The 115,343-nt window shown below is 60.3% G+C and carries 90 protein-coding genes (2 of these 90 cut by a window edge); 58 read left to right on the top strand and 32 right to left on the bottom strand.

Annotation, left to right across the window (positions count from 1 at the left end; all coding sequences use genetic code 11):
* The 10 genes from DXD94_RS02710 to DXD94_RS02665 all read left to right on the top strand — a co-directional run.
* On the top strand, positions 1 to 3,332 hold the 3' portion of the coding sequence (locus DXD94_RS02710) for a UvrD-helicase domain-containing protein (RefSeq protein WP_117763163.1). 301 nt of this gene lie to the left of the window's left edge; the window shows 3,332 of its 3,633 coding nt (coding positions 302-3,633); its start codon lies beyond the left edge, outside the window; the stop codon is at positions 3,330 to 3,332.
* A 262-nt stretch (positions 3,333 to 3,594) separates the two neighbouring features.
* Positions 3,595 to 7,398 (top strand): DNA polymerase III subunit alpha, encoded by a 3,804-nt coding sequence (gene dnaE, locus DXD94_RS02705; protein ID WP_117763162.1) that lies wholly within the window; start codon positions 3,595 to 3,597, stop codon positions 7,396 to 7,398.
* A 28-nt stretch (positions 7,399 to 7,426) separates the two neighbouring features.
* Positions 7,427 to 10,891, top strand: coding sequence for an SNF2-related protein (locus DXD94_RS02700; protein ID WP_117763161.1), 3,465 nt, complete (start codon positions 7,427 to 7,429; stop codon positions 10,889 to 10,891).
* 165 nt (positions 10,892 to 11,056) lie between these two features.
* Positions 11,057 to 11,419 carry a desulfoferrodoxin family protein gene (locus DXD94_RS02695; protein WP_089572163.1) on the top strand — a complete coding sequence of 121 codons (363 nt, stop codon included), beginning with the start codon at positions 11,057 to 11,059 and terminating at the stop codon, positions 11,417 to 11,419.
* Positions 11,420 to 11,536: 117 nt separating this feature from the next.
* Positions 11,537 to 13,522: a hypothetical protein gene (locus tag DXD94_RS02690; protein ID WP_117763160.1), complete on the top strand. Its 1,986-nt coding sequence runs from the start codon at positions 11,537 to 11,539 to the stop codon at positions 13,520 to 13,522.
* A 137-nt stretch (positions 13,523 to 13,659) separates the two neighbouring features.
* Complete coding sequence (gene ruvC / locus DXD94_RS02685) at positions 13,660 to 14,181, top strand: crossover junction endodeoxyribonuclease RuvC (RefSeq protein ID WP_117763159.1); 522 nt, start codon at positions 13,660 to 13,662, stop codon at positions 14,179 to 14,181.
* Entirely contained in the window at positions 14,181 to 14,801 is a 621-nt protein-coding gene (gene ruvA / locus DXD94_RS02680; protein ID WP_117763158.1) for a Holliday junction branch migration protein RuvA, read from the top strand. Before ruvC ends, ruvA begins: the two co-directional genes overlap by 1 nt.
* Positions 14,801 to 15,868 (top strand): Holliday junction branch migration DNA helicase RuvB, encoded by a 1,068-nt coding sequence (ruvB, locus tag DXD94_RS02675; RefSeq protein ID WP_117735946.1) that lies wholly within the window; start codon positions 14,801 to 14,803, stop codon positions 15,866 to 15,868. Before ruvA ends, ruvB begins: the two co-directional genes overlap by 1 nt.
* Before the next feature lie 131 nt (positions 15,869 to 15,999).
* Positions 16,000 to 17,667 carry a formate--tetrahydrofolate ligase gene (locus DXD94_RS02670; protein ID WP_117763157.1) on the top strand — a complete coding sequence of 556 codons (1,668 nt, stop codon included), beginning with the start codon at positions 16,000 to 16,002 and terminating at the stop codon, positions 17,665 to 17,667.
* A 176-nt stretch (positions 17,668 to 17,843) separates the two neighbouring features.
* On the top strand, positions 17,844 to 18,830 hold the full coding sequence (locus DXD94_RS02665; RefSeq protein ID WP_117763156.1) for a hypothetical protein: 987 nt from the start codon (positions 17,844 to 17,846) through the stop codon (positions 18,828 to 18,830).
* 18 nt (positions 18,831 to 18,848) lie between these two features.
* On the opposite strand, the gene DXD94_RS02660 is transcribed toward DXD94_RS02665, so the two are convergent.
* Positions 18,849 to 20,030: a cation diffusion facilitator family transporter gene (locus tag DXD94_RS02660; protein ID WP_117763155.1), complete on the bottom strand. Its 1,182-nt coding sequence runs from the start codon at positions 20,028 to 20,030 to the stop codon at positions 18,849 to 18,851.
* A 218-nt stretch (positions 20,031 to 20,248) separates the two neighbouring features.
* Here DXD94_RS02660 and DXD94_RS02655 point away from each other — a divergent pair, with 218 nt between their 5' ends.
* Positions 20,249 to 21,586: a hypothetical protein gene (locus tag DXD94_RS02655; RefSeq protein WP_117763154.1), complete on the top strand. Its 1,338-nt coding sequence runs from the start codon at positions 20,249 to 20,251 to the stop codon at positions 21,584 to 21,586.
* Between the two features lie 462 nt (positions 21,587 to 22,048).
* Here DXD94_RS02655 and DXD94_RS02650 read toward each other — a convergent pair whose 3' ends face one another.
* The 4 genes from DXD94_RS02650 to DXD94_RS02635 all read right to left on the bottom strand — a co-directional run bounded on the left by DXD94_RS02650 (position 22,049) and on the right by DXD94_RS02635 (position 23,899).
* A complete protein-coding gene (locus DXD94_RS02650; RefSeq protein ID WP_117743010.1) occupies positions 22,049 to 22,270 on the bottom strand; it encodes a hypothetical protein in 222 nt (73 codons plus the stop codon).
* 32 nt (positions 22,271 to 22,302) lie between these two features.
* Positions 22,303 to 23,091, bottom strand: a complete 789-nt coding sequence (locus DXD94_RS02645; protein WP_117743009.1) for an ADP-ribosylglycohydrolase family protein — start codon at positions 23,089 to 23,091, stop codon at positions 22,303 to 22,305.
* A gap of 139 nt (positions 23,092 to 23,230) precedes the next feature.
* Positions 23,231 to 23,683 (bottom strand): helix-turn-helix domain-containing protein, encoded by a 453-nt coding sequence (locus DXD94_RS02640; protein ID WP_117743008.1) that lies wholly within the window; start codon positions 23,681 to 23,683, stop codon positions 23,231 to 23,233.
* 45 nt (positions 23,684 to 23,728) lie between these two features.
* Positions 23,729 to 23,899 (bottom strand): type II toxin-antitoxin system HicA family toxin, encoded by a 171-nt coding sequence (locus DXD94_RS02635; protein WP_117763153.1) that lies wholly within the window; start codon positions 23,897 to 23,899, stop codon positions 23,729 to 23,731.
* 243 nt (positions 23,900 to 24,142) lie between these two features.
* Between DXD94_RS02635 and DXD94_RS02630 the strand changes: the two genes are divergently transcribed.
* On the top strand, positions 24,143 to 24,412 hold the full coding sequence (locus DXD94_RS02630; RefSeq protein WP_117763152.1) for a hypothetical protein: 270 nt from the start codon (positions 24,143 to 24,145) through the stop codon (positions 24,410 to 24,412).
* 94 nt (positions 24,413 to 24,506) lie between these two features.
* Here DXD94_RS02630 and DXD94_RS02625 read toward each other — a convergent pair whose 3' ends face one another.
* Both DXD94_RS02625 and DXD94_RS02620 read right to left on the bottom strand, forming a co-directional pair.
* Positions 24,507 to 25,100 carry a hypothetical protein gene (locus tag DXD94_RS02625; RefSeq protein WP_117763151.1) on the bottom strand — a complete coding sequence of 198 codons (594 nt, stop codon included), beginning with the start codon at positions 25,098 to 25,100 and terminating at the stop codon, positions 24,507 to 24,509.
* A gap of 225 nt (positions 25,101 to 25,325) precedes the next feature.
* Positions 25,326 to 25,931, bottom strand: a complete 606-nt coding sequence (locus DXD94_RS02620) for a hypothetical protein (RefSeq protein WP_117763150.1) — start codon at positions 25,929 to 25,931, stop codon at positions 25,326 to 25,328.
* Between the two features lie 375 nt (positions 25,932 to 26,306).
* Between DXD94_RS02620 and DXD94_RS02615 the strand changes: the two genes are divergently transcribed.
* From DXD94_RS02615 to DXD94_RS02585, 7 genes are all read left to right on the top strand, one after another.
* Positions 26,307 to 26,939 carry a cyclodeaminase/cyclohydrolase family protein gene (locus DXD94_RS02615; protein WP_117763149.1) on the top strand — a complete coding sequence of 211 codons (633 nt, stop codon included), beginning with the start codon at positions 26,307 to 26,309 and terminating at the stop codon, positions 26,937 to 26,939.
* A gap of 2 nt (positions 26,940 to 26,941) precedes the next feature.
* Positions 26,942 to 27,796, top strand: a complete 855-nt coding sequence (locus DXD94_RS02610; RefSeq protein ID WP_117763148.1) for a bifunctional 5,10-methylenetetrahydrofolate dehydrogenase/5,10-methenyltetrahydrofolate cyclohydrolase — start codon at positions 26,942 to 26,944, stop codon at positions 27,794 to 27,796.
* A gap of 355 nt (positions 27,797 to 28,151) precedes the next feature.
* Positions 28,152 to 29,675, top strand: a complete 1,524-nt coding sequence (locus tag DXD94_RS02605) for a C69 family dipeptidase (RefSeq protein ID WP_117763147.1) — start codon at positions 28,152 to 28,154, stop codon at positions 29,673 to 29,675.
* 99 nt (positions 29,676 to 29,774) lie between these two features.
* Positions 29,775 to 30,191: a hypothetical protein gene (locus DXD94_RS02600; protein WP_055250902.1), complete on the top strand. Its 417-nt coding sequence runs from the start codon at positions 29,775 to 29,777 to the stop codon at positions 30,189 to 30,191.
* 8 nt (positions 30,192 to 30,199) lie between these two features.
* Positions 30,200 to 31,963, top strand: coding sequence for an AarF/ABC1/UbiB kinase family protein (locus DXD94_RS02595; protein WP_117763146.1), 1,764 nt, complete (start codon positions 30,200 to 30,202; stop codon positions 31,961 to 31,963).
* Positions 31,964 to 32,394: 431 nt separating this feature from the next.
* Positions 32,395 to 36,210, top strand: coding sequence for a DUF4430 domain-containing protein (locus tag DXD94_RS02590; RefSeq protein WP_158564777.1), 3,816 nt, complete (start codon positions 32,395 to 32,397; stop codon positions 36,208 to 36,210).
* Positions 36,200 to 37,102 (top strand): DUF4430 domain-containing protein, encoded by a 903-nt coding sequence (locus DXD94_RS02585; protein WP_117763144.1) that lies wholly within the window; start codon positions 36,200 to 36,202, stop codon positions 37,100 to 37,102. Before DXD94_RS02590 ends, DXD94_RS02585 begins: the two co-directional genes overlap by 11 nt.
* Before the next feature lie 158 nt (positions 37,103 to 37,260).
* On the opposite strand, the gene DXD94_RS02580 is transcribed toward DXD94_RS02585, so the two are convergent.
* From DXD94_RS02580 to DXD94_RS02570, 3 genes are all read right to left on the bottom strand, one after another.
* Entirely contained in the window at positions 37,261 to 37,668 is a 408-nt protein-coding gene (locus DXD94_RS02580) for a GtrA family protein (protein ID WP_022095123.1), read from the bottom strand.
* Positions 37,669 to 37,886: 218 nt separating this feature from the next.
* A complete protein-coding gene (locus tag DXD94_RS02575; protein WP_006235398.1) occupies positions 37,887 to 38,282 on the bottom strand; it encodes a GtrA family protein in 396 nt (131 codons plus the stop codon).
* A gap of 78 nt (positions 38,283 to 38,360) precedes the next feature.
* Complete coding sequence (locus DXD94_RS02570) at positions 38,361 to 40,277, bottom strand: fructose-1,6-bisphosphatase (protein ID WP_117763143.1); 1,917 nt, start codon at positions 40,275 to 40,277, stop codon at positions 38,361 to 38,363.
* 318 nt (positions 40,278 to 40,595) lie between these two features.
* On the opposite strand from DXD94_RS02570, the gene DXD94_RS02565 reads away from it, so the two are divergent.
* Positions 40,596 to 41,486, top strand: coding sequence for a DegV family protein (locus DXD94_RS02565; RefSeq protein WP_117734466.1), 891 nt, complete (start codon positions 40,596 to 40,598; stop codon positions 41,484 to 41,486).
* Positions 41,487 to 41,566: 80 nt separating this feature from the next.
* Here DXD94_RS02565 and DXD94_RS02560 read toward each other — a convergent pair whose 3' ends face one another.
* The gene (locus tag DXD94_RS02560) at positions 41,567 to 42,658 is read right to left on the bottom strand and encodes a hypothetical protein (RefSeq protein WP_117734467.1); all 1,092 of its coding nucleotides are present in this window, start codon (positions 42,656 to 42,658) and stop codon (positions 41,567 to 41,569) included.
* 193 nt (positions 42,659 to 42,851) lie between these two features.
* On the opposite strand from DXD94_RS02560, the gene DXD94_RS09630 reads away from it, so the two are divergent.
* On the top strand, positions 42,852 to 43,022 hold the full coding sequence (locus DXD94_RS09630) for a hypothetical protein (RefSeq protein ID WP_158557554.1): 171 nt from the start codon (positions 42,852 to 42,854) through the stop codon (positions 43,020 to 43,022).
* Positions 43,023 to 43,046: 24 nt separating this feature from the next.
* Here DXD94_RS09630 and DXD94_RS02555 read toward each other — a convergent pair whose 3' ends face one another.
* Positions 43,047 to 44,150, bottom strand: a complete 1,104-nt coding sequence (locus DXD94_RS02555; protein ID WP_117763142.1) for an RsmB/NOP family class I SAM-dependent RNA methyltransferase — start codon at positions 44,148 to 44,150, stop codon at positions 43,047 to 43,049.
* Between the two features lie 150 nt (positions 44,151 to 44,300).
* A complete protein-coding gene (locus tag DXD94_RS02550; protein ID WP_117734469.1) occupies positions 44,301 to 46,451 on the bottom strand; it encodes a class I tRNA ligase family protein in 2,151 nt (716 codons plus the stop codon).
* Positions 46,452 to 46,581: 130 nt separating this feature from the next.
* Between DXD94_RS02550 and DXD94_RS02545 the strand changes: the two genes are divergently transcribed.
* The 3 genes from DXD94_RS02545 to queA all read left to right on the top strand — a co-directional run bounded on the left by DXD94_RS02545 (position 46,582) and on the right by queA (position 49,140).
* A complete protein-coding gene (locus tag DXD94_RS02545; RefSeq protein ID WP_117763141.1) occupies positions 46,582 to 47,151 on the top strand; it encodes a DUF3267 domain-containing protein in 570 nt (189 codons plus the stop codon).
* A gap of 131 nt (positions 47,152 to 47,282) precedes the next feature.
* Positions 47,283 to 47,855: an epoxyqueuosine reductase QueH gene (locus DXD94_RS02540; RefSeq protein WP_117734471.1), complete on the top strand. Its 573-nt coding sequence runs from the start codon at positions 47,283 to 47,285 to the stop codon at positions 47,853 to 47,855.
* 73 nt (positions 47,856 to 47,928) lie between these two features.
* Positions 47,929 to 49,140 (top strand): tRNA preQ1(34) S-adenosylmethionine ribosyltransferase-isomerase QueA, encoded by a 1,212-nt coding sequence (queA, locus tag DXD94_RS02535; RefSeq protein WP_117742995.1) that lies wholly within the window; start codon positions 47,929 to 47,931, stop codon positions 49,138 to 49,140.
* 253 nt (positions 49,141 to 49,393) lie between these two features.
* Here queA and DXD94_RS02530 read toward each other — a convergent pair whose 3' ends face one another.
* Positions 49,394 to 51,151, bottom strand: coding sequence for a hypothetical protein (locus DXD94_RS02530; protein ID WP_117763140.1), 1,758 nt, complete (start codon positions 51,149 to 51,151; stop codon positions 49,394 to 49,396).
* Between the two features lie 294 nt (positions 51,152 to 51,445).
* Between DXD94_RS02530 and DXD94_RS02525 the strand changes: the two genes are divergently transcribed.
* From DXD94_RS02525 to DXD94_RS02505, 5 genes are all read left to right on the top strand, one after another.
* Positions 51,446 to 52,246, top strand: a complete 801-nt coding sequence (locus tag DXD94_RS02525; RefSeq protein WP_035137314.1) for an SDR family NAD(P)-dependent oxidoreductase — start codon at positions 51,446 to 51,448, stop codon at positions 52,244 to 52,246.
* 472 nt (positions 52,247 to 52,718) lie between these two features.
* Positions 52,719 to 53,858 carry a tRNA guanosine(34) transglycosylase Tgt gene (tgt, locus tag DXD94_RS02520; RefSeq protein WP_117763139.1) on the top strand — a complete coding sequence of 380 codons (1,140 nt, stop codon included), beginning with the start codon at positions 52,719 to 52,721 and terminating at the stop codon, positions 53,856 to 53,858.
* A gap of 198 nt (positions 53,859 to 54,056) precedes the next feature.
* Positions 54,057 to 54,815 carry a TIGR00730 family Rossman fold protein gene (locus DXD94_RS02515; protein ID WP_117734475.1) on the top strand — a complete coding sequence of 253 codons (759 nt, stop codon included), beginning with the start codon at positions 54,057 to 54,059 and terminating at the stop codon, positions 54,813 to 54,815.
* Between the two features lie 114 nt (positions 54,816 to 54,929).
* Entirely contained in the window at positions 54,930 to 55,229 is a 300-nt protein-coding gene (locus tag DXD94_RS02510) for a type II toxin-antitoxin system RelB/DinJ family antitoxin (RefSeq protein WP_117734476.1), read from the top strand.
* 2 nt (positions 55,230 to 55,231) lie between these two features.
* Entirely contained in the window at positions 55,232 to 55,540 is a 309-nt protein-coding gene (locus DXD94_RS02505) for a type II toxin-antitoxin system YafQ family toxin (protein WP_117734477.1), read from the top strand.
* Positions 55,541 to 55,603: 63 nt separating this feature from the next.
* On the opposite strand, the gene DXD94_RS02500 is transcribed toward DXD94_RS02505, so the two are convergent.
* Positions 55,604 to 58,588 (bottom strand): DEAD/DEAH box helicase family protein, encoded by a 2,985-nt coding sequence (locus DXD94_RS02500; RefSeq protein WP_158564776.1) that lies wholly within the window; start codon positions 58,586 to 58,588, stop codon positions 55,604 to 55,606.
* A gap of 740 nt (positions 58,589 to 59,328) precedes the next feature.
* The gene (locus tag DXD94_RS02495) at positions 59,329 to 60,189 is read right to left on the bottom strand and encodes a DegV family protein (protein WP_117763137.1); all 861 of its coding nucleotides are present in this window, start codon (positions 60,187 to 60,189) and stop codon (positions 59,329 to 59,331) included.
* 156 nt (positions 60,190 to 60,345) lie between these two features.
* On the opposite strand from DXD94_RS02495, the gene DXD94_RS02490 reads away from it, so the two are divergent.
* The 9 genes from DXD94_RS02490 (at position 60,346) to DXD94_RS02450 (ending at position 70,043) form a co-directional block, all read left to right on the top strand.
* Positions 60,346 to 61,008, top strand: a complete 663-nt coding sequence (locus DXD94_RS02490) for an HAD hydrolase-like protein (RefSeq protein WP_233540299.1) — start codon at positions 60,346 to 60,348, stop codon at positions 61,006 to 61,008.
* Positions 61,009 to 61,062: 54 nt separating this feature from the next.
* Complete coding sequence (locus tag DXD94_RS02485; RefSeq protein ID WP_117763135.1) at positions 61,063 to 62,499, top strand: M20 family metallopeptidase; 1,437 nt, start codon at positions 61,063 to 61,065, stop codon at positions 62,497 to 62,499.
* Positions 62,500 to 62,950: 451 nt separating this feature from the next.
* Positions 62,951 to 63,883 carry a phosphate ABC transporter substrate-binding protein gene (locus DXD94_RS02480; RefSeq protein ID WP_117763134.1) on the top strand — a complete coding sequence of 311 codons (933 nt, stop codon included), beginning with the start codon at positions 62,951 to 62,953 and terminating at the stop codon, positions 63,881 to 63,883.
* Between the two features lie 25 nt (positions 63,884 to 63,908).
* Positions 63,909 to 64,817 (top strand): phosphate ABC transporter permease subunit PstC, encoded by a 909-nt coding sequence (gene pstC / locus DXD94_RS02475; RefSeq protein ID WP_117735562.1) that lies wholly within the window; start codon positions 63,909 to 63,911, stop codon positions 64,815 to 64,817.
* A complete protein-coding gene (gene pstA, locus DXD94_RS02470; RefSeq protein WP_199406657.1) occupies positions 64,810 to 65,736 on the top strand; it encodes a phosphate ABC transporter permease PstA in 927 nt (308 codons plus the stop codon). Before pstC ends, pstA begins: the two co-directional genes overlap by 8 nt.
* Positions 65,733 to 66,605, top strand: a complete 873-nt coding sequence (gene pstB / locus DXD94_RS02465) for a phosphate ABC transporter ATP-binding protein PstB (protein ID WP_199568353.1) — start codon at positions 65,733 to 65,735, stop codon at positions 66,603 to 66,605. Before pstA ends, pstB begins: the two co-directional genes overlap by 4 nt.
* 205 nt (positions 66,606 to 66,810) lie before the next feature.
* Positions 66,811 to 68,670 carry an ABC-F family ATP-binding cassette domain-containing protein gene (locus tag DXD94_RS02460; protein ID WP_117763133.1) on the top strand — a complete coding sequence of 620 codons (1,860 nt, stop codon included), beginning with the start codon at positions 66,811 to 66,813 and terminating at the stop codon, positions 68,668 to 68,670.
* Between the two features lie 6 nt (positions 68,671 to 68,676).
* On the top strand, positions 68,677 to 69,447 hold the full coding sequence (locus DXD94_RS02455; protein WP_117735566.1) for a Cof-type HAD-IIB family hydrolase: 771 nt from the start codon (positions 68,677 to 68,679) through the stop codon (positions 69,445 to 69,447).
* A 206-nt stretch (positions 69,448 to 69,653) separates the two neighbouring features.
* On the top strand, positions 69,654 to 70,043 hold the full coding sequence (locus tag DXD94_RS02450; protein WP_117735567.1) for a metal-dependent transcriptional regulator: 390 nt from the start codon (positions 69,654 to 69,656) through the stop codon (positions 70,041 to 70,043).
* Positions 70,044 to 70,460: 417 nt separating this feature from the next.
* Here the strand turns inward: DXD94_RS02450 and DXD94_RS02445 are convergent, their stop codons facing one another.
* From DXD94_RS02445 to DXD94_RS02425, 5 genes are all read right to left on the bottom strand, one after another.
* A complete protein-coding gene (locus DXD94_RS02445; protein ID WP_199406658.1) occupies positions 70,461 to 72,413 on the bottom strand; it encodes a heavy metal translocating P-type ATPase in 1,953 nt (650 codons plus the stop codon).
* Between the two features lie 100 nt (positions 72,414 to 72,513).
* A complete protein-coding gene (locus DXD94_RS02440) occupies positions 72,514 to 72,732 on the bottom strand; it encodes a cation transporter (protein ID WP_117735568.1) in 219 nt (72 codons plus the stop codon).
* Between the two features lie 63 nt (positions 72,733 to 72,795).
* Positions 72,796 to 73,161, bottom strand: a complete 366-nt coding sequence (locus DXD94_RS02435) for a helix-turn-helix transcriptional regulator (protein ID WP_055285819.1) — start codon at positions 73,159 to 73,161, stop codon at positions 72,796 to 72,798.
* A gap of 389 nt (positions 73,162 to 73,550) precedes the next feature.
* Positions 73,551 to 74,672: a hypothetical protein gene (locus DXD94_RS02430; protein ID WP_117763132.1), complete on the bottom strand. Its 1,122-nt coding sequence runs from the start codon at positions 74,670 to 74,672 to the stop codon at positions 73,551 to 73,553.
* A 639-nt stretch (positions 74,673 to 75,311) separates the two neighbouring features.
* Entirely contained in the window at positions 75,312 to 76,280 is a 969-nt protein-coding gene (locus tag DXD94_RS02425; protein WP_117634974.1) for a 3'-5' exonuclease, read from the bottom strand.
* A gap of 171 nt (positions 76,281 to 76,451) precedes the next feature.
* Between DXD94_RS02425 and DXD94_RS02420 the strand changes: the two genes are divergently transcribed.
* Complete coding sequence (locus tag DXD94_RS02420) at positions 76,452 to 77,540, top strand: putative manganese transporter (RefSeq protein ID WP_117763131.1); 1,089 nt, start codon at positions 76,452 to 76,454, stop codon at positions 77,538 to 77,540.
* A gap of 106 nt (positions 77,541 to 77,646) precedes the next feature.
* Here the strand turns inward: DXD94_RS02420 and DXD94_RS02415 are convergent, their stop codons facing one another.
* The gene (locus tag DXD94_RS02415) at positions 77,647 to 78,129 is read right to left on the bottom strand and encodes a DUF188 domain-containing protein (protein ID WP_117763130.1); all 483 of its coding nucleotides are present in this window, start codon (positions 78,127 to 78,129) and stop codon (positions 77,647 to 77,649) included.
* On the bottom strand, positions 78,130 to 78,732 hold the full coding sequence (locus DXD94_RS02410) for an HdeD family acid-resistance protein (RefSeq protein ID WP_117763129.1): 603 nt from the start codon (positions 78,730 to 78,732) through the stop codon (positions 78,130 to 78,132). It abuts the gene before it with no gap.
* Between the two features lie 233 nt (positions 78,733 to 78,965).
* On the opposite strand from DXD94_RS02410, the gene DXD94_RS02405 reads away from it, so the two are divergent.
* The 3 genes from DXD94_RS02405 (at position 78,966) to DXD94_RS02395 (ending at position 80,914) form a co-directional block, all read left to right on the top strand.
* Positions 78,966 to 79,637, top strand: a complete 672-nt coding sequence (locus DXD94_RS02405) for a nitroreductase family protein (RefSeq protein ID WP_117735574.1) — start codon at positions 78,966 to 78,968, stop codon at positions 79,635 to 79,637.
* A gap of 80 nt (positions 79,638 to 79,717) precedes the next feature.
* Entirely contained in the window at positions 79,718 to 80,260 is a 543-nt protein-coding gene (locus DXD94_RS02400) for a histidine phosphatase family protein (RefSeq protein WP_117763128.1), read from the top strand.
* Positions 80,261 to 80,278: 18 nt separating this feature from the next.
* Entirely contained in the window at positions 80,279 to 80,914 is a 636-nt protein-coding gene (locus DXD94_RS02395; protein WP_117735576.1) for a histidine phosphatase family protein, read from the top strand.
* 132 nt (positions 80,915 to 81,046) lie between these two features.
* Here the strand turns inward: DXD94_RS02395 and DXD94_RS02390 are convergent, their stop codons facing one another.
* Together DXD94_RS02390 and DXD94_RS02385 are read right to left on the bottom strand one after the other, a co-directional pair.
* Complete coding sequence (locus tag DXD94_RS02390; protein WP_117763127.1) at positions 81,047 to 81,745, bottom strand: DUF1015 family protein; 699 nt, start codon at positions 81,743 to 81,745, stop codon at positions 81,047 to 81,049.
* 39 nt (positions 81,746 to 81,784) lie between these two features.
* Positions 81,785 to 83,005, bottom strand: a complete 1,221-nt coding sequence (locus DXD94_RS02385) for a M20 family metallopeptidase (RefSeq protein WP_117763126.1) — start codon at positions 83,003 to 83,005, stop codon at positions 81,785 to 81,787.
* A 154-nt stretch (positions 83,006 to 83,159) separates the two neighbouring features.
* Here DXD94_RS02385 and DXD94_RS02380 point away from each other — a divergent pair, with 154 nt between their 5' ends.
* On the top strand, positions 83,160 to 84,209 hold the full coding sequence (locus DXD94_RS02380) for a hypothetical protein (protein ID WP_117763125.1): 1,050 nt from the start codon (positions 83,160 to 83,162) through the stop codon (positions 84,207 to 84,209).
* Positions 84,210 to 84,557: 348 nt separating this feature from the next.
* Here DXD94_RS02380 and DXD94_RS02375 read toward each other — a convergent pair whose 3' ends face one another.
* The 3 genes from DXD94_RS02375 to DXD94_RS02365 form a co-directional block, all read right to left on the bottom strand.
* Complete coding sequence (locus DXD94_RS02375; RefSeq protein WP_117763124.1) at positions 84,558 to 85,721, bottom strand: phosphoglycerate dehydrogenase; 1,164 nt, start codon at positions 85,719 to 85,721, stop codon at positions 84,558 to 84,560.
* A gap of 71 nt (positions 85,722 to 85,792) precedes the next feature.
* Entirely contained in the window at positions 85,793 to 86,917 is a 1,125-nt protein-coding gene (serC, locus tag DXD94_RS02370) for a 3-phosphoserine/phosphohydroxythreonine transaminase (protein WP_117763123.1), read from the bottom strand.
* Positions 86,918 to 87,031: 114 nt separating this feature from the next.
* Entirely contained in the window at positions 87,032 to 87,220 is a 189-nt protein-coding gene (locus tag DXD94_RS02365; protein ID WP_117763122.1) for a hypothetical protein, read from the bottom strand.
* A gap of 340 nt (positions 87,221 to 87,560) precedes the next feature.
* Between DXD94_RS02365 and DXD94_RS02360 the strand changes: the two genes are divergently transcribed.
* The 11 genes from DXD94_RS02360 (at position 87,561) to DXD94_RS02310 (ending at position 104,563) form a co-directional block, all read left to right on the top strand.
* On the top strand, positions 87,561 to 88,211 hold the full coding sequence (locus DXD94_RS02360; RefSeq protein WP_117763121.1) for a DUF1819 family protein: 651 nt from the start codon (positions 87,561 to 87,563) through the stop codon (positions 88,209 to 88,211).
* Between the two features lies 1 nt (position 88,212).
* Positions 88,213 to 88,905: a DUF1788 domain-containing protein gene (locus tag DXD94_RS02355; protein WP_117763120.1), complete on the top strand. Its 693-nt coding sequence runs from the start codon at positions 88,213 to 88,215 to the stop codon at positions 88,903 to 88,905.
* A gap of 78 nt (positions 88,906 to 88,983) precedes the next feature.
* The gene (gene brxC, locus DXD94_RS02350) at positions 88,984 to 92,646 is read left to right on the top strand and encodes a BREX system P-loop protein BrxC (protein WP_117763119.1); all 3,663 of its coding nucleotides are present in this window, start codon (positions 88,984 to 88,986) and stop codon (positions 92,644 to 92,646) included.
* 66 nt (positions 92,647 to 92,712) lie between these two features.
* The gene (gene pglX / locus DXD94_RS02345; RefSeq protein ID WP_117763118.1) at positions 92,713 to 95,217 is read left to right on the top strand and encodes a BREX-1 system adenine-specific DNA-methyltransferase PglX; all 2,505 of its coding nucleotides are present in this window, start codon (positions 92,713 to 92,715) and stop codon (positions 95,215 to 95,217) included.
* 9 nt (positions 95,218 to 95,226) lie between these two features.
* The gene (locus DXD94_RS09550; RefSeq protein WP_147293052.1) at positions 95,227 to 95,883 is read left to right on the top strand and encodes a hypothetical protein; all 657 of its coding nucleotides are present in this window, start codon (positions 95,227 to 95,229) and stop codon (positions 95,881 to 95,883) included.
* A 121-nt stretch (positions 95,884 to 96,004) separates the two neighbouring features.
* A complete protein-coding gene (locus DXD94_RS02335) occupies positions 96,005 to 96,973 on the top strand; it encodes a hypothetical protein (RefSeq protein WP_117763117.1) in 969 nt (322 codons plus the stop codon).
* A gap of 23 nt (positions 96,974 to 96,996) precedes the next feature.
* Positions 96,997 to 99,705 (top strand): BREX-1 system phosphatase PglZ type A, encoded by a 2,709-nt coding sequence (pglZ, locus tag DXD94_RS02330; protein ID WP_117763116.1) that lies wholly within the window; start codon positions 96,997 to 96,999, stop codon positions 99,703 to 99,705.
* An 11-nt stretch (positions 99,706 to 99,716) separates the two neighbouring features.
* Complete coding sequence (gene brxL, locus DXD94_RS02325; RefSeq protein ID WP_199568351.1) at positions 99,717 to 102,062, top strand: protease Lon-related BREX system protein BrxL; 2,346 nt, start codon at positions 99,717 to 99,719, stop codon at positions 102,060 to 102,062.
* Between the two features lie 93 nt (positions 102,063 to 102,155).
* A complete protein-coding gene (locus tag DXD94_RS02320) occupies positions 102,156 to 103,508 on the top strand; it encodes a hypothetical protein (RefSeq protein WP_117763115.1) in 1,353 nt (450 codons plus the stop codon).
* A 27-nt stretch (positions 103,509 to 103,535) separates the two neighbouring features.
* Positions 103,536 to 103,733: a hypothetical protein gene (locus DXD94_RS02315; protein ID WP_117763114.1), complete on the top strand. Its 198-nt coding sequence runs from the start codon at positions 103,536 to 103,538 to the stop codon at positions 103,731 to 103,733.
* Positions 103,734 to 103,888: 155 nt separating this feature from the next.
* A complete protein-coding gene (locus tag DXD94_RS02310) occupies positions 103,889 to 104,563 on the top strand; it encodes a DUF3800 domain-containing protein (protein WP_117763113.1) in 675 nt (224 codons plus the stop codon).
* 634 nt (positions 104,564 to 105,197) lie between these two features.
* Here DXD94_RS02310 and DXD94_RS09695 read toward each other — a convergent pair.
* Both DXD94_RS09695 and DXD94_RS02305 read right to left on the bottom strand, forming a co-directional pair.
* On the bottom strand, positions 105,198 to 105,779 hold the full coding sequence (locus DXD94_RS09695; protein ID WP_199568349.1) for a TrkA C-terminal domain-containing protein: 582 nt from the start codon (positions 105,777 to 105,779) through the stop codon (positions 105,198 to 105,200).
* Positions 105,758 to 106,804 carry a potassium/proton antiporter gene (locus DXD94_RS02305; protein WP_199568347.1) on the bottom strand — a complete coding sequence of 349 codons (1,047 nt, stop codon included), beginning with the start codon at positions 106,802 to 106,804 and terminating at the stop codon, positions 105,758 to 105,760. Before DXD94_RS02305 ends, DXD94_RS09695 begins: the two co-directional genes overlap by 22 nt.
* A gap of 252 nt (positions 106,805 to 107,056) precedes the next feature.
* Here DXD94_RS02305 and DXD94_RS02300 point away from each other — a divergent pair, with 252 nt between their 5' ends.
* Positions 107,057 to 107,896 (top strand): metallophosphoesterase, encoded by an 840-nt coding sequence (locus DXD94_RS02300; RefSeq protein ID WP_117763112.1) that lies wholly within the window; start codon positions 107,057 to 107,059, stop codon positions 107,894 to 107,896.
* A gap of 277 nt (positions 107,897 to 108,173) precedes the next feature.
* Here DXD94_RS02300 and DXD94_RS02295 read toward each other — a convergent pair whose 3' ends face one another.
* The gene (locus DXD94_RS02295; RefSeq protein WP_233540298.1) at positions 108,174 to 109,748 is read right to left on the bottom strand and encodes a lipopolysaccharide biosynthesis protein; all 1,575 of its coding nucleotides are present in this window, start codon (positions 109,746 to 109,748) and stop codon (positions 108,174 to 108,176) included.
* Between the two features lie 178 nt (positions 109,749 to 109,926).
* On the opposite strand from DXD94_RS02295, the gene DXD94_RS02290 reads away from it, so the two are divergent.
* Positions 109,927 to 111,498, top strand: coding sequence for an L-lactate permease (locus DXD94_RS02290; RefSeq protein WP_117763111.1), 1,572 nt, complete (start codon positions 109,927 to 109,929; stop codon positions 111,496 to 111,498).
* Between the two features lie 342 nt (positions 111,499 to 111,840).
* Here the strand turns inward: DXD94_RS02290 and DXD94_RS02285 are convergent, their stop codons facing one another.
* The gene (locus tag DXD94_RS02285; RefSeq protein WP_233540297.1) at positions 111,841 to 112,953 is read right to left on the bottom strand and encodes an IS110 family transposase; all 1,113 of its coding nucleotides are present in this window, start codon (positions 112,951 to 112,953) and stop codon (positions 111,841 to 111,843) included.
* A 378-nt stretch (positions 112,954 to 113,331) separates the two neighbouring features.
* Here DXD94_RS02285 and pckA point away from each other — a divergent pair, with 378 nt between their 5' ends.
* Complete coding sequence (pckA, locus tag DXD94_RS02280; protein ID WP_199568345.1) at positions 113,332 to 115,002, top strand: phosphoenolpyruvate carboxykinase (ATP); 1,671 nt, start codon at positions 113,332 to 113,334, stop codon at positions 115,000 to 115,002.
* Positions 115,003 to 115,229: 227 nt separating this feature from the next.
* A protein-coding gene (locus DXD94_RS02275) for a B3/4 domain-containing protein (protein ID WP_117735595.1) crosses the window boundary here: on the top strand, positions 115,230 to 115,343 show its 5' end (the start). The gene runs 606 nt beyond the window's last position; the window shows 114 of its 720 coding nt (coding positions 1-114); the start codon lies at positions 115,230 to 115,232; its stop codon lies off the right edge, out of view.

Genomic DNA, 115,343 nt, shown 5'->3' with positions numbered 1-115,343 from the left:
TGTGCTCGCGTATCCTGCGCGCACACGCGTTGGAGCTGGGCATCGATCCCGAGTTCACGGTACTCACCGATACCGACGAGCTTATGGATCAGGCTGTTGAGCATGTGCTGGCCCGCGCGACGGCGCCCGATGCCGCCCCCGAGCTCGCGGCATCGCTCAAGGCCCTCTACGCCTGGTATCCCATGGCGGGCGAGGGCGGCCCTTTTGGCGCCGGCACCACCATCAAGGGCCTGGTGCGCGAGCTGCTGGAGCTCTCGAGCCAGCTGCCGGGCGGCATGGACGACGTGCGCGTGGCACACGGTCATGCCGACACTTCGGCCCTTGCCGATGCCTATCGTGCGGCGCTGGGCGCAAGCAAGGCCGCGACCGAGAAAGCGCAGGTGGCGCTCGATGCCATCGATGCGTTCGAGGCGAGCGGCAAGACCATGGCGGATGCGGCGCGACTCATGATGTCGTGCACCATGCCTCGGGCGAGCAAGGCATTCCCTAAGGAGCAGGTGGAGCTGCTCAAGGCGGAGGCTGCCGATGCGTTTATCAATATCGTGCTCGCCTGCGGTGGTCCGGCGCTCGATGCGCTGGTGGGGCTTGCTCGTGCTGTGGAGGCGGAGTACCGCGCGCTCAAGGCTGACCAGTCCGCGCTCGATAACAACGACCTGCTCCGCATGGCATACGAGGCGCTGCGCGATTATCCCGCCATTCGAGCCGCCTACGAGGGCCGCTTTAAGATGGTCATGATCGACGAGTTCCAAGATACCGACCAGATGCAGGTCGATCTGATTCGCTATTTGACGGGTGCGGGCGAGCGCGCGCTGTGCACGGTGGGCGATGCGCAGCAGTCGATCTATCGCTTCCGCGGCGCCGAGGTCGAGGTGTTTCGCCGCCAGGAGCGCAAGGTGGGCCTGTCTGCTGCGCCTGAGACCTCCGTCGCATCCGATGCCCCTGCCGGCGAGCTCGTCAAGCTCGTGCGCAACTTCCGCAGTCATGACGAGGTGCTGCGCTATGTGGCACGCGTCTTTGACGGCGATACCGGTGGTTTGATGCAGGGGTTCTTGGATCTTGAGCCGAGTGACGATCGCGAGGACAAGCTCAAGGCAAAGGCTTCGCGCCGCCAGGCGCTGCTCGTTGCCGGCGGCAGCACCCAGGAGCGAACGCAGGCGAAAGCTCGTGCGATTGCGGAGCGGTTCCAAGCGCTCGTTAAAGCGGGCCAGCCCCAGGGCGGCATGGTGCTGCTACTGGGCCGCATGACCAACGCCGACGTCTACGCCCAGGCCTTCCGCGACCAGGGGCTCGACTGCGTTATCGCGGGCGGCTCGGTCTTTGCCCAAGCTGCCGAGGTGCAGACGGTGCGCGCCCTGGTTTGTGCGCTCGCCAACCCGGCCGATACGGCGCAGGGCCTTATGCCGCTGCTGGCATCGCCGATGTTTGCGCTGGGCGCCCAGGAGTTCCTGGCGCTGGCGACCAAGCTGGACGACCAGACGGGGGAGACCTCGCGCCGCAACATCGATGCGGGCATCATGAGCGATTCCGATGTGCCCGGCTTGCAGGGCTTGCCACTGGTGACGCGCGCCCGCGAGGTACTGCGGTATGCGCTTCGTCGTGTGGGTCGCGATTCGTTCGCCTCCATCGCGCGCGACGTGGTCAACGCCTCCGGCTGGTTTGTGCGTCTAGCGCAGCGCGGCCCCGAGGGCAAGGCCATCGCCGCCAACGTGCTCAAGGCGCTCGATGCCGTGACCGAGGCGGAGGCCGAGTTCGGCAATTCTCCGCGCTCCATTGCGCTTGCCTTCAATCGCTTCCTGGCGGGCAAGGAGGCCCCAGGCGCCCTCAACGAGGAGGGCGACGGCGCGGTGCGCATCATGACGGTGCACGCCTCCAAGGGTCTGGAATATCCGGTCGTGGCGGTCGCCGAGTGCTTTGGCGTGCGTAAGTCCTCGGGCGCGGCACAGATGGGTCGCGTCGAGGGCGGAGCGCAGGTCGTGGCGCTGCCGGCACGCTTCGACGGCGTTAAGCTTGCGGACGGAACCTTTGTGAAGGGCGATGACGTCAAAAAGCAGTTTGAGCATGCGTTTAAGGGTAAGGGCACGTCGCTATGGTTGCCGCCGGAGCTCATGGAGGACGTCTGTGCGACGGGTTCTCCCGCCGAGGCATTTGCTCGCCTGCGCAACGACGACCTGCAGCTTTCGCTCGAGGAGCGGGCCCGCTTGCTCTATGTCGCCATGACGCGTGCACGCGAGCTGGTCATTCTGGCAATGGATGCCGGCGTGAGCCGTGGCAAGGTGGCGGCGCCGACCTTCGATGTCGAGACCGATCTGACCTACGACGTACTGCGCCGTATTTTGCCGACCGACGCGCAGGCCTTGCCGCAGCTCGATGCCGACCGCCTGGTGTTCGACAACTCCCAGCCGGGCGACTACGAGCTCATTTCGCTTTCGGACTTTACCTTTGGCGAGCAGGCTTTTGAGGCTAACGCTTCGCTGGATGCCGAGGGCAGGCTTGTTCGTGGCGATGCGGAGCCGGAGGGTGCCGGTGCAGATGCCCGCGCCGCCGTTCCCGGTCCTGCCGACCCCGAGCCCGATTCGTTTGAGCTCGTGTATCCCCAGGCGGTGGGCGTGCGCATGGGCACCTGCCCGTTCCCGGCGCGTGACTCGTATAGCTACTCATCGATCGCCGCGGCCCTGCATGCCGAGGCGGAAGATCGTGCCGCCGAGACGCGTGTGCCCATGGACGAGGCCGGCGATGATGAAGACTCGGATGGCTCGGAGATGACCGATGCGGACGTGGTTGCTGCCGAGCCCCTCGGCAATCCCATGGCCTTGGGCTCGGCGTTCCATGCTGCCTGCCAGTGGCTCATCGAGATGGGCGCCAATGAACTGCCCGCCGCGCGCGCCGATGCGCTGGCGCGCCTGTGGTGCCTGACGCCGGAGCAGCGCGAGCGTTTTGACATTGCCCTGAATCGCTGGCTCAGGTCGGCGGTCCGTGCCGAGCTGCTTGCCTGGCCGTGCGTCCGTGCCGAGGTACCGTTCTTCTCGCTGGGCTGCGAGGACGAGGACATTGCCCGCTACGGCACGTATGCCGAGGGCGCCATCGATGCGTTGGCAACGAACCCGGCGGATTCGTCACGCGCGCTGGTCATCGACTACAAGACGGGCGGCACACCGGATGAGACGCCGGAACAGCTGCAGGAGAAGCACGCCCTGCAGGCGCGCGTCTACGCCGATGTGTTGCACAAGGCGGGCTTTGAGGCCGTGACCGTCAAGTTCGTCCGCGTGGAACAGCCGGATCCAACCATCTTCGTCGAACCCGCCGAACCTCAAGTAGTCACCTACAATCTTTAGCCCTCAACAGCGTGCGGTGGAATCCCTCCCGATTCCACCGCAGCTCAGGGGTAGCTAATTTGGGACGGGGCTATTTTAGCTACCCTTTGACTGACGGCGAATGAGTCGGGGTCGGAATGCGTCTCAACCGACATATGGGGGTAGCTAAAATAGCCCCGTCCCAAATTAGCTACCCGTGTGGGTTTGGCTAGGTTCGGGTGCTGTCCGTGCCGTGGGGTAAAATCGTTCAGTCAGAACACGAACCCGCATCGGAGCTCATCACATGGCATTTGTCCATCTGCACAATCACACTGTTTTCTCCATGCTCGACGGCGCAACCCGTATCCAGGATATGGTCAATCGTGCCGTTGAGCTTGGCATGCCCGCCGTGGCCATTACCGACCACGGCTACATGTACGGCGTGCCCGACCTGGCGCTGGCCTGCGACGCCGTCAACCACAACACGCCCGAGTACAAGACGTGGAGCCACGACAAGGCCTTCTTGGAAAAGGATCGCCGCGACGAGCTGGTGGAGCCCGATCCCGAGGCAAACCCGCGCGAGCATGCCCAGTATGTGAAGGACATGGCCATGTGGGACGAGAAGGGCAACATCGACGAGCTCAAGCCGCCCCTGGTCATCAAACCCATCTTTGGCTGCGAGGTCTACTTTACGCCGGACGAGACGCTCGCCCGCGACCACAAGCCCGAGCTCTACCACATGATCCTTCTGGCCAAGGACCAGGAGGGCTACGTCAACCTGATGCAGACGGTTTCCGAGGCAGCCGTGCAGGGCTTTTACTACAAGCCGCGCGTGACGCTCGACAACCTGCGCCGCCACGCCAAGGGCATGATCTGCACGAGCGCCTGCATCGCGGGCATCATCCCCAAATACATCGACCGCGGCGACATGGAAGGCGCCATCAAGTGGGCCGAGACCTTCCGCGATACCTTTGACCCCGGCGACTTTTACATCGAGATTCAGGAACACGGCATCACCACCGACAACGGCCTGACCGATGAGCAGATGGACCGCACGCTCATCGATATCGCCAAGCAGGTGGGTGTCAAGGTCATCGCCACCAACGACTTCCACTACCTGCGCCGCGAGGACGCGCCGGTGCAGGACGTCATCATGTGCATCGGCATGAACGCCAAGGTCGATGACCCCAACCGCATGCGCATGACTGGCTCGGAGTTTTACATGAAGACCGAGGAGGAGATGCGGGCGATGTTCCCGTATTGCCCCGAGGCCTGCGACAACACGCTCGAGATCGCCGACAAGTGCTACGTCGAGCTGGACTGGGACTCCATCATCCTGCCGCGCTTCCCGTTGCTCGACCCCGGCGAGACGCACGAGAGCCAGTTCCGCCGCGAGTGCGAGAAGGGTCTGCGCCAGCACTATGGCGACGACTGGGCCACGCGCGAGATCGGTGGCGTCAACATCAAAGAGCGCTTTGAGTACGAATACAAGGTCATTTGCGACAAGGGCTTTGCCGCCTACTTCTTGATTGTTGCCGAGTACGTGCAATGGGCCAAGGACAACGGCATCGGCGTCGGCCCCGGCCGTGGTTCGGCCGCTGGCGCTATCGTCGCCTACGCTATGAACATCACCGCGTTCGACCCGCTCGAGAACGGCCTGATGTTCGAGAGGTTCCTGTCCCCGCAGCGTACCGAGATGCCCGATATCGATATGGACTTCGACGATGAGCGGCGCCTCGAGGTCGTGGAGCACGTTCGCCAGCTCTACGGCCCCGAGAAAGTCACCCACGTCATCACCTACTCGACCATTAAGGCCAAGCAGGCCATCAACGACGCCGCTCGCGTCCTGGACTACCCGGTCTACATGGGCCAGCGTCTGTCCAAGATGGTCTCGAGCGACCCCAAGGTCAAGCTCAAGCAGGTGCTCGAAAAGCAACCCGGCAAAGAGGACCTGTTTAACCCCGATTTTGCCGAGGCATATAAAAAGGACGACGACGCCCGCCGCATCATCGACACGGCGCTCTCAATCGAGGGCCTCACCCGTGGCGAGGGCGTGCACGCGTGCGCCGTTCTGATCTGCCGCGACCCCGTCAACGAGCACGTGCCCACCAAGCTCGACACCAAGGGCGGCGTCGAGATTACCCAGTACGAGGGCCATACCGTTGCCGACATGGGCTTGCTCAAGATGGACTTCTTGGGCCTGCGCACGCTGACGGTTATCTCCAAGGCCAAGGCAAACATCAAAAAGAACTTCGGCATCGACATCAAAGAGGAAGAGATTCCCTTTGACGACCCCGAGATCTTTAAGCTCATGGGTTCCGGCCACACCGCCGGCGTCTTCCAGGTCGAGTCCGCCGGCATGACGGCCACGATCAAGAACATGAAGCCCACCGAGTACAAGCACGTCGTAGCATTGATCGCCCTGTACCGCCCGGGCCCGCTGGGCGCCGGCATGGTTTCGTCCTACATCAACCGTATGAACGGCAAGGAGCCGGCGGTCTCCTACGACGACCGCCTGGACGACATCCTGGGCGAAACCTACGGCACCATGGTCTACCAGGAGCAGGTTATGCTCATCTCCGTCGAGATGTGCGGCTTCTCCAAGGGCGAATCGGACTCGCGTATCCGTAAGCCCGTGGCTAAGAAGAAAATCAAGCTGCTCACGTCGACGGTGCTCCACTGGGAGGATGGCTCCGACGAGACCACCTACGACCACTGGATGAACGGCGCCATCAAGAACAACTATACGCGCGAGGTCGCCCAGAAGATTTGGGACGATGTTCTCGAGTTCGCGTCCTACGCCTTCAACAAGTCGCACTCCGCCGGCTACGCCATCCTGGTTATGCAGACGGCGTGGCTCAAGGCGCACTATCCGCACGAGTACATGGCGGCCGTTCTGACGTCCTATACGGGCAAGACCGACAAGATCGTGCACTACGTCTCGGCATGCCGTCACGACGGCATCCCCGTGCTGTCGCCAGATGTCAACGAGTCCGGTACCGAGTTCACGGCTACCAAGGAGGGCGTGCGCTTTGGTCTGGCCGGCATCCGCGGCGTGGGCACCGGCGTGGCGCAGGCGATTATCGCCGAGCGCGAGGCGGGCGGCCCGTTTAAGACGCTGCACGACTTTGTCGAGCGCGTGGATTCGAGCCAGGCCAACCGCCGCGTGATCGAATCGCTCATCAAGGCAGGCGCCTTCGACTCCACGGGGTATCCGCGTCGCCAGATGATGCACTTTGTGGATAAGAACAACCCCGAGAACATCATCGATGCCGCGGTGAAGCGCCAGAAGGATCGCGCGAGCGGTCAGACGTCGTTCTTTGATATGTTTGGCGACGTTGAGGGCTCGGGCTTTGAGGTGAGCGTGCCCGATCCGGATGGTCAGGAGTGGGACCGCCACCTTAAGCTGAGCCAGGAGAAGGAGGTTCTGGGCATCTATGTCTCGGACCACCCGCTGCGCCCGTTTGAGTATGCACTAGCCAAGGCGCGCGACTTCTCGTTCTCGCAGATCGATACCGGCTACGAAGTTCAGAATCCTACGGGCGGCACCATCAACCAGGAGATTCCCGAGGGCAAGGCGCTGTGGTGGGCCGGCATGGTCTCGAGCGTGTCCAAGCGCGTGACCAAAAACGGTGACCCCATGGGCATCGTGCAGCTCGAGGACATGGAAGGCGAGGCCACCGTCGTCGTGTTCCCCAAGACCTATAAAGAGGCCGAGGGGTACCTGTACGGCGAGGTCGATCCCGAGACCGGCGCGCAGCTGTCCGATGCCTTTGTGCGCATTAAGGGCAAGCTCGAGCGCTCGGACCGCGGCGACCAGATCATCGCGCAGGAGATCGTGCCGCTCGAGCTCAACGAGGAGAACAACAAGCCCAAGGTGTTTGAGGTCATGGTGCCTAACAGCCGCTTTAGCCAGGGCAATATGGCGCGCCTGGCCACGGTGCTCACCGCTAACCCGGGCGGCGACCGCGTGGAGATCTTTATCGAGCAGGTGGACGGGCGCGTGCTGCGTGCCGAGGTACCTGCCAAGGTCAACGCGCGTTCGATTCCGCTGCTGGCCGAGGCCAAGGCCATTGTGGGTAACCAGGGTCGCGTGACGGTGATCTAAGCTACCCCGGGTGAGATTGGAGGAAGTGATGGCGCAGGGGACGTTTGTGCAGGCGCTTCGCAAAGAGGCGGCGTTGAGCGGCACCTTTATGAAGGGGCGTTCGCTCATGCTCAACGGTGCCGTGCTGTCGATCGAGGACAGCGGCTCGCGCTTCTCCAAAAACGTGACGGTCGAGGGCACGGTGCGCGGCTCGCGCGGTGACCTGTACAAGACGCACGTGGCGCTCGACATGGACGAGCACGAGGTTATCGACTACGATTGCGACTGCCCCGCCGCATACCGCTATCCCGGTATGTGTAAGCACGCTATTGCCACGGCGCTGGCGTATTTGGATGCCAGCGGCGCCGAGCCCGTCGAAGGTTTGCGCACGCCGGTTCGCACGTTTACGGCGCAGCCGAAACAGCCCGCGCGCGCCGCGTCCGTCGCGCCGGCCGTCAACCCCAATTTTCCCTTTCCGGCGCCCGTCCCCACGAGCCCCAGCCTCATGGCGGCACTCTCCGATCTTTCGGACGCGCGCATGGATGAGCTGGCGAGCATGCGCCGCAAGCTTGCCGGTGCCGTTGATGCCGACGCCCCCAAAGCGGCGTTGGAGCCCTCGTTGGTGCCGTACTACAATCCGCTGTTCGCTGACCGCTTTAGCTGGGCGCTCGAGTTCCGCATTCGCTGTGGATCGGTCTCCTACGTGGTCAAGGACATCGACGGCATGGCCGATGCCTACGTGCGCGGCGGCACGTTCTCCTATGGCAAGAAGCTCACGTTTGTCCATTCACCTGAGGCCTTTGACGAAACATCGGCAAAGCTGCTCAACCTTGTTGCGACGACAGTTGCCTATCTCGATGACATCACAAGCTCGCGTTCAGCGTCGTACGACTTTGCCCGCAGTGGTTTTGTTGCCGAGCGTCAGTTGCCGCTGTCCGAGTATAGCATCGTATATGTGCTGGACCTGCTGCGCGGCCAGACCATCTCCTTTGAGCCCGCCTGGTCGCGGGGGATGACGACGCATCGCACCTACGACGTGGCGGTTGAGCTGTCTCCGCAAGGGGAGGACGAGGCATCCGCTAAGCGCCCACCGCTGCTTGCCGCCAAAATCGCGCCGGCGGCTGGTGGTAGCTATGACCTGCGCCTGCCCGCCGATATGTACTGCTTTGCGTCGGGCGATGCCGCCTACTTGGTTGACACGCGCCGCGCGCGCCGTACCGACGCTGCATTTGCTCAGCATGCCGCACCTTTTTTGTCGCGCTTGCTGCCGTGCCGTACGCCCGCCCATATTGCCGCCGAGCAGGTGGGGGAGTTCTGCCGTATGGCGCTGCCCATTTTGCGCGACTATACCGACCTCACCGCGCCCGCCGCGCTCGATACCGTGGCACCCGAGCCGAGCTTTGCTATGGCGATCGGCGTCGACGATGGGCTCGTGACCTGCAAAATTACGGTTACCTACGGCGATTGGTCGGCGGATCTCTTTAGTCTGGGCGCTCCGGGCAGTCCCTTCGAAGAGCAACGCCCCGGCGTGCCGCCCCGCGACGAGGTGGCGGAGTTTCGCGTTATGGATACGGCGGCCCTGTACTTCGGTTTCTACGAGGGCGGTCTGGCGTTTGAGGAGCGCGATGATGAGAGCTTGTTCTGCCTGCTGACCGAGGGTCTGTCCGCCCTGTCCGAGCTGGGTGAGGTCATGCTCAGCGACCGTCTGCGCCAGATTTCGGTGCGTCCCGCGCCCAAACTCTCGGTTCGTGCGACCGTCAAGAGTAACCTGCTCGACGTCGAGCTGGGCGCGAGCGGGCTTTCGGCGGCAGATCTTGCCATCTATCTGGACTCGTACAAGCGCCACCAGACGTTTGCGCGCCTGACGTCCGGCGACATCGTGCGCCTGGATGAGGGAGCGCGCGCCGCGTTTGGCCTTGCCGAAGATCTGGGTGTCGATGCCGTCGACCTGCTCGACGGCGTGTCGCTTCCCGCGTCGAGCACCCTTTTTGTCGATAGCATGCTCGCGCGCACGCCGGCGCTCGAGGCCGATCGCGACGCCGCGTTCCGCCGCACCGTCGAGCGCCTGGACACGCTCGGCAAGATGGACTTTACGGTACCCGCCTCGCTCAAGGCCACGCTGCGTGGCTACCAGGTCGACGGATACCAGTGGCTCGGCTCGCTCGAACACCTGGGCCTTGGCGGCATCTTGGCCGACGACATGGGCCTTGGCAAAACGCTCCAGATGATCGCGCATATCCTGGCGCGTGTGGAGGCGGGGGACACCAAGCCCACGCTCGTGGTATGCCCGGCCTCACTCGTGTACAACTGGACTGCCGAGCTGGAGCGCTTTGCGCCCTCGCTCGATGTGTGCGCCATCGTGGGCGCCAAGGCGCAGCGTCGCGTACAGATTGCCGGCGTGGCCGAGCATAACGTGGTCGTGACGTCGTATGACCTTATGCGCCGCGATATCGACGAGTACGTCGAGCAGGATTGTGCCCGCGTGGTGCTCGATGAGGCCCAGTACATTAAAAATCCGCTCACGCAGGTGGCGCGCGCCGCCAAGCGCCTGCCTGCCGGCGTGCGCTTTGCCTTGACGGGCACGCCCATCGAAAACCGCTTGTCCGAGCTCTGGAGCATCTTCGACTTTTTGATGCCGGGCCTGCTGGGCACGCGCGAGTCGTTTGCCAAGCGCTTTGAGAGCCCGGTCGAGCACGCCGAGGGTGACAGTGCTGCTCGCCTGCAGGCGCTCGTGTCGCCGTTTGTGCTACGCCGCGTAAAGGAAGACGTGGTGGCCGATCTACCCGAAAAGATCGAGGACACCGTCATGGCACAGCTCACCGGCGAGCAGCGCAAGCTCTACCTGGCCAACCAGGACCGCATCGCCCAGCAGGTGCAGCACCGCGAGGCTGGGGAGTTTAAGAAAGACAAGCTCAAGGTGCTCGCCGAGCTCACCAAGCTGCGCCAGATCTGCTGCGACCCGCGTCTGCACTACGAGGATTACAAGGCGGGGAGCGCCAAACTCGATACGTGCATGGAGCTCGTGCACGGCGCACTCGACGGCGGGCATCGCATCCTGTTGTTCAGCCAGTTTACGGGTATGCTCGATATCATCGGCAAGCGCCTGGCCAAGGAGGACATCGCCTTCCTTAAGCTCACGGGCGCTTCGTCTAAGGAGAGCCGCGCCAAGATGGTCGCGCAGTTCCAGGAGGGCGAGGTTCCGGTCTTTTTGATTTCGCTCAAGGCGGGCGGCGTGGGCCTTAACCTGACGGCGGCCGACGTGGTCATCCACTACGACCCGTGGTGGAACGTGGCAGCGCAGGACCAGGCGACCGACCGCGCCCACCGCATTGGCCAGCAACACACCGTGACCGTGTACAAACTCATCGCCAAGGACACGATCGAGGAGCGCATCATGCAGATGCAGGAGTCCAAGCGCGATCTGGTCAACAGCGTGCTTGGCGGCGACGGCATCTCGTCGGCGCTGTTTACCCGCGAAGATGTTCTGGCACTGCTGGGCGGCGACGGGCGCTAGCCGCGCGCGGGGTGGGACTGCTGGAGTGGGCAGGACGGTCGACGCATGTTGGCCCGATCGCTTGCCTGATCCGTTATGTGTTCATTTGCAATGCCGTGGATGGTTTGTCTGCCTTTGGGCATAAGAACCATCAAGAACATTGGCACGTCAGCAAAGGAGAACATCATGGCGAAATTCTTTAAGGACCCCGACGGTAAGCTCATTGCCGCCCTTGGCAACGACGTTGCAACCCCTGCCGGTTGCACGGAACTGACCGCAAACACTGAGGACGCGGCGCACGAGAAGCACGTGCCTGTTGTCGAGACCGAGCGCGACGGTCACGTGATTCGCGCACGCGTTGGCTCGGTCGAGCACCCCAGCCTGCCCGAGCACTATATTGAGTGGATCGCCCTTGAGGCCGAGGGCCGCTTAGAGGTCCATTACCTTGAGCCCGGCATGAAGCCCGCGACGTTTTTTGCCGGCGGTTCCAAGACCGGTACCGTCTATGCCTACTGCAACCTGCACGGGCTGTGGTCCGCGACGTTCTAGGAGCGCGCCCCCGCTCGGGGTATCATAGCTAGCATATGCACATGCGAGCGCCGACTGCATCATGCGGCCGGCGCTTTTACTACGATTTCGATGGTTTACGACGGAAAGGGCTGAGCCATGAAGCTCGCGCTTGCACAGATCGATATGCGCCTGGGTGATATTGAGGGCATTTGCGGCCGCATCGAGGACCAGGCTCGTCTGGCCCACGAGCGCGGGGCGCGCGTGCTGTGCGTTCCGGCTCCGCTCTTTATGGGCGCCATGCCCGGTGGCCTGGTGGGCGCTGCCGACTTTGAGCACGACATGCTTGCCGGCTTGACTGGTGTCGCCGAGCGCATCCAGGAGCTTGACATGATCTGCATCGTGCCCGCGGCGGTTTCGTTTGAGGGTCAGCCGCTGCTCGACTACATGATGCTCAAGGACGGTCATGTGGTGCCGGCGCGTTCGAGCATTGCCCTGCAGCGTGGCGAGAACAACGACACGCGTTGGGCGCCGCCGGTGTTCGACGTGGACGGCGTGCGCATCGCCGTGATTTTTGACTTGGACCGCGAACTCGAGATGTTGCCGACCGGTGTTGACCTCATTGCGTATTTCCAATTCAATGCGTTTGACATGACCGACCGCGAGACTGCCGCCATTGCCGCCGTTCGCAGCGGCGCCTACCGCAAGATCGCATCCAAGCGCAGCGTGTGGTTTGCCTGTATGGCGCCGGTCGGTGCCTATGACGAGTCGGTGTATACCGGCGGTTCGTTTGTGCTCGACGACTGCGGTCGCGTGGTGGCCCAAGCGCCGTGTTTTGAGGAGAGCCTGCTGGTTCAGGAGATTCAGCGCGGCGTGATGCTCGATGCCCTGGAAGATCACGAACTGCCCGAGTTCCGTTCCGAGGAGTGGCTGTGGCAGGCGCTGGTGCTCGCCGTGCGCGACAACGCCCGGGCCCACGGTGCGTCGCGCGCCGTGGTGGCACTCGAGGGCGACTTGCCGTCGTCCCTGCTGGCGGCGCTGGCCGTCGACGCTCTGGGCCCACGTAATGTGATTGGCCTGGTGCTGGGGCGCAACCGCATCTTTACGCCGGCGCAGGAGGAGGCCGAGGCTGCTCGCTGTGCCGCCGTTCGCGCCATTGCCGAGCGCCTGCATATTCGCACGGTTGAGCGCGATGCGCCGGATGCCGCGCGCGTGCTCGACCGCGATGTGTCGGCGGGCGACGCCGAGCGCCTGCGCTCTCGCACGCTGGGCCTCATGCTGGAGGACACGGCGCTCGAGCTGGGTGCGATGGCGCTGAGCCCGCTGTCCAAAACCGAGTACGCGCTGGCGGCGCCGGCGCTTTGCGGCGGCTACCAGGGCGATTACGCGCCCTTTGGCGATGTGTACCTGTCGACGCTTGAGTTTGTGGCGCGCGTGCGCAACCGCACGTCTGCCGTGGTGCCCCAAGAGCTCGTGACGCTCAACGCGGTGGAAGATTGTATGGAGCGAGTGCTGGCGCAGGCGCTCTCGACGCTTGACGGTCCGGTCGATATGCTCGACCGCGCGGCACAGCTGCTCGGCGGGCTTGAGCCGGGTGAGGTCGATGGCGCGCTCGAGGCGCACGTGGACCGCAATCGATCTTTCGACGATATCCCGATGGCCGCTGGCAAGCCTGAGGCCTGCTCGCTGCTGCTGATGCTCGTTCGACAGGGTGAGGCTGCCCGCCGCATGTTGCCGACGGCACCGATCGTCTCGTCCCGCTCGTTTGCCGAGCGCTCTTGGCCGTACATGCTCGCGTGGTCCGACCTGGGGCTTAACGGCAAGGAGCGTATGACGGTTGATTCGCTGGCACGCGCCGAGGTGCGCCGTTTTGCTGACGAGGATACGAGTGAGCGTATGCGCGGCGAGATGATGGGCATACTGGGCGAGCTACTGGGTATTTCGCCCGAGCAGATGGAGGAGCTGCGCTCTGAGGACGGTCAGCGTCGTTTGCACGAGGGAATGAAGAAGTTCGAGGGCGAGGTTCAGGACGCCATCGATAAGATGATGGGCGGTCAGGGCGGCTCGCAAGGTGGTCCCCAGGGTGGCCCGATGCCGCATCCGCCGGTTGATCCCCGACGGTTCCCATTCTTCTCGCAGAACTAAACTGGGGATGGGATTCGCTCCCAACCCCGATACTTCAACTAAGCATCTTGACCCCGTTGTGTTATTCTAGAACAGACGTTCGTGAATGATGCGCGGGGCCTTGCTTTGTGCTGTGCTGGTGACGAGGGGAGGTCGGCTTGGTTATCTTGGGTATCGACCCTGGTTTGGCCCATACGGGTTGGGGGATTATCGAGGAGCGGCGTGGCGAGGTTCGCTGTCGTGCCTATGGCTGCATCGAGACCAGTGCCGGAAGTCCGCTCGCGGTGCGCCTGTCGCATATCGCCCGCGATCTTAAGGATGTCGTCGAGCGCTATCGCCCCGATACCGCGGCTGTCGAGAGCATCTACTTTGGCGCCAACGTCCGCTCGGCCATCCCCACGGCGCATGCCCGCGGTGCTGCGCTCGTGGCGCTTTCGGAGTGCGCGCTCGAGATTGGCGAGTACACGCCCATGCAGATCAAACAGGCTGTGGTGGGCACCGGCGCCGCGGACAAGCGGCAGGTCGCCTACATGGTACGCACGCTCACGCAGCTCGACCACGACCCGCATCCCGACCATGCCGCCGATGCCCTGGCCTGCGCCATCTGCCATGTAAACCTCAGCCGCACCCGGGTGCTTACCGGTGGCGAGTTCTATCAACAGAGAGGAACCGGATACTGATGATTTCCCAGCTCCACGGCACGCTTGTCGAAGCCACGATGAGCTCTGCTGTCGTCGATGTGTCGGGCGTTGGCTTTGAGCTCGGCATCTCGGGCAGCACTGCGGCCACGTTGCCGACGTCCGGCGGCGAGGTCCGCCTCTACACGCGTATGCAGGTGCGCGAGGACGCCATGACACTTTTCGGTTTTTCCTCCAAGGACGAGCGCACGATGTTCGACCGGCTCGTGTCCGTCTCGGGCGTTGGCCCGCGCTTGGCGCTCGCCGTGCTTTCCACCTATACGGTGGGACAGCTGTATTCGCTGGTGATGGCCGAGGACGACAAGGGCATGGCCAAGGTGCCCGGCGTGGGCAAAAAGACCGCCCAACGCCTCATCTTGGAGCTCAAGAGCACCTTTGCCAAGGACAAGGGCTTTGTGCCGGTCGACGTGATTCCCGGCCAGGTCGCAATGCCGGTGCCCGCCGCCGCTCCCTCGGCGATTGATGACGCTCGCGCGGCGCTTCTCTCCATGGGCTTTAGCCCGCAGGAGACCGATGTTGCCCTGAGCGGGTATGATGGGCAGAATATGCGTGTCGAGGATCTGCTCGGCGCGGCGCTTAAGCGACTTGGAATGGATGCGTGATGTGGGAAGCCGATGACTCTCAGGACCTGTGGGCGACGCCCGGCAACTCGCCGGCGGCATCCATGGCGCACGGTGAGCGCATGGTGGGCTCGGAGCTGACGCCCGAGGACCTCGATGTCGATCGTACCCTGCGTCCCCAGCGCTTGGATGACTACTGCGGTCAGGAGCATATCAAGCAGAGCCTTCGCGTGCTGATTGAGGCCGCGCAGAGCCGCGGCGAGACGCTCGACCACGTGATCTTCTCGGGCCCTCCGGGTCTGGGCAAGACCACGCTGGCTACGGTTATCGCCAACGAGCTGGGCGCTCAGATTAAGACGACGAGCGGTCCGGCCATCGCGCGCACCGGCGACCTGGCGGCCATTCTGACTAACCTGCAACCGGGTGACGTGCTGTTTATCGACGAGATCCACCGCCTCAACCGTTCGGTCGAGGAAGTTCTGTATCCCGCGATGGAGGACTTTGCGCTCGATATCGTGATCGGCAAGGGTCCGGCTGCGCGCTCGATTCGCTTGGATATTCCCAAGTTTACGTTGGTGGCGGCCACGACCCGTTCGGGCATGTTGACCGGCCCGTTGCGCGACCGCTTTGGCATTTCATATCGCCTGGACTACTACACGGTCGAGGAGCTCGCCCAGATTGTGACGCGCTCGGCGACTATCCTGGGCGTGACGATCGACCATCCGAGCGCGCTCGAGATCGGCTCGCGTTCGCGCGGCACGCCACGCCTTGCCAATCGCCTGCTCAAGCGCGTGCGCGATTACGCGCAGGTGCGCGGCAACGGCCCTATCGAGCTCGATATCTGCCGTCAGGCGCTCGAGTTTTTCGAGATCGACGAGCTTGGCTTGGACTGGATGGATATTCGCATTTTGGAGACACTCGCCAAGACGTTCTCCGGCCGTGCCGTTGGCTTGACCACGCTTGCCAGTGCGGTGGGCGAGGACCCGGGTACGCTTGAGGATGTCTATGAGCCGTATCTGCTGCAGTGCGGGTTGATGATTCGCACGCCCCAGGGCCGTCAGGCAACCCTTCGCACCTTTGAGCATTTGGGAATTGAGCCGACCGTTTAGGATGGGTTTGTAGGCTATCGCTGGGCATTGGGTAAACATATCGCCGTTCGTCGGTTACGGGTGTTTTACTATTGCGCGCCCGTGCTATGCTGGATTGGTCTTTTTCTCATCCGGTAACGAAAGGACCGCCCATGCCTACTGACATCGAAATCGCACGTTCTGTTACGCCGCTGCCTATTACCGAGGTGGCCAAGAACGCCGGCGTCGACGTTAAGCATCTGATTCCGTACGGCTTTGACAAGGCAAAGGTCGACTATTCCCTGCTCAACGAGCCGACCGATCACCAGGCCAAGCTTGTCCTCGTGACCGCCATCAACCCCACGCCTGCGGGCGAGGGCAAGACCACTACGACCATCGGTCTGGCCGATGGACTGCGCCGTCGCGGCGTCAAGAGCGCTGTGGCCCTGCGTGAGCCTTCGCTCGGCCCTGTCTTTGGCGTCAAGGGTGGCGCTGCCGGCGGCGGCTGGGCGCAGGTCATCCCCATGGAGGACATCAACCTGCACTTTACCGGCGACTTCCATGCTATTGGCGCCGCCAATAACCTGCTGGCCGCCATGCTCGACAACCATATTCAGCAAGGCAACCAGCTCGGTATCGATGTTAAGCGCATCACCTGGAAGCGCGTTGTCGATATGAACGACCGTCAGCTGCGCCACGTCATTGACGGCATTGGCGGTAAAGCCCAGGGCGTGCCGCGCGAGGACGGCTTCGATATCACCGTCGCCTCCGAGGTCATGGCAATTCTGTGCCTGTCTACGAGCATCAGCGACCTCAAGGAGCGCCTGGGCGAGATCGTCGTCGGCTACAGCTTTGCCGGCGAGCCCGTCCGTGCCCGCGACCTTAAGGCCCAGGGTGCCATGGCCGCGTTGCTTAAGGATGCGCTCAAGCCCAACCTGGTGCAAACGCTCGAGGGCACGCCCGCGTTTGTCCACGGCGGTCCCTTCGCCAACATTGCCCACGGCTGCAACTCTATCATGGCCACGCGTATGGCGATGCGCTTTGGCGATGTCGCCATTACCGAGGCCGGCTTTGGTGCCGATCTGGGTGCCGAGAAATTCCTGGACATCAAGTGCCGCATGACGGGCGTTCGTCCCAACGCCGTCGTGGTCGTCGCGACCGCTCGCGCCCTTAAGTACAACGGCGGTGTTGCCAAGGCCGACCTCAACGAGGAGAACCTCGAGGCCCTCAAGGCCGGCATGCCCAACCTGCTCCGTCACGTCGACAACATCCAGAACGTCTACGGTCTGCCCTGTGTGGTCGCCATCAACCGCTTCCCGACGGACACCGAGGCCGAGCTTGCGCTCATCGAGTCCGAGTGCCAGAAGCTGGGTGTCAACGTGAAGCTGTCCGAAGTTTGGGCCAAGGGCGGCGAGGGCGCGCTCGATCTGGCCGATGAGGTCATGCGCCTGATTGAGCAGCCGAGCGAGCTCAAGTTTGCCTACGAGGACGGTGCCGATGTGGCCGACGCCCTGGAGGCTGTCGCCACTAAGGTCTACCGCGCCGATGGCGTCGACTTTACGCCGGCTGCCAAGCGCCAGCTCGCCGAGCTGCGCGAGAACGGCTTTGGCAACCTGCCGGTGTGCGTTGCCAAGACCCAGTACAGCTTTAGCGACAACGCCAAGGCGCTGGGCGCTCCTGAGGGCTTCCGCATCACGGTACGCGAGCTCAAGGTTTCCGCCGGTGCCCACTTTGTGGTCGCGCTGACCGGCAGCGTTCTGACCATGCCGGGTCTGCCCAAGGTTCCCGCGGCCGAGAACATCGACGTCGACAACGACGGCAACATCACCGGCCTGTTCTAAGCCTGCTGCTCATAGCCGCTTGCCCGCCCCACCGCGCCTACCAAGGCCCGGCGGGGCTTTTGTTTCTGGCCGCGCTTGTCTTGTAGATACCGACGGGCTCTGCCCATCATAGGCTTTTGCGCGGGTAGAATGCATGGATAACTTGATGCTTACGGGCGACGGAAAGGAATCGTTGCATGGATCAGGACAAGACAACCGTGATGGGCGGCTACGGTTCCGCGCAGGCTGGCGATAGCGCCGATGCGACCCGCGTTGTTCCCAACCCCGGCTATACCGACCCCGCCGCGACGCAGCCTTCTGCCGAGCCCACCCGGGTTATGGACTATGGCGACACGGCGCAGGATTCTTACGCTGCATCTTCGCATGGCCCCTATGGCAACGCAGCTCCGGACCCGTTTGATTACGCGCCGCAGGATTCTTATGCCGCCTCGACGCCGAATCCCTATGATGAACTGCCGCAGAATCCCATTTCGCAGCCTCAGCAGACGACGTATATGCCTCGCACGGCGCAGCCTCGCTACGGGTCGCGGGAGCCGTATCGCGAGTACCCCAAGTCGATTCCGCAATATGGCGAGGACGAGGAGAAGAAGCCGTCGCGTTCGTCGAGCGTGATCAAGAAGATCCTCATTGTGCTGGCGATCTTCTTTGCCCTCTCGATTGTGTTCGCCATTGTGTCGGGCATGCTCAACAAGCGAGGTGCTACAACCAGCACGACGGCCGAGCAGACAGAGGTCGCCCAGGTGGGTGCAGTAGAGCTGGGCGATATCCCGGGACAGTACTGGTCCAACGCCAAAAAGATTCTCAAGTCGCGCGGCGCTGATCTTTCGAATGCCGTGGTTCTGACTGATGATGGCTCAACGCCCGTCGTCGATGCCAACTGGGTCGTTACTTCTGCCTACTATAACGACAACGGTAACCTTGAAATTCAACTCACGCATAAGAACAGCTCGGGCAACTCGTCCGACGGCCAAAGCGGCACCGACAGCTCGAGCTCCAACATGCTGGAGGACCTGAGCAACAAGGCGCAGGAATTGGGAGACAAGGCGCAAGAGCTGGGCGATACGACACAAAACCTGGGCGATACCGCGCAGAACTTGGGAGACATGGCGACAGATGCCTGGAACGCCCTACAAAACGGCATTTTGGGTGCACAGGGAAACTAGCGGCCGAGCGGAGCGGGGTTACAGCTGCTCTGCCGGACGCTCGGGCGAGCTAAAGCCCGAGTCAAATGTGACGACGCACGAGACATCGGGCCGGCGCTCGTGCACGATGCGCGTGACGAGCTCCAGCAGCTCCTCGTCGGATATGTCAAAGCCGTCGGGACGCACCAGGTCAAACGAAACGAACCCGTCGTGCTCGTGCAGGTCGTGGATGGAGAGCGCGGGATTGATCTGCATGACGCCGCGCTTGACCCAGCCGCGCAGGTCGTCGCCTGTGGTGGCGATGGGGTCGCTGTGCAGCGTGATGTCGATGCCCATCTGGCGCTTGATGTCGTGCTCGATGGTGTCCAGGATCTCGTGGTGCTCAAACGCGTCGCCCTCGCCGGGCATCTCCACGTGGGCGCTGGCAAACTGGCGGCCGGGGCCGTAGTCGTGCACCATGAGGTCGTGCGTGCCCAGGACCTGCGGATACGACATGATCTTGTCGCGAATCGCTTGAACAAGCTTAGGGCTGGGTGCCTGTCCCAACAGTGGACTGATGGCGTCGCGCACGAGGCCCATGCCGCTGATGCAGATGAAGATGCCCACGCCCAGGCCTGCCCAGCCATCGAGGTCAAAGCCGGTCGTTTGCGAAATAAGTGCTGCCGTCAAGACCGCGCCCGAGGTGATGACATCGTTTTTGGAGTCCTGTGCTGTGGCGATGAGCGTCTCGGAATCGATTCGGTTGCCCAGTGCGCGGTTGAACGCGGCCATCCAGAGCTTAACGAGCATGGACAAGACGAGGGCGGCTAAGGAGAGCACCGAATATGCGGTGGGGGAAGGCTTGATGATCTTAGTGACCGACTCGAGGATCAGGTTGATGCCGACGGCGCAAACCAGGACGGCGACGAATAGGCCGGCTAGGTACTCATAGCGGCCGTGGCCATAGGGGTGACCTTCGTCTGCCGGGCGGCTGGCAAGGCGGAACCCAAGCAGGCTCACGATGTTGCTCGAGGCATCGGAGAGGTTGTTGAAAGCGTCGGCGATGAGGGAGACGGAACCGGCGAGCAGGCCCGCGATGCCCTTGGCCAGGCACAGGGTGATGTTGAGGCCAATGCAGATGAGGCTTGCGGCAAAGCCCGCGTTGGTGCGGGTGCCGGCATCGACCGGTTCGCCCTCGCTGCCGGGAACAAGTTTATGTACCAGTCGATGAACAAATAGCATGGCGATCGTCCTCACAATCATGTTTAAGGGGATAGTGTAGCTCGCGCGGGGGCGCCGTGCACCGATGATCAGAAAATGCAGCAATAGTCTGCCGGTGCTAACGAGCGAGTCTTCTCGTCTGCCTGGGTGGTCCATTTTGGGCCACATGGGTATGGGCATGTGACTGTTTACTCGACATACTTAATGTCGACAGCCCCTGTGCAAAGGAGGACGTTTCCATGGATGAGATGTTTGCTATTAAATGCCAAAACTGCGGCGGCCCCATGTACTCACACCAGGCTAAGCGCAGCTTTGAGTGCGCCTATTGCGGTGCGGTCATTCCGTGGCAGGCCGATGCGGGGGAGCCCAAAAGCGCCTTGGGCATTCGCCATGCGCCGCTGACGGTTGTCGATGGGCTGCTTAAGCTCACGCACGTCTCGCAGCTCGAGCGCCCGGAGGACCCGGACTGGTATTTCTTTAATTCGCACTGGCGCAATCAGTCGGTCCTGGAACATCTGCTGTGGGAGGATCGCGGCACGGCGCAGGAGTTCCAAGATGCCACGCATGTGAGTATTCCTTGCCCCTTCTGCGGAGCGTCCTTTGAGGGTGAGTCAACCCAGCGCGTGTTTGAGTGCCCTTCGTGCGGCAATAAAATCGGTGTCGCTGACCTGCTCAAGCCGGGGACGTTTAGCAAGCGTCTGACCATGGGCGTTGGTGCGGAATATGTGCCCGAGCAGGGTATTCCCTGCGAGATAACGCCGCAGCAGGCGCGTGCCAATGCGCTTGAGCTGGTACGCCAATACCCAGATGCCTTTGCCGGCCACGATGTGGAAGATGCGATCCAAAACGGTATGATGCTCTTCTACTTCCCCATGGCACTTGCGGATCTTCGCATGATGGCGTCCTTCCCGGGCAAGGGCCTGAACAAGGAAACCCTGGTGTACTACGAGGTGCTCGACTGGGCATATCCCAGGGCAAACTACCTGGACGTTCGCCTCATGGGCATTCTGGAGCCGTGGGACTTTGCCAAGGTTGGGCCGTTTGACCCGGCCATGCAAGAAGGCGACTTCCGGATTGTCTCCGTCGATGCGTCCACCAAGGACCAGGTGGTCATTGACAAGCTGGCGCTCGACATTGCCGGCAACGATGCCGAGGCGATGCTGGGGCTCAATAAAAAGAGCATCCGCGCCTGGGCGCGCAAGGCCCGCAAGCATAAGGACGGCCTGGTGATGGTGCCGGTCTACTTTGTCGATCGCCCGGCGTCGGATAGTCGCGACGGCGAGCAGGTGCGCATTGCCGTGAACGGCCAGACGGGTCGCGCGGCCGCGGTAGCGTTTAGCGACAAGCGCGAGACGCATGTGGTGGCACCGCTCAATCCCAACGTGATACTGTCGAGCGAAAGCACCGTGCACGCCACACCCATCGAGGTCAAATACGTTAAATCGCCCTTCCTATACCAGATCGTACGCCGCGGAGGCGGCGAGCAACCGCGTCAGGTGGCGGCAGCTGCCGAGGGCTCTTACCGAGAGGAAAAGCCCAAACGAAAGGGCTTACTCGCTGCGATCTTTGGTAAGTAGGGGAGTGGTGCCGGTTGGCTCGCGAGAGTGCAAAACATCCCGCCCGTGATGGCAGATGTAAATAAACGGTGGAACGGCTGTAAAAGAGTCTTGCCACTGGGTAAAATCAGGATGTGCCGCGGAACCCGCTCCTTAGCTAGTCACACTTCGGAGACGCGGGCAACGCAGGTACAAGTGTCTTAAGGGCCGGCTGCAACCGGCCCTTTCTTTATGACTCCCTTCGCTATCCGTTACTGCTTATATTCCTGCCAGATCGAGTAGAGGTTCCGTGCAATGCCGGTCACATACATCGAGAGGCGCAGGATTTCAAGAAACAAGTTCATAGGCTTCACCCCAATCGGAGATCGGAGCGTTGCCCGCAGGCGGATTCCGCGGCAATCATAATTCTACCTCACGGGCCGCGGTGGAGGATAGCCTGCCCCCTGGTTTGGAGCAGTGTCGATCTAACGGGCAATCAAGCCTCTAGCTCTCTTTGAATTGGGCAAGCATCTGCCCGAAGAAGCTTAGTTCGGATGGCTCATAAATGAGCGAGCCGCCATCTTCGGTCCGGTAGACCCCGCAGGGGAGGTAACGCCCGTCGGGGAGGACATAGAGGTTGGCTTCTTCCTTCAGTCCTGCTGGAAATAGCGGAATCCCGTTTTCGTCCACTTGGAACTCGTCTATATTTGCGATCTTCCTCTCCATGACGCCTCCTGCCTTATTTCTTGAATGGCGCCCTAAAACAGGCAGCTCTCAATCAGCTCTTTTCCGCGTAGGGCGTCGACCCACTCCTGTGGGATGGTTTTGAGACCGTAGGCCGTGCCGGCGAGGGCGCCGGCGACGGCTGCGGTGGTGTCGGTGTCGTCGCCCAGGTTGACGGCGGCAAGCACGCAATCTTCGTAACTGTTGGTGTTGACAAAGCACCAGGTAGCGGCTTTAAGCGTGTCGCGCACGAAGCCGCCGGACCTGATTTCGTGCTCGGGCACGCCTTTCAGATGGAGTGCCCACGAGGGGAGCACGTCATTCATCACATCCCTCATCAGCTCGACATATATGATGCATGCGTCGGTTGACGTTCTGTGGGCGTGCGTAATCGCGGAGACCTTTCTGACCTCTTCGTCCGTCGCATCGGTGAACGCCAGGGGAGCGATGCGCATGAGCGATCCGTTGCCATTGTCGCGCTCGCCGGAGCCACCTTTGCCGGCGTGCAAGGCGCAGGCGGTCGTACCACCGTAATCGAAAACGCCGTCAATCGTATACTCGCCACGGGCAATCCAGCTTACGAACTTGTCGCGCATGTCTGCGGTGTCGATATGCCCGAGCTCCCTAATCGAGTCGCAGGTGGCAAGCGTCATAGATGTGTCGTCGCTCCAAGTGCCGGCGGGCTGCCCATGCGTGCCGTAGCCGATCATGTCCGTGCATTCGAACGTGCCGCGGGGCCTGAACTCGTAGGGAACGCCCAACGCGTCGCCGACGGCAAGCCCGTAAATACAGTCGCGTAGCGTTGTTTTCGGTCTGTCTGTCATGGGAAACACCTCTCGTACTTTGGATTGAGGATGCGCGGCTACCTGCGGCAATATGTTCAGTTCGATTCGCGACGCAGTGCGTCGCGAATCGAGAGAACTCAATAGTCAATATGCCAAAATGGTATGCCTAGACGTCTCTTTACACGGCAACAGGCATTTCTTTTGGGCGTCCTGCCTTTGGAGCGTCGGCGAGTCGTGCCTCGATGGAAGCTTTGGATACCATGCGCTTGGTGCCATCCTTCCATGAATCCAACAGTCCAGCATTTATCAGTTGCGATACTCTTGCCGAGCTAACGCCAAGTATGCGCGCGGCATCCGCTGCGGTGACGGCGGGGATATCGTTGAGTTCGCGACTGACGGCCACGGCGATAATCTTGCCACTGTGCTGCGGCTCGTGGCCAAAGTCCGGCGCAGGCAGGTCAACGCCGCCCATTAGGTGGTCATCGACCATGCATGCGAGAAAATCAGCGGCGCTTTCGACAGCGTCGTTTAGGTCGGATCCGAACGTTCCACCTCCGCCCAGCGAGCCACATGGCACAGCGTCGACAACGCCGTCCGAATCAAAGAACTCGAATTCCCATACGTAAACCATGTAAGACCTCCTTTAAAAAGCGATGCGAAATGTGATGAGGATGAGCTATCGAAGCCCTGCCTGCCTTAGGATTCTTTTGGCAATTTGCTCCTCGATCTCTCGATGGCGTTTCACGAGCACGAGCTTGTCGCCTTTGACGAACTTCTCGTGATTGGTGCTTCCTTTCGAGATGAAGCCGGCTTCTTCGAGGATACGGATCAATTCGCGTCTCTGCATCTCAGCCTCTTTCAATAACTATATATTAGCACTTACTAAGGGTTTTAGACTTAAATCTTAGCCATTGCTAATCCCTTGTTTTATTTCACCATCCTTGGATAACGGCTTATAGTCCTTGCGGTATTAGTTTATTTGCTCGTGCGGACACGATTTGGTGCTCCGTGCGCGACCGCGAAAAGGGTTTGCGGTGACTAAAGTGTGACCATAGAGACAGTTTTAGCGAGCCCCACGGGAGTGACGCGCATGGACAACAATACGCTGCTATTCCAGGACAAAGGTTCGGGTAGGTTTAAAGACGTTAAGATCTACCCGAATCGCCTTGAGGTGCTTAAGAAGGGCGTTCTCGGCGGCAAGCACACCGAGATTGTCTATCTTAAGGACATCACGTGGGTCAACAGGGTCAAGGGCCGCGACGTTTTCCTGCGCAACAGGTTGTTGACTGCTTGTGTCTTTAGCCCGAGCAGCCGCTTCCAAGCTCAGGAGTTTGTGAATGCGTTGAACATGGTGATGTGACCGGGCGCTTTCGAACACAAAAAGCCGGGATGCAAGGAGTCGCACCTTGCATCCCGGCTGAGCTAAAACGGCGCTGCTGCATGCCGTTGGAGCTTTAGCGCTTGATCTCGATATCCTCGAGCTTGACGTCCATGGCCTCGGTCTTTGCCTTGGCGATGTCGTCGGCAAATTCCAGGGACTTCATCATGGCTTCGACGGCGTCCTTGTGCTCCTCGACGTTGTCGATGCGCACGTAGACGCTGCCGCCCTCAACGTCGGTGAAGTACTCAGTCGTTACGCCGCCCGAGTGCGTGAAGTAAGCACTGCGCCAGGTCTTGCCGTTGTATTTAACGGGGTCGTTTTCGGTCCATCCGGAGTTGGCCTTCCACTTTGCCTCGTAGTCGAACAGCTCGTCGGCGTTCTTGTCAGAGTCGAAGACAGGGATGAAGCGGTCGCTGGCGTGCTCGCTCTCGGTGAACTTAAACTGGGCCCTGTCGGCGGTATCGCCTGCGACGTCGGTGATCTCGACGCCCTCGGGGACCTCGACCTTAAACCAGATGAAGTCGGTCCTCATGTCCACGGCCGGCTTTTCTGCGCCGCCGCCCCCACCGCTGCCGGCGGCGCCGCCGCTTCCACCACAGCCTGCCAGGGCAACTGCGGCAAAGAGACTGATGCAGAGGGTGAGAATCGCAAAGGCTTTCTTTTTCATGGTCGTGTCCTCCTCGGTCTGTAACCGTCCATGGATTACCTGTCTTTACTGTACGCGCGAGCGGCTCGTTCGGGTGGGCCACATGTCCCATTCTTGGGGCCGGATTTGCGCCGACAAGTGGCAATATGTCGCGATATAAGTAGGGGAGGACCGGCTGATCCGATCCTCCCCCGGCTGGGCGTCCGATCATGTAATGACTGCGCATGCGATGCTGCGTGCGAGCCCCTAATGCTTGATCTCGATGCTCGAAATCTCGACTTCGCGTGCCTCGGAAACCGCCTCCGCCATGTCATCGGGGAACTCGATGGAGTTGAGGAGTGCCTCGGCTTCTTTCTTGTGCAGTTCGAAGTTTGAGATAAGGACGTAGACGCTTCCCGGTTCAACGTCGGTAAAGAGGAGTGTTGAGATGCCACTGTTGTCCTCGTACGTTCCGACGAGCCATGTCCTGCCGTTATACTCGACGGATCCGCCATCCTTCCACTGGAACGTATCCCCCTTCTTTTCTGCCTGGTCGGCGTGGGACTCCTCAGCTGTCAGCGCTTTTTTCCAAACGGGGATAAAGCGATCGCCCGAGGCGTTCTCATCTTCGGGGAAGGTGAGCTGAATCCTATCTGCATTCTTGCCGGCGGAGTCGCTTACGCCGACGCCCTCGGGCATCTCGACCTTAAACCAGATAAAGTCGGTCTTCTTGGCAACGGGGGCTTTTTCCTTGCTCTCGCTCTTGGCGGCGCTGCCGCCCCCGCCCGATGCGCTCCCGCCGCAGCCGACAAGGGCAAATGCGGCAAAGAGGGCGATGCAAAGGGAAAGGATTGATAGGGTCTTTTTCTTCATGGTGGCGTCCTCCTTGTCTGTTAGGGGCATCGTGTGCAGCGGTTCGCCAATCGGCGGTTGCGCATGCACTGATGGCTTTATTTGCTGTGCGGTGATTCCTCCGTTCTTTGTCCGGCGCCGTGGCGAGCGTTGCCCCAGCATGGGGCTCCTTATCTATATGTATGCCCCAGTTGCCGCCGTCCGAGAGTCCCGAAACGTGGGCCATGTGTCTCATGTTTGCGTCGCTGCCGCCTATCGTGTGCCATAGAAATCCGCGATGGCCAGGTGCGCTGACGCTCATGTGCTTATGGGCTAGACTTAGCACCATTACGTGTTCGATGCGGTTGGTTGGCGGTTGCCGCCCGATCGATGTATATGACTTGAAGGTGCGTGCGTATGAGCCAAGAGATGATGGATAAAACCTGTCGAGAGTTTGCCGAGGCGCTTGCCGCACGCGAGCCGGTGCCCGGCGGCGGCAGTGCGAGCGCCTTTGTGGGCGCGCTGGGCGCCTCGCTTTGCGGAATGGTCGCTCGTTATGGAGCAACCAATCCCGCGCTTGCGGATCGCGCGGACGATCTGACGCGCACATTTGCCCAGGCAGACGAGTTGGCGCAGGAACTTGTGGGTCTGGTTGCCGAGGATGTTCGTGCATACGGCCAGGTGTCCGCGGCATACGGTATTCCTCGTGATGATCCGGCTCGACCCGCGGTGATTCAGGATGCGTTGCGCGTGGCGGCCATGCCACCGTATCGGATTATGGATGCCTGCGGACGCGCGCTGGCACTGCTCGAGGACATGGCCGACAAGGGCTCGCGTCAGCTGCTGTCAGACGTGGCGTGCGGTGCCGTGTTCTGCCGCGCCGCCATGCAGGGCGCGAGCCTGACGCTTTTTGCCAATACCACGTCTATGAAAGACCGGGCGCGCGCCGAGGAGCTCGAGGCGGCGTGTGATGAGCTGCTGGATACGTGGCTGCCGCGCGCCGATGCGCTGGCGCGCCGTGCCGCCGACGCCGCAAGGAAGAGGGGATAGCCATGGCCGTGCTGCTTAAAGGCGCTCCCGTTGCCCGCGCTTTGACTGAGGATCTCGCTGCTCGCTGCGCGGCTTTGCGCGAGCACGGCGTTGTTCCGACGCTTGCTATCGTTCGCGTGGGCGAGCGCGAGGACGATCTATCCTACGAGCGCGGCGCCCTCAAGCGCTGCGAGAAGGTTGGCATCGAGGCTCGCCGTGTTTTGCTTCCTGCCGATGTTTCGCAGGACGAGCTGATGGCTGCTATCGAGGGCATCAATGCCGACCCTGCTGTTCATGGCTGCCTGATGTTTCGTCCGTTGCCCGCTGGGCTTGACGAGGATGCAGTTGCCGCAGCACTCGATCCCGTCAAGGATGTTGACTCCATGACGCCGGCCTCGCTGCTTACCACGCTTTCGGGGCGAGGCGAGGGCTTTGCCCCCTGCACAGCCGAAGCCGTGCTTGCTTTGCTTGATCATTACGGCGTTGAGCTGGATGGGGCCAAGGTCGCGGTCGTTGGTCGGTCGCTGGTGATTGGCCGTCCCGTTGCCGCCTTGCTTACGGCTCGCAATGCCACCGTGACGACGTGCCATACGCATACGCGGGACCTTGCTGCCGAGTGCCGTGCTGCCGACATTGTTGTTGCCGCGGTTGGACGTGCGCGCACGATTGGCGCGGATGCGGTTCGCGAGGGCCAGACGATCATCGATGTTGGCATTAACTGGGATGAGGACGCTGGCAAGCTGGTGGGTGACGTCGATTTTGTTGCCGCGGAGCCGGTCGTTAACGCCATCACGCCCGTGCCGGGCGGCGTGGGCGCTGTGACGACGGCGATTCTCGCTAAACACGTGATTGAGGCGTCGGAGCGCGCATCGAAATAGGCGTTTTGGGCTGTTTGAGGGGTTCGCGATATACCACGTGGTCAAAAAACGTCAAATATGAGTACTGTTGCCAAGATAGTCACATATGTTTTTATGTCTTTTGGGCTCCCTAGCGATATTTATTCTCGCTAGGGAGCCCATTTTATTGAACCTATGGGGAATAACGTTGTCCTACTTTTGGACAAATGGGGATTTTCGGCACCTATTACAAGGAAATTTGCTGCTACTAAATTGGTGACAGTACTCATATTTGGCATTTTTTGACCACAGGGGTTGCCAGCGCCGTGGTTTCGCCCTTTCTGCGGCGAAGCGATACACTGTTATCGTTTGATTTCTTCGCTCAAGGAGGATGCGCATGCCGTGCACAACGATTTTGGTTGGTAAGAACGCGAGCTACGACGGGTCGACCCTTGTCGCCCGCAACGAGGACTCGTCCAACGGGGTGTTTGAGCCCAAGCGCATGTGCGTGGTGCATCCCGACGAGCAGCCGCGTGTCTACACGAGTGTCCTGAGCCACCTAGCCATTGAGCTGCCCGACAATCCCATGCGTTACACAAGCGTCCCTGACGTTATCCCGGGCCACGGCATCTGGGCCGAGGCCGGCTTCAACGAGCTCAACGTTGGCATGTCTGCAACCGAGACGCTTACCACCAACGAGCGCGTCCGTGGCGCCGATCCGCTTGTCGACTACGTGCCCGCCAAGGGCAACGAGGGTGAGGACGGCTATGTGCCGGCGCAGTCTGGTGGCCTGGGCGAGGAGGACATGGTGACCCTGGTCCTGCCGTACGCTAAGTCTGCCCGCGATGGCGTTCGTATCCTGGGCGACCTGCTCGAGCGCTACGGCACCTACGAGAACAACGGCATCGCCTTTAGCGACGTGGACGAGATCTGGTGGCTCGAGACCATCGGCGGTCACCACTGGATTGCCAAGCGTGTGCCTGATGACGCCTATGTGACCATGCCCAATCAGCTGGGTATCGACAGCTTTGACCTGGATGACGCCGAGGGCGCCCAGGTCAACCACATGTGCTCTGCCGACCTGCGCTCCTGGATGGCCGAGTGGCATCTGGACCTGACGCTGGGCGTTGAGGGCGACGGTCCGGCTGTGGTCTTTAACCCGCGCGAGGCCTTTGGCTCGCACAGCGACAGCGATCATGTCTACAACACGCCGCGCGCGTGGTACATGCAGCGCTGCCTCAACCCCAGCGATGTGTGGGACGGCCCCGACGCCGACTACACGCCCGAGAGCGACGATATCCCCTGGAGCCGCGTGCCCGAGCGCAAGGTGACCATCGAGGACATTAAGTATGTGCTTTCGAGCCACTACCAGGGCACGGAGTACGACTGCTACGGCAGCAAGGGCACGCCTGCCACGCGTGGCGCTTATCGCCCCATCGGCATCAACCGCAACAGCCAGCTCGCCGTGTTGCAGCTGCGCCCCTATGCGCAGCCGGCCTATCGCGCCGTGCAGTGGATGGCCTTTGGTTCCAACTCGTTTAACGCGCTGGTTCCGCTGTACGCCAACGTCGAGACCATGCCCGAGTACTATGCCGATACACAGGCTCGCGTGACGTCCGAAAACTTCTACTGGGCCAACCGCCTGATCGGCGCGCTGGCTGACGTTCGCTTCCATGAGTGCGGCCGCGCCGTGGAGGACTATCAGGAGAAGGTCGGTGGCATGGGCCACAAGCAGATCCATGACGTCGATGCTGCCGCAGCCGTTCTGCCCGAGGCCGAAGTGCCTGCCGAGCTCGCCCGCGCCAACGAGGAGTTTGCCGAGCGCGTGCGGGTGGAGACCGATGCTCTGCTGGGCAAGGTGCTCTACACCACGAGCTGCGCCATGAAGAACTCTTTCGCGATGAACGACAACGTGAGGTAGGGATTTCCCGTCGATCGTATAGCACTAAAACGCTTTGTCGCTTTCGCTCAATCTTGGGTACAAGAACGCCAATGCAGTTGTTTGTGATTGGAGCCAACCATGGTTATGAAACTCGATCAGCTTGTTAACGGTGCCATCAACGTGGGCTTCGGCGCCGCCGCCGTTGCCGTCGAGGGCAGCAAGAAGGTTCTCGACGACCTTAATACCAAGGGTGAGCAGGTGCGCAAGGACGCAGGCGCCCCCGATATCGCCCGCAGCGTGTCCGACATGTTCGAGCAGGCTGGTGGCACTATCTCCGACCTGACCGAGCGTCTGGGCATGCAGGGCGAGACCGCGGCCCAGCGCGTGCTCGACGAACTCATTCTGGCTCGCGTCCGCGTTATGACCGCTCCCGAGCGCACGGCCTTCCTGGCCCATGTGCGCGACATCGTCGATTCGGTCGAGGACAACGTGACCTCGGTGCCCGTCGAGTCCGTTGAGCCCGACGATGCGAAGGATACCGAAGAGGCCGAGTAGCAGCGCAGATGGCAGATTCCACCACCGATTACAACAATCTAGATCCCTTGGGTGACGAGGCGGCGGTTGTCGATGAGGTCGATGCCGCCGTCTCGGGCGCTCGCAAGAAGCCGCGCGCTGTCGATATGGTCCCCGAGGAGCCCGAGGCGATGGCGCCGGATGAGGAATACCAGCTCACGCCGGCGGGTCGCCGCGAGCGCATCGGGCAGATTGTTCGCCTGGTCAAAAAGTACCGCGTGTGGGATAACCTCACGCCGGTTCGTTTGCGCCGCCTGCTCGAGGAACTCGGCCCCATGTTCGTTAAGATGGGGCAGATTCTGGCCAACCGGTCCGAGATTCTGCCGCAACGCTTTTGCGACGAGCTGCGTCGTCTGCGCTCTGACGTGGAGCCGGTGCCGTACGAGGTCGTACTCAGTTGTCTGGAAGAAGAATACGGCCTGCGCCTGGGGGAGATGTTCGATGCGATCGACCCAAATCCGCTTGGTAGTGCATCGCTTGCGCAGGTGCATCGCGCCCGCCTGGTGACGGGCGAGGACGTGGCCGTTAAGGTGCAGCGCCCAGGTGCGCAGCAGGTTATGGCACAGGACATCGATATCATCCGCTCGGTGGTGCGTATCGTTTCCAAGTTCGTCAACACCGATCAGTTTGTGGACCTGCACGGCGTGGTCGAGGAGCTGTGGACCTCGTTTCGCGAAGAGACCAACTTTTTGGCCGAGGCAAAAAACCTCAACGACTTCTACGAGTTCCACAAGAGCGTTCATGGCGTGACGTGCCCTAAATCCTATCTGGACCTGTGCACCGAGCACGTGGTGGTTATGGACTACGTCGACGGCATTTCGATCGCCGATCCTGAACGCTTGGTGGCCGAGGGCTATGACTTGGAAAAGATCGGTGCCGCGATTGTCGAGGACTACTCGACGCAGGTGCTCGATGACGGCTTTTTCCATGCCGACCCGCATGCGGGAAACATCATCCTCAAGGACGGCATCGTTTACTTTATCGACTTGGGCATGGTCGGACGCATGTCGAGCCACGATCGTGGCATCGTTAAGGACATGATTTTCGCCGTGGCCGAGGGCGACGTGCCCAAGCTCAAGGATTCGCTCATGCGCTTCGCCGTGACGCGTGGCGACTCGGCCGAGCTCGATCATTCAGCGTTTTTGTCCGATCTTGACTTTATCGTGGCTGACTTTGCGGGCCTTGACCTGAAGGATCTGGATATCGGCGAGTTTTTGACCTCGCTGTTAAACCTCGCGCGTAAGAATGACGTTGAGCTGCCGAGCGTGGTGACGATGTTCGCGCGCGGCATGGTGACGCTCGAGGGTTTGCTGACCGAGTACATGCCCAACGTCAACATGATCCAGATCATCCAGACGCATATTAAAAACGAGAAAAGCACCTATGCGCGCGTGCGCGATATGGGGAGCGATCTTGCCGCGAGCAGCTATCGCGCGGTGAAGGGCTCGCTCGAGGCGGCCGAGTATCTGGGCCTGGCCTCGCGCATGCTCACGCGCGGCCAGCTTAAGGTGAACACGCAGATCATGAGCAGCGATAAGGCGCTGCGACAGCTGGGTGGAATTATCGACCGCATGTCGATGGCAATTGTGATTGCCGGCCTGTTTATCGGTTCGTCGGTGGTGTACTACGCGCGCATCGAGCCGGTTGTGTTTGGTATCCCGGTCATTGGCTTTTTGGGTTACGTGAGCGCGCTGGTGCTGGCGCTTATGCTGGGCCGCAATATCTGGCTCAACAGTCACGGCGGCAAGCACTAGAGGCTGCGACTGTCACCGCATTTTCCTATCGCAAACAATAGCTTTTACCTTGGGCTTCGCCTGCGTGCGAGGCCCTTTTGCGTGATAGCATATTGACAGTAATAATAGATGGCCTAGATGGTGGTGCGGAGACGCACGAATGCGCGGTTTTCCTGCGCGTTTGGGAGAATCGGGGTGCAAGTCCCCGGCTGTACCAGTAACCGTAATTCCTCTTGGCTCGGGATGTTCGCGTCGCAGATCGGACGGCGCGCCTGAGCCGTTAAGGTTAAGTCGGATCGCCTCCCATCTTGCATGCGGCTGCGGCGTATGCCGCCGGTGTGCATAGGGCTCTGGAGGGAAAGGGGACCCCGATGGGGGAGCTCGAGCGCAACATGCGCGATGACGTGGGGCAGCCTCAAGGCAACGCTTCAAGTACAGACAATGGGGGACAAATGGATATGTTTGAGGACGAGCGCGAGCGCGCCTCGTTGCATCGCCGTGGCGCGATTGCACGCGGTGTAGCCAAGCGCTGCCTGGTGGCATTCCTGGCCTTCGCGATGGTCTTTGGCACCACGCCGGCTCAGCTGTGGGCCGAGGGCGCCGAGGGCATTGCCGAGGCTGTGGCTCAGGCTGCGACGCCGAGTGAGGGCGCGGGGGCCGCGGGCGGTACTGCCGACCAGGGCAAGGCCGAGGTTTCGGATTCCGGGAGCGCGCCTGCAGCTAGTGCCGACACAACAGAGGCAGCAACTGGCGACGAAGGCTCGGCGACGGGGGAGAGCCCTGCCACGAGTGAGCAGTCTTCGACGGCGCCCGCTGGCCAAGCAGGATCTGCCGCCGCGGCTACCGTTCAGGCAGAGAACCCGACAGAAACCGGCGATGTCGCCAAGAAGCAAGTCGAGGTCTCGTTCTCGATTATCGGCACCGATGCCGACGGCAAGGCTCAGACCTGGGTGGCACCTACGCAGCTCAAGCTCGACGAGGGCTCGACGGCCGCGGATGCCTTCATTAAGCTGCAGGAGAAGACGGGCTTCAAGGCGAAGTACGAACCGAACACGGCATACGGTTTCTACCTCGAAAGCATCACATCCCCGAGCGATGGTCGCACGCTTGCCTACGATCCGACGACTTATGCTTTCTGGCAGCTGTTTGTCGACGGCGCGTCTTCCTCGGTTGGCGCGAGCGGCGTCAAGCTCACCCAGGGGCAGAAGATTGAGTTTGCCTATACGGCTGGTAGCGCGTCCCCTGTCGTTAAGGACCAGGTTGCCGCAAATGTGACCGTCATTGGTCGCGATGCACAGGGCAAGACTCAGACCTGGGTCGACAACGCGCAGTATGTGGTGACGTCCGGTTCGAGCGCGCTTGACCTTACGAAGGCCGCGCTCGAGGCGAATGATATTGACGCCGTTGCTGCGGGCTCCTTCATTCTGAGTCTTAAGTACAACGGTGTTGAGCTGGGTACGCCCCAAGATTATTCGACCTATTGGCAGCTGTTTATCAACGGCAAGTCGAGCGACTACCCGGCAGACAATGTCACCATTCATGCTGGGGATACCGTTACGTGGTTCTACGGTGGCTGGGGCGACCAGTTGCCCTCCGATTCTGTCCATGCTTCCGTTCAGGTCCTCGGTAAGGACAAGGACGGCAAGCAGCAGGTTTGGGCTTCGACGGGCCAGACGAGCCTCAAGGCAGGCTCCACCGCTAAGGATCTACTTGAGCAGGTCGGCCTTACTCTCGATGCTGGCGAATCGTCTTGGGGCTGGTTCCTCAACGGCATTTATTCGCCCTTCGATGGTAAGTCCTATTGTGGCTATGATGCTGCGACCAATAGCTATTGGCGCTTCTACGTAAAGGGCAAGTCCGACGCAAAGTACAAGTTCGCCGACGTTGGCGCCGGTGCCTACAAGCTCCATGAGGGTGACGCCGTCACCTTTATGTATGCCGGCGACAGCGATGCCCTTCCTGGCCAGGTTCTTGGGTCTGTCGATGTTATCGGTCCCGATGTCAACGGCAACAATACTCGCTGGGGCTCAGCAAGCAATGTTTCCCTGCCCGAAGGCTCTACGGCCCAGGACCTTATTGAGACGGTTCTGAAGGCGAAGGGCATTGATTACAAGGCCTCCCAGAGTGGTGCATACTGGTCCATTACTTCGCCGTTCGAAGGCAGGGCGTACGGCCATGATGGTGCGACCAATAAATATTGGCACCTGTATATCAACGGAAAGCCCTCATCTCTCTGCGCCAACCAGGTCACGCTCACGAGCGGCGACAAGGTTACGTTTGCCTATACGACCGATGGTGCGCCCATGCCCGATCCCGACAAGATTGTCGTGGACCCGAGTGCGACGACTCCTGATTGGGATGCCGAGTGGGCTGGCTACGGCAACAGTGGCAACGGTTCGACCGTAACGGATGCCAAGACGCCTGCGCAGGCCGCCGGTCTTAAGTGGGCCTTCGATTGGAAGGCCGAGTCTGGTCAGCAGTATGCCAACTGCAGCGAACCTGTCATCGCTAACGGCTTTGTGTACATCGCGACCGAGAATGAGCTCATTAAGATCGATTCGTCCACGGGCAAAAAGGTTGCCTCTGCGCCGCTTGCCTCCAAGGTGAGCTATACCTCTCGTCCGATCTATACCAATGGCCTTATCATCGTTCCGCTCAACGGCGGTGCGGCCCAGGCGATTACTGCAGACAAGCTGATCTGCAAGTGGCTGACGCCTGGTTTGACGGACTTGACGCAGAGCTCCTGCACTGTCGTTTCGGACGGCGAATACGTCTATGTAGGCTCGGTCGATATTTCGTATGACGAGAATTACAACGCGACCTACGGCAACGGCTCCTTTGCGCGCATTAAGATTGCCACGGGCGAAGTTTCTTGGCAGAACATCGACCCTGCCGAGGGCTATTACTGGACTGGTGCGGCTTTGACAGATAAGTATGCCATCGTTCCTACGAGCGCGGGTACGCTTAAGTGCATTGATAAGACGACGGGCGATGTCGTTTCGACCATGAAGCTCGGCGCTCTCGCGAACGCCGACTGTGTCGCCGATCCGTCCAATGGTTCGACCTTCTATCAGATGACGCACGATGGAAAGCTCCATGTGATTTCGCTTTCGGCGAAGGGCGTACTGAGCGAGCAGAAGACGGTCGATCTGGGTCTTACTAATAACATGAGCGCACCGGCGGTGGCTGGCGAAAGCTTGATTGTCGGCGGACAGACGGCTACTGGCTCTGCTCTGGCTCTCTATAATCTGAAGACCGGCAAGACCACGATGGTCACCGCTGCTGACGGTAAAGAACTTCCGGCCGGATTTAACGGTATTGCTGCTACTCCGCTGGTGAGTGTTCAGGGCGGCAAGACCTATGTGTACTTCACCGTTAACAGCGCGGATAGCAAGGATTACGTCAACTACTCTGCTGGTGGTGGCGTGTATCGCTATACGCTCGGCGATGCAGAGGCGACGCAGATTTATGATGCGGCTGGCCATTACCAGCACTGCGACTCTCCGGTCATTGCCGATGCATCTGGCAACCTGTACTACATCAATGACTCGGGCACGCTGTTCAAGCTGGGGGCCGTTGAGTCTTGGACGGTTGCCTTTAATTCCAACGGCGGGTCTGCTTGCGACACTAAGTTTGTTGCTACGGCCGATGGCAAGCTGGTTAAGCCGGCCGATCCGACGCGCGATGGCTACACTTTCGGCGGTTGGTTTACCGATGAGGCTTGCACGCAGGCGTATGACTTTAGCACGCCGGTGACGGCCGACCTGACGTTGTATGCCAAGTGGACCAAGAATGCCGTTAACCCTGGCGGTAATGGCGGTTCTGGCACTAATGGTGGCAACGGTGGCGCTGGCAACGGTTCCGGCGCTGGCGCTGGCACTGGCACGGGTTCCGGCTCCGGCACGAAGGGCCAGCAGGCTGGCGGCGCTGTCGCCCCGGGTCATAAGCCGACGACCAAGACGACGGTGTCGACCAAGACCGAGACCAAGGACAACAAGTCCGACAAGAAGGACTCCGATAAGTCCGATAAGAAGGACGAGAAGAAGTCTGACAAGAAGGACAGCAAGTCCGACAAGAAGTCCGATTCCAAGTCCGATACGGGTGCTGCTTCCACGACCACTGCTAAGAAGTCCTCTAGTGCTTCCGAGCAGGAGACTGGCACCAATCCGCTCGCCATCGTCGGCGTTGCCGCCGGCGTGATTGGCCTCGCGCTCATCGCCGTCTTCGTGCTGACCAAGCGCGGCAAGGGTGACGGTAATGCCCGATAAGCCCAAGGAGACCAGCGGGCAACAGCCCGACTCCTCGTTCATTCAGTTCGACGATGCAAAGCAACAGGGCGCCGCTTCGGCGGCGTCCGCCTCTCGTCGCAAGGCGCTCCTTGGCGTTCTTGCTGCCGCGTGCACCATTCTGATCGTCGTCTCGCTGGGCTTCGTCCATCCTTCCGAGAGCGGCGCCTGGTCCATTGACTGGATCGTTCAGACCGTGACGGGGGAGAGCGTCGTCGCCAAGGACACCAAGGGGTCTGGCTCGTCTGCCGCTTCGGGCGAGGCTAGTTCCAAGGATTCCAAATCTTCGAATGATGCAAAAGACGAGCCCAAGGGTTCGAACGACGCCAAGGACGATTCCGAGTCTTCAAACAAGGAATCGGACAAAAACTCGGATAGCAAGAAGTCCGAGGACCGGAGCGGCAAGAAGTCTGGCGATAAATCCGCTGCCCAAAATACGGGAGCCGGTGATACTTCCAATGCGTCTGGCGGTGCTTCTTCGGGCGGTAGCCAGTCGTCTGATGGAGCCTCATCCTCTAATGGTGGAAACGCCTCCTCGGGCAGCCAAAGCGGCTCACAGGAGTCCAACTACGTTACGGTGACGGTTTCGGTCACATCGAGCGCTGTGGGCAATCCTGTGTCTTCTGGCGGCACCTTTACCTTTAACGAGGGCGCTACCGTCTACGATGCCCTGTGCGCGCTGGGCCTTTCTGTCAACGCACACGGCTCATCGTACGGCACGTATGTTTCTGCGATTGGTGGTTTGGCCGAGAAACAGTACGGCGGAACGAGCGGCTGGATGTACTCCGTCAACGGTGCAACGCCTATGACGGCCTGCAGCAACTACGTTCTCTCCAACGGTGACAACGTGGTTTGGTATTACGTAACAGGCTAGGGGCCTCGACATAGCGCGCCAGACGGGCGGTTCGGACCAACATCCGGACCGCCCGTTTTCATGCGAATGGGACTGGGTCGCCGGGTCTCTCGGCAAACAAAAAACCGGTTGGAACGGGAATTCCAACCGGTTATACATTCAAGCAAATAGTGAATCGACTACGACCGTGCGCCCTCGAGGAAGAAGCGGCGGCTAAAGTAGTTGTACCAGGTAACGAGGAACGTTGCGATGGCCTTCATGGCCTGGTAGCCGATGCTCAAAAACGTGACGCCCACAAACATGTACAGGTCGTTGAGGCCCAGGCCGATCACCGACAGGATGGTGAAGATCGTGAACTCGCGCTTGCGGCTCATGCCTTCGCGGTGGTCGAACACGTACTTCATGCTGAGCCAGTAGTTGACCACGACGGACGTGATAAACGAAACCGTGGTGCTCATCAAAAAGTCGAGGTGGAACAGCTCGACGAGCGCAATGAGCATGCCCCAGTCGATGCCAAAGGAGATAAGACCCACGACAGCAAACTTGAGGAACTGCTTGGTATGAGGTTGTGCCAGCGCCTTGCGCACGTAATCACATCCAATGCGTTGATGAATCGAGCAGAGGATACTTTAGAGCTTTTACAAGGGAAACGTAAGGTCTTTGCCAAGAACTATATGAACTCGCCAAATTTTCAAGAGCTAATCCGCAAACGTTGAAAATTTGCCCGTAAACGAGCGACACCACGGACGATACTGCGCTGAGTGCGCGTCGTCCGTGGGCGCCGTAATGCTGCAGGGGTTTCGAGCTATTTTGTCTCGTCGCCCTCCAGGAAGATTTTTCGGGTCACAAAGTTGTAGACCATGACAAGCGCGGTGGCGCAGATCTTGGCGATATTGGCCTCGAGTCCCAGGCCGGCGTTGAGTGTCAGCACGATACCGTCGTTGAGTGCCAGGCCGATTACGGACAGCACGACAAAGATGATGAACTCGCGGCGGCGGCTCATGCCTTCCTTGTGCGCAAACACGTACTTCATGCTTGCGAGGTAGTTAAAGATGAGTGAGATGATAAAGCCGCTGGTGTTGGCGATTAGGATGTTGAGGCCCAGACCGTAGTGGAGCAGATTCATAATGCCAAAGTCGATAACCGTGGCAATGACACCGACGACGCCAAATTTCATGATCTGCGCAAGGAGCTTTTGCATGGTACCTGCCTTAAGCCGGCGCCGGGGCGCCGTGGGGATGACAAACTCAGCAAGTTTAGCCAATCCCCGCGGGTGGTGCTAGGCGCGCTCCTCGATAGCACCGTTTCTATATGCATCGAGCAGCTGACGCAGGTCTTGGATTTGGCTGCGGATCTTGGCGCCAGTATCGGTGTCGCTCACCATGCGGCGACGGTCCGCTTGGTCAAAACGGTTGGTCTCGCTTTCGATGTCCACGTTGCGCGTGAGTGCCTCGGCAACCGTCGTAAAGGCCCGGTGCGACTTGAGGCGGCAGCCGCGTGAGCTCGAGATGAGCGTATAGCCGGCGATGCCCGTCTTGGGATGGTAAGCGCGGCAGAAGCCGCCATCGATGACCAACAGCTTGCCCTCGGCGCGGATGGGCTGCTCGCCCTTGGTGGTTTTAACGGGCGTGTGGCCGTTGATGATGTGGCCGGTCGGCGAGCATGCCATGGGCGCGACGCCAAACTCGCGCATGATATCATCGCAGACCGAGGGCGACTTGGTAAGCGTAAAGTACGGGTCCATCGGCTCGACCCAGGTGCTCTTATCGGCGATATAGGCGCGCTCAAAGGTACGCACCAGGCGTCCGCTGGCGGGTGAGCTAAAGCCAATCCACAGGTACCACATCCAGTCGAGAGCGTCGCGGTCGCCCACGCGCCAGGCGCGGCGGGCGATGTGGTCGCAAAAATCGAGATAATCGCGGCCAGCGTGCCATGTGCCCAGGCAGTTCATGCTGCTAAAGGTGCCGTCTTCGTTGAGCGGCACGCAGCCATGGAACAGCAGGTTGCCGTTGGCGACCTTGTACATCGAGCCGTGGGTGTAGAGGAAATCGATATGGCGATGCAGGTGATCGGCGGTGACAAACTCGGACACGAGCTTGTCGATGATGTGCTGCTCTTGGGGCGTGAGCGAATAGGGGTCCGCCGGGTCGACGGTGGGGAAGTCATTGGTCGTGAGCTGCCATACGCTGCCGTCGGCGAGCGTGACCGTGCCGGTGTCGTGATCGATCTTGTCGAGCAGCAGACGGTCGACCATATCGAACTCGGGGTGGCGCTGGATAATCTGACCCTCGAGCTTAAAGAGCAGCACATTGATGGCTTTGATGAGCGGGCTGATGGACTCGTCGGCGGTATAGGTGGCGTCGGCGAAGGCGACGAGCTCACGCAGCGAGATGCCGTAGTCGTTCTCGAGGATTTCGTAGTTGTCGTAGCGCAGGTTGTTGCGCAGCACCGTGGCGATGCAGGCGGGCTCGCCGGCTGCGGCGCCCATCCACAGCAGGTCGTGGTTGCCCCACTGGATGTCGAGTGAATGGTAGGTGAGCAGGCGGTCCATAATCTTGGCAGCGCCGCCGCCACGGTCGAAGATATCGCCCACCAGGTGCAGGTGGTCGACAGCCAGGCGCTTGATGAGCGAGGCAAGCGACTCGATAAAGTCGTCGGCGCTGGCGGTCTCCAGGATGGACTCCACGATGCGCTCGTGATAGCGCACGCGATAGTTGTTCTCGTCCGGGTGCGTGTGCAACAACTCGTCGATGATATAGGCGTAATCGCGTGGGATGGCCTTACGCACCTTGGAGCGCGTATAGCGGCTCGAAAGCGAGCGAGCGACCATAATGAGCTGGTCGAGCATTGTCTTGTACCAGGTGGGGGAATCCTCGTGCTGGCTGCGGACCAGCTTGATCTTCTCGCGCGGGTAGTAGATGAGCGTGCACAGCTCACCCTTTTCGTCAAAGGAGAGCGTTTCGCCAAAGATCTCGTCGACATGCTCGCGCACGACGCCCGAGCAGTTGTTGAGGATGTGCATAAAGGCTTCGTACTCGCCGTGCACGTCGCTCATAAAATGTTCGGTGCCCTTGGGTAGGTTGAGGATGGCCGAGAGGTTGATGATCTCGGTGAACGCGGATTGCTCGGTGGGGAACTGTCTCGACAGCAGGCGCAGATACTTAAAGTCTTGCGGATTGCGATCGAATGCGACCATGAAACACCTTCCGATGTGGTTGGTAAAACTGATAAACAGCGTCAAATGTTTATCAGTATGCGCCGCTTTTGTTTCGATTGGGGATAGGCGGCCGAATTGTTGGCCGAACGGTTTGATAAATCGATTTAGTTGAGGTAGATATGGCGGTTGGGTGGAGACGTAGGGTCGTTTTTACAGACGCATGCCGCTGGGGTCGATAGAGATGATGACGGTAAAGATGTTCACTACCTCTGGCTCTATTTGGTAAATAGTGAACATATGTACCGTATGTAGGCTCACTGTGCGATAATTTGCGCAGCAATGAGTAAGGAGCCTCATATGAGTGATTTTGTCCTGACCTGTGAATCTGCCGCCGACCGAACTCGGGAGTTCTTTGCGTCGCGCAATATCCCTGTCGTGTGTTTTCATTACGAGATCGACGATGTTGTCTATACGGACGATCTGTATCAGTCAATTACGCCGGACGAGTTTTTTGCCCAGATTGCCGCGGGTGCCATGCCCAAGACGTCTCAGGTGAGCGTGGGTGAGTATGAGGAGTTTTGGGAGCCGATTGTTGCCGAGGGTAAAGACGTGCTGCACCTGACGTTGTCGTCGGGTATTTCGGGCACGTATGGATCGGCCTGCGTTGCGGCACAGATGCTCGCGGATCGCTATCCTCAGGGCGGCAAGGTGCGCGTCATCGATTCGCTGGCGGCGTCTTCGGGCTTTGGCCTGTTGCTGGAATATGCCGCCGACGTGCGCGATAGCGGGGCTTCACTCGATGAGACGGCTGCCTGGATCGAGGAGCACAAGCTCAACCTGCACCACTGGTTCTTCTCGACCGATCTGTCGAGCTACCTGCGCGGCGGTCGCATTTCGGCTGCGAGCGCGATCATCGGCACGGCGCTTAAGATTTGCCCACTTATGACGGTCGATTGCGAAGGTAGGCTGTCGCCACGTGAAAAGATACGCACTAAGAAGCGCGCGATTTCCGAGATGGCTAAGACCATGTTGGCACACGTGCAGGACGGTGCGGATTATTCGGGTAAGTGCATCATGTCGCACTCGGCGTGCCGAGAGGATGCCGAGGCAGTTGCGGCTCTGATTGAGGAACAGGTTCCGCAGCTCAAAGGCAAGATTGAGATCAACAGTATCGGTGCTCTGATTGGTTCGCACACCGGGCCTGGTACGGTGGCGCTCTTCTTTATGGGCGACAAGCGCGTGGATTAATTTGCCCCATCACGTCGCCGCATGATTGCTCAAACGAAAACGGCCCGCCTCACGTTTGTGGGGCGGGCCAAGTTGTTTTGCTAGCGTTTCTTTCCGCGGAAGAAAAAGCCGTGTAGTGACGGCTTGAGGCCGCGGTTGGCGCGACGTTCCTCAACGCGCTCGTGGATCGAGGCGACGCGCTCGATGACCTCGTCGGGAATTGGCACGTCGGGATTCATATTCTCGACCTGACTGACCTCGGCGGCGGCGACCTGATCAATAATGGGTACATTTTCGCGCGAAATAACGGGCGTGGCGTCTTCCTTCATCTTGCGATAACGCTGCATCATGTCGGTCTGTAGCTGTTGTGCCGAAGGCGGCGTCCAGATGATGGCGTTGGCGCCGGCGGCGATGGTCTCGCGAATGCTTTCGGGCGTCTTGCCGCCCGGCGCGATGAGCGGCAGGTTGGGATAGTGCTCGCGCAGCTCGCGCAGGACCTGCGGCGTGTTCTTACCGGCTGCGATGTTGAGGATCTTGGCGCCGGCGCGCACTTTGGCGTGAGCATCGTCGTCGCAACGAACGACCGTGGCGATGACGGGGATGTCGGCGATGTTAGTGATGTGCTCGACCATCTCGGCGGTGGCGGGGGAGTTGACCACGCAGCCCGCCGCGCCCTGCATCTCGGAGACGGCTGCCATCTGCACGGAGCGCTTGCCGGTGGTGGTGCCACCGCCCACGCCTACAAAGACCGGGCACTCGGCGACGGTCAGCAGCGCCTGCGTAATGGCGGGCTGCGGCGTGAAAGGGTAGACCGCAAAGACAGCATCGGCATTGGAGTTGCGGATAACCGCGACATCGGTGGTGTAAATGAGTGACTTGATGCGGCGGCCAAAGAGCGTAAAGCCGCTGGCCTCCTCGATCTCATCGGGCATGCGGAGGGCCGCCTTGCGCAGACGCCCGTCGATGGGCAGCGGCTCCATGGGCAAAAGGCCATTGGGAGTTACGGCTACCTGGGGCTCGGTAAATTCGTCCGCAAGCTCGACCTCGGAAAAATCGACCGAGGCGACGATGTCCTCGTGAACCTCGGCGGGAACATCGATGGGGGCTTGGTCGTTTGTCGCGGTGGGCGTGTCGAAGGAGCTGGTGCCGACGAAGGCGTCGACGCGCTCGTTTAGATCGTTGAGGGTATCCATGGAGGCTCGATTCTATGTGATGACGGCCGGCAGGGTGCCGGCAGCGCTGTGCTTGCTAAATCGTTTGACGAGTTGATTTTTCCCCGCCGCGTCATCCGTTAGACCGAAGGGCCGGCGAACGTGAAGGAGCTGTGGTGGCGGGAATCGAGGTGCTATCTTGAAAGTCCCGTATGCAAAAGAAAGGTGACGCGGTATGGAATTCTCGGCAATGTTGGGCTCGATTGGCCTGTGTGTGGGCGCAATCGTTGCCGCCGCGGTCATCTACTTTGTGGTCACGGCCATTAAGGGTAAAAGGGCCGAACGCAAGGAGCGCGCGATGCTTAAACAGCATCGCGACCAGCAGGGCAAACGCGCACGGAGATAGCTTGTTGAGTTTTGGATCCGCGCGCTAGCTGCGTTTTCGGATCAGGGCAATGTAGAAGCCCTCAAAGTCGCGGCTAGGCGGAATGGTGAGCGTGCCGGGCATACCGTTGGCGACGGACGAGACATGGCCGGCGGCGATGGCCTCGGTGAGGGCGTTGGACTCGATACGTGGCTCCTTACCAGCTTCCTGGGCGCGGCGTGCCTCACTTTCGCTTGGCGTGCCGTCGAGGGGGATGAGCTCGCAGTCCATATGCTTGTCGAGGGCCTCTTGCAGGGCATCCTCGTTTTCCTGCGGCAAGATCGAACAGGTTGAATAGACCAGCGTGCCACCCGGTTTGAGGGCCCCCAAGGCGCGGTCCAGAAGCGCGCGCTGCGAGCGGGCGCATTTGTTGAGCAACTGCTCGGTGAGGCCGCGTAGGCTCTTTTCGTTGTCGCTGATAACGGTGCCCGTGCCGGTGCAGGGGGCGTCGAGCAGGATACGGTCAAAGCGGAAGAACTCGTCAAGCTCGCGCGCGTCAATGCGCATGACAGGCACGTTTTTGGCGCCTTGGCGGCCCAAGTTGGCCTCAAGCTTTTCGGCGCGGGGAATGCTCATCTCGCAGGCCGTGAGGTGTGCCTGTCCCTGGGTGAGGGCGGCGATCTGCGTCGTCTTGCCGCCAGGGGCTGCGCACATGTCCAGGATGTCCTCGCCTGCCTGGGCGCCCAGGACCAACGGCGGCATCATGGACGACAGGCTCTGCAGATAGATTTTGCCGTCGCGGTAGATGTCGAGGTCCCACAGATCGGATACCTGAGCCTCGGGCAGGATAAAGGCGTCTGGGTACCAGGCGACGGGGTTGTGGGCGATGCCGGCTGCGTCGAGCGCCGCAGCGATGTCCTCGGCTGTTGCCTTGAGCGTGTTGGCGCGCAGCGTGACCGGGCGTGCGGCTGCGGCGCCAAAGCCTTCGATCATGAGGTCGGCATCGGCGGGCGCATAGGCGCCGGCGACCGTGTCGACCATAAAGCGCGGCAGGTCGACGGCGCAGGGAAGGGCGGCAAGCTGGTCGGAAAGCTCGGTGGCAGCAAACTGCCTAAGCTTGAGCTCAGGCTTAACCTGCTTTTTCTGCTTACGACGACGCGGCTTAGACATCCGTCTTTCCTTCCTGTTCCACTCAAGTAGTCAATTTGGGACGGGGCTTTTTTAGCTATCCCGTCTGTTTTGGCAAGCGCTGCAGCCAAGGATGGGACGGGTAGCTAAAAAAGCCCCGTCCCAAATTGACTACTGCGCCTTGCCGGTTGTCTAGTACTGGCTCTCGTGCTTGCTGAAGAAGTCGAAGCGCGGGGGCAGCGGCTTCACGCGGTGCTCGCCGGGCTTCTCGCCCAGGCTCTCCACAAACTCGTCCGTGGAGGCAAAGATGTTATCCCAGCTAAAGAAGGCGACCGGGTCGACGTCGAAGTACTCGCAGATGAGCTCGCAGCCGGCCGGCACAATGCCGTGCATGAGGACGGTCGCCACGCGCAGCTCGGTAAAGGCGTCGATGAGGGCCTGCGTCATGGCTGCGTTGGCCTCGGCGCCCTCGAGCTTGTTGGCGGCCTTGGAGGCGTCGCTCCAGCGCTTGTTGGCGGCACGCAGGTAGTCGTCGCACACGGCGAGCGCGCGGTGTGTCTCGAACTTGTACATGGCCTGCTCAAAGGCAAGGGCGGCCTGCTCGGCAGCCTCGACCACGGCGGCAGAGGCCGCGCCGGCAGGAATGCAGCCGTTGCGATAGGGGCTCTCGTCGCCTTCCTTGACGGCAACGCCGTAGAAGCAGCTGCGGGCCAGGCGGTTGAACACGCCGGTCAGCAGCGCGCTCTCCTTAAGGGCCGGGTCGATAACGCGCTTGTCGTCGCAGGCGCGCACCTCGTTGCCGTCCTTGTCCTTGCCGGTCACGCGCGTGTCGTATGCCTTGGGGCTAAAGCTCACCGGCTTCTCGGACAGGCCGAGCGACAGCCAATGCGCGCGCATCTGCTCGCAGGTGTAGTGGTTGAGCAGATCGTCTGCCGGCGGGGGAGGCGTCTGCGAGGACGAGCTGGCCTTTTTGCCCATGTAGAGCAGGTGGTAGCAGGCACTGACGGTGCTCTGCGTGAGGTCCCAACCCAGGGCCTCCCACATGGCGGTCTGCGCGATGCAGTAGAAGTAGATGTTGTCCTGACCGATGAACTGGTAGATCTGAGCGTCGTCAGAGCACCACCAGTCGCGCCAGTCGAGCGAGCTGTGCTGGTAGGTGGGCACGGGGACCTGCGTGGAATCGGCGGCTGGCTCGCCCATGAGGGCGGCATCCTGGGCGGCAACGCCCTCGGTCACGCCGGCGGCTTTGGCATCGCGCGCGAGCACGGTACGCGTATAGCTGATGGGCGCCCACAGGCTCTCGGGCCAGCACCAGCAGGTGACGTCGGAGACGCCATCGACCTCGGGCACCGGAACGCCCCAGTCGATGTTGCCGGTGATGCGGAAGGGCACGAGCGCCTTGCCGCTGCGGAAGCGCACGCCACCGTTGGCGAGTACTGCGTGGGCATCGTCGCGCTCCTTCCAGCTGGGGAAGGTGACGGTAAAGCTGCTCTTGTTGCCCTCGGGCTCCAGCACGGTGTGCTCGGGAAGCTGATCCTCGACGGCATCGAAGGCCTCGCGGAACTTATTCTGAATGTAGAGCTGAGCCGGCAGCAGCCATTCCTCCATGGTCTTGGAGACCACGGAGCGAACCTGCGGGTTCTGGGCGAGCTTGGCGGTATAGGTCTTCATAAAGTCGAGGTAGGCCGGCAGGTCAAAGTAGAGGTTGTCGACCGGGCGCAGCTCGGGCACCTCGCCGGTGAGCTGGCTCTTGGGCGCGATGAGTTCCTCGGGCTCAAACTGGTGGCCCAGGTCGCACTCGTCGGCATAGGCCTTCTCGGACTTGCAGCCCTGAATGGGGCAGCGGCCGATCACCTGGCGGCCGTTGAGGAACGTGCCGGCCTTGGCGTCGTAGAACTGCAGCGTGGAGCGCTTGGAGATGGTGCCCTGCTCGTGCAGGCGCTCGATAATCTCGGCGGTAACCTCGTTGTGAATCTGCGCGGCAGGCTCAAGACCCGAGCCGCCGTAGATATCGCAGCTGATGTTGTAGTTGTTGAGGGTCGCGGCCTGGCGGGAGTGATTGGACTCGACGTACTCGGCGATGGACTTGTCGTAGCCTTCGTTCTCCTTGAGCTTGCGGTAGCTCTCCATGATGGGCGAGCCGTAGCAGTCGGTGCCCGAGGTGAAGATGACGTTCTCGCGGCCCAGGCGGTCGCGCAGGAAGCGGGCGAAGAAGTCGGCCGGGACAAAGACGCCGCCGACGTGGCCAAAGTGCAGGCCCTTGTTGCCGTAGGGCTCGCCAGCGGTAACGATGGCGCGGCGCGGCCAGCTGGGACGGTCGTTCATGGAGTATTTAGATGCCATGGGACTCCTTCGCATAGGTGAAAGCGCGGCCGGCGCAAGGCCTGGCGGCGCGGTGGTCAATTCGTGCATATCGTTCGACATTATCGCACATGCGGGTAGGTGCGTGGCAGGGGCGCTATCCTAAGATGCTATGAATGAGATTTCCAACATACATGCGTTTGAGGACGAGGATTTTCTGCACGCCTGCTTCGTGTGGGGGATGGCCGTGCTTGGCGTATTTGCCGTGTGCTTGGTGCCGGTGTTTATGCTGCTGGGCGGGCCTGCGGACTTGGATGCGGCTGAAGCGGGCGGCTGGACGGGAGTCGTGGGCTGGATAGTCGGCTTAGCTGCGGTTTCGGCGGCGGCATTTGCCGTGCACGAGCTGTTACACGCCGCGTTTTTTAAGCTGTTGGCGCCTGCGGGCGCGCATGTGACCTTTGGGGCGAATCGCGAGACGGCGATGATCTACGCCTGTGCCGAGGGCGTTGTGTATTCGCGCCGGCGCTACATTGCCATTTGCCTGGCGCCCACGGTGATCCTGACGGCGGCGTTTGCCTTGGGGTTTGCATTTTCGGGCTATCCGCTGCTGTGCTACCTGGCGGCTGGCCTGCATTTGTCGGGCTGTGTGGGCGACTGGTATTACGTGTGGACCATTTTGCGCGACCGCCGCATTGCCGCCTGCGAGGACACGTCCTTTGGCGTACGCTTTTTCGCAAAGTAGTCTTTTTGGGACGGGGCTATTTTGACTACTTTCCTGTTGATGCGGGTATTTGGAACTGCTTTACATCAAAAGTAGTCAAAATTGCCCCGTCCCAAAAAGACTACCTGGGCAAAGATTGGGAGGAGATGTCCATGAAGCCGTTGTTGCTGCATGCTTGCTGCGCGCCGTGCTCGCTTGAGCCGGTTCGCCTGCTGCGCGAGGAGGGGTTTGAGCCCACGATCTGCTGGACTAACCCCAATATTCAGCCGCACGATGAATGGCGGCGGCGTCTGGACGAGCTGCGCCGGTGGTGTGCCGACGGCGACATCGAGCTTATCGAGGCCGGAGAGGACCGTGAGCGCTGGGAGGCCGGCGTGGCCCCGCTGGGCGCCGATCGGCCCCGTCGCTGTCGCACGTGCTATGCCCTACGCCTGGCCGAGGCATGCCGTGTGGCTCAGGAGCGCGGGTTTGAATATGTAGGCACGACGCTCGCTGTCTCGCCCTATCAGCTGTTCGAAACGTGCAATGATGTGCTCGAGCGCCTGGCTGCCGCCCGCGGGCTCACGCCGGTGATTCGCGATTTTCGCCCGTATTATCCCGAGGCCACGCGTCGTTCGCGCGAGCTGGGCATGTATCGGCAGAACTACTGTGGCTGCCGCTTTTCGGCCGTCGAGGCGGCCATGGACCGCGCCCGCATCCGTGACGAGCGCAAAGCTTCCAAATAGTAGTTCTTTTGAGCTGGCAGCCTGCTAGGATGTAGAGCGGACTTTAGCTATATAAGGAGAATCCGACGTGTCTATGCGTACTGATGATTTTGACTATAACCTGCCCGAAGAGCTCATCGCCCAGGCTCCTGCCGAGCCGCGTGACTCCTGCCGCCTGCTGGTGGTGAATCGCAAGGGATCTGAGGCGGGAACGCCGCTGGAGCACGGCGGTACCGTTGAGCACCGTATCTTCCGTGACATCATCGACTATATCGAGCCGGGCGACGTACTCGTCATCAATCAGACGCGCGTGATGCCGGCCCGTCTGATCGGTCGCAAGGCGGGCTCGGGCGGCGTGGTCGAGACGCTGCTGCTTAAGCGCCGCGAGGACGTGGATCCACTGGGTCACGTGTGGGAGTGCCTGGTTAAGCCTGGCAAGCGTCTGAAGCCCGGCGCTCAGATTGAGTATCGTGCCGGTGGCGCCCATGCGCCCGAGGGGGCTCCCGTGGTGCTGACGGCTGAGGTCGTCGACTTTGTTACCGATAGCCGCGGCGGACGCCTGGTGCGATTTGAGCCGGCCGGTTGCAATGCCGCCGGCGACCCGCGCACGCTCGACGAGGCCATCCATGCTGCCGGCCACGTGCCGCTGCCGCCCTACATTACCGATTACGAGGGCGATCCCGAGAAGTACCAGACCGTCTATGCCATGAAGGAGGAGCACTCGGCTGCCGCCCCCACGGCGGGCCTGCACTTTACCCCCGAGCTCATGGCTGCTATCGAGGCCAAGGGTGCGAAGTTCGCCGCTGTCGAGCTCGAGGTGGGCATCGATACCTTCCGTCTGGTGGAGGAGGACGACCCCACGCAGCACGTCATGCACACCGAGCGCTACCACGTGTCGCAGGAGGTTGTCGACGCCGTGCACAAGGCCAAGGCCGAGGGTCATCGTGTGATTGCCGTCGGCACCACCGCAGTGCGTTCGCTCGAAAGCGCCTTTGATGCGGATGCCCCGGTGTTCGATCCGGCTGTGACGGCGCGCTATTTTGAAGGCCGCGAGGACGGCGCCGACACGCTCGGCCGCGGTGACATCGTGGTGCGCGAGAATGCGACGACGCAGCTCTACCTCATGCCCGGCTCGACCTATCACGTGGTCGACGCGCTGATCACGAACTTCCACGTGCCGCGCTCTACGCTCATGATGCTCGTGAGCGCGCTTGCCTCCCGCGACCAGATCATGGATGCCTACGCCGCCGCCATCGAGGAGCGTTACCGCTTCTTCAGCTTTGGCGACGCGATGCTCATTTGTTAGTTACGCGGTTCTACGAACCGCGTAACCACCTGACGCTGCCAAAGCATCGGCCTTGCCTTGGCTGTCAATGTGGCACTCATTGGGGACGTACTTAAATGAGTACCTGCGGAATGAGAGTGGATAATCTCCCGTTTTTGGCCCTTCTGCGGGCTCAAAGTGGGAGATTATCCACTCTCATCATTGATTAGTCGTTGGGGACGTTCTTGTTTGACTGGTCGTTTAAGAACGTCCCCAAAGACTATCGGTGCCCTGCCTACTTGCTTGCGAACAGCCAGACTAGGATGATCACCAGGATTGCGGCGACGATGCAGACGATGGCGCCGGTGAATTTGATGCGGGAGTCGCGGGTACGCTCGCGCACCGCGTCCTCGGCGGCCTCGAGCTGGGCGACTTCTCGCTCGGTCTCGGCGTGCTCGGCTTTGTCTCGGGCCAAGGATCCTGCAAGCGACTCAGTGATCTCTGGGTGGTCGTGCACCTCGGTCGCCTGTTCGATGATCGACTGCGCATGTGCGGCATCTGCTTGGGCATTGGCGATGGTCTGCTCCTGGTCACGGCGTGCCTTGTCCTCGGCAGTGATCTTCTCGCGCAGCTCGCGCTGACGAGTCGCGGCGGCCGTTTTCGCCGTCTGCAGCTCGTCGCGCGCGGCATCGGCTTCGGTCGTCACGGCTTGGTGCGCGCGCTTTGCGTCGGCGATAGGGGCTTGAGCCTGCTCGACGGCCTGCTCGGCTGCGGCAAGCGAGTGCTCAAGGTCGGCGGTGATACGCGGGACATCTTCTTCGGCTTTACGCAGGGCATCTGCCGTGTCGGAGATCTGCATCGAGAGCTCGCTGGTGCGCACCGTATAGTTGGCGGGATTTGCCGAGGGATTGCGTTGCAGCTCGGCATACTCATGACGCAGCGTCTCGAGCTGGGCGCGCGTGGCGTCGACGGTTTGTTGTGCGGCCGCAATGCCGGCGTCTCGCTCGGTCTTCACCTTGTCGCGGATGCGCTTGGAATCCTCAAGACGTCGAACGAGGCGGTTGCCGGTCTCGCGCGAGCTCGCCTCGCGGGCCTCCACGGCGTCGAGCGCGGCCTTCAAGCGGAGTTCAGTCGCGTCATCCTCTGTCTTCATTTGTTCGAGCTGGCCCTTGAGCTCTGTCGCCTTGGCGGCGTGGGCATCACGGTCAATCTCAGCGGCCGCTGCAGTCTTTTGGGCCGTGGCAATCGCTTGGCGCTGGTCGGCGACGATCTGGTCGTAGCGGCCTGCGATATCCTGGCGCGTCTCGAGTTCCTCGGCCTGATCGGCAATGCGCTGCTCAAGTTCGGCCAAGTGGGCGCGGGCGTCGGAAAGTGCCTTTTTCGCGGCGTTCATCTCACGCATGGCCGAGGCGCCCTGGGCGATAAAGGTACCCACGGCGTTCGCAGTGTTCGAGACAGCGGTCCCCAGATCGCGGCTCGCGGCAGGGGAATGCGGGGCGGTCGGGCGAGCGGTGTCGGCATCATCCGCATCGGCAGCCTGCGGCGCGGCGATATTGCCGGTACCGCCCTCGACCACAGAAAAGCCTGCTGCGTGCGGATCGACCGCGTCGGCGCCAATCGTGGGGTGCTCGAGCTGCAGAAACGAGGGCATGGTGCTACCCTGGTCGGCGACCGGAGTCTCGCCGGGCACGAAGGTCGAGGCCGCCTCGGCGGCCTCCTCTTCCTCGGCGTCCACGTCGGCATCGGCGACGGCGTCTTTCATCGCTTTGACAGCATCCATCATGGAGTCCATGACGGCATCGAGCTCTTCTTCCGAAGACACCTCGATGGGGCCCGCCGCCTGTGGTGCGGGTCCCGTGTCGGGTTCGGCATGGCTCAGCTCCGGCTGCTCGCTTTCGTCATGCTCGACAGTATCGTCTGTGTCTGTTGCCTTGTCTGCACCGGCGTGCGCATCGGTGGAGGCGTCGACGCAGGTAGGAGTATCGCAGTCGTCGACGGCGTCTGCTGAATCATCAATATGCTGTTGAGTCTGGGGGTCCAGCTCGTCTGTCATAGGCATGTGCTCCTCATCGTTGTTTGTCACCCTATGATAAAGTTTCGCGCCGACATCCCACGCGCCGCAGCAAAGTTTCAAAACGTGTTCGATGGCTCGATCTGATAACAATAACTCGGCCGCTTTATCCAGTTTTTACTTGACAATCCCTTCGCCGAACGACGTGGTGCCGTTCGCCTACCGCGGTCTTTTATTTTCGCTTGAACACGCTAAAGTTACATTCCAGCTTTTGGCGCGTGAATTTGGATGCGCGCAGTCGGCGGGCGTGTCCGCCGCGATTTGAAAGGACTTTATATGGGACTTTTCACTGGTAAGACCGTAATCGTCACCGGCGGCGGCAAGGCCACGCTTAAGGACGGCTCCGCTGGCTCCATCGGCTACGGCATCGATATCGCATTTGCCAAGGAGGGCGCAAACCTCGTCATTACCGGCCGCAACGTTGCCAAGCTCGAGGCCGCCAAGGAGTCCCTCGAGGCGGAGTACGGCGTCAAGGTGCTGCCTGTTCAGGCCGATGTCTCGGCTGGTCAGGACAACGAGGCCGTCGTGCAGAACGTTATCGACAAGGCGATTGAGGAGTTCGGTCGCATCGACGCCGTCGTCAACAACGCTCAGGCCAGCGCTTCGGGTGTGACCATCGCCGACCACACTATGGACCAGTTCAACCTGGCCATTTACTCTGGCCTGTATGCCACCTACCTGTACATGCAGAAGGCCTATCCGCACCTGAAGGAGACCAAGGGCTCCGTGGTCAACTTTGCCTCGGGCGCCGGCCTGTTTGGCAACTATGGCCAGTGCAGCTATGCTGCCGCCAAGGAGGGCATCCGCGGCCTGACCCGCGTCGCCGCCAACGAGTGGGGTCCCGACGGCATCAACGTCAACATCGTGTGCCCGCTTGCTTGGACTGCTGCGCTCGAGAACTTCCAGGATGCCTATCCCGAGGCGTTCAAGGCCAACGTCCACATGCCGCCGGCGGGCCACTACGGCGACGTCGAGAAGGAGATCGGCCGCGTGGTCGTTCAGCTCTGCGGCCCCGACTTTAAGTACATGAACGGCGAGACTGTCACCCTCGAGGGCGGCATGGGCCAGCGGCCGTAGGGTTACGCGGTTTTACCAAACTGCGTAACAGCTCGACGCTGCGCGGGCCGCATTTGGACAATCTGACGTTCAACTTCAAGGGCGCGACCAGAAGGTCAGCGCCCTTTCGTTTCACGTCACCTTGCCTCAAATGCGGCCCGCTCGCTGACTTATGCTCAACCTGCGGCGCCATTTTGCTTGAAGGCACCTTGCTCACTTTGGCGGGTTTTCGCTGGATGTAGTCGTTGGGGACGTTCTTAAATGACTAGTCGAAAGGGACGCTCTTGCCGGCACTTGGGGACAGTCCCTGAGTGCCGGCAGATTGGGGCGCTCCTTTGTCAGGCTGCCCTGAAGACTGTCCCCAACAGCTAGTCGTTTAAGAACGTCCCCAACGACTAGTCGTTTAATGCATCAGTTTCTGTCGAGTCGGTGCTTCTTGCGGGTTGCCCGTATAATGGTTTGCGTATGAGCCGCAACCAAGGAGTTCCAGTTTATGGATCAAAACCTGTTTAAATTCGACCTGATCGCCGAGGATCCGACGACGCACGCGCGTGCCGGTGTGCTGCACACCCCGCACGGTGACATCGAGACACCGATCTTTATGCCCGTGGGCACCAAGGCAAACGTCAAGGGCATCCCCACCGAGACCGTCAAGCAGCTCGGTGCGCAGATCGTGCTCGCCAACACCTACCACCTGTCTATGCGTCCCGGCGAGGACACCATCGCCGAGCTGGGCGGACTGCACAAGTTTATGAACTGGTATGGTCCCATCCTCACCGATTCGGGCGGCTTCCAGGTGTTCAGCCACAACGACGCCGTCAAGCTCACCGACGAGGGCGTGCGCTTTATCGTCAACGATTACGACGGCCGCCACGTGTTCTGGACGCCCGAGGACAACATGGAAATCGCCATGAAGCTTGGCTCCGACATCTGCATGCAGCTCGACCAGTGCCCGGGCTATCCCGCCACGCGCGCCTACGTTGAGCGCGCCGTTGAGCTGTCGAGCATGTGGGCCGAGCGCTGCTATAAGGCTCACACCCGCGATGACCAGGCGCTCTTTGGCATCGTTCAGGGCGGTATGCACCTGGACCTGCGCCTTCGCTCGCTGCGCCATCTGGAGGAGTGCGGCGATTTTCCGGGTTATGGCATCGGCGGCTACTCGGTGGGCGAGGACCACGAGACCATGTTCGAGACGCTGGCGCCGCTGGCTTCCGAGTACATGCCTAAGCACAAGCCGCGCTACCTGATGGGCGTCGGCAACCCCACCACCCTCGTGCGCGGCGTGGGCGTGGGCATCGACATGTTCGACTGCGTGCTGCCGACGCGTACCGGCCGCATGGGCACGGCGTTTTCGAGCGAGGGTCGCCTCAACTTCCGCAATGCCCGCTTTGCGCACGACGACGGCCCCATCGATCCCACCTGCACCTGCCCGGTATGCACGGGCGGCTACAGCCGTGCGCTCATCCGCCACATGGTCACGCAAAAGGAGATGCTCGGCGGCATTTTGCTCTCGATGCACAACATCTACTACTTGCTCAACCTTATGCAGCAGGCTCGTCAGGCCATTATCGAGGGCCGTTACGGTGCGTTTGTGAGCGACTGGCTGAACAGCCCTGCGGCGGTGGATTACTAAGAGCTCCGGGCTCGCTTACGAGCTGTTCGCGGCCGGCGCCGGGCATTGCATTCGCTGGCATCGGCTGCGCGACCGCTGACCGATGGCTTGCAAGCACTTGATGCATCGTGGGTACCATACCGAATGGTTGATGTTCGGGCGGGTGTTTGGCGCATGGCGTCGACCCCGCCCGTTTTCTTTTTCTCGATAGGAGTACCCATGATTAAAAATGAGAACGTCGAGGGCGAGCCTGCCTACGACGAGACGTACCGCCGCGGTCCCGTGGTCATGCGCGGCCCCATGATTCCTAAGGACAACACCTACGCCAACCTGCTGGCACCCGAGGAGTCGACCGACTGGCTGCATGCCGATCCGTGGCGTGTACTGCGCATTCAGGCCGAGTTTGTCGACGGCTTTGGCGCGCTTGCCGAGCTCGGACCTGCGGTGACCATCTTCGGTAGCGCCCGCACGCCCAAGACCGATCCGCTCTACAAAGCGGCACGTACCGTCGGGCGCAAGATCGCGCAACGTGGCGTGGCGGTCATCACAGGTGGCGGCCCCGGCATCATGGAGGCAGCCAATAGGGGAGCGGCGAGCGCCAACGGCAAATCGGTCGGCTTGGGGATCGAGCTCCCGCACGAGCACGGGCTCAACAAATACGTGAACTTGGGCATGGACTTCCGTTACTTCTTTGTGCGCAAGACCATGTTCGTCAAATACAGCTCGGGCGCCATCGTGTTCCCCGGCGGTTTTGGTACGCTCGACGAGATGTTCGAGGTCCTTACGCTGGTGCAGACGCACAAGGTCAAGCGCATGCCGCTCGTGCTGGTGGGCAGCGAGTACTGGCAGGGCCTGTTCGACTGGCTCAACGGCCCGGTGATGGACGCCGGTATGATCAGTCCGCTCGATCCGGATCTAGTACACATTACCGACGACCTCAACGAAGCCGTCGACATTGCGCTCAGCGGGTTGATGTAGAGCAATCGTGCCCACCGCGACATGAATATGCATGGCAATCTGATGCTTTCTAACGTCAGGTTGCCATTTATATTGGGTATACTGATGCAAAAGACGAGGGCGAGGAGGTCGCGTATGTCTACTGCAACGGTTAAGCCTACGACGGTTCGCATCGAAGAGGGGCTCAAGGAGCAGGCGACCGAGTTCTTGGATTCGGTCGGCCTCAGCCTCAATTCCTATCTCAATCTTGCCGTTCGGCAGCTTGTAAATCAGCGAAAGATTCCTTTTGAGATTGTAGGAAGGGCGGAGGTGCCCAACGAGGCGACGAGGCGTGCCATGGTGATCGCCGAGGCTCATGAATTGGGGATTCTGCCAGACGACAGCCCGTCATTCAATAACGCTGATGAGCTTATATCATTCCTCGATGAGGGCTAGCGATGTTTGAGATTGAAATCGAGGCTCAGTTTAAGGCGGATTACAAACGGACGATGCGCATCCATCCGCAGCTAAAAACCGAGTTTAAGGCGGCAGTTGCAGAGCTTGCGGCTCACGGCTCGCTTCCCGCGGAATATGGTGCCCACGAGCTTTCAAACCCGGGCGGCAACTACAACGGTCACATCGATTTCCATCTATCCGATGGCTTGGTCGACGTGGTCGTTCTCTATTTGCCGCATAAGACTAATCCTGTGATCCGGTTGGTCAGAATGGGCTCGCATGACGAACTGTTTCAGGGTTCGCACGGCTGATTGCTCGCTTATGATTCGCGAGGGAATAGTAATTGATTCACGAGCGATTGAGCAAGGCAGCTCCTATTCCACCGCAACAGCTGGGGACGTCCCGTTCGTGGCTGCGACCTCCGGTTCTCCTCTTCGCTGGATTTCGCTTAAAAGCTCGGCTGCAACTTCGCTGCTTTTGAAACGGATGCTGCAGTCTTCTTTCTTAGGAAAAGCCAGTAATGGAATAGCTCCGTACCAGACGGTTTCCTCGTCAATTACTGACGCGCACAGGCGCCCTTCGGCTTTGATGGAATAGTCGACGTTCATCTCGGCAAAAATCGCTTTTACGTCATCGCGCGGAGTCGAGGCAATTGAAATCTCAAGGGCAATCCCACGGACAATAGCGCTCGTGAGCGCGGCGGCGAGCTTCGCGAGGCATGCGGCGGATGCGTAGGGCGCGGCAATAAAAATGCTTTTCGTTGCGCTTGCGATGTCGTCCGCTAAAGCCTCCACGGCTGTTGCCGACCTAACGAGGATGTTTCGATCGGCCTGTTTGTTGTCATTTGCTGCAAAGACTTCATACCCCAGCTTGGCATAGGTCTTGAGTCTCTTCTGGTACATACGCGCGAGCATGGGTATCGACAAATCAACATAGTCGAATATCTCAACCCGCTGCTTGCCCTCGTGACTTCTATGTAGTCTGCCTGCCTGCTGCGTTATGCTGCCGTCCCAAGATATCGGTGTGGCAATGAGCAGAGTGTCAAGGTAAGACAGGTCGAAGCCCTCGCCCAGAAGGCCTTCGGTTGCGATGATAATTCGATGCTCATGCTCGAAGCCGGGAAGGCTGTTCAGTATTGCCTTTCTTTCTTTGGCGTCGATTTCTCCGGTTAAGAGTATGGGTTCGTGTCCGCGGCTTTGAAGCAGCCTATATAGCTCTTCGGCATGTTTTTTCCTTTTGGATAGCACAAGCGAATGTCGACCGTTTGACGCGGTATCGAGGGCATCGTCGACAATTGCTTCGTTTCTCGCTGTGTGCGCACACAGGAGATCGAGAACTTGATTAAAGGACGCCCCTGGTTTGTAGGCGGGTAGTCGAACTCCGGTAAAACGCGGCCTAACAACGCGCTGAATTCCCTGTTGGATTGCTTGCGTTTTTGGATCAATGACATGGCGAAGCGGGCCGCAGAGCATTGAGAGTGCTCGCGTGAGTCCGTCCGAGCGTTCGGGCGTCGCAGAAAGGCCGTATACATATTTGGCTGGAGCGGACTTGAGGACAAGCTCAAGCTGTGGTGCGGCTGCATGGTGACATTCATCACAGATGACGAGGCCGTAATCACGAACGAACTCCTTGGCTATTGGTTCTCCGGTCTGGGGGTCCTTGCTGGACAGAGACTGGAATGAAGCAATGTCGATGAGATGGCTTATGGCGGTTTTACCTCCTCCGATTTGGCCAATGAGCGGCGGCTGCCTTTTACTGATTCGTCCTTTTGGGGTTCGGACTGGCTTTCTGTTATCAGTAATGTCGATAAACCGTTCGAGCTGGGATTTCCATTGGGCAATGAGCGCAGTCTTGGGAACGATGACGAGCGTTGGAAGACCGATGGTAGCAATAAGATAGGCTCCGATGACGGTTTTGCCGAAACCCGTCGGTGCAGACATGATTCCGTCTTCATAGCCGAGCATCTGTTCGGCGGCAATTTGCTGTTCAGGGCGAAGAGTCCCTTTAAATGCCATCACAATTGGATTGCCAGACTTGCGCTTGTCAGAATAGTGGGCAGCAACGCCGGCTTCTTGAAACAGCCACTCAAGCTGAGCCTTGCAGCCTCTGGGAATCGCGACGCAGCTGTCTCTAAGTTCGCTGAGGTCTATGTACCGCGGTTTGCCGAATACCGATTGATGCATAGATTGCGCGCGGAAGAATTCTGGGTTGGCAAATGTTGCAAGCCTGCGAACTTCCATTTGAGCTGCGGGACTCAGAGATTTTTCGGGGATATAGAGCATATCGGCCTGCGTGACGGACAGCGATGACGGGAAGTCCTGCGGCGTGAGCGGAAGCCGCTTTCGCGGCCTCTGAGAATGTGGCGCGGCGGTGTTTCCCACCACTGCAGCAGATATTCCATGCGGTTTATTGTCGATGCTCTCAATCAGATTTTGCACTGTTGCATGTGGAATCAGCTGAATTTGCGAAAGGTAAAGCCATTGATCGGGAAAGGGCTCAAATTGCTCGTCAACAAATACACTGTTCCCTTTTCGCTGCGCTTTTCCTTGAAAAGGCAGTGCTATGAGATTTCCAAAGCCGCCCTCAGGAATGGTGGACTGCGCGGGCAGCATCCGGTCAAAAGCTTCAAAGGTGATTGTCTTGTTGAGCGCCGCTGCTTCGGTGATAAGGCTGCTTCCAAATTCTCGTGCGATCTTTGCGCTGGTGAGCTCTAGGAAGAAAAACCAGACATGTGTGCCGTTACCTGATCTCGATCGCTCGACCGCAGCATCGATTCCATGGTTTTTTGCGACACGCCGAATGGCGTTTGTCGCTTCTTTCCAATCGGCTCCGTCAAAGTCGATGACCAGGACTTTTGTGTTGCTGTCATTATCGAGAACATATTGACCTATGACGTCTCGGAGTCTGTCGTCACTGCCCTTGAAATGGGAGATGATCGCGGTATCGCTCAACTCGGGGAAGACGCGGTTGCCACATTCAGCGCATTTGGATTTCTGACGATTTGCTTTGGGACAAATGCCTGACTTCCACTCGTTTGCGCAAGCGGGCGTATAGCCGATTCCCCCGTCTTTTCTGCGGTACCCATGGGCGTAAACATCTTTGCGGCCAGTAAAGAGATTGCGAAAGAGCTCGAGTTTGTCGCGCGCTGGACTCGCACTGGTGACGATACCCTCGACCTGCGTCCGTCTATCGAAAGATGTGCCAGCTTTCTCCCATTCTTCGAGCGTTGCGTAACGGATGTCTGGGCCATTGCTGCAGATGACGATTTGGCCGTGCGGCTCAGATACATGAACGACTGCTTCCTTGAATTGGAATACCGTGTCCCCGATGAGGGCGTATTGATGCGTGACGGTGCTCATGTAAATGCCGTTCTTGTTGGGGTTCATTAAAATGAGAGTACGTTACTTTGGTTTTTGGGCATCCGATTCTGATTTTGGTTCGGTGATAGTGGAGTGCGGCTCCGTGAGTGGTGTTTGGCTGGTGCTAAAATATGTGGCAGCTGTTATTGAGTGGGTTTTAGCGGCTGCGGGGCGAGCTGGAGATCCTGGGAACTGCCTTCGAATAGGACCGGTGGGCAAAAAATGGCAAATATGAGTACTGTTGTTGCGACAGTATCATATCATCTGTAAAGTATTTAAGACCAATCGAGTGAAATCGAATATAACCAACCCTCTAAACATGACGATTTGGGGCATTATGGCGCTCGAAATTGGCGGTGAGATGCAAATTCAGCCAGATTTCGCTGCTACTAAATTTGTAGCAGTACTCATATTTGCCATTTTTTGACCAAGGGGTATCGCAAGGGGGTTGGATAAAGCATCGATCGCCTGCAATGGCTCAATTGGGCAGTTGTGCGGCAATTGAGTTGCGGCGTAATGGGAAGCTATTCGCAGCCTTTCGACTAAAACGGTCCCTTTACCGCCGCCATTCCTAAAGAGATGCCGGCGCGCCTTAAGTTGGGGCGTGCCGGCGTGATGGCTTTGCTGTGGCTGGGTGTACCTCGGCTGTTCGACTGTCCCAGCTTGTCCTGTCTAGCTAGGCAGACCTTTCTTAGCGTTTAACGTTTGCCCAGATAAAACCTGCCAAAATAAACCTGTCCCTAATTGGCAGGTTGGTAGCGGGGGCAGTAGCTGATGGCGATGGCATCGACGCCTACGTGGGTGGCGATGGTGCAGCCGATGGGACCGGTGCCCGCATCGACGCAGTCCTGGCCCGCGAGCGCCTGGTTGACGAGCTCTTGCTCTTCGACGGCGCCGGTTGTGAGCACGCGTACGCTCGCGCCCGGATGCTCGGCCAAAAAGTCGAGGCAATCTGCCATGGTGTTGGCAACGATGCGCTTGGCGCCGCGGCCCTTTTTGATGACTTTGATCTCGCCCGATTTCCACTCCGGCGAAACGGCCAGGCGAATGTTGAGCATCTGAGTGAGGTGGCCGGCAAGCTTGGGCGCGCGGCCGTTCTTAACAAGGTTCTCGAGTGTGCGGGGAATCACTAGCAGGTGGGCGTCGGGCAGCGTCGCGCGGATCTGCGCCTCGGTCTCGTCCAAGCTGCGGCCGTCATCGCGCATGGCGAGCGCGTATTCCACCAGCAAGCCCTCAGCGCCCGAGCCGGTGCGCGAGTCGACGCAGCGCACGTCGAGCTCATGGGTGTCAGCCACCAGACATGCGTTGGCGTAGCAGGCGGACCACTCGCTGCACAGCGAAATGAAGATGGCACTGTCGTGGCCGTCGGCGAGCACGCGGTCAAAGAGCGCCTTGAACTCGCCAGCGCTCGGCTGCGACGTGTGCGGCAGCTGCTTGGAGCCGGCCATGCGGGCGACGTACTCCTCGGCGGTAATCTGCATCTGGTCGAGCAGGTCCTCGCCTTCGATAACCACATGCAGTGGAATCACGTAAATGCCGAGTTCTTGGGCGCGGGCGGGGGAGATGTCCGACGTGGAGTCGGTTATGATGGCAAAAGACATAATTGCACCTTTCGTCGGGGCGCTTGTGTGCCGCCTTCTGAGAGCAAAGTGCGACAAGTATAGTGGAGTTGTTCCGCATTGCTAGGTTCAATTGTTGAATAGTCAACAGTTTTTAATGTTGGTGTGGAAATCATCAACTGGGGAAGAGGGATGCCGATGGGGGCACTGGAGATATGCAGGCGGCCGGTCGTGCTGTTTGATTTCGATGGTACGGTGGCCGATACGGGCCGGGCGGTGATGACCTCGACGCGCAAGGCGCTGACTGCGCGCGGGTTTTCGGAGGCGCAGATGGGTGACCTGCGCCGTATGATCGGGCCGCCCCTGTGGAAGAGCTTCCACGACTTTTACGGCTTTACGCGTGAGGAGTCGCTCGTGGTGGCCGACGAGTACCGTGCCTTTTTTGACGAGCTGGGTCCGGAGGAGTATCCCGTGTTCGATGGGATCCCCGCGCTGCTCGATGGTCTTGCCGCTCAGGGACATCGCTTGGCCGTGGCGACCTCTCGTATGGAGGCGAAGTGCATCGACATGGTGCATGAGCTGGGGCTTTGCCAGTTCGAAGCCGTGGTCGGCATGAATCCGCCGCAGGGGCGCGAGACCAAGGCCGATTCGATCCGCGACGCCCTGGCGGCGTTAGGCGCGCGCGCCGACGATGCCGTGATGGTTGGCGACCGCTTTAACGACGTCGAGGGCGCGCACGCAATGGGCGTGCCGTGCATCGGCATCTATTCGGGCGCGGCGGCGCCGGGCGAGCACGAGGCGGCGGGTGCCGACGCAGTGGTGCACTCGGTGGCCGAGCTTGCTAAACTTTTCGCTATCTAGGGACTTAATGTGAGGGGCGGGCGTGCTCGCCGCTCATTGGTAAGGAGGTCGTCCATGAATCAGGTGGAGCAGAGTGTTGCCGAGTACGTCGACGAGGTCTGGGAGGACGTCGTCGCCGATATCGAGCAGCTGGTGAGCTACCCGTCTGTTGCCGTTGCTGCCGATGCGGAGCCCGGTGCGCCGTTTGGCCGCCCGGTCCGTGACGCGCTCGATTGCGCGCTCGGCATCGCACAGAACCTCGGCTACCAGACGAGCGACGACGAGGGCTATGTGGGCATTGCCGATATCCCCGGTCGCGGCGACAAGCAGCTCGCGACCATCTGCCACGTGGACGTGGTGCCCGCCGGCCCGGGCTGGAACACCGACCCGTTTGCGATGGAGCGTCGCGAGGGCTGGCTGCTCGGCCGCGGCGTGATCGACGACAAGGGTCCGGCGGTACTGTCGCTCTACGCCGGCGCCTATCTGCTCAAGCACGGCATTACCCCGCGCTATACCTTCCGCGCCCTGCTGGGCTGCGATGAGGAAGTGGGCATGTCCGATGTTCACCATTATCTGGAGAACCACGCAGACCCCGACTTTTTGTTTACGCCCGATGCCGAGTTCCCGGTCTGCAATGCCGAGAAGGGCCAGTTTGGGGCGACGTTCGTGAGCTCCAAGATTGACGGCGGGCGCATTGTGTCCTGGGGCGGTGCCGAGGCGAGCAACGCTATTCCGTCGCAGTCTATCTGCGAGCTTGCGATTGCCGCCGATGAGCTGCCGGCGCCCGTTGAGAACGCCGACCGCCTGGAGATCACGGCGCTCGAGAACGGCCATGCCCAGATTTTCGCGCACGGTATCGGTGGCCATGCTTCGATGCCCGAGGGGACGATCAACGCCGTTGGCCTGATCGTGACGTACCTGCGCGAGGTCGAGGACGCGTTTGCCGCACGCGACGAGCGCTTGCTGACGCCTGCCGAGCATGAGTTTGTCAAGTTTCTGGCCTTTGTACATGCGGATGCCTATGGCCGCGGCCTGGGTATCGACGCGACGAGCCCCGCGTTTGGCCCGCTCACGTGCAACCCCGGCGTCATCCGCGTGGCGGATGGCCACATTGAGCAGGTCATCGACGTGCGCTTCCCCGATAGCACGAGCGCCGATACCATCCGTGGGCAGCTCGAGCCGCTCGTGGGCCGCTTTGGCGTGACGTATCGCGTCGGCCGCGCCAAGGTACCGTTCTCGGTCTCTGCCGATGATCCGGCCGTGAAGGCGCTTATCGATACCTATAACGAGTTCACCGGCAAGCATGCCGAACCCTTTGCCATGGGCGGTGGCACGTACGCACGCAACTTTGCCCGCGCCGTGTCGTTTGGCCCCGAGGAGACCGGCCTGGAGCTGCCCGCATGGGGTGGCCAGATGCACGGCCCCAACGAGTGCGCCAACGAAGAACAGCTCAAGCAGGCGCTCAAGATCTACATCGTGGCGATCCTGCGTCTCAACGAACTCGAACTTTAAGGTTACGCGGTTTTACCAAACCGCGTAACGGGTCGACGCTGCAAACGCCCCTAAGCGGCAATCTGACGTTCAATCGTCGGTCGCGTACCGAAGTACGCTTCCCTCCTCTTTCACGTCACCTTGCTCGCTTAGGGGCGTTTTCGCTGACTTATGCTCAACCTGCGGGGTTTCCAAGGTAGTCGTTGGGTGTTCTTAAATGGCTAGTCAAACAAGAACGTCCCCGATGACTAGTCGTTTAAGAACGTCCCCAATGACTACCTTGTAAAAGGTGGACCATGCTTGTCGGCGGGTTTGTTATTTGTTTGTAAAGCTGAACCGCGCTTGCGGTAAGGGTCTATCAAATGCCCGTAAGAAAGCGCAGTTGGCGCGGGCGTTGCCTGGTCGGGAACGTATCTTTCCATACAGCAAAGCGGGCAGGGTGCCCGCGAGTCGCATGTATGAAAGGAAGATCATGCTCGATCAGGCTTATTCTCGTCGTCAGTTCCTCGGCCTCGCTGGTGGTCTTGCCAGCATCGTCGGTCTCGGTCTCGTTGGTTGTGGCGGTTCCAATGCCGCTGACACCGCCAAGGGCAGCGTCGCCGCCGAGTCCGTCTCCGGCGAGGTGACCTACGACGGCGCCTCTTCGTTCCAGGCTCTCGTCGAGGCTGCTGCTGAGAAGTTCATGGATGCCAACCCCGACGTTTCCATCTCCGGTTCGGGCAACGGTTCGGGCAAGGGCCTGACCGCTGTCGCCGCCGGCACCGTCACCATCGGTAACTCCGACGTCTTCGCCGAGACCAAGCTCGAGGCCGACCAGGTCAAGAACCTCGTCGATCACGAGGTCGCCGTCGTGGGCATGGGCCCCGTCGTCTCCAAGAACGTGACGGTCGACGATCTGTCCCTCGAGCAGCTCAAGGGCATCTTCTCTGGCCAGATCACCAACTGGAAGGAGGTCGGCGGCGACGACGCCACCATCGTCGTCCTCAACCGCAAGGCCGGCTCCGGTACCCGCGCCACCTTCGAGGCCGCCGTCTTTGGCGACGAGGCCGTCGACTTTAAGGGCGACGCCGAGCTCGACAAGTCCGGCGACGTCCAGACCCAGATGGCCAGTACCGACAACGCCATCTCCTACCTGGACTTCTCGCACTTCGACGGCTCCAAGTTCAACGCCGTCAAGGTCGAGGGCGTCGAGCCCAAGAGCAAGAACGTCACCGACGACTCCTTCAAGATCTGGGCTACCGAGCACATGTACTGCGCCAAGGACGCAGACGAGGCCACCAAGGCCTTCCTGGACTTTATGCTTTCCGACGACGTCCAGGGCAAGCTTGTCGAGGAGCAGGGCTTTATCCCCGTCTCTGCCATGAAGGTCGTCAAGGACGCCAGCGGTAAGGTCTCCGCTAAATAGGTAATCGCCCCCGGAAAGGTTTGCAATGGCAAAACAGCTGCCAAAGCGCGACCTTGAGAACGTGGGCCTGGGCGTCACGGGCGCGTGCGTAGCGCTCGTGACGCTTGTTGTTGCCGCGCTTATCTTCATGGTCGCCCAAAAGGGCCTCTCGGCTTTTGTTAAGGATGGCGTTTCGGTCGTCGAGTTCTTCACTGGTACCAAGTGGGACCTGGCTAACACAGCCGAAAACGGTCTGCCTTACACCGGCGCCCTGCCCCTGATCGTCACCTCGTTTGCGGTCATGGTACTCTCCACGCTCATCGCACTGCCCATCGCTATCGGCTCTGCCATCTTTGCGGTCGAGATCCAGCCTAAGTTTGGTTCCAAGGTCTTTCAGCCGCTTATTGAGCTTTTGACCGGTATTCCCTCGGTTGTCTTTGGCCTGATCGGCTTTCACGTGGTCGTCGGCCTTATGAAGAGCGTTTTCCACGTAAGCACGGGCTTGGGCATCTTGCCCGGCGCCATCGTGCTGGCCGTCATGATCCTGCCGACGATGACCACGCTTTCGGTCGATGGCCTGCGCGCTGTGCCCGATAGCTACCGTCAGGGCTCGCTCGCGCTGGGCTACACCCGCTGGCAGACCATCTGGCACGTGGTGCTCAAGTCCGCCATGCCGTCGCTCATGACTGCGGTCATCCTTGGCATGACGCGTGCCTTTGGCGAGACGCTCGCCGTGCGCATGGTCATCGGCGGCATCGAGGCCATGCCGACGTCGCTGCTGTCGCCGGCGTCCACCATCACCACCACGCTCACCACGTCCATGGCGGTCTACGCCGAGGGCTCGGCCCAGGACGACGTCCTGTGGGCACTCGGTCTGCTGCTGATGGGCATGAGCCTCATCTTCATCCTGATCATCCATCTCATTGGCCGCAAGGGGGCGAAGGCTCGTGGCTAGCACGCGCATCCACATCGACGAGGCGAGGCTCGGGCGTGTCCAAAAACAGGATCGCATCGCCACGGGCGTGCTGACGGCGATCGTCGCCATCGTCATGCTCATCGTCATCTCCATGGTGGCCTATATCCTGTTCGAGGGCATCTCGACGCTGTTCCAGCCGGGCTTTCTCACAGAGCCGTCGCGCGCCAACGGAACGCAGGGCGGCGTGCTCTACCAGCTGTTCGACTCGTTCTACCTGCTGCTGATCACTCTGATCATCTCGGTGCCCATCAGCCTAGGCGGAGCGGTCTTCCTGGTTGAGTACGCGCCGAACGGCCCTATCCGCGACATCGCCTCTACCGCCATCGAGACGCTGTCCTCGCTGCCTTCCATCGTCGTCGGCATGTTCGGCTTTCTGGTGTTCTCGGTGCAGCTGGGCTGGAAGTACTCCATCATCTCCGGCGCTGTCGCGCTCACCATGTTCAATATCCCCATCCTGGTGCGCGTGATCCAGCAGGCGCTCGAGGACGTGCCACAGGCCCAGCGCGATGCATGCCTGGCCATGGGCCTTACCCGCTGGGAGGCCACGCTGCACATCCTGATTCCCGAGGCCATGCCCGCCATCGTGACCGGCATCGTGCTTTCGGCCGGCCGTGTGTTTGGCGAGGCCGCAGCACTGCTCTTTACCTCGGGTATGAGCTCGCCGGTTCGCCTGAACTTCTTGAGCTTTAACCTGTCGAGCCCCACCTGTGCCTGGAACGTGTTCCGCCCTGGCGAGTCGCTCGCCGTGCATATCTACAAGATCTATGGCGAGGGCAGCCCCGAGGCCCAGCAGATCGTCTGGGGCACCGCGGCGCTGCTGATGATTTGCGTGCTGCTGTTTAACGTAGTCGCCCGTATCGTGGGCAAGCAACTGGCAAGGAGGATGACGGCCGAATGAGCGAGATGAGCACAACGCCCGCAACCGAAGCAGCATCGTCCGAGACCCGGGACTTCCTGTCGAGTGTGGGGGAGAGCGAGAAGCGCGTGCGCGTGAGCGGCAAGGCCGCGAGCGACGAGGTCGTGCTCTCTACCAAGGACGTCAACGTGTACTATGGCGACCACCATGCGCTGTACGACACGTCGCTCGACTTCCACAAGGGCGAGATTACGGCGCTCATCGGGCCTTCGGGCTGCGGTAAGTCGACCTTTTTGCGCAGCCTCAACCTTATGAACCGCGAGATTCGCGGCTGCCGCGTGGAGGGCGAGATTAACTACCGCGGACGCAATGTGAACACCAGGACCGAGAACACGTACGAGCTGCGCCGTTCCATTGGCATGGTGTTCCAACAGCCCAACCCGTTCCGCAAGTCCATTCGCGACAACATCACGTTTGCGCCTAAGCGCCACGGCATCACCGACCGCGACGAGCTCGATCGCATGGTCGAGGAAAGCCTGCGAGGCGCGGCGCTGTGGGACGAGGTCAAGGACAAGCTCGACAAGAGCGCCTACGCGCTTTCGGGCGGACAGCAGCAGCGTCTGTGCATCGCGCGCACGCTGGCGCTCAACCCAGACGTGATTCTGTTTGATGAGCCCTGTTCGGCGCTCGACCCCATCTCGACGCTGGCGATCGAGGACCTGATGTCTTCGATCGTTGCCGACCGCGCCATCGTCATCGTGACGCACAACATGGAGCAGGCGTCGCGCGTGTCCAATCGCACGGCGTTCTTCTACATGGGCGATATGGTTGAGTACGACGAGACCGACGAGATTTTCCAACGGCCCAAGGATAAGCGGCTGAATGATTACCTCACCGGCATGTTCTCCTAGTCCGGGACATGCTTGAGGCCCGTGGCGGCCATGGTTGCCGTGGGACTGATTGGAGAGGCGGGTCATCTCTTTTGCGAGATGGCCCGCCTTTTTGCTCTGCGACCGAATCGACCACCACAAAGGGGACAGGCACCTTCGTGGTGGTTTGGGGTGGGGCTCGCTGCTATCATGGACAACGTTGAATTTCTACGAAGGAGCAGGGCATATGGCGATTCTTTTGGGATGCGATTCCGTCAGCCTAGAGTTTCCCACCAAGCATATTTTCGATAGCGTGACGCTCGGCGTGGGCGAGGGCGACCGCATTGGTATCGTCGGCAAAAACGGCGACGGCAAGTCGACGCTGCTGAGCGTGCTCGCCGGCACGCTGGAGCCCGACGACGGCCGCGTGACGCATCGCCGCGGCACCACGATCGGCCTGCTCGGCCAAAAGGACGACCTGGTCGATACCGACACAGTGCACCATGCCGTCGTTGGCGACACACCGGAGTACGAGTGGGCTTCGAGCCCCCGTACGCGCCAGATCCTCGCCGGCCTCATTAGCGATGTGCCCTGGGAGGGCACGGTGGGCGAGCTCTCGGGCGGCCAGCGCCGTCGCGTGGACCTCGCGCGCCTGCTGATTGGCGACTACGACGTGCTCATGCTCGACGAGCCCACCAACCACCTGGACATGCGTACCATCAACTGGCTCGCGCGTCACTTAAAGGCTCGCTGGCAGCGTGGTCAGGGCGCGATGCTCGTGGTCACGCACGACCGCTGGTTCTTGGACGAGGTCTGCACCAGCATGTGGGAGGTCCACGACGGCCAGGTCGACCCCTTCGAGGGCGGCTACTCCGCATATATCCTGCAGCGCGTGGAGCGCGACCGCATGGCCGCAGTCACCGAGGAGCGCCGTCGCAACATGGCGCGTAAGGAGCTCGCGTGGCTGAGCCGCGGCGCCCAGGCGCGTTCCACCAAGCCCAAGTTTCGCGTGGATGCCGCTCGCGAGCTCATCGCCGACGTGCCGCCCGTGCGCGACGAGCTGGAGCTCAAGCGCCTGGCGGTGAGCCGTCTGGGCAAGCAGGTTATCGACGTGGTCGACGTGGATGCCGGCTATGCGGATGTCGATGGCGCGCCCAAGCAGGTACTCTCCGACGTGACCTGGTTCATTGGTGCGGGCGACCGCTATGGTCTTTTGGGCGAGAATGGCGCTGGCAAGTCGACGCTGCTTGATGTGATCCAGGGCAAAATTGCGCCCACGCGCGGCCGCGTGAAGATTGGCCAGACAGTGCGCTTTGGCGTGCTGTCGCAGCAGCTCGAGGAGCTCGAGCCCTTCATGGGCGACACGATTCGCGAGGTGCTCAGCAACTATAAGAAGTACTACGTCATCGACGGCAAGGAGACTTCGCCCGAGAAGCTCTGCGAGCGTCTGGGCTTTACGACGCAGCAGCTCTGGAGCCGCATCGGCGATCTTTCGGGCGGCCAGCGCCGTCGCCTGTCGCTGCTGCTGACAATCCTGGACGAACCCAACGTGCTCATCCTGGACGAGCCCGGCAACGACCTGGATACCGACATGCTCGCGATTGTCGAGGACCTGCTCGACGGCTGGCCCGGCACGTTGATCCTGGTGACGCACGACCGCTTTTTGATGGAGCGCGTGACCGACCAACAGTGGGCGCTGCTCGACGGCCACCTGACGCATATGCCCGGTGGCGTGGACCAGTACCTGCGCCTGTGCAACGCTACCGCCGAGGGCGAGCCCGTGGGCGCGCCGAGCGCCAAGACCGGCACGTTTGACACCGGTGCCGCGGCAGCTGCGGCCGAAAAGCCCAAGACGAGCGGGCAGCCCAATGGCCTTTCCAACGCCGAACGTCAGAAGCTCCGCCGCGAGGTGAGCTCGCTCGAGCGCAAGATGGAGACGCAGCGCGCTCGCGTTGAGGAGGCCGAGGCCGCGATGGCCCAGGTCGATCCCACCAACTACACGGCGCTCGGCGAGCAGCAGGCAAAGATCGACGAGGCTCACGCCGCCATGGACGAGCTGGAGATGGCGTGGCTCGAGGCGAGCGAAAAGCTCGAGGGCGAGGAGTAAGCGAGAATGATCAAAGCCGCGTTTTTCGATATCGACGGTACGCTGCTGAGCTTTAAGACCCACCGGATTCCGGCGTCGGCGCAGCAGGTGCTCGACAGCTTTCGCGAGCAGGGGATTGCGTGCGTGATCGCCACGGGCCGTCCGACCTACCAGATGCCGGACTGGCTGTTCGACCTGGGCTGGGATGCGTACATTACGCTTTCGGGCCAGCACTGCTTTGATGCCGAGGGAGTTTACCGCAGCTGCCCGATCGATCCGGACGACGTTGCGGTGATTGTGGACCAGGTGGCGCAGGGGCGCTACGACTCGCTGTGCATGCAGGGCGAGAACTCGTTTGTGAACCGCCTGTCCGAGCGCGTGGTGACGGCTGGCAGCAACGCGGGAATCGTCTACCACGAGGAGCCGTTTGAGCACGCCTTTGACGCACCGGTCTACCAGTTCTGCGCCTTTGTGGACCCGGCCGACGAACATATCGTGACCGACGCCGTGTCGCATTCGCTCACCACGCGCTGGTGCGACCTGTTCTGCGACATTATTCCCGCTAACGGCGGCAAGGACCTGGGCGTGGCGGCGACGCTCGAGCGGCTTGGTATCGACGCGAGCGAGGCGATTGCCTTTGGCGACGGCGAGAACGACCTGTCGATGTTTGCCGCCGTGGGCACGAGTGTGGCCATGGGCAACGCGCAGGACACCGTGAAGGCAGCAGCAACCTACGTGACAACCGCCGTGGACGACGACGGAATTTACAACGCCGCAAAGCACTTTGGGCTGCTATAGCTGCGGCTCGGCACTTGGGGACGGTCCTTTTCTGCCGGCAGCTGGGGACACTCCTTGCGGGGCGTTCCCATTTTGTTTCATCCCGCACGTTTTGTGAAACACGGCTAACTTTTAGGTAAAGTAGTAAGACATGGGCAACTTTTGCGGTAAAGTAAGCCGTGGAAAGTATCCAACGGCTAACTAGCAATCATCGCGAAAGGCGGCCCATGGCCCTACGTGAATCCGGAGAAGACTATCTCGAATCGATCTACGTTCTGTCGGAACGTCAGGGCATCGTGCGCTCGATCGACGTCGCGGAGTACCTCGGCGTAACCAAGGCGAGCGTTTCCAAGGCCATGGCGACGCTGGAAAGCAACGGCTATGTCGAAATGGGCAAGCGCGACGTTCATCTGACGGAGCGTGGTCTGGAGGTCGCTCGCCAAATGTGGGAGCGTCACTGCTTTTTCGTGGGGCTGCTGGAGGATGCGGGTGTTTCGGCTGAGGTCGCGTCGCAAGAGGGCTGCTACATGGAGCACTGCCTGAGTGAGGAAAGCTTCGAGAAGCTGAGGGCTATGCTCGCCAGGGAAGAGACGTCGAACTCAACAACGGAATCCTAACAGGTCCTCAGTAGCGCGGAGTTCGCGCAAAGCGCGAACCAGCGAAAAGGGGATAGAGACTTCTAGCAGAAGGGACTTTCTCCGAGTCCACAGTAAACCTGTCGGGATGTAGCATCCTTTCAGCAGCGCCGCCCTTCCATCCCAAAGAGACGCGTCTCCCGCGCCGAAGGCGCGGGACAGCGGCCGGGACGAAAGGTCCCGCCAACCAAATTCAACTCAGACAAGGAACCTCGCCAGCAAGCGATGCCCAAGAACCGCCAGCTGTGTCAATGCAGGCCGGGACCGGGCTTGGTTTTGAAAACACTCCGCAGCGCGAGGCCCGTCTTTCCGTTGCTCCGTAGGAGCAGGAAAGACGGGCCTCATGCGCGAGGACGTTTTCAAAACCAAGCCCGGTCCCGGCCGGACAGCCCACGAACGCTACAGGTTCTTGACACCCATCGCGCGCATGGTGTTCAGGATAGCGATGATCGCCACGCCCACGTCGCCAAAGACAGCGAGCCACATGTTGGCGATGCCGAGCGCCGCGAGCACAAGGATCAGCAGCTTAATACCCAGCGCAAAGATGATGTTCTGCCAAACAATCGACATGGTCTTGCGAGCCACGCGGATCGCGCGGGCGATGTTGGACGGCTTGTCATCCATCAGCACGACATCCGCCGCCTCGATCGCAGCGTCGGAGCCCATGGCGCCCATGGCTATTCCGACGTCGGCTCGCGTAAGCACAGGCGCGTCGTTGATACCGTCGCCGACAAAGGCGAGCTTGCCCTTGCCGCTTTCGGCCGCGATCAGCGCTTCAACGCGCTCGACCTTGTCGCCCGGCAGCAGCTGCGCGTGGAACTCGTCGAGGCAGAGCTGCTTGGCCACCGCAGCAGCCACTTCCTCGCGGTCGCCCGTGAGCATGACGGTGCGCTTGACGCCGGCGGCGTGCAGGTCGCTGATCGTCTGCTCGGCATCGGCCTTGACGGTGTCTGCAATCACGATGTGGCCGGCGTACACGCCGTCAACGAGCACATGCAGAATCGTGCCGACGACCTCGCAATCGGGCGCTTCGACTCCGGCCGCGGCGAGCATCTTTGCGTTGCCAACGACGACGTGCTTGCCGTCGATGGTTGCCGTCACGCCATGGCCCGCGTCGTTGGTGGAGTCGCTTACGCGCTTGGGGTCGACCTCGCCCTGGTAGGCGACACGTACGGACTGCGCGATGGGGTGATCGGAGAACGACTCAGCAAGGGCTGCGACTTCGAGCAACGACTGCTCGGTATAGCCGGCCTCGGGGTGTACCGCGACCACCGAGAACGTGCCGTTGGTGAGGGTGCCCGTCTTGTCAAAGACGACGGTGTCCACGTCGGCGAGCGTCTCGAGGTAATTAGAACCCTTGATGAGAACGCCCAGCTTGGACGCGCCGCCGATGCCGCCAAAGAAGCTCAGCGGCACGCTGATCACGAGCGCGCACGGGCAGCTGACGACCAGGAAGGTCAGGCCGCGCAGGATCCAGTCGGACCAGGCGCCGGTGACCAAGCCGCCGCCGAGCGCGAGTACCGCGGCAGCGCCGGTGACGGCGGGCGTGTAGATGCGGGCAAAGCGCGTGATGAAGTTCTCGGTGCGCGCCTTCTTTTCGCTGGCGTTTTCTACGAGCTCCAGGACGCGCGCGACGGTGGACTCGCCAAAGGGCTTGGTGGTGCGCACGTGGATGAGCCCCGTCATGTTGATGCAGCCGCTGATGATATCGTCTCCGGTTTTGGCCGGGCGGGGGACCGACTCACCGGTAAGGGCGGCGGTGTCGAGCTGGGTTTCGCCTTCGACGATGACGCCGTCGATGGGCACGCGCTCGCCGGGCTTGACCACGATGACGGTGCCGACGGCGATGTCATCGGGGAAGACCTGTTCGAGTGTGCCGTCGGGTTGTTCGACGTTGGCGTAGTCGGGTGCGATGTCCATCATGGCGCTGATCGATTTACGGCTCTTACCCACGGCGTATGCCTGGAACAGCTCGCCGACCTGGTAGAACAGCATGACGGCGGCGCCTTCGGCCATGTGCGGATCGGTGTCGGGGAAGAGCACCATGGCAAACGCGCCGATGGTCGCGACGGCCATGAGGAAGCTCTCGTCGAAGGCCTTGCCGCGGCGGATGTTATTGAATGCCTTTTGCAGTACGTCGTAGCCGGCAATCAAAAACGGCACGAGGAACAGCACAAAGCTGGCGTAGATGTCGCCCGGGGTGCCGAATGCGGCAGTGAGGGTGCCGAGCTCATCGAGGGCGTACACCACGGCAAAAATGCCCAGCGCTACCAGGATGCGGTTGCGCTTATGCTCGAGTGACTCTTTTTTCTTGCGCTTCTTCTTTTTCTTCTTGGGGTCGGCGGTGGCCATGACTCGTATCCTCCCATTTGAATGTATGAACACTCGCTCATACAATTTCGCGAGCAAAGGCCGCGGCAAGCGCGGCCTTGCGTGTTGGCGTAAACCTGGGCTAGAGAATGATCTCGCAGTCCGGCTCGGCGTCGGCGGTGAACTCCACAACGCGGTCGAGGACCTCGTCGAACTCGGCTTCATCGGCCTCGAGCGTTAGCTTCTGGGTCATAAAGTTGACCGAAACGGACTTGACGCCCTCGAGCTTGGCCAGCTCGTCCTGAAGCTTACGCGCGCAGTTGGCGCAGTCGATCTCATCGAGCTTAAACTGCTTTTTCATGGTGGGTTCCTTTCCCTGTATTTGCGGCTTGGGTGCAGGCCGCGCTGGTACCGTGGTTAGTCGCTATTCGCAGATGTGGCTCATGCCCTGGTTGAGCATGGTGTAGACGTGGTCGTCGGCGAGCGAGTATAGGATATTGCGCCCGTCGCGCCGGAATTTAACCAGGTGCGACTGCTTGAGTGTACGCAGCTGATGCGACACCGCGGACTGCGAGGTTTCGGTCGCTTCGGCGATGTCTGCCACGCAGAGCTCGCGGCCCATGAGGGCATAGAGGATCTTGATGCGCGTGGTGTCGCTGAAGACCTTGAACAGGTCGGCGAGGTCGTAGAGAAGTTCCTCGTCGGGAAGGTCCTCGGGCGAGCAGGTGGTGGGGATTGCGGGTTCGGTGGCCTCGATGTCGGGTTTCGTTTCATCAACGCGGATGCTCATTGCAATATCCTTTCATATGAACACGCGCTCATATAACTTACTTCCGATTATATGATCGCATGTTCACATGTCAATACAATTTGCGATAATTTCGATGGCTGCTTGCCGCCTCTGCGATTTTCTGTGGGTTGGGATGCATCGACGCAATGCTCGCCAACATATTTTGAGATGTTCGGCCAGTATGCTAAGATAGCCGCCTCGAGAAGCATTAGAACTGTTCATATTTGTACTTTATCTTGTTAAATACCGTGAGAATCAGTTCTTTCTCTACGGGAGTTCCTGCAGAATCAGTTTTATCTAAAGTTATATTGAGCATTGCCGCGGCAAATCCGGCACATCGGCGGCCGAATAAGTCGAAAAATGTAGGTGGACATCCGCAGAGATTGACTTTAGAAGAGTGAATTCTCAATCAGATCAATAATCGTGTCGTCTTCCGTGCGGTTTTCATCGTTTTTTGCGGACATGTCGCATTCCCAAGGCCCATTGATTTCTTCAGCAAGGGCCCCGACGTGTTGCATGTCGTCGGGTTCGGGCACATCGTTGATGCTCGGGTCATCAGCTTGCGGATATTGGCTTGCAATTTCGCGCTTGGCGGACTCTTCTTCTTTGAGAGCCTCCAGGACGCGGCGACTGTATTCGAAGTAGCGCCGCAAGACAAATTGACGAAGAGTTTCTTGCAGGATGGCGAAGTTATCCGGGAGTCGACCAGGCCAGATCTTCTCGCGAATGCGAATCGCTTCCATGACCCGTCTAAAAGCGGACTGCTTGAAAAACGAATGACGACTAACTGTGATAACGGCATATCCCATGTTTCGCAGCGTGTTGCGGCGTTCCTCGTCAATTGATTGCTGCTCGGGCTCGTCGTGGTAAAAGCCGTTGTATTCGATATCGGTCATCGAATTCTCGAGCAGCGCGTCGAGGTAGAAAACCATCCGTCGCGTTAGGGCGGCGTATCTTTTGGGGACTGGGATCGGATAATCCGTTTTGATAGCGCGTATGGCTAAGCCACCCATTGACTTGGGCATCGTCAGCATCATGACAAACGCCGTTTCGAGTGGGGAGCGACAGCCTTCGCGTACATAAGAAAGTGCCTTAAGGGCTTTATTAGATCCACGATACCCCGACGCCTCTGAAAAGAAGGCTCTGAGCTCTTCAGCGCTGGTTAGGGCCGGGCGCTCGCGATATTGAGTTTCGTTGGAAGTTTCAAGCGCGTAGGAGCCGCAGATTTCAAAGTAATACTCAACGAGCTCCGAAAGGTTGAGGTCGGCTGTTGCTTCTAACGCGCACAGCTTGATATCGACGATGTAGACGTTCGGCTCGAGTTCTAGGTAGCTTTCTGCATCAAACGTATAGCGCGTGCAGTGGCAGATGCAGCCCTTGCGGTGCCTTTTGGAATTATTGGAGAACGTCAGCACATGGATGCTTTCAGAATCGACATTCTTTCTGTTGAGCCATGCTCGTGCCGCTTCCAGGTCGGATGTGGTCGGCGCAGACGCCCTGATCTTTTCCATAGGTATGGGATCGGTCGCGTAGCTTGCGAGCGAGTTGGCTGTTTGGTATACAGCGCGTGCCGTGGTATGTGACAGAACGATTCCCATACGCGCATGATGGCATAGCGGACGCCACATGCGCCCGAAACTTCGGGCAACGGTATTGGGGTGCGGCTTATCTTCTGCGAACGGTGGGTTTTTGAGCTGTCGTATTGAGGGGGGCAGCTTCGGCCGGGGAGGTTTCTGCCAGCTGCGCCTTTTTTGGTGAACTTTAGTTGCGGGTTCGTAGCTTCTGGGCGTTTAACCGACCGCCCAGATGCCTCACCAACATAATTTGAGTTATTCGGCCTTTTCTTATACGAATGGTGCGATTACAATGTCCTATTTGAATTGATTCAGGTAGATTAATGGGGCTTGGTTGCGAAATTAAGGCGACTACAGCGCTCGATTGCGGTTCAAGGGGCCTTGACTAGTGGTTCAGCTGGCCGAACAACTCGAAAAATGTAGGTGGGCCAACCTGTCGACTGTGTGAAGCATGCGTATTTGCTTGTTTTGATGAAAACTAGGGTGCAGCCATAAGGCTGCGCCCTAGTTTATTGCGTGCCGGTGCGCCCAGACGGATTGCGCTGTGCCTGGCAGGCGCTCCCGCAGATGGATCGGTTATTTCGCGAATAGGTTCTTGAGGTTGAACTCGGCTTGGACGGTGCGGAGCATGAGGTCGGTGTCGTCCAGACCCAGATGCTGCTCGTTGGCATCGGCGGCGAGGGTTCCGCGGCGGCGCGCCCAGTTCTCGAGCGCGGCGGGGGCGGACTCGCGGGGGAGCGAGCGGACGTCGGCATCCAGGCTGCGGCAGATCTGGCGCGAATCGATGACGATAATCTTGCCGGCACGGCGCGCCTCGGCGTAACCGTCCAGGTGAATTTTGAACCAGCTGTCCTCGAACGCGGCGTTATGCGCCATGTACGGGTACTTCTTCATAAGCTTGAGCAGCTGCTTCTGCAGCTCCTTGTTCTCGCGGAATGGCTTTTTGCCGTCGATGTCGTCCCAGGTGATGTGGTGGATATTCGACAGCGGCACATCTTCGCCGCGGTAGATGTCGGGCAGGCCACAGTAGTGCGCCTCGGCGTCATGCGGGACGGCGTCGCTAGTGAGTTCCATGATCTCCCAGCCGACGTTGATGATATAACCGCGTTCGGGTGCACGGCCGGTGGTCTCGATGTCGATACCGAGCACGGTGCCCTGGATGGGCTTACGGGCGTAGGCCACGCCGAGCGCGTCGCGGTCGCCGCGGATCTCGCGCATAACGGACGCGGCGGTGCGCTTTTGCATCTTGCCGATGGCGGCGCAGGTGTCGGTATCGGACAGGCCGCGCGAAAGCGTCGCGGGCGTCACGTTGCGCAGGCGCGCCTCGCCGATCTGGTCGCACAGGTCGCGGTTGCGGTCGGCTAGGTCGCGCACGGTGGCAAAGTCGAAACCGGGGTCGCCCTCGGCGGTAAAGTACTCGGTTTCGAGCACCTTAAGGGCCTCCTCGCCCTTCTGGCGCTCGGACTCCATGGCGCCGTGATCGCCATAGATAAACATGGGAATAAACGGCTGGCGCTCGTATTCGAGTGCTTGCGAAACGTTCATAGGCTGCTCCTTGGACGGGCCGCGTCGCGCGGCTCGGGGTTACTGAGTTGTGGCGAGATGATAGTTTACCATGGGCAACTATTGGCACCGCGCCCGGGACTACTACAATACCCTAGTTGACCGCTAGGACTTTTACAATGCTGCCGAAAGACACGAAAGGTTCCATCCGTCATGGATTTACTGATAGATATTCTGCTCGATGCCGGCAAAGACACGCTCTCGCTGGTGCCGTTTTTGTTGGTGACGTACCTTGCGCTCGAGACGCTCGAGCATGTTGCGGGCGACCGCGTTAACGGCGCCATCAAGCGCGCTGGCGCTGCGGGCCCCGTGGTTGGCTCGTTGTTGGGCATGGTGCCGCAGTGCGGCTTTTCGGCCATGGCGGCCACGCTGTACGCCGGTCGCGTCGTGACGCTGGGCACGCTGGTTGCGGTGTTCCTCTCGACCTCAGACGAGATGCTGCCGCTGTTGCTAGCCGAGCAAGTTCCCGTGCAGACCATGGCGATGCTTTTGGCTTCGAAGGCGCTGATCGCGCTGGTCACGGGCTTTATCGTGGATGCCGCCATTCGCGGCCTGCGTCGTAACGCTCGCGCGCATGCGGCGATTCGCCGTACCGTGCTGGGAACCGCGGCCAACCCGGCCCACGTGAACTGCGCGCACGATGACCACACTGGCGGTGACATCATCGACGAGGTGGCCGAGGCGGGCGTGAGCGCCGACCACATCCACGAGTTGTGCGAGCGCGACCATTGCGGCTGTGATGAAGACGAGGACGAGCACGAACACGGACATGGCCACGATCACGGTCATGAGGGCGAGCATGAACATCATGATGGCCACGGTCGCTCCCACTCACACGAAGGTGCGCCCGCCGTGTCGATTATCCGCAGCGCCATCTCGCATACCGTGCAGGTATCGGTATTCATTTTCCTGGTGACGCTGATTCTGGTCGCCGTGCTCGAGACCTTCGGCGAGTCCGCAATCGAGCAGTTCCTGCGCGGCAACGAGACGCTCGCCGTCCTGGGTTCGGCGCTTGTCGGCCTGATCCCCAACTGTTCTGCGAGTGTGGTCATCACGCAACTGTACCTGGAAGGCGCGCTGCAGCTGGCCCCGATGCTCGCCGGCACGCTCATCTCTGCCGGCGTGGGCTACCTGGTGCTGTTCCGCACCAATCGCAGCGCCCGCGAAAACGTCCTGTTCCTGATCATGATGTACGTCATCGGTGCCGGCTGGGGCCTCATGCTCTCCGCCGTTGGCCTCTAAGTTGATTTTTGGAGAATGCCTTAAAATCTACCATCATGACCTGGGCATTTCTCGAACACAAAGCAAAAAGGTAGATTTTTAGGCATATCCCAAAAATCTACCTTGGTCAGCGTAGCAGCTCGGTGAGGTTGCGCTTAAAGCGGGCGCGATCTTCGCTGGCGAAGGCTGCCGGCCCGCGGGTGCGACCGCCAGCGCGGCGCACCTTCTTTTCTTCGTGACGAATAAACAGCTGCATATCGATGGTCGCTTTGTCGTAGACGCGCCCGCGCACGCCGATGGCGGCGGCACCGCGTCCGAGCACCATGCTCGCCAGACCTATGTCCTGCGTCACGACTACGTCGCCAGTCTGCAGGCGCTCAATAATGGCAAAGTCGGCGCTATCGGCTCCCACACTCACATCGAGCGTCGTGACCCAAAAGCCCCGACGCGCATGCTCGGCGTCGCGCGGATCGTCGCGGCGAATGTGGCGTTCCAGGTTTTGCGTGCTGTTGCCGGCGATAACGACGGCAACGCCCGCCCTCCGCGCGCAGTCGATCGACTCGCGCGTGACCGGGCAGGCGTCGGCATCAATAAAAAGCGTCTTTGACATCTAGCGCACCAGTTTGCCAAATTGAATAGCGCGAACAATCAGTGTCACGCCAAACACCAGCAGCGCGGCGCCGCTAAAGATGACGAGCATCTTTGCCGACCACAGCGGATAGATAAACACGAACATGCCCGCAATGATGGAGAGTGCGCCGCTCAGGATGGCGAGGGCGCGGTTGGCGGAAAGTTCGGATTCCAGAATCGACATGACGCCCTCGACGATCCAGCCAAAGCCGGCGACGACCACTACAAGCGTGGTGAGCGTCGCGGTCGAGAAGGCCTGATTGCGCAGGATTATGACGCCACCCAGAATGATGAGCAGGTTGGCGAGGATGCTCGTGACGCGCCAGCCGGCGGGCAGCAGCGGCTCAAAAATGGCGGTGAACAGCCTGACGCCAGCCGTGATCACAAAGTAGAAGCCCAGTACGGTCGTCAAAAAGACGAGGGTCTTAGCGGGTGCAAACAGCAGCGCGATGCCGGCGATGAGCGCGATGACACCCGTGGCGGCGTAGATCCAGCGCACGGCTTTAATCGCCTTGCCTGCCATGCTCTTCTCGTCAAATCCAAACAGACTCGATTGTTGGTCGTCATTCTTAAAGATGCCCATGAGGCCTCCTTTCCGTGCGGCGTAAGCCGCGATCGTTACAACCAGTATCGCCTAAAGGCGCTGGCGTATGGGCCGGGGAGGGCGAAACGCAACCCAAAGGCCCCGATTTGTTTCCGTTGTTCCCCACGTTGCGATTTTCTATTCAACAGGTGTAGAACATTGCAGCTCTGTTCGTTATTGCCTGCGTTTTAGGTTAGATTTTCCTAAGAACAATTGGCTTTTTGGGGGTCCCTATGAACGAAGCAGTTCCCGTGGTGCCGTTGAGCGCCGAGTCGATGGCAAAGCAGGGTTGCGAAAAGCTTGGCCTGGATGCGTTTGATGCGCTGATCCGTCGCGCCCGCACATGCCGCCGTTTTGACGAGTCCATGCGCGTGCCGCGCGAGTTTTTGCTCGAGCTGGCAGAGCTGGCGCACCTGGCTCCCTGTGGCGCCAATGCTCAGCGCTTGCGTTTTCATGTGGTGAGCGGTGCCGAGGACTGCGCTCGCGTGTTTGACGAGCTCGCATGGGCCGGGGCGCTCAAGGACTGGCCGGGTCCTGCCGAGGGCGAGCGCCCGACCGGCTACATTGCAGTTCTTGCCGAGCGCACCGTTCCCGGCAAACCCGCCGCGCCTATCACCGAGGTCGACACGGGCATCGCGGCTCAGACGATGATGCTCGCCGCGCGCAGCGCAACGCCTGAGGTGGCGGCTTGCATGTTCAAGGCCTTTACGCCCCGCGCGATCGATGCGATGGGGCTCGACGGCGACAAGTATGAGCTCAAGCTGATCATGGCTTTTGGCGTGCCGGCCGAGACCCAGGTTATCGACGCGATCGATTCCAACCCCGACGGTTCTATTAATTACTGGCGCGACGAGGCGCAGGTGCATCACGTGCCCAAGCGTCCGCTTGCCGACGTGCTGGTGTAGTTGCGTCGTTGCGGCGCGATTCGGCGGCAAGCCACCGCAAAGGTGCCTGTCCCCTTTGTGGTGGTGCGAGAGGAGGGCGTGTGTCCGATCTGTATTTGGTTCGGCATGGGCAGACCGAGCTTAACGTGCGGAACATTTTGCAGGGCTGGCAAGACTCGCCGCTCACGGAGTGCGGGCGCGAGCAGGCACTGGCGACGCGCGCGGCGTTTGAGGCGCGCGGCATCTCCTTTGACCACGCGTATTCGTCTCCGTTGGGTCGGGCGCGCCACACGGCCGAGCTGATCGTTGGCGAGGATCTTCCCATAGAGCCGGTCGATGATTTGCGCGAGTGGCGCCTGGGCACGCTGGAGGGCACATCAAATCGCGATATGCCGCCGCAGCCCTGGGGCGATTATCCGGTGGCCTTTGGTGGCGAGTCGGAAGGCGAGCTTCGGGCGCGTATGGTCGCGGCGCTGTCCCGCATTATGGCCCGACCGCAGCACAACTGCGTGTTAGCAGTCTCCCACGGCTCAGCCTGCCAGGAGTTTCTTAAGTATGTGACTGGCGGGGGAGAGCAGCCCGACAACGGTGCCGTGCTCCATTTTGGCTATTGCGACGGGGCGTTTTCGCTCCTTGATTGGTAACGAACGGAAGGACCCCCTATGAATAAAGACTTGTATCTGGTCCGTCATGGACAGACAATATTTAACCTTAAGCGCATCATTCAGGGGTGGAGCGATTCGCCGCTTACGCAGTTGGGCTGCGACCAGGCGGCGCGCGCCGGCATGTTCTTGCGAGCGCGCGGCATTGAGCCCGATCATGCCTACACCTCGACGCTGCATCGCACGGAGCAGACCATCGCCAGCCTGTGGCCGGGCCTTGCCTACGAGCGCCTGGATGGCCTGCGCGAGTGGTTCTTTGGCGACTTTGAGGCCGAGCGCGTGATGCTGATGCCCGAGCGTCCGTGGCGTGACTTCTATCGCCAGTTTGGCGGCGAGGGGCAGATGCGGGTGCGTGAGCGCATGGTGGCGACGTTGACCGATCTGATGCGACGCCCGGACCATTCGTGCGTGCTCGCGGTGAGCCACGCCTCGGCCATCAAGGAGTTTTTGGATCATGTGAGGGGAGCGGCGGCCGACGAGCGCGAGCGTGTGCCGGGCAACTGTTCGGTGCTGCACTTTGCGTTTGACGATGCGACCGAAACGTTTGAGCTGGTTGAAGTCTTTACGCAGGAAGATTATGCGCGTGAGCTGGGTCTTGAGCCGTTGACGGCGGCAGCGGGTCCACAGCGCGGGTAACGCAGGCGTGACGATACGGGTCGCCGACATACTTGCTCGATGCAAAAGGGGCGGAGATGCATGCGCTGGCATTGCATCTCCGCCCTTCGTTTGTTGGACTGCCGAGTCTTTGCGCTAAGCGTTTAAGTCCTGCTAGTATCGTGCAATCTGGTGAGTGAGCAGACCCGTTGGAACCTGCGGCGCGCCGCCTGCGACCTGCGCGGCGGGGAACAGCACGGAAATGACAAAGTTGAACGGCTCCTTGCCCGTGTAGGTGCCGGCCGCGCGGGCCTCGTCTGCCAAGAGCTGTGCCGCCCCTGCCAACGCGGCGACATAGGCCGGATCGTCTGCGGGGGCAGGCTCCGGTGCCTGGTCGAGCATAGCGTGGATGGCGGCAACGGCGTCATTGCGTTTGACCTCCCACACGCGATGCGTAATGCCGGCGGGGTCGGTGACGGCATAGAGCGACGCGCCCTCTTTGGCGGCGCCGAGGATGATATCCATGACGGGCGAGGCTTCGTAAGCAAGCGTTACAGGGCGAGGCTGCACCTTAAGCTCGGTGATTGCACGGGCGGCCGCTGCTACATCTGCGGAGGCCGCGTCGCCGTCACAGGCCGCGTCGTCGCCCGCCAGCACGCTGACCGGGCAAATCGCCACAACGCCCGTCACGCGCCCTGGCTCTCCGGAGCATTCGTACACGTAATATGCCGAGCCCGGATCTTTGAGCATGAGCCCGTCGGCAATGGCGTCGCGCAGGGCGTCGTTGCCACTCAGGATGCCGCCCATCTGCGGCAGCGCTTCGAGCACGCGATCCTGGGCTGGGCGGATGCAGGGAAACGGAAGTGCTTTCATGGGCGGTCCTAACGCGCGAGTCGGTTTGTTCGCGGCTTATTATGCCCCAACTTGGTTGCTCGCGTCCCAGAGCGTGTTATCGACAAGCGCGATCAGCACGTTCTGGCAGCGAACGATATCGGCGTGGGGAACATATTCGTTGGGCTTGTGCGCGAGTGCCAATGAGCCGGGGCCGTAGCTCATGCAATTGCGGTTGCCCGTCTTGCCGGCAATGACGGCGGTGTCGGTGTAGCCGGTAAAGAAGCCGACGGTCGTGTCCACGTCCGTCACGTCATCGGCGGCACGCTTGAGTGCGGCTAGAAGGGGAGAGCTCGGGTCGCGCTCGATGGCGGGGCGATCGCCCGTCACAACATAGCTGCCGTGACAGCCGGGAACCGCAGCTTCGGCAGCGGTGATGGCCTGCTCCACCATGCGTGTCGCGGCGGCCGTATCGGTCGGCGGCGTCAGGCGCATGTCGACCCAGACCTTGGCGTGGTCGGGCACGACGTAGGGGCGATAGCCGACCTCGATTTGTCCAAACGTAATGGTCGAAGGCCCCAGCTCATCATGCACGGGCAGCGCCGCGAACGCATGGCGAAGCGAACACACGACCTCGGCCATGGCGGCGACGGCGTCTGCACCCTTCCAAGGCTGACTCGCATGCGCCGTGCCGCCGGCCATCTCAATTTCGAACCACGTGCGCCCCTTGTGCGCCACCTGAATCTGCCCGTCGGTGGGCTCGGTGTCCAGCACCCATTCGCGCGAGCCGATCCAGCCGGAATCGATGGCGGCCTCGGAGCTGCGCATAAAGTCCTCCTCGTCGACCGAGCAGATGAGTGAGAAGCCACGGCGGGTCAGCTCGCCGCTTGTCGCTATGCGCTCGAGTACGTGGACAATCGCGGCAATGGCGCAGGCCAAGCCACCCTTCATGTCGCAGGTACCGCGGCCATAGAGCTTATCGTCCCGCACGATCGCTTCGAGCGGCGGAATGTCCGCGTCCCAACCATCACCCAAGGTGACGGTATCCATATGGCAGATATAGACCAGCCGCGGCTCGTCGCTCAAACCGGGCGCGGTGACCATGAGGTTGCGGCGTCCGGGGAGCACTTCGAGCTCCTCAATCTGCACGGCATCGAGCGCAGAACTATCAAGTTGTGCCAGCTGCTGCTCAATGAGCCTCTTAATGAAGCGCTCAATCTCGTCCTCATATGCGCCCGGGTCTGAGCTGTCAACCTTCACAGGGTCCTGCGCAAGCCGCCGGGCAAAGTCCTCATCAACCATATGCAACCTCACAATTAGTCTGCTTTCCAAACTGATTGTGAGCCTCCTGAGAGATCCGCGGCGCGCGCGTGGCGGTATTTACCGTTCGCAGGCGGAGCCATCGCGTTTGCCGTCCGAGCGGGCTCACAAACGACGTAGTGGGTACGTACCCTTCATGGACGACATGCTGTGCGACATATCTGCCTTTCGGTATCACCGGATACCTCCACAGGTCTTGGCAATAATGCCAGACCTGCCCGATTCTGCGGATGATCCGCGCAGGGAGCATCTTTGTGAGCACCCACTCGTCAAGCATTTCCTGGGCACCCCGTTGCACGTTATGGCGCAGGGCAGCTGCGGACGTAAGGGCGATCGCATCGTCAGGCATGTTTGGAACGGGGAGAGGCCGTTTGGCTCCGTGCGGCAGACAGAGTTTGGCCTCGATATCGCGTCCCCGCTCTTTACCTTGCTGACATTGGCCTCCTCGGTCTCAAACGAGCGACTGATCATGTGCATGTATGAGATGTGCGGCACCTTTGCCGTGTGCAAGATTGCGTCTCAGGTAAAGTCGGCGCTTGAACAGACATACGGGGACCGATGGGGCGATGCCCGGCTGGGCTGGGAAAACGTAAAGGATGCCTCGGGGAATCCAACGGACTTGTGGAAACGACCTCCCTTGATTGAGCTCTCTGAACTTGCAGAGTACGTCGATAAGATCCGAGGGCTTCGCGGTGCTAAATCGTTCACACGTGCCGCAAAATGCGTTACGGGGGTGGCGGCATCGCCGCTCGAGGTCCAGGCTTCGATGCTGTTTGGTCTTTCGAGGTTGCGCGGCGGTGAAGGGCTGCGCCTTACCAATAACGTTGAGATTCGTATGACGCGCAGTGCCCGTCTGATTTCGGGGCTTGATAGGCGCTATGCCGATATCCTGCTGGCAAATAAGGACGGCAGCCGAGAGTGCCTGGTTGAATGTCAAGGTAAAGCCATTCATGGATCCATAGAATCCAAGATCTCGGACTCCGATCGAACGACGGCCTTGCAAGCGATGGGATATCCCGTCGTTCTGATGACCTATGGCCAGCTGGTTGACTCCGATGCCTTCCGCGTAGTGATGGAACTCATCATGTCCTATCTCGATGTGCCGCTGAAAGACAAGACGCCGCGGCAGCAGGAGCTCGAACGGCGGCTTCGTGAGGAAATTTTTATCGATTGGGCGGGAATATAGTCGCGCAGGCAGAAAACGCTCGCGCGAGCTAGAGTTTTGGTCGCAAAAAGGCTTCAATTTTGCCTTGGAAGGGCTTTAAAAATGCTATCCATAAAAAGTTGTTTCGGAAAATCGACAGTCAACTTGAATGTGGTATATAGAGATTGATTTTTACCTACTAAAGTCCCTGATAAAGCTGTTTATCAAAGCGGGCGTGCTTGGTGATTTGGGTCTTGCTGTCGATTATCCGAAAAAACTTGTTCTGGGTATCATTTTAAAGTCGTCCGGAGCAACGAAATCGGCCCCCGTTTCGCGAAAACGGGGGCCGAATGGGGCTTCATGGCCTGCCTGGCAGGCTTGGCGCCGGCACTATTTGATCACGCGCACGCGATACATCGACGGAATCTGCTTGAGCGCCTCGATGGTGCTGCTGTCCAGGTGCTCGTCGGTGTCGAACATGGTGTAGGCGTTCTCGCCGGCGGACTCGTTGGTCATGCGCTGCACGTTGGCGTTGTCCTTGGCGAGGATTGCCGTGATCTGGCCGATCATGTTGGGCACGTTGGCGTGCAGGCAGGCGATGCGGCTTGCGGCGCGCGCCTTGCCCATACTGCAGGCGGGGTAGTTGACGCTGTGCGCGATATTGCCGTTTTCCAGGTAATCCTTGAGCTCGCTGATGGCCATGTCGGCGCAGTTGGCCTCGGCCTCGCCGGTGCCGGCGCCCGAGTGCGTGGTAATAAACGTATTGGGCATCTTGACCGTCTTGGGCGTGGCAAAGTCGCAGCTAAACCAGCTCAGCTTGCCCGCGCGCAGGGCGGCGTCGACGGCGTCCTCGTCAATGATGGTCTCGCGCGCGTAGTTAATGAGGACGGCGCCCGGTGCCAGCAGGTCGATCTGCTCGGTGCTGATCATGCCGATGGTGTCGGCCTTGCTGGGCACGTGTACGGTGAGGTAGTCGCAGCCGCGGCAGAGATCTTCGAGCGTGCCCACGCGCTGCACCTCGCGGCTCAGCACCCACGCGTGCTCGACGGAAATGAACGGATCGTAGCCGTAGACGTCCATGCCCAGGTCGACGCAGGCGTTGGCGACCTTGGAGCCTACGTTGCCCAGACCGATGACGCCGATGCGCTTGCCTTTAAGCTCGCGGCCCACAAAGGCCTTCTTGGCCTTTTCGGCATCGACCTGAATCTCGGGGTCGTCGGCGTTGTCACGTACCCAGTTCATCGACTGCACCACGCCGCGGCTCGAGAGCACCAGCATGCCCAGGACGAGCTCCTTGACGGCGTTGCTGTTGGCACCGGGGGAGTTAAAGACGACGACGCCCTTCTTGGCGTACTCCTTGACGGGGATGTTGTTGACGCCGGCGCCGCAGCGGGCGATGGCGCGGATGCCCTCGGGCAGCTCGTAGCCGTGCAGGTCGGTCGAGCGCATCAGGATGGCGTCGGCCTCCTCGGCGCTGCTTACAAACTCGTAGCCCTCGCCAAACTCGACTTTGCCGTCTTTGGTGATGTCGTCGATGGTCTTAATCTTGCGCATGGAAAACTCCTTAGCAGGTTTTGATCTAAACAGGGTGGTCTGAGGTGGCTGGTCGGCCCGCGTGTTGCGGGCTAGTTAGATCGCGGACTCAAACTATGCTGCGCTTCGAAGTCCTTCATGTACGTGGCCAGCGCCTGCACGTCCTCCATGGTGACGGCGTTGTATACGCTGGCGCGCATGCCGCCTACCATGCGATGGCCCTTGACGTTTTGAATCTGGTGCTCGGCCGCGCCCGCGACAAAGGCAGTGTCGAGGTCGGCGTCGCCGGTGCGGAAGGTGACGTTGGCGATGGAGCGGCTGTCGGCTTGCGTGGTGCCGTGGAATAGCTCGCTGTGCTCGAGCAGGTCGTAGAGCAGGTTGGCCTTGCCCCAGTTGCGCTCGGCCATGGCGGCAAGTCCGCCGGTTTGCTCTACCCAATGGAACACCTTGCCGCATACGTAGATGCCAAAGGTGTTGGGCGTGTTGAGCATGGAGCCCTTGGCGGCCTGGGTCTTGAGGTCCAGGTACTGCGGCGTCTGCGTAAAGGCGGGGCGATCTGCGATGAGGTCGTCGCGCACGATGACCACGGTCACGCCCGCAGCGCCGGCGTTTTTCTGTGCGCCGGCGTAGATGAGTCCGTAGCGCTCAACGTCGAGCGGCTGCGACAGAAAGCAGCTCGAGACATCGGCGACCAGCGGCACATCGCCGCAATCGGGCAGCTCGTGGTACATGGTGCCAAAGATGGTGTTGTTCTGGCAGATGTAGACGTAGTCGAGCCCTTCGCCCGCGGCCTCGGCGGCAATGCGCGCGTTGATATTGGCCATGGTGGGTATGCGGTCGAAATTGGTGTCCTCGGAGCTAGCGAGCAACACGGCCTCGCCGTACTTGGAGGCTTCTTTGTATGCCTTGTTGGCAAAGTTGCCGGTCACGACGTAGCCGGCGCGGCCGCGGCGCATGAGGTTCATGGGGATGCCCGCAAACTGCAGTGTGGCGCCGCCCTGCAAAAACAGGACACGGTAGTTTTTGGGGATGCTCAGCAGGCGGCGCAGGGTTGCCTCGGCGTCGTCGATGATCTGCTGGTACATGCTAGATCGATGGCTCATCTCGAGCACAGACATGCCGCAACCGCGGTAGTCCATCATCTCGTCGGCGATCTCGGCGAGCACGCTTGTGGGCAGTGCGGCCGGGCCAGCTGAGAAGTTGTGCACACGTGCCATCTTCTAGTTCCCCTCGTTGTCGTTTGAACGTTCGGGATACTTTAGCACAGTGGAGCGCCAGGCGCGACCGCATCACGGTAAAACTCGAGTGCGCCGCTATGATTTACAGGATGGTTACATGGGGGAGGGTTGTCTTGAGGCTCGCATCCGATCCGCCTCGGCCTTTGCTTGTTTCCAGGGGCGTACGCGACCGTTGGTGAGGTCATCGTGGCCGCGGGCGATGGCACGTTGAATGTGTTCTTCGCGTTTCTGAATGGTAGTTAGTGCGCGCGTCTGATCAGAAATAGGCTTTACGACAGGCATACGAAACTCCTTACATAGAAGCATATGTATAACTCTATGTTGAATATAGCGGAGGGTGGCGTTGGGCGTGTGCGTGCCTGCATTCGTAAGCGCGGTTGTCTAGTAAGTGTGATTTGGGGCAATCTCGTCAAAGCTTCTGAGCTGCGAAAATGACCGTTAACCGGATTTAATTTTGTTGCTCAACATTTGACACTCTGGGCGTGGTAACTTTTTTACCAACAGGTATGATTATTGTCATGTGCGCCGCGCCTGCCTGCCGGGTTGCGGCGCACTTGTGACAGCCTTTGACACCCTTGGAGCGTGTACTGTGGATGTAACCACAAAAAGCGTTCGGGGGGGGGTGCTCACCCGCGAGCAATTCCTCCCGCATGAGATGCGCATCGTCGCTGCCCTGCGTATACAGGGCGCAAGCGACGAGCAGGTCATTGTACGCGTAAAGAGCGAGAACCTCTTTCAATATCCCACGGAGCGCATGGTCGCCAACCGCGCAACCGTGTGCCTTCGCCGCCTCGACGCCATGGTGCCCACGGACGCCGCATGCGCCGCGCGCGGCATCGACCCCAATACCGCCGTCGAGGCCGCGTCATCCCTAACCAGCCTTATGGCATCTGGCACTCCCACGCAGGCGGACCAGGCCATCTTCTACAGCATGATCTGCCGCTACGACATCGTGCGCGAGCTCGTGCTCGTCGAGGTAGGGGAGCGCCTGCAAAACTTTGATTATGCCTTTACGGCGGTTGACCTCAACGCCTTTATGACGCGCTTTACCACGGAGTATCCGGACGCCGCCCGCTGGACCGAGTCCACGGTCACGCGCATCAAAGGCTCGCTGCGCCAGACGCTCCGCCATGCCGGTCTTATCGGCGAGGGTCAGGGCCCGGAGTCCGAGCGCCTGTCACCACTCTTCCTCGATTCCGATGTCGAGCGAGCCTTGATTCAGCTGGGTGAGCAGTCGCTTATCGCGGCCCTTACCGGCAGGGCGGTGATGTAGCGTGGCTCCCGTCAACAGCGCCATCGACCCTGCTATCATCCCGGCGACGGACATCACCACCAATATCGGCATCCATTCCCGCCAGAGCGTCGTGGCGGCGCATGCCCGCTCCGAGCGCGCCCGCCAAGAATTTGAGCGCCGCGCGCAGCTCCTGCGTGAGTGCCTGTGCAGCGAGGACTTTTTGGCCAACAAGGGCATAGGTAACGAGATCGGCTTCCATACCTTCTGCTACGACCCTGCGCTGGAGTTTGAGGCGCGCGCGTTGTTTGACACCCTTTCACGCGATGCCGAGGCCGGCAAGCTCCCGTGCACGCTCAAGGTCGTAAACCTCTACGACGCCGTGCTGGCGATCCTCGAAAAGCGCCGTGTCCTCAAGGCCATTCCGCGCCAAGAGGAGCGCCGCGGCACCCAGCGTGTGCTTGAGGACGTGGCCAAGTTTTGTTCGCCCGAGAAGATCGCCGCGTTCATCCTCGAGCAAACCGAACCTCATGCACCTGGCGACGTCATTCTTCTGACCGGTGCCGGCGAGGTCTATCCCTTTTTTCGTATTCACACCCTTCTCGACTGCATGCAAGTCGATTTTTCCGACCTGCCGGTGGTCGCCGCCTATCCGGGCAGTTTCAACGGCTCTTCTTTCCAGCTCTTTAACCGTCTGCCGGCCGACAACTACTACCGCGCCATCGATATCTCGTAAGCACGGCTCCCCGCAGGCAAGTCCCTGCCGCCGGTAACAACCCTTTGCCATAACGTTCCCAAACCCAAAGGAGCACCCATGGACAACACGATCGTTCGCGACCTCTTTGCAAAAGACATCAACCGCTCCATCAACGGCGTGGTCAAGGTCCAAGATTCAAAAGATGGGTCCATCCGCCAGGAGCTTGACGAGTACGTGGTGACGCGCGAGTTGCAGAGGCACTTTGCCACGTTCTTCAAGGCCTACGGCGATGCCATCGATGCGCGCACCGACAAGATCGGCGTGTGGATCAGTGGCTTCTTCGGTTCCGGTAAATCGCACTTCCTCAAGATGCTGAGCTACCTGCTCGAGAATCGCCAGATCGGTGGTAAGAGCGCCATCCGCTACTTTGACGGCAAAATCGTCGACCCCATGGTCGCGGCTGCCATGGAGCGCGCGTGCTCGGTGCCCACGCAGGCCATCCTCTTTAACATCGATAGCAAGGCGGGCCAGTGGAAGCAGGGTGATACGGCTCCCACGGCGCTGCTTCGCGGCTTTGAGCGCATGTTCTACGAGGCGCGCGGCTTCTACGGCGAGGACCTCAAGCTTGCAAAGCTCGAGGACTACATCGATTCCCTGGGCAAGACCCAGGAGTTCCGCGAGGCCTTTGAGCGCGTCAACGGAGAGTCCTGGCTCCAGACCCGCGACACCTACAGCTACTTTGAGGACGACGTCGTCGAGGTGCTGCAGAGCGTGCTCGGCATGAGCGAAAAGGCCGCATGGAACTGGCTCGAGGGTTCTGAGGACGAGGTTTTGGCCCCTGATGTCTTTGCCAAAAAGGTCAAGGATTACGTGGACGCTCAGGCAGCGGCCCACGGCGGCAACTTCCGTTTGCTCTTTATGGTCGACGAGGTGGGTCAGTTTATTACAAACGACCAAGACCCAAGCCTTATGCTGAGCCTTCAGACCATCGTCGAGGAGCTGGGTGCCGCCTGCGGTGGCCGCGTGTGGGTGGTGGTCACGAGCCAGGAGGCCATCGACAACCTGAGCCTGCCCGTGGGCAACGACTTTTCAAAGATCCAAGGCCGCTTCAATACCCGCCTTTCGCTCTCCAGCTCCAGCGTGGACGAGGTCATTCAACGCCGTGTGCTCGAGAAGACCGCGCCGGCGGCCGATATGCTTGCACAGGTCTACGAGCAAGACGCCGCCGTCCTCAAAAACAACTTTACCTTTGAGGGGGGCTCGCGCTCCGACCTTGCCGGCTTCGCCAACTCCAAGGATTTTGTGGCCAGCTACCCGTTTGTGGGCTACCAGTTTAAGCTTCTGCCCGACGTGATGACCGAGGTACGCAAGCATGGTGTTAAGGCCAAGCACATGTCCACGGGCGAGCGCTCCATGCTGAGCGCGTTTCAGGAGAGCGCTCAGGCCATCCAGCATGACCAGACTGGTGCACTCGTGCCGTTCTGGCGCTTCTTCGACACAATCTCCAAGGATTTGGAGCACGGCATCATTCAGGTCGTCGTCTGTGCGGAGCGCGCGGCTGAAAACGCAGAGGGTCTTGAGAGCTACGATGTCCGGGTGCTTAAGCTCCTGTACTTGATCCGCTACATCGGCTACGTCAAGGCCACGGTCGAGAACATCTCCATCCTTATGATCGATAGCCTGGACGTGGACAAGCGCGCCCTTAAGGACCGCGTCAAGGAATCTCTCGCCCGCTTGGAGCGCGAGAGCTACGTGGCACGCCAGGGCGATACCTATAGCTTCCTCACCGACGAGGAGCAGGAGATAGCGCAGGAGATCGCACGCACCCCGATCGACAACGCGAAGGTGATTGAGTACATCAAGAAGCGCCTGTTCGAAAGCATCTACACTGCGCGCAAGCTCAACCGCGGGACCAACGACTTCCCCTTTGACCGCTACGTGGATGGCTCGATTCATGGATCTAACATGGGCGGCATGGAACTATCCGTGGTGACCATGGCCAGCGATCTGGGCCGTGCGGACGATGCCGAGCTGGCATTGAAATCCGTGGATAAGGCCATCGTGGCCTTGAGCGACGAGGTGGATTATTGGGCCCCACTCGTCAACGCCGCCAAGATTCGCATGTACGCCCAGACGCGCAACCTGCAGGAGCTACCGCCGAGTACCCGCCAGATCGTCGAGGCCAAAATGCGCGAGAAGGACTTTAACGAGAAAGAGGCTGACGCCCTTTTGGCTGAGGCGGTGCTCCATGCACGATGCGCCGTCAACGGGCGCATGATTGAGATCCGTGCTGCCAAACCCGCCCAGGTCTTTGAGCAGGTGCTGGCGCAGCTGTGCGATGTGGTCTTTGAAAAGGCCGGCTATATCGGCGCGCCGGTCACGAGCGATTCCGATATTCGCTCCACTCTGGCGGGCAACGTTCAAGTGGGGATCGCTGGCATGGACGCGGGTAACACGCGTGCGCTCAAGGAGGTCGAGGACTACCTCAAAGTGCAGCACCAGCGCCACCTGGATACCGCTATGGGCGATATCCAGCGCCAGTACCAGCAAAGGCCCTTTGGCTGGCGCGAGGTCGACATCGCAAATGTGGTGGCGCAGCTTGTGGTGGAGCAGCGCGCGCAGGTGCTGTTTGGCGGTCAGACGGTTCAAGCTAACGACAGCCGCATGGTGGCGCTCCTGCGCAAGGATGCCGATAAGGCCCAGGTGCGCTTGCGCATGCGCATGAGCGACCGGTTGCTACGCGCCGCGGGCGAACTCATGTGTGACCTGTTTGATCTCAAGACCGTGCCCTCCAACGAGGATAAGCTCGTGGCCGAGCTCAAAGAGCGCCTTGAGGGCTTGCGCGAGGCGTGCCTCGCCATAGCACGCGACTACTACACGGGCATCAAGCCGGCCTACCCGTATCCCGGTGAGGACGAGTGCGAGAAGATGCGCTCGGAGGTGGCCGACGTCCTTAAGGACCAGAACGAGGCCGAGGCGTTCTTGACCACGTTCACCAAGCATGAGGAGCGCTTGCTCGATGCCAAGGAAGACTTTGACAAGGTGGTTGAGTTCGTCGAGTCCAATCAACGAACAGCGTTTGACCACGCCAGGGATTTCTTGAACCGCACCGAGGGTATCGAGTATGCCTCCGATGACATTCCCAGCGCGGTGGAGAACGTGGCAAAGGTGCGCGAGATCCTCAAAGATCCCAAGCCCTACGGCCGTATTAAAGACCTGCAGCCGCTTATGGATCCCGTCGAGGATGACATGAAAAAGCTGCTGAGCATCCGCCGCAATGAGTTTTTGTGTCGCATCGAGAGCGATCTGCAAGACCTGCGGGCGCAGGCCGAGAGTCAAAAGGGCTTTGTCAATCAGGCCAAGGATGCCATAGCAGACGCCGGCACCAAATACGAGTCGTTCAAAAACCGTGCGCACAGCGCTCAAAGTCTCAACGAACTGAGCGTTGTTGCAACTAACTGGGGCGACTGGCTCAGTGCGGCGGCCAACGAGATGTACGACGCTGTGGATGAGGCCCGCGTGCGTATGGACAACGAGCGCCGCACCACCGAGGTCATGAGTACGGGTGAGGTGGTCAAGAAGGTCTCCAACAAGGGCGCCGCATCGTCTGCTCCCGTGCCCGCGCCCAAGCCCCAGCGCAAGATCAAGACTGTGCGCCGCGCCGATCTGGCCAAGCCGAGTCGTCTCTTGTCCGCAGAGGACGTGGAGCGCTACGTGGACGACTTGCGCTCCCGCCTTATGCAGGCGCTCGCTGCAAACGACGAGATTCGTATCAACTAACCCGCGGAGTCACCGGTGCCAAAGCGCGCACCGGTGGCTTATGGCGTTTAGAAAGGCTCATCAACCATGAACGATTCTGCTCTTAAGAGCTTCTGCACCTGGGCCCGTACGGAGCTCATCAAAGGCGTGGAGGCGCAGATGGTGCGCTACGGCATCACCGAACCTGCACCCGCGCCCGTTGGATCCGAGACCGTCAACGGCCTGCCCCTAAGACCGGCTGAGATTGAGCAACGCGACGAACTGCTGCGCATGCAGGCAGAGGTGGGTCACGAGGCGCTGCGCGACCGTGCGGCCTACACCTGGTTCAACCGCATCGTGGCCATTCGCTTTATGGATGCACGCGGATGGCTCCCCAGCCGCATGCGCATGCTAAGTCGTGCGGACGGCAGCCATGGCAGCGAGGCCGTGGAGAACGCACTGGATGTGGAGATAGCGACGGCCGATACCGATCGCATAGCCGAGCTCAAGATGGCGGGCTTGGATGAACCGCTGTGGCGCTATCTGTTTGTGGCTCAGTGCGAGGAACTTGCCGATTGCCTGTCAGGCGTCTTTGAACGCGTGGGCGGAGCCATGGAGCTGCTGTTGCCCCAGGGGCTCATGATGGCCGACGGCGTGGTGGGCAAACTCAACGCAGTCCTCACTGACGAGGACTGGCGCGAGGGCGTGACCGTTCTGGGCTGGATGTATCAGTACTACAACGCTGACGTTAAAGACGAGTTCTTTAAGTCCAAGCGCAAGGCAGCGGCGGCGGACATCGCACCTGCCACGCAGCTCTTCACCCCCGAGTGGATCGTGCGCTATATGGTCGAGAACTCGCTCGGCCGCCTGTGGATGCTCAACAACCCCGGGAGCTCACTGCGCGAGCGCATGGAATATTACATCGAGCCCGATACTGAGCACGAGGACTTCATCCGCATCTCGAGCCCCGAGGAGATAACCCTCTGTGACCCTGCATGCGGCTCGGGCCATATCCTGGTCTATGCGTTCGAATTGCTCTTCCATATGTACGAGGAGCGCGGCTATCGTGAGCGCGAAATTCCCGAGCTTATTCTTACTAAAAACCTTACGGGCATGGAAATCGATCCCCGCGCGGCGCAGATCGCGGAACTGGCGCTTGCCATGTGCGCCCGCGAGCACGATCGTCGCTTCTTTAGGCGTGGCGTTGGCGCCGACGTTACCGTGCTCTCGAGCATTCCACTGGGGGAGGACGAGCTGCCGGGTAACAAGAAGCTCGCCGAGGAGCTGAGTCATTTGGGCGAAATTGGCTCGCTGCTCAATCCTTCAGAGGCCGAGATTGATGAGCTCAAGGCTGCCGCAGCGAGCTGTTCCGACGACCTTTTTGCCGCTGCGACCAAAACTAAGCTCGAAGGCGCTGCCGCCATCTGTGAAAAGCTGTCCCGTCGTTTTACCTGCACCGTGGCGAATCCTCCGTATATGGGCAGCAGCAGCTTTAATCCATTCATGAGCAAGTGGATCAAGAAGAACTACCCCGACGTGAAGAGCGACCTGTTCTCCAGCTTTGTCGTTCGCATGTTCAAATTTGCTAAAGATCATGGCGAGTGCGGCGTAATGTCGCCTTTCGTTTGGATGTTTATCGGAAGTTACGAGAAGCTCCGCAACGAGATTATCAACGACAGAACGCTGACTTCTCTCATCCAGCTTGAGTACTCGGGCTTTGCTGGCGCTACTGTGCCCATCTGTACCTATACGTTCCACAACTCATTCATTAAGGGCTACAAGGGCGGCTATGTGCGCCTTTCTGACTTCGTTGGTGCTGCTGCCCAGGCCCCCAAGGCCCTCGAGGCAATCCAAAACCCCGACTGCGGCTGGTTCTACCGCCGCGATGCCGACACCTTCAAGCAAATCCCCGGCACCCCCATAGCCTATTGGGCCAGTGACGCTCTTCTGGATGCGTTTGGAAACGCAAAACAGCTCAGTGAGTATGGCAAGCCGCGCCAAGGGCTTGCTACTGGCGAGAACGCTCGTTTCGTTCGCGAGTGGTGGGAAGTCGATGATTGCAAGAGCGTCTATTCCTGTGGATCTATTCAAGAGTCGATTGAAAGCGCTTGCAAGTGGTTCCCCTACAACAAGGGCGGCGATTTCCGCAAATGGTACGGAAATAATAGCTCAGTTGTTAACTGGGAGAATGACGGACAGGAGATCCGTAATTACAAAGACCAGAATGGTAGATTGCTTTCCAGGCCACAGAATACAAACTGCTTCTTTAGCCCATCGATTACCTGGTCGAAGATTTCAAGCGGGTCCATTGCGTTTCGTTTTAAGCCTGCTGGGCATATCTTTGATGTGGCGGGCACGAGCGTTTTTAGCGACGAGGAGTCACTCAAGTATCTCCAGGGAGCTTGTAACAGCTCCGTGATCATGCGTGTCGCAAGCATGCTCTCGCCGACGCTTAATTTCGAGGTAGGCCAAATCGCAACCTACCCGATCATTCAGAACGAGGAACAGGAGCCGTTGGTCAACGACATGGTCGACTCGTGCCGCGAACTATCAAAAACCGATTGGGATTCGTTTGAAACCTCTTGGGATTTCAAACATAACCCTTTGGTGTAGGTGCTGGTTATGGACAAAGCCTGTATATCTTCATTTCATATGTCTCTGCATGAATCTAGCTATTGGACTCCGGATGAGATTTCTTCTATTTGGGATTTCTTTGTGACTAAATCTGTAGCTAACTCTGCTTCTCAAAGAAGAACCGCCTCTGATTATGGATTGAAACAATTGCCATTCGATACTCTTCTTGAGTATGAAGGGGTGCCTTCCGGGAAGCGTGAATTACTTATGGCTGATAATCTTGGAGATGTGATTGAGGAATATGGATTTAAAACAACTGTAAATCAAAAGTCGGCTGATGGAGTTAAACAAGAGATTGAAGCTCCGATTGATATCGTTAGTCCGAGGGTCCTCTGTATTCAACCTTATACAATCTCTGGTCGCAAGGGTCCCGAACCTAAAGACTCAGGTAAAGGAATGACTTTACTAACTCATATCCGCAATTCACTTGCACATGGGTGTACGTATTACTTCCCGAATGGAATGATGCTTCTCGAGGATAAAGCTGGTGGTTCAAGTGGAAAAACGACTGCCATGATGCTTCTGCCTCAAAAGGCGTTTACCGACTGGATAAAGGCGATTGATATTGACGCTCGTTTTTATTTTAAGGACGCTGGCAGAGGCGAATTTGAAAAGCTCATTCATAGAAAGAGCAACAAACACTAGGGGATTAATAAACGACGCGCTTTAATCCGTAAAGAATTTAAATCTGTTAATTGTTTAGCTGGCTAGTGCAAATTTTAAATTTGCATAGCCGCACTTTTCAACAAAGAAAGGGCGGTCTGTCATGGCCACTTTACTTCAAGATAAATACGAGGCTCGCAAGGCCGAGGTCAATGCTCGCTTTGAGCAGCTTCGCGCGAACGAGGAAGAGCTCAACCGAATCTTTGCCAAGATCTACAACATGGAGGGGGAGGTGCCCATCGAGGTCGAGGATAAGTTCGTTTCGGTGGCGCGCATCTTCGATACCGCAGATGAGATTCCCGAGAGCTATAAAGGCAACAAATACGTGCGTACCAAGCGCGACGAGATCACCTCGCTCATAAGCTATGCCGTGGGGTGCATGTTTGGTCGCTATTCGCTGGATGTGGACGGGCTGGTCCTGGCCGATCAGGGCGCCACGATCGACGACTATATGTCAAAGATGTCTGATCCCGCGCACGTGACCTTTATGCCCGATAGCGATAACGTGCTGCCCATCACCGACGACGAGTACTTTGACGACGACATCGTGCGCTACTTTATCGACTTTGTGCGTACCGTGTACGGCGAGGAGACGCTCGAGCAGAACCTGGCCTTTATTGCCGAGGCGCTCGGCGGTAAGGGCACCTCGCGCGAGGTAATCCGCACCTACTTTTTGAAGGACTTCTTTAAGGACCACTGCCAGACCTATAAGAAGCGCCCCATCTACTGGCTGTTCGACAGTGGCAAAAAGAACGGCTTCAAGTGCCTTGTTTACATGCATCGCTATCAGCCCGACCTGTTAGCTCGCATCCGCACCGACTATGTGCATGAGCAGCAGGAGCGCTATCGCTCGCAGATCGGCTATGCCAACGATGCCCTTGTCAGTGCCGAGCGCGGTGAGCGCGTGCGCTTGGATAAGCGCATCAAAAAGCTCAACGACCAGCTCAAAGAGACCATTGCCTACGAGGAGAAACTGCACCACTTGGCAGACCAGATGATTAAGATCGACCTGGATGACGGCGTCAAGGTTAACTACGCCAAGCTTCAGGATGTGCTGGCGAAGATTAAGTAACTGCAGATACGGTAAGGATATTCATGCCCAAGATCGATGTAGAAGAACAGCTCAAGCTGCGGTTTTTGCAGCCGTTGTCCTCATGCGCGCCGCGCCGTGTTGTGGTTTGGCACGATGCGGACGGCGAGTTTGCCCATGAGTTTGAGCGATTGGCCGCCGAGGGCTTCGACGGCGCGGGGGCCGATGCCGGCGTTATGCCCGCCCACGGTGACTTTGAGCGCCCGGTGCGCTTTGTTGAGGCCTGCGAGGGCCGTATGTTTGCCGTCAAGAAGCTTATCAACCGCGATGACCTTGCGAGCGATATCTTGCTGTATCGCCGTTGCCCGCGCGGCAGGCTTGAGGGTGATTGGCTTGCCGATGTTGAGCTGTATGCCGATCAGTTCCAGGCTGACTATCTTTCGCTTTTGGCCGATCAGCTGGGCATCGAGAATATCGACGCCGTGCGCGAGAGCCTGCGCGAGCACAAGACGTTCTTTGATGCCAAGACCCGCTGTGCTAAGTTTGCCGCGTGTGTTCCGCACGCCTCGGGCGCATCCGATATCGAACTCGGCATCCTTGCGGTGATATTTGGCGGTAAAGAGTTTGTCGACGCGCGGCCCGCGTTTGTACTGCGCGGCTGTATGACCACGCTGCTGCACGAGGGCCCCGAGGCGCTGGCCGAGTTGGTGGACAAGTACTGCGTGCGTGATGTGCTCTCTGCCTTCATCGTGCGTTGCTATGGGTTTGATGGGCCGCTTTACGAGCGTGACTCATTGCTTATGCTTGCATCCCATGTGCTCCTTACGGCGGCATCCACCGCGCTTCCCGAGGGAGCGCTCAAGGGGCTTGAGAGCCATGTGGCTCCCGCCTACGGGCCCTATTGCCTTGAGGCGGTGCGTACGTGGGACCAGACAGCCGATACCCAGGCATCGAGCGAGGACCTATTTGAGATTTGCCGTTTGGTTGAGGACGCCCGCGGACTCTTTGCACGGTTCGAGACCTTGCCGATCGAAGTGCTGGCCTCGCTTGATGTGTTTCCGTGCGTCAATGAGGCCGTGCTCTCGCAGCTGTTCTGCTCGTTTGCCCAGGGCGCGGACCGTGTTGAGGATGCGCGCGCATTTGCTGCTCGTCGCTGCGACCTAAGCTGGTACCGTCGTGTCGAGAGCTACTTTGACTTGCTTGCCGCTGTGGCCGATATGTGCGCGTTTAGACAGGCACACGCGGGCGGGTTCCATCTGGCGCAACCCCAGCAGGTATGGGATGCCTACACGTCCGATTGGTATGCCATGGACGCTGCCTATCGCCATATGTGCACCGCGTATCTGCGGGCGCGCTCCGCCGAGTGCGATGTGCTCGAGGAGCCTGCCCGAGCTGTGGTGGACTGGGCGGAGAATCTCTACAGCAACTGGTTCTTGGCCGACGCCAATGCCTGCTGGGCGACCGCTGCGCAAGGGGAGTGGGCCGATTGCGGCTACATCGAGGGTCCCGAACGGCAGGATGAGTTCTACTGGCATGTGTTGCCCACCTTTGTGGGCTCTGCCAAAACGACGGTCGTTATCGTGAGCGACGCGCTGCGCTATGAGGCGGCCCGCGACGTTGCGGCACTGCTCGAGCGCGAGCGCGGCGGCAACGTCAAGGTCTCTAGCATGCAGGCGGTCTTTCCCTCCATTACCGAGGTGGGCATGCCCGCGCTACTGCCTCACCAAGCGCTTGAGCTTGCAGCGGATGGTTCGTTTGTGCTGGTTGACGGCATGCCAACTGCGACGACTCCGCAGCGCGAGGCCGTGCTTGCCCATGTTGAGCCCACGGCGCGCGCTTTGCGCTCGAGCGTATACCTCAACATGGTGGGAACCGAGCGTAAAGCGTTGTTCAAAGACTCTAGGCTCGTCTATCTCTTCCACAACAAGATCGATGCCACGGGCGAGAAGGCCGCTACGCAGGATGACGTTTTCGATGCCTGCGCGGACACCGTGGAGGAACTTGTCGCGTTTGCACGCCGCGTGTGCACCGACGCCCCGGGTGCGCGTGTCGTTATAACGGCGGACCACGGCTTTATCTACACGCGTCGGGAGCTCAGCGAGTGCCAGATGCTCGGCAAGCCAGACCTTCCCTTCCTTGACGCTCCTGTCATGCACGGCAAGCGTCATCTGGTGGTGCCCAACGAGGCCGTGGCCAAGCTTTCGGAAGAGGCATGCGAGGTGTTTGTTAATGTTGACATGGGACGTTTGGGTGCCGGTTTTGAGGGATTTGCCCCGCGCGAGAACGTGCACTTCAAGCGTCCCGGCGGCACTAACAACTACGTCCACGGCGGCATGAGCCTGCAGGAGCTCTGCGTGCCCGTTATCGGATTTTGGCGTGCGCGCTCGGGTTCCAAGGACTTTGTCGATACGCGCGCAGCGACGCTGCGCGTGCTGAGTGAGGGACGTCGAGTGACCAACTCGCTCTTCTCGGTCAACTTGATCCAGGAAGAACCTGCCCAAGGCAAGGTCTTGCCGTGCGAGTACGAGCTGGTGTTTACCGATGCAAGTGGCAACGAGGTGAGCGATACGGTCAAGGCGCATGCCAACAAGACTTCTGTTAACTCGCAGGAGCGCGTGGTGCATGCCAAGTTTGCGCTGCATGCAGCGGATGGATTCTCGGCCAAGGGTCCGTACTATCTGGTCTGCCGCGAGCGCGAGACGGGCAAGATCGTTTGGCGCGAGACGTACACCATCGCTGTTTCGTTTGCCCCTGTTGCTGACTTTGGTTTTTAGGAGTGTGCCCTATGTTTGATGGCAATGACGACGATCTGTGGGAAGTTCCCTCGATTGATGTGAATGTGCCGGTGCAGGCTGCGGTGTCTGCAGAGGAGGCCGTGGCTGCCGCGCCTGCCCCGGAGCCGACGGTGGCCGCGGTACCCGATGAGGTTGCGGCGCCCGCCGAGGACGAGTCCTCGACCGACGGCTATGCCCAGGCTGTGGCCGAGGCTCCCGAGGACGACGGCTACGACATGGATGTGCTGGACGGCAAGCTGCTCGAGCACTTTGGCGGCAAGATCGTGCGCAAGGACCTGACGGCCCTCATGAAGCGCGGCGCCAACGTGCCCACCTTTGTGCTGGAGTACCTGCTGGGCATGTACTGCTCAACCGACGACGAGGACGCCGTGGCGGAGGGCCTGGGGCGCATCCGCAAGATCCTCACCGATAACTACGTGCGTCCCGACGAGTCCGAGCGCATTAAGTCCAAAATCCGCGAGCTGGGTCGCTTTACCATCATCGATAAGGTGACGGCCAAGCTCGACGAGTACAAAGACATCTACGTGGCGTCGTTTGCCAACCTGACCATTGAGCCGTTTGTGATGCCGGCCGAGTACGTGCGCGACTATTCCAAGATTCTCCAGGGTGGTATTTGGTGCATTATGAGCATCGAGTGTCGTCGTCCCATGGAAGAGGAAGACGAGTTTGGCATGGAGGTCTTTGGCGACGATGCGCCGCGCCGCTCCAAGGCCAAGCGCAAAAAGCGCGGACCCGAGGACTCTCCGTTTAGCGTGGCGTCGCTCACGCCTATCCAGATGCCCAACCTGGACCTGGACGCTATGATCGAGGAACGTCAGTATTTCTCGCGCGACGAGTGGCTCAACATGCTGCTGCGCTCTGCCGGCTATGAGCCCAGCGAGCTTTCGGAGAAGGAGCGCCTGCACTTTATCGAGCGCATGGTGCCGCTGATCGAGCGCAACTACAATCTGTGCGAGCTTGGTCCCCGCGGCACCGGCAAGAGCCATATCTACAAAGAGGTTTCGCCCTACGCCATTTTGCTTTCGGGCGGGCAGACCACCACGGCCAACCTGTTCGGCCGTATGAACTCCATGCGCGCCGACCGCGTGGGCTTGGTGGGCCATTGGGATTGCGTGACGTTCGACGAGGTCGCCGGCATGCGCTTTAAGGACACCAACGCCGTACAGATCATGAAGGACTATATGGCGAGTGGCAGCTACGCGCGCGGCCGCGACCAGATTAACGCCGATGCCTCCATGGTTTTTGAGGGCAACATCAACGACACCGTGCAAAACGTCCTTAAGACCACGCACCTGTTTGATCCGTTCCCGCCGGAGTTTAACAACGATTCGGCCTTCTTCGACCGTATCCACTATTACCTGCCGGGCTGGGAGATTCCCAAGATGCGTTCGAGCCTGCTGACCGGGCATTACGGCTTAATCACCGACTGTCTGTCGGAGTTTTGCAAGGAGATGCGCCGCAAGGACTTTACGCATCATATCGATCGCTACTTCCGCTTTAACAGCGACTTTAACAAGCGTGACGAGATCGCCGTGCGCAAGTCCTTTAGCGGCCTGGCCAAGCTGCTGTTCCCCGACGAGGCTATGGACAAGGACGACGTTCGTTGGCTGCTGGACTACGCTATCGAGGGCCGTCGCCGCGTAAAGGAGCAGCTCAAGATTATGGCGGGCGTCGAGTTTATCGACGTCAACCTGGGCTATATGGATGCCGACAATCCGCAGGACGTGCACGTGGTGCGTGTGCCCGAGCAGTCCGAGGATACGTTGATTCCCGATGGCCCGCTGCTGTCCGGTCACGTGTTTGGCGTGGGTAGGTCGCAGGGCGGCGAGGTTGCCGTGTACAAGCTGGAGAACAAGGCCGTTGCCGGCGAGTGCAAGTTTAAGCACGAGGGCGTTGCCTTTAATAAGCCGGTGCGCGATACGCTGGAAGCCGCGTTTGACAACTTTGTGAACCTGGCGAACCGTGTGGCGCCGGGCATGCACATTGGCTCCAAGGACTATCTGCTGTTCTATAACGACCTGCAGAGCAAGGGCCTGTCCGAGGAAGTCTCGCTTGCCGAGTTTGTGGGCCTGTGCTCCGCGGCGTGCAACCGCCCGGTGATGTCCGCGCTAGCGGTTCCGGGAATCTTGCGCATGTCGGGCTCTATGGATGAGATCCGCGGGCTCGAGGACATTATGCGCGTGGCCAAAAACGCCGGCGCCAAGCGCGTGATATTGCCGCTGAGCGCCATCGCGGGCCTGCAGAGCGTTTCCTCCGAGATTATCTCGGGGTTGAGCCCGGTGTTCTACATGGATGGCGACCCGGTCGATGCTGCGAAGAAGGCGTTGGATTTATAGGAATGCGAGCGTGCGGGCTTGCGTGCGCGAGGCGTTTGATGCGCACGTGAGCCCGCGAGCATGTTGGCGCGCTGCGCGTGAGGAGGCCTTGCCATGGCGGAAGAACGTTCTGCTGGCGAGCTGCTCGATGAGTTGTTTGGCTTTGAGTCGGTAGCCAAGCGTCAGACGGCGCTTGAACAGTACGATCGCGGGGAGTTGGTGCGTAAGGCGCGCTCCCGCGAGCTGTTGGGTGTGCTTAGGGGCGTCGAGGCTGCTGAGCGCGCCGCGCACGACTCTGCCGTACGGGCTGTTGACGGGTATGTTCGCCGTGTTGAGAGCGCTGCGCTTGCACGCGCTCGCAAGCAGGCGGGCATTGTTGGGCCGCTGCGGATGGAGCGGCGCTACGCTGCTTTTTTGCGTATGGAGGACAAGGCCGAGCTGTTGGCCCGCCTGGAGCAGACGCTTGCGTTTATCGAGGTAAAGCTGCGTGCCAATACGGCGGACAGGGTTCGTGCGGCGTACGATGTTGCGGGGGCTTTGGTGCTGCAGGGCGCGGCGCGTCTGAGTGACGTGTGCGTTGTGGATGCGGTGCCCCTGGATGCCGATCTGCTGTGCACGCAGTTGGAGCAGCTGCGTTGTGCCGCCGACGCAACGGACCTTGCCGGCATGATCACGGCGACGTTTGAGTCCGAGCTGAGTGCGACCGGCCCGCAGGGTGCTGACGCGTTTGCGAGCGATGTGGCTGGCGATGTGGCGCTGGAGCGCGAGCTTACTAACGTGCGCGGTGCCGCGCAGCGAGCGCGCTTGGCAGCCCAAGCGTATCGGGCCGAACGCGCTGCCCGCGTTGCAGGGAGCACGGTGGAGCCGGTATCGTTGCCGGGACTTGTTTGCATTACGTGCGAGACGGGGTGCGATGCCGGGGAGCTTGACGAGTTGCTCGCTCAGGTTAAGAAGTCGTTTGAGACCTATAGGCGCGTTGTTGCCGACGGCGGGTTGTTCTGTGCCTTTGGTGCCGGTTCGCCGCATGGGATTTGCCGCGGCAGTAGTTATTTCGACTACGATGATCGACTTGACGAAGACGTATTGGTGGGCGAGTACGACGGTGCTACCAGGCACAATGTTCGGCGCGAAGTTACGATTCCCGAGCTTGTGGACGAGGCTTCGGCCGACGGCGGCGATTCGCTCGAGGTTGCCGTGGCGCGCATGCGTGAGTTTAACGGACGGCGCTACGATGGTGTACTGGACGAGGATCCTGTGCGCCATGTGAATGCGTTTTGGTATGGACTCAAAAAGCTCAGCCAGTATTGCGAGGACGCTGTGCGTGTGGATGAGCGTGCTTGGGATTGCTTTATCGATAAGGTGCAGTTTGCCTACGACGAGCCTGTGGGGCGTTTGGCCACACAGATGGATGACAAGCAGGTTGCGGCTTTCGTTGCAGCCGTGAATGTGCTCGGCGCTGCTGAGTAGGGGCCTGATCCGGTAGGGGGTTTCACCATGAAGATCGACGTTGATGTGGACCAGTTGCGCGAGAGCCTGCTCGACCGCGCAGGGAGTGCGGCCGGCGTGGGCTTTCCGGCCGCTATGCTCGACGTAGTGGATATCGAGGACGAGTTGCCCCAAGAGCTGCTAGCCCGAGCCGAACGCGAAGGCCTCGACCTCCGCGACTTTGCTGTCGATGACGACGCTGAATGATGGCTACCTTTGCTATTGACGAACATATGTTTGTATTTTATACTCATGCTTGAATATACGTCCAACTTCATGGTATAAATTAGGTGGTCATCTCTTAAGAGAGGGCTTCCAAGTGCCGGGGACGTTTTCCCCGGCTTTTTTATTAAGGATTGCCCATGCGAGAGCTGAGTATCTTTATTGATGAATCTGGAAGCGATGATCTTCGTGAAAGATACTATCTTGTGGCCTTTGTTTTTCATGAACAAAATATTCCCATCGCTGAGGGAATAGAGAAATATGAAAGGGCGGTAGCCGATAGCGGATTGCCGCTCCTTCCGTTCCATGCTTCTCCTCTCATGAATGGAAAAGATCAGTTCAAGGACTTGGACATCAGTGAGAGAAAAAGGCTGTTTTCACTATTTCGAGTTATGTTTCGACATTTGCCCATCTCGTACAAGGTGTTTGTATTCAAGACGCATCGGTACCGAACTCTCAAACAGATCGCTGATGCGATGCGGCGTGAAATCATCGATTTCATATTCGACATTTTGAGTTGGTTTCAGCAGTTTGATGCTGTAAAGATTTACTACGACGGAGGACAGGGTTCGGTTTCGAGTGCGCTTCACAAGGCAATCGATTACGCTTTGGCTAAAAATGCAGTTATCTATAAGCCGACAACTTCATCGGATTACTATTTGGCTCAGGCTGCGGACTATATCTGTACCATTGAGTTCACGAGTCTGAAATATCAGGCGAATAAGCAGACTAATACTGACCAGAAATTTTTTGGTGGTAGTACTGCGTTTAAAAAAGGCTTACTAAAAGAAATAAGAAAGAAGGCTGTCGTCTAATGGGCAGGCCTCGTATTGCATAAAAAATGCCGGAGGTAAGACCCCGGCTCTTGGAGGCCCCTCTATTCGAGGGTACCGACATCTTTATAACAGAAACCGCATGTCGGGTCTACACGAGACATTTCGCTCGATTTCCTGTTGACCTAAAAACAAAAATGCCGGGGGGATCCCCCGGCCCTTGACTGCCCTCCATAAAGGAGCGCATTCCATTTATACCATGGTTGCGATGCGAGCGGTGGCTCATTCGGTCTTCTTTTTCCTCAGCTTCTTGCTGAAGTTCTATTTAATGTGACAAAGGGACTGCCCCTTTGTCATGTGGGGCGACGGGGTGTTTGTGCCCACGGCTGTGCGAAAATGCATGATAAACCGTCGCAACGGAGTCCAACGACGTCGCGACGGTTCTATTATGGCCACCCGCTGGCTAAGTGAGTAGGCTTTTTTGGAAATGCTGAGCACCCGAAGTCTTTGCTTCAACAAACCCGCAGGTCACAGACTTATGCTTTGGTGACGTGGTCGGCGATTCGACAAAAGCCTACTCACTTAGTCTCGAGAGACACTAACCGTCCTCAACGAGACCCCTGTCGGGGCGATTGATGCTCAAATGTAGCCAATACGGGACGGCTGTCCCTGGCCGCTACGACGCCAGCGTGGCGATGACGGCTTCGTCGCCAGCGTATATAAGGGTGTTGCCGTCGGGGATGATCGTTTGGTCTCCGCGCTTGAGCATCACCACGATAAACGGGTGCTTGCCCTGCGGCACGTCGCGCAGGCGCTGAACGGCCAGGCGTCCATGGGTCGTCACGGTGACCTCGCGCAGTGTAACCTCGGCACGCTCTTCAAACGTCTGCGCGGCCATAACCAGAAGGTCGCCTTCCTCAATGACCGTATCGCCGTTGGGGAGCACCGGGTGCGCGCCGTCGCGTAGCGCCAGGACCACAAGCATGTCCGTCGCACTGCCAATGTCGGCAAGCGAGCGACCGGCAAACGGATGCCCCGCTCCCACCTTGAGCTTGACGAACGACATGCCGTCCTCGTCGCGGTAATCATTAAAGGTGCGGCGCACGCCGCGGGCCGCATCGATCATGTCGAGCTTTTTTGCCACTGCCGGCAGCAACGAGCCCTGCACCACAATGCTCGACACGGCAATCACAAAGACCAGGTCAAACAGGTCGTGTCCACCGGGAACGCCGGCCATCACGGCAAAGAGGCTAAACACGACCGAGGCTGCGCCGCGCAGGCCCGCCCAACTGATGAGTGCAACCTGGCGGGGGGGGGGTTCGTCTTAAAGGGCGCCAGCAGCGCACCGACAGCGATGGGGCGGCTCACGAAGAGCATAAACGCCATGAGTGCTAGGCCCGGCAGCAGCATTTGCGGCAGGCGGGCGGGCGTCACGAGCAGGCCGAGCAAGAAGAAGATCGTCATCTCGGCCATCTCGGTGAGGGTATCAAAGAAGTGCGCCATCTCGACCTTGCCGGTGATGTCGCTGGCCCCCAGCACAATGCCGGCAAAGTACACGGCCAAAAAGCCGTTGCCACCCAGGTAACTCGGCAGTGCGTAGGCCTCGATGGCCACGGCAAACAAAAAGATGGTCTGCGCGCCCTCGGCTGTTGCATGCGCGCGCTCAATCAGGCGGCTGGATGCCCAGCCGATGGCAAGGCCCAGCCCCACGCCCAGGATAATCTGCTTGGCCAGCAGCATGGGGATGTCGATATTGCCGCCGGCCGCGAGGGTCGCGAGCACCGCGGCGAGCATGTAGGCGACGGGGTCGTTTGAACCCGATTCGACCTCGAGCAGCGAGTTGGTGCCGTCACGCAACGACAGGTTGCGCTCGCGCAGCACGCTAAAGACGCTCGCTGCATCGGTGGACGCCACAACCGAGCCCAGCAACAGGCCGCCGATCCAATCGAAGCCCAGAACCAGGTGCGCAAACGCGCCGGTGATGCCGGCGGTGATGACCACGCCGAGTGTGCTCAGCAGCACCGCGGGCGCGGCGACGGGCTTGGCGCGGTCGATATTGGTGTTAAAGCCGCCGTAGAACATGATGAACAGCAACGCCGTGCTGCAGACGGTTTCGGTAAGCGCGTAGTCGTTAAAGTCGATGTGCGCCGGGCCGTTGACGCCCAGCAGCATGCCGAGTGCGATAAAGATGAGCAGGGTGGGGAAGGGGAGCTTTTTGCCGACAGGTTTGATGGTCAGGCACAAAATGATGACGAGGCCGATAAAGAGAAGGATCTGGTTCATGGACGGTGTCCGCTCCTGGGTGGTTGGCGTGGCACGGTCAATTGTCTGCGGTATTTGTACCCAAAGATGGTGGGTTTATGGGGTTGGATTGCGGGCGTGCGCGATATCGTCATAGACGGCTGCCGTCTTTGCCTCTGCTCGGAAACCCTTTCCAGCTTTATTGCAACGGAGTACAATGGGTAACGTTTAAGTTCAACTTGAAGTTTTAGTTGCGGCGCCGGGCTTTGGCCGCAATGCAAGGAGAGGCGTACCATGGCGATTTATGTGACATCTGATGCTCACGGGCACGTGCGTGCGCTTGACGAGGCCCTGTCCAAGATTTCGTTGACGTCCGACGACACGCTGTACGTGTTGGGCGACATGATCGATCGCGGGCCCGATCCGGTCGGCGTTATTAAGCTCGTGCGCTCGCTGCCCAACGCCCGCGTGCTCAAGGGTAATCACGAGCAGATCATGCTCGATGCCATCATTGGCCAGGATCCGCTCGATGCCGAGACCTGGGATATCAACGGTGGCTGGACTACCCGTCAGCAACTCAACGACATGGAATTTGAGGCGTACGAGGAGCTGATCCGCTGGGCTGCCGCCCTGCCGCTCTATGCAGTGGCCCAGACTGCCGAGCGCCCGTATTTGCTGGTGCATGCCGGCATCCAGACCGAGGCTGCTCGCGCGTTTTTGCTTGAGCACGGTGTCGATTGTGGCAACGGCAGGGGAGCGGTCGATGCCGATGCCGAGTTGCTGCAGCAGATGCTTGCGGTGCAGTCGTCCGATGACCTGCTGTGGATTCGCCATGGCTATTGGGATGCGCCGACGGGGCTGCTTTCTGTCGAGGGCAAGGGCCCGGTCGTGGTGAGCGGCCACACGCCCACGGTGTCGCTCGGGCGTTATTGCGAGGTCGGCGGCCTGGCGGGGCTCGATGAGGAGTCGGGCCGCGGGCAGATCGTGCGCCTGGGCGGCGAGGATACCGCCGGCGTGCCCGATCGCATCGACATCGACTGCGCCGCCGCCACTGGGTCGGAGTTTGGCCGCGTAGGTATCCTGCGGCTCGATGATGGGGCTGAGTTCTACGCGAATATCAATCCTGGAGAATGATGGCGCAAGGGGTAGCTAATTTGGAAATGATTTTTCTGGGACGGGGATTAAATAATCATTTGGCTGCCCGCTGGCTAAGTGAGTAGACTTTTTTGGAAATGCCGAGCACCCAACATATTTGCCTCAATAAAACCGCAGATCACAGACTTGTATTATGTCGGTGTGGTCGGGGATTCGGTAAAAGTCTACTCACTTAGTTTTGCGTGATGCATATTGTCCGCAACCGGACCCCAGCCGGGGTGATTCCATCGCAAATTCCGGTTTCGGGGGCAGCTAATTAGGCTCCGTACGGGTTCCGGTTTCGCTCGATGCGCTGACGGATGTGGGCGTACTCGATTATCAGCAACACCAGCAGTAGGGCCATGACCGCCAGGTAGCTCACCACAGCGCCCATCAGGCCCAGCAGCTCAATCAGGATCACCGGCAGCACCACGCTCACGGCGAAGCAGATCAGGTAGATCTTGGTGACGTCGCCGGCGTGGCGCAGCACCGTGATGATGGCGTAGATAAAGTCGATTGCCGCGGTGACGCCGCCGGCGACAACCATCAGCAGTGCCAGCGTGCGGTAGCGCTCAAAGTTAAGGCCGTACATAAAGCTCATGATGGGGATGCCGGGGCCTGCCATAAATGCGGCGCACGCTCCGGTGATGACTACGATCAGCGCCATAACGGCAACAATAATCAGGTCAAAGCGGCGACGCTTGCGCGGATTCGCCCAAATGCTCGATAGACGCAGGAGCTGCGGTTTATAGATAAATCCAATGCTCAACAAAATAGCCTGCGCCGGAAAGAACAGGGCATTAAAGTACAGCTGATACTTGTAGGCCAGTGTGCCTTCCATCACAAACTTGGGCATGCTTTCGATAAGGTTGAACAGGAACAGCGCACCAAAGAGCGGGGCGCACTGGACAAACAGGTGGCCGACCTCGCGCAGGCTCACGCGGCGCGATTTTTCGGTCTCGAGCAGGGCGAGCGGGGCGGTGACCAGCACGAGCGAGGCAACCGCGGCGATGCCCATGGCCATGGCGGCGATGGGCATGCTGCGCGTGAGGAGCAGGGCAACGCCAAAGACCGCGATGACGCCAACGGAACGCAGCGTTTGGCTCATACCGGCCAGGTAGAGTTTATCGGCCTGCTGCAGGCGGCCTTCGTACGCGTCGGCGACGCCGTCGATCACCTTATACAGGTAGACGCCCAGGCCAATCGTGGCCATCTGCGCATCGTAGCCGCGGGCGCTGCTGTATACCAGTCCGCATGCCAGCGCGAGCGCTCCGCAAAGCCAGCGGTTGAGCTGGTAGGAGGCGAAGGAGGTTTTTTCGTCGATGTCCGAGACCTGAAAGTTGCGCACACCGTAGTTGCACGCGATCATGATGAGCGTGCCGGTGACAAAGGCGATGGAGAACTTGCCGGCTTCCTCGGCGCCCACGAGCTGCGTCGACACAATGGTGAGCAGCGGAAACGCCATGCCCCATACGGCGGTGCCCAGGGTATTCCAAAGGTAGTCGCGATGGGTGGCGTGATCTTCGTACTCGGCTTCTTGCGCGGAGAAGCCGCCGCCGTAGACGGCTCCGAGCAGGCGGTTCCACCAGGCATTGACCATGCGGTGGATGGGGCCGGGCTGGCGATCGCGCTCGCGGCGACGGCGTGTGGCCTGGCCGTTGTCGGGACCGCCGGCGTTACGTTGGCTTAGCTCTTGGATGCGTGCGAGCTCCTCGGCGGTGTGAGACGCGGGGAATAGACCGTTCTCGATGCGTCCGCCCTGCCCGTGCGCCCCGCCCGATACGGTGGGGTCGGTGACGCCGTTACGGCGGGCGATGGCGTGGCGAATGCTGTCGAGGGGCGTGATGCTCAAGGCGAGTCCTTTCTATTACTGCGCTCTAGTATAGACGCGACGGCGTCCGCTCGTGTTTTTGAACCGGTTGTTCAATAATTTCGGCGGGCGGCTGTAATTTGTCGGCAAACGTGCGGTATCCTGATGAAGTTTTGTGACACCCCTATGCCGCCCGCGCGGTAGCAAGGAGCTATGAACCATGGACGTCGCCGCATTCCTGCTGGCTCTTGTGCCGATCATTTGGCTTGTCGTGATGCTGCTGTGCTTTAAATGGCCAGCTTGGAAAGCCGCTATCGGATCGTTTGTCCTTTCGTGCGTGCTTGCCCTTGCGTGGTGGCATTTGCCGGCGGCGCAGATAGCCACGGCCTCGCTCGAGGGCTTTTTGATGGCCCTGTGGCCCATCGTGCTCGTGATTATCGCCGCCGTCTTTACGTATAACCTGTGCGTGCGCACGGGTGCCATGGACGTGATCGGCAGCATGATCACCTCCATCAGCAGCGACCGTCGTCTGCTGGCGCTGCTCGTGGCGTGGTGCTTCGGCGGCTTTATGGAGGGCATGGCCGGCTTTGGTACCGCCGTTGCCATTCCCGCCGGCATGCTCGCGGGCCTTGGTTTTGGGGCCGTGCCTGCCGTGCTGATCTGTCTACTGGCCAACGGCGTGCCCACGCCCTACGGCTCCATCGGCATCCCCACGGTGTCCGTTGCCGACCTGGTGGGCCTGGACCCGCTGCATTTGGCGACCGTTCAGCTGGTGCAGCTCGCACCGTTCTTTGTGGTGATGCCGCTGCTCATTGTATTGGTCGCGGGCCGTGTCGCCGATGATCAAGGAAACGTTGCGAGCGTAAGCGAGCGTCTGCACGGCGTTGCCGGCGTGGCGCTGCTTTCCGGTGTGTCCTTTGTCGGCGCGGCGCTGGTTGTTGCCATGTTCGTGGGTCCCGAGCTTGCCGTGGTCGTGGGCTCCATCGTATCGCTTGCGCTGACCGCCGCGCTTGCCATGCATGCCGAGAAGTCGGGGCATCTGGATGCACGCTTTCACATGAATATCGAGGCCGGCGAACAGCTCACCGCTAAGTCGGCGCTTTCTGCCTGGTCGTGCTTCATCCTGATTTTTGTGCTGCTGTTGGGTACCTCCAACCTGGTGCCCGTCGTGCACGCCGCGCTCGCGCCGTTTGCGAGTCACGTGCAGGTGTATTGCGGCGAGAACCCCGGCACGCTTACGTTTTCGTGGATCAACACGCCGGGTGTTTGGATTTTCCTGGCTGCGTTTGTCGGCGGTGCCATTCAGGGCGCTTCGCCGCGCTTGATGGGCGAGGTGCTGGCCGCGACCGTCAAGCAGATGATGCCGACGGTCGTGACCATGCTTTCAGTGCTGGGTTGCGCCAAGGTGATGGGCTATGCGGGCATGATCTCTTCGATCAGCGCGTTTTGCATTGCGGTCGCCGGCGGCCTGTACCCGATTCTGGCTCCGTGGATCGGCGCCGTCGGTGCGTTCGTGACCGGTTCGGGCACGTCCTCAGGCATGCTGTTTGGCCCCATCCAGAGCCAGGCCGCTACGGCGCTGGGTGTGAGCGACTACTGGATGGTCGCGCTGAATGCGCTTGGCGTTGCCGCCGGTAAGATGATTTCGCCGCAGACGCTCGCGATCGGTCTTGCCGCCGTGCATGTACGCGGTAAGGACGCTGAACTCCTGGGCGCGGTGCTGCCCTACGCTGCCGGCATGCTGGTCCTGATGAGCGCCATAGCCATGCTCGGCCAAAACCTGCCGCTGTAGTTGGCACTTGGGGACGTTCCTTTTAATATGAGCAGGACATTGTCAAGAGGCAAAATCGGGCCTGGCCCCAACGATATGGGGTCAGGCCCTCTCCCTATATCAACCCGTCCGCGGCGACCTCGGCGTGTCTTACCGACGCTCGTCTTTGCAGTTTAATATCCGCCCGTGGCGATCTCTCGCTGGGCAATCCGTTGCTACGGCTGAGGCTTCTACGTCGAACCGACAGTCTGTGCACGCGTGTGGCGCCCTGGGCGCTCGCAGAATAGGGACCTGAGGTTCGCCTCAACGGCTTCGGATCGAACCGCTTCCGGGGTGACTGGCTTATGTTCGGGGGACCGCCCCCTATGCCTCCTCTGCCATGAGGCCGACCGCCCACACCCAGCAGGCGAGCTCGCGCGCCGTGGCCACGTTCGCCTTGTTGCCGTGCACCCCGCGCGCGAGCAGCGCCTCCCGCCTCTCGACCAGCCTCCGCACGCCCTTGGCGGCATGCCTCCGGGCGCCCCGGTCCGGGGCCTGGCCCTTGGCGAGGTCCTTCGGCCGCCCGGGGCACGTCAGGTAGTGCCACGCGGCCTCGACCAGCGTCTTTCTCAGGTGCTTGTTGCCGGCCTTGGTGATCGCGCCCCTGCGGTCGCTCTCCCCGCTGGAGTGCTCGGAGGGCGTCAGGCCGACCCACGCGGCGAACGAGCGGGCGTTCCTGAACCTGGAGAACTCGCCGGCCTCGAACACGAGGTCGGCGGCGGAAGCGGTGTCGACGCCCTTGAGGCAGCGCAGGGAGTCGACCCTCTTCCGCCACCTGGGCTTGCGGGCCTCGGCCTCGACGAGCCCCTCGAGCCTCGCCTTCTCCTCCGCCGCCCGCCTGACCGCGTCGACGTAGTAGGCGAGCACCTCCTCGTCGGCCCCCTCCGCGAACCTAATCGACTCGATCCAGGACCAGTGCGCCCGGGTCCAGTTGCCCTTCCTGCGGCCGGTGGGCGTCCTCTCGTCGAAGACGAGCCCGTGCCTGAGCAGGAACTTGGAGAGCCGCTGCTTCGAGCGCGAGAGGTCGTCCCTCGCGTCCTCGAGCGCCCTGGTCAGGTCGCGGGCGGCCTCGCACTCGTCGTCGGGGACCCACACCTCGACCACGTTGCCGACCGACAGCATGCGGGCGAGGAACTCGGCGTCGTTGCGGTCGTTCTTCCTGCGCCTGTCCGCGCTGGGCTTGATCATCTTCGAGACGGCGCCGACCACGCAGTCGACCCCCAGGCCGGAGAGCCTCTTCTGCAGGTCGAAGCCCGTGACCCCGGACTCGTACACGCACCTGGCCCTGGGGTCCACGGACCGGACCCACGCCGCGACGGCCCCGGCGTCGTAGCCGAAGGTCGCGCAGCGCACCTCCCCGGTCATGACGTCGAGGGAGACGGCCTTTATCGAGCGGGCGTGGACGTCGAGGCCGACGAAGGTGGTAGTATCGAGCATGGGAGCCCCTTCCATGAATGCGGCGTGGCCGCCACGGCTGGATTAGACACTCACCATTGTCGGCCTGATCCGCGGACTTTCATGCCGGGGGCTCCCAATGTTTTATGTCCTGCTCATATCGTCTGTGCCGGCACTTTGGGAACGTCCCTAAGTGCCAGCATCTGGGGACACTCCTTGGTTGTTGCCTGTTCAAGAATGTCCCGAATGGCTAGTCGTTTAAGAACGTCCCCAATGACTAGGCCGCTTGCGTGCGATTTTTGACCGTTGGGCGGGTGCTTCGCGGTTGCCGCAAAAACGTTTTTGCATATCGGGTACAACGGGCTTTATGTGAGTAAAGTGCGCGCCGCGTCCACGTGCCGCGTTTTTAAAGGAGGCCCCATGCCTGGTGTTACCCCTGCAGAAGTTCTGTCCAACTTTGGCATTACGCTGGTCGAAGATCCCGCCGAGAACGAGCCCCGTCTGCTGGTCGATCTACCCGCCGCGGAGCTCGTCGAGCACGCCATCCGCCGCGAAGAAGGCCGCATGGCGTCCAACGGCGCGCTGGTGATCGAGACGGGGGAGCGTACTGGCCGCTCGCCCAACGACCGCTTTATCGTCGATACGCCCGATGTGCACGACAAGATTGCCTGGGGTGCCGTCAACCGCCCGCTGTCTGTCGAGAGCTACGAGGCCATCAAGGCCGGTATCGTCGACTACCTCAACGAGCGCGACGTGTTCGTCACGCGCGGCATGGCGGGCGCCGACCGCAACCACACGCGTCGCCTGCTCGTCGCCTGCGAGCGTGCCAGCCAGGCGCTCTTCATTAAGCAAATGCTCGCCCGTCCGCTCGCTCGCGAAATTGCGCGCACCGGTGAGCCGGACTTCTGCGTGCTCGCCGCGCCGGGCTACCAGTGCGATCCTGCCATCAAGGGCCTCAACTCCAGCGCCGCCGTGGTCATCAACTTCCAGGAACGCGTGATTCTGGTCGCCGGCACCGGCTATTCCGGCGAGATCAAAAAGTCCATCTTCAGCGTCATGAATTACCTGCTGCCTGTCGAGGACGATGTGCTGCCCATGCACTGCTCGGCCAGCATGGATCCCGTCACGCACGAGACCGCGGTGTTCTTTGGCCTGTCGGGCACCGGCAAGACCACGCTTTCGGCCAACCCCACGCGACTGCTGATCGGTGACGATGAGCACGGCTGGTCCGACATGGGCATCTTCAACATCGAGGGCGGCTGCTACGCCAAGTGCGAGGGTCTGGACGCGTTCCACGAGCCCGAGATCTTCAACGCCGTTCGCTTTGGCGCCATCTGCGAAAACGTGGTGCTCGACGAGAACCGCAAGCCCAACTATGATGACGTCTCGATCACGCACAATACGCGCGTGGCCTATCCCGTTGAGCATATCCCCAACGCGTGGACCAAGGGCATGGGCACCACCCCGAGCGTCGTGCTGTATTTGACCTGCGATGCCTTTGGCGTGCTGCCGCCCATCTCGCGCCTGACGGCCGATGCCGCCATGTATCACTTTGTGACAGGCTTTACGGCCAAGATCCCCGGCACCGAGGTCGGCGTCACCGAGCCCACGCCCACGTTCTCCTCGCTGTTTGGCGAGCCGTTTATGCCGCTCGACCCTATGGTCTACGCCAAGATGCTCGGCGAGCGCATTGCCGACGGCCGCACGCGCGTGTACCTGGTCAATACCGGCTGGATCGGTGGCGGCTACGGCGTTGGCCATCGTATCGAGCTTGCCTACACGCGCGCCCTGGTGGCCCGCGCCCTCGACGGTACCATCGAGGACAGCGAGTTCGTGCACGACGATATCTTTAACGTCGACATTCCCACCACGTGCCACGGTGTGCCCGACGGCATCCTGGTGCCGCGCCAGTACTGGCAGAGCACCGCGCGCTACGACGAGGCCGCGCACAACCTGGCGGTGATGTTCGAGGAGAACTTCGAGAAGAAGTACTCGCACCTGCCCGAGTCCGTCAAGGCCGCCGGCCCGCACGCCCAGGTGCCCGCCGAGGCCCGTCATCGCGGCCGCGGCCTGCTGGGATTTCGTCTCTAGCATCGCCGCGAGTTCAAAACCACCACAAAGGGGACAGGCACCTTTGTGGTGGTTTTGCTCGGGCGGAAGACTCGGGTTACAATACGCCTGACATATCGCCCCCTTCTCCGGATGGGGGCAGCGTAAGCGCTCTTGTGGCGGCACCGTAGGACTTTGAAGGTGGCCGTCGTAAGGGCGCTTTTTGTTTAGGCGCCCGGGCTCGGGCGCACGCTATGAAGGGAGAGCACATGAAGAGTTTCGTTGCCGAGGATTCGTTTTGGGAACTGTTTCCGCAGGCGGCTATCGGCGTTGTGGTCGTAAAGGGCATGAAGCCCGCGGCGCAGATTTCCCAGGAGGACGTG

The organism is Collinsella sp. TM10-22 (assembly GCF_003466125.1).
Taxonomy (GTDB): domain Bacteria; phylum Actinomycetota; class Coriobacteriia; order Coriobacteriales; family Coriobacteriaceae; genus Collinsella.
Note: the sequence above shows the minus strand (reverse complement) of the source record. Positions and strands in the feature narration are given on the sequence as shown.

What these genes read in the sequence shown, in the direction of transcription:
- dnaE (WP_117763162.1), top strand. Translation starts at nt 3,595, where the DNA reads ATGGCATTTGTCCATCTGCACAATCACACTGTTTTCTCCATGCTCGAC.
- DXD94_RS02700 (WP_117763161.1), top strand. Translation starts at nt 7,427, where the DNA reads ATGGCGCAGGGGACGTTTGTGCAGGCGCTTCGCAAAGAGGCGGCGTTG.
- DXD94_RS02695 (WP_089572163.1), top strand. Translation starts at nt 11,057, where the DNA reads ATGGCGAAATTCTTTAAGGACCCCGACGGTAAGCTCATTGCCGCCCTT.
- DXD94_RS02690 (WP_117763160.1), top strand. Translation starts at nt 11,537, where the DNA reads ATGAAGCTCGCGCTTGCACAGATCGATATGCGCCTGGGTGATATTGAG.
- ruvA (WP_117763158.1), top strand. Translation starts at nt 14,181, where the DNA reads ATGATTTCCCAGCTCCACGGCACGCTTGTCGAAGCCACGATGAGCTCT.
- ruvB (WP_117735946.1), top strand. Translation starts at nt 14,801, where the DNA reads ATGTGGGAAGCCGATGACTCTCAGGACCTGTGGGCGACGCCCGGCAAC.
- DXD94_RS02670 (WP_117763157.1), top strand. Translation starts at nt 16,000, where the DNA reads ATGCCTACTGACATCGAAATCGCACGTTCTGTTACGCCGCTGCCTATT.
- DXD94_RS02665 (WP_117763156.1), top strand. Translation starts at nt 17,844, where the DNA reads ATGGATCAGGACAAGACAACCGTGATGGGCGGCTACGGTTCCGCGCAG.
- DXD94_RS02660 (WP_117763155.1), bottom strand. Translation starts at nt 20,030, where the DNA reads ATGCTATTTGTTCATCGACTGGTACATAAACTTGTTCCCGGCAGCGAG.
- DXD94_RS02655 (WP_117763154.1), top strand. Translation starts at nt 20,249, where the DNA reads ATGGATGAGATGTTTGCTATTAAATGCCAAAACTGCGGCGGCCCCATG.
- DXD94_RS02650 (WP_117743010.1), bottom strand. Translation starts at nt 22,270, where the DNA reads ATGGAGAGGAAGATCGCAAATATAGACGAGTTCCAAGTGGACGAAAAC.
- DXD94_RS02645 (WP_117743009.1), bottom strand. Translation starts at nt 23,091, where the DNA reads ATGACAGACAGACCGAAAACAACGCTACGCGACTGTATTTACGGGCTT.
- DXD94_RS02640 (WP_117743008.1), bottom strand. Translation starts at nt 23,683, where the DNA reads ATGGTTTACGTATGGGAATTCGAGTTCTTTGATTCGGACGGCGTTGTC.
- DXD94_RS02635 (WP_117763153.1), bottom strand. Translation starts at nt 23,899, where the DNA reads ATGCAGAGACGCGAATTGATCCGTATCCTCGAAGAAGCCGGCTTCATC.
- DXD94_RS02630 (WP_117763152.1), top strand. Translation starts at nt 24,143, where the DNA reads ATGGACAACAATACGCTGCTATTCCAGGACAAAGGTTCGGGTAGGTTT.
- DXD94_RS02625 (WP_117763151.1), bottom strand. Translation starts at nt 25,100, where the DNA reads ATGAAAAAGAAAGCCTTTGCGATTCTCACCCTCTGCATCAGTCTCTTT.
- DXD94_RS02620 (WP_117763150.1), bottom strand. Translation starts at nt 25,931, where the DNA reads ATGAAGAAAAAGACCCTATCAATCCTTTCCCTTTGCATCGCCCTCTTT.
- DXD94_RS02615 (WP_117763149.1), top strand. Translation starts at nt 26,307, where the DNA reads ATGAGCCAAGAGATGATGGATAAAACCTGTCGAGAGTTTGCCGAGGCG.
- DXD94_RS02610 (WP_117763148.1), top strand. Translation starts at nt 26,942, where the DNA reads ATGGCCGTGCTGCTTAAAGGCGCTCCCGTTGCCCGCGCTTTGACTGAG.
- DXD94_RS02605 (WP_117763147.1), top strand. Translation starts at nt 28,152, where the DNA reads ATGCCGTGCACAACGATTTTGGTTGGTAAGAACGCGAGCTACGACGGG.
- DXD94_RS02600 (WP_055250902.1), top strand. Translation starts at nt 29,775, where the DNA reads ATGGTTATGAAACTCGATCAGCTTGTTAACGGTGCCATCAACGTGGGC.
- DXD94_RS02595 (WP_117763146.1), top strand. Translation starts at nt 30,200, where the DNA reads ATGGCAGATTCCACCACCGATTACAACAATCTAGATCCCTTGGGTGAC.
- DXD94_RS02590 (WP_158564777.1), top strand. Translation starts at nt 32,395, where the DNA reads ATGGATATGTTTGAGGACGAGCGCGAGCGCGCCTCGTTGCATCGCCGT.
- DXD94_RS02585 (WP_117763144.1), top strand. Translation starts at nt 36,200, where the DNA reads ATGCCCGATAAGCCCAAGGAGACCAGCGGGCAACAGCCCGACTCCTCG.
- DXD94_RS02575 (WP_006235398.1), bottom strand. Translation starts at nt 38,282, where the DNA reads ATGCAAAAGCTCCTTGCGCAGATCATGAAATTTGGCGTCGTCGGTGTC.
- DXD94_RS02570 (WP_117763143.1), bottom strand. Translation starts at nt 40,277, where the DNA reads ATGGTCGCATTCGATCGCAATCCGCAAGACTTTAAGTATCTGCGCCTG.
- DXD94_RS02565 (WP_117734466.1), top strand. Translation starts at nt 40,596, where the DNA reads ATGAGTGATTTTGTCCTGACCTGTGAATCTGCCGCCGACCGAACTCGG.
- DXD94_RS02560 (WP_117734467.1), bottom strand. Translation starts at nt 42,658, where the DNA reads ATGGATACCCTCAACGATCTAAACGAGCGCGTCGACGCCTTCGTCGGC.
- DXD94_RS09630 (WP_158557554.1), top strand. Translation starts at nt 42,852, where the DNA reads ATGGAATTCTCGGCAATGTTGGGCTCGATTGGCCTGTGTGTGGGCGCA.
- DXD94_RS02555 (WP_117763142.1), bottom strand. Translation starts at nt 44,150, where the DNA reads ATGTCTAAGCCGCGTCGTCGTAAGCAGAAAAAGCAGGTTAAGCCTGAG.
- DXD94_RS02550 (WP_117734469.1), bottom strand. Translation starts at nt 46,451, where the DNA reads ATGGCATCTAAATACTCCATGAACGACCGTCCCAGCTGGCCGCGCCGC.
- DXD94_RS02545 (WP_117763141.1), top strand. Translation starts at nt 46,582, where the DNA reads ATGAATGAGATTTCCAACATACATGCGTTTGAGGACGAGGATTTTCTG.
- DXD94_RS02540 (WP_117734471.1), top strand. Translation starts at nt 47,283, where the DNA reads ATGAAGCCGTTGTTGCTGCATGCTTGCTGCGCGCCGTGCTCGCTTGAG.
- queA (WP_117742995.1), top strand. Translation starts at nt 47,929, where the DNA reads ATGCGTACTGATGATTTTGACTATAACCTGCCCGAAGAGCTCATCGCC.
- DXD94_RS02530 (WP_117763140.1), bottom strand. Translation starts at nt 51,151, where the DNA reads ATGACAGACGAGCTGGACCCCCAGACTCAACAGCATATTGATGATTCA.
- DXD94_RS02525 (WP_035137314.1), top strand. Translation starts at nt 51,446, where the DNA reads ATGGGACTTTTCACTGGTAAGACCGTAATCGTCACCGGCGGCGGCAAG.
- tgt (WP_117763139.1), top strand. Translation starts at nt 52,719, where the DNA reads ATGGATCAAAACCTGTTTAAATTCGACCTGATCGCCGAGGATCCGACG.
- DXD94_RS02515 (WP_117734475.1), top strand. Translation starts at nt 54,057, where the DNA reads ATGATTAAAAATGAGAACGTCGAGGGCGAGCCTGCCTACGACGAGACG.
- DXD94_RS02510 (WP_117734476.1), top strand. Translation starts at nt 54,930, where the DNA reads ATGTCTACTGCAACGGTTAAGCCTACGACGGTTCGCATCGAAGAGGGG.
- DXD94_RS02505 (WP_117734477.1), top strand. Translation starts at nt 55,232, where the DNA reads ATGTTTGAGATTGAAATCGAGGCTCAGTTTAAGGCGGATTACAAACGG.
- DXD94_RS02500 (WP_158564776.1), bottom strand. Translation starts at nt 58,588, where the DNA reads ATGAGCACCGTCACGCATCAATACGCCCTCATCGGGGACACGGTATTC.
- DXD94_RS02495 (WP_117763137.1), bottom strand. Translation starts at nt 60,189, where the DNA reads ATGTCTTTTGCCATCATAACCGACTCCACGTCGGACATCTCCCCCGCC.
- DXD94_RS02490 (WP_233540299.1), top strand. Translation starts at nt 60,346, where the DNA reads ATGGGGGCACTGGAGATATGCAGGCGGCCGGTCGTGCTGTTTGATTTC.
- DXD94_RS02485 (WP_117763135.1), top strand. Translation starts at nt 61,063, where the DNA reads ATGAATCAGGTGGAGCAGAGTGTTGCCGAGTACGTCGACGAGGTCTGG.
- DXD94_RS02480 (WP_117763134.1), top strand. Translation starts at nt 62,951, where the DNA reads ATGCTCGATCAGGCTTATTCTCGTCGTCAGTTCCTCGGCCTCGCTGGT.
- pstC (WP_117735562.1), top strand. Translation starts at nt 63,909, where the DNA reads ATGGCAAAACAGCTGCCAAAGCGCGACCTTGAGAACGTGGGCCTGGGC.
- pstB (WP_199568353.1), top strand. Translation starts at nt 65,733, where the DNA reads ATGAGCGAGATGAGCACAACGCCCGCAACCGAAGCAGCATCGTCCGAG.
- DXD94_RS02460 (WP_117763133.1), top strand. Translation starts at nt 66,811, where the DNA reads ATGGCGATTCTTTTGGGATGCGATTCCGTCAGCCTAGAGTTTCCCACC.
- DXD94_RS02455 (WP_117735566.1), top strand. Translation starts at nt 68,677, where the DNA reads ATGATCAAAGCCGCGTTTTTCGATATCGACGGTACGCTGCTGAGCTTT.
- DXD94_RS02450 (WP_117735567.1), top strand. Translation starts at nt 69,654, where the DNA reads ATGGCCCTACGTGAATCCGGAGAAGACTATCTCGAATCGATCTACGTT.
- DXD94_RS02445 (WP_199406658.1), bottom strand. Translation starts at nt 72,413, where the DNA reads ATGGCCACCGCCGACCCCAAGAAGAAAAAGAAGAAGCGCAAGAAAAAA.
- DXD94_RS02440 (WP_117735568.1), bottom strand. Translation starts at nt 72,732, where the DNA reads ATGAAAAAGCAGTTTAAGCTCGATGAGATCGACTGCGCCAACTGCGCG.
- DXD94_RS02435 (WP_055285819.1), bottom strand. Translation starts at nt 73,161, where the DNA reads ATGAGCATCCGCGTTGATGAAACGAAACCCGACATCGAGGCCACCGAA.
- DXD94_RS02430 (WP_117763132.1), bottom strand. Translation starts at nt 74,672, where the DNA reads ATGGAAAAGATCAGGGCGTCTGCGCCGACCACATCCGACCTGGAAGCG.
- DXD94_RS02425 (WP_117634974.1), bottom strand. Translation starts at nt 76,280, where the DNA reads ATGAACGTTTCGCAAGCACTCGAATACGAGCGCCAGCCGTTTATTCCC.
- DXD94_RS02420 (WP_117763131.1), top strand. Translation starts at nt 76,452, where the DNA reads ATGGATTTACTGATAGATATTCTGCTCGATGCCGGCAAAGACACGCTC.
- DXD94_RS02415 (WP_117763130.1), bottom strand. Translation starts at nt 78,129, where the DNA reads ATGTCAAAGACGCTTTTTATTGATGCCGACGCCTGCCCGGTCACGCGC.
- DXD94_RS02410 (WP_117763129.1), bottom strand. Translation starts at nt 78,732, where the DNA reads ATGGGCATCTTTAAGAATGACGACCAACAATCGAGTCTGTTTGGATTT.
- DXD94_RS02405 (WP_117735574.1), top strand. Translation starts at nt 78,966, where the DNA reads ATGAACGAAGCAGTTCCCGTGGTGCCGTTGAGCGCCGAGTCGATGGCA.
- DXD94_RS02395 (WP_117735576.1), top strand. Translation starts at nt 80,279, where the DNA reads ATGAATAAAGACTTGTATCTGGTCCGTCATGGACAGACAATATTTAAC.
- DXD94_RS02390 (WP_117763127.1), bottom strand. Translation starts at nt 81,745, where the DNA reads ATGAAAGCACTTCCGTTTCCCTGCATCCGCCCAGCCCAGGATCGCGTG.
- DXD94_RS02385 (WP_117763126.1), bottom strand. Translation starts at nt 83,005, where the DNA reads ATGGTTGATGAGGACTTTGCCCGGCGGCTTGCGCAGGACCCTGTGAAG.
- DXD94_RS02380 (WP_117763125.1), top strand. Translation starts at nt 83,160, where the DNA reads ATGGACGACATGCTGTGCGACATATCTGCCTTTCGGTATCACCGGATA.
- DXD94_RS02375 (WP_117763124.1), bottom strand. Translation starts at nt 85,721, where the DNA reads ATGCGCAAGATTAAGACCATCGACGACATCACCAAAGACGGCAAAGTC.
- serC (WP_117763123.1), bottom strand. Translation starts at nt 86,917, where the DNA reads ATGGCACGTGTGCACAACTTCTCAGCTGGCCCGGCCGCACTGCCCACA.
- DXD94_RS02365 (WP_117763122.1), bottom strand. Translation starts at nt 87,220, where the DNA reads ATGCCTGTCGTAAAGCCTATTTCTGATCAGACGCGCGCACTAACTACC.
- brxC (WP_117763119.1), top strand. Translation starts at nt 88,984, where the DNA reads ATGGACAACACGATCGTTCGCGACCTCTTTGCAAAAGACATCAACCGC.
- pglX (WP_117763118.1), top strand. Translation starts at nt 92,713, where the DNA reads ATGAACGATTCTGCTCTTAAGAGCTTCTGCACCTGGGCCCGTACGGAG.
- DXD94_RS09550 (WP_147293052.1), top strand. Translation starts at nt 95,227, where the DNA reads ATGGACAAAGCCTGTATATCTTCATTTCATATGTCTCTGCATGAATCT.
- DXD94_RS02335 (WP_117763117.1), top strand. Translation starts at nt 96,005, where the DNA reads ATGGCCACTTTACTTCAAGATAAATACGAGGCTCGCAAGGCCGAGGTC.
- pglZ (WP_117763116.1), top strand. Translation starts at nt 96,997, where the DNA reads ATGCCCAAGATCGATGTAGAAGAACAGCTCAAGCTGCGGTTTTTGCAG.
- brxL (WP_199568351.1), top strand. Translation starts at nt 99,717, where the DNA reads ATGTTTGATGGCAATGACGACGATCTGTGGGAAGTTCCCTCGATTGAT.
- DXD94_RS02320 (WP_117763115.1), top strand. Translation starts at nt 102,156, where the DNA reads ATGGCGGAAGAACGTTCTGCTGGCGAGCTGCTCGATGAGTTGTTTGGC.
- DXD94_RS02315 (WP_117763114.1), top strand. Translation starts at nt 103,536, where the DNA reads ATGAAGATCGACGTTGATGTGGACCAGTTGCGCGAGAGCCTGCTCGAC.
- DXD94_RS02310 (WP_117763113.1), top strand. Translation starts at nt 103,889, where the DNA reads ATGCGAGAGCTGAGTATCTTTATTGATGAATCTGGAAGCGATGATCTT.
- DXD94_RS02305 (WP_199568347.1), bottom strand. Translation starts at nt 106,804, where the DNA reads ATGAACCAGATCCTTCTCTTTATCGGCCTCGTCATCATTTTGTGCCTG.
- DXD94_RS02300 (WP_117763112.1), top strand. Translation starts at nt 107,057, where the DNA reads ATGGCGATTTATGTGACATCTGATGCTCACGGGCACGTGCGTGCGCTT.
- DXD94_RS02290 (WP_117763111.1), top strand. Translation starts at nt 109,927, where the DNA reads ATGGACGTCGCCGCATTCCTGCTGGCTCTTGTGCCGATCATTTGGCTT.
- DXD94_RS02285 (WP_233540297.1), bottom strand. Translation starts at nt 112,953, where the DNA reads ATGCTCGATACTACCACCTTCGTCGGCCTCGACGTCCACGCCCGCTCG.
- pckA (WP_199568345.1), top strand. Translation starts at nt 113,332, where the DNA reads ATGCCTGGTGTTACCCCTGCAGAAGTTCTGTCCAACTTTGGCATTACG.